Source organism: Roseateles sp. YR242, assembly GCF_900109745.1.
Classification (GTDB): Bacteria; Pseudomonadota; Gammaproteobacteria; order Burkholderiales; family Burkholderiaceae_C; genus Roseateles.
Genome location: NZ_FOAV01000002.1, coordinates 641,313 through 755,888 on the forward strand (window position 1 = coordinate 641,313; position 114,576 = coordinate 755,888).

The window sequence follows — 114,576 nt, forward strand, 5'->3', positions numbered from 1 at the left end:
GCCAAGGCCGGGTTCGCCAAAGACAAGACGCTGGTCTCGCTGGGCGAGAAGATCTATCGCGGCGGCATCGCGGACAAACAGGTTCCGGCCTGCGCGGGCTGTCACAGCCCCAACGGTGCCGGCATCCCGGCCCAGTACCCACGCCTGGGCGGCCAGCACAGTGACTACACCGAGCTGCAACTGACCTCCTTCCGCGCCGGCACCCGCCCCAACAACGCGCCGATGGCCACCATCGCCGCCAAGTTGAGCGACCGGGAAATCAAGGCCGTGGCCGACTACATTGCCGGCCTGCGCTGACGCCCCGGCGCCAGCCCGGGGGCGCCAGGCCGCCGCCCGGCTGCGTCCAGGCCCGTGCCGCCCAGCGCACGGGTTGACCCAGGCGCACCGGTTTTCGCACCGGTGCCTGTCATTCAGCCGGTGCTCGCACCGGCTTGTTACATGGGCCGCCGGCAGACGTCACGGATGCCCGCGACAATGCCCCCCATGACCGAGAAGTCCCCCGCCCGCCCTGCTGCCAGCTCCGAGGCCCTTGCGGACACCCGCCTGGCCCCGCCATCGGCGGCCGGCCGCGCCATGCTGGCCAGCACCATGGAGCTGCTGGCGTCGATGCGTTTTGCCATCTCGCTGCTGGTGGTGATCTGCATTGCAGCCATCACCGGCACCGTGGTCCGCCAGAACGAGCCGATGAACAACTACGTCAATCAGTTCGGGCCGTTCTGGTCCGAGCTGTTTGGCCGGCTCAACCTCTACACGATCTACAGCTCCTGGTGGTTCGTGTTGATGCTCACCTTCCTGGTGATTTCCACCACGCTGTGCATCACCCGCCACACCCCCAAGATCCTGCGTGACCTCAAGACCTATCGGGAGACGGTGCGCGAGCAGTCGCTGCAGGCCTTCCCGCACAAGGCGATCGGCCACCTGCACCTCAACCCGGAGGCGGCGCTTCAGCAGATCAATGCCTGGCTCACCGCCCATGGCTGGCGCGCGCGGGCGCAGGTCCGTACCGCTGGGGTGATGATCGGCGCCAAGAAGGGGGCCGTTCACAAGCTGGGCTACCTGGCCACCCATTCGGCCATCGTGCTGATCATCCTGGGCAGCTCGCTGGACGGCAATCAGTTCCTGCGTCTGATGATGTGGTTCCAGGGCAAGACCGTCTACCAGGGCAGCGACTTCAACAAGATGACGGCGGAAAACCGCCTGGGCCCGGGCAACCCCAACTTCCGGGCCAATCTGTATGTGCCCGAGGGCAGCCGCAGCGGCGCAGCCTTGCTCAACATGCCTTCCGGCGTGATGTTGCAGGAGCTGCCCTTCGACGTGGAGCTGAAGAAATTCAAGGTGGAGTACTACTCCACCGGCATGCCCAAGCTGTTTGCCAGCGACATCGTCATTCATGACCGTGAAACCGGCACCACCAAGGAAGCCACGGTCAAGGTCAACGAGCCCTACACCTATCGGGGCATGGCGCTGTACCAGAGCAGTTTCGAGGACGGTGGTTCCGAGCTGAAGCTGCGCATGCGGGGTCTCTCGACGCGCGAGGACGTGGTTCTCGCCGCCAAGGTGGGCGGCTCCACCACCATGACCGGCGCGGACAGCAGCAAGACCACGCTGGAGTTCTCGGACCTGCGCGTGATCAACGTCGAGAACCTCGGCGGTGCTACGGCCGGCGCGCCGGGCGCCAGTGACACGGCGGGTGGCACCGACGTCCGCCGCGTGGACCTGGTGGACAGCCTGCAGCAGCACCTGGGCTCCGGCGCCAACACCTCCGGCAAAAAGAACCTGCACAATGTGGGCCCGTCGTTCAGCTACAAGCTGCGCGACGCCAGCGGCCAGGCGCGAGAGTTCAACAACTACATGTTGCCGCTGGAACTCGAGGGTCAGCGGGTGTTCCTGTTGGGCGTGCGCGAAGCCACGGGCGACAACTTCCGCTACCTGCGTGTCCCCGCCGATGCCCAGGACAGCATGGACGGCTGGCTGGCCCTGCGCCGCGCGCTGGCGGACCCGGCCCAGCGCAACCGCGCCGCCCGCCATTACGCGGAAGCCGCCTCCCCCAACGACAACCCGAAGATGCGGGAGCAACTCGAGTCCACCAGCCTGCGGGTGCTGACCCTGTTTGCCGGTGCCGCCGGCCTGCACACGGACGCACCCGCACAGGGCGCCGCCGTGGGTGGCCTGCCGGCGCTGTCGGACTTCATCGAACGGGAAGTCCCGCAGGCTGATCGCAGCCGCGTCTCCGAAGTGCTGCTGCGCATCCTCAACGGCAGCCTGTTTGAACTGCACAAGCAGGCCCAGCAACAGCTGGGCCTGCCGGCACCCGAACCCAGCCCCAAGACCCAGACCTTCATGACGCAGGCGGTGCTGTCGCTGTCGGACTCCATGTTCTACCCCGCCCCCATGGTGCTGCAGCTGGACGATTTCAAGCAGATCCAGGCCAGTGTCTTCCAGGTGACACGGTCCCCTGGGCGCACCCTGGTCTATGCCGGCGCAATCTTGCTCATCATCGGCGTGTTTGCCATGCTCTACATCCGGGAACGCCGGCTCTGGATCTGGCTGGAGACAGCACCCGGCCGATCGGAACAGACACGCGTGCGCATGGCCATGTCCAGCAATCGCGACACCCAAGACCTGCCCACGGAATTTGAAGCGCTCAAGCGGCACCTGCTGCATGAGGAGGCCTGAACATGAACACCACCACCACCGCCGTGGAAAGCCGGATGCCCACCGATCCGTCCACGCTGGAATCCACCCTCGCGGCCGCCCCACGCTCGCTGCTGATCGGCAAACGCGGCTGGTACAACGGCCGAGACATGGTCGACTGGATCTTCGCCGCCCTGGTGCTGCTGGGCGCCGGTTTTGCGTTCACGCGCTACCAGGGGTCGATGGATGTCTATGAAAAAGGCATTCTCATCTGCGCCACACCGGCGCTGATCGCGCTGGGCTGGTTTTGGCGGCCCCTGCGGCTGCTGTGTGTGGTGGTGGGTGCGGCCAGCCTGCTGGCCATTCAGCTCTACCTGCGCCAGACGGACAGCTTCGGCGCCGACCTGGCCGCCGCCGACAAGGTGTTCTTCCTCAAGTACATGCTCTCCAGCCAGAGCGCCATCTTGTGGATGAGCGTGCTGGTCTACATGAGCACCTTGTTCTACTGGCTGGGTTTCTTCAAGCGTGAAGGTGCCCACAGTGCCGCCGAGGCCATCGGCACCCGGCTCGCCTGGGGCGCGGTGGGCATGGCGCTGATCGGCACCATGGTGCGCTGGTTCGAGAGCCACCAGATCGGCCCGGACATTGGCCACATCCCGGTCAGCAACCTCTATGAGGTGTTTGTCCTGTTCACCTGGCTGACGACGCTCATGTATCTCTACTATGAGCAACGCTTCCGCACCCGGGCGCTCGGCGCCTACGTGATGCTGGTGGTGAGCGCGGCGGTGAGCTTCCTGCTCTGGTACACCGTGGCGCGCGAGGCGCATGAGATCCAGCCGCTGGTGCCGGCCCTGCAGAGCTGGTGGATGAAGATCCACGTGCCCGCCAACTTCATCGGCTATGGCAGCTTCTCGCTGGCGGCCATGGTGGCCCTGGCCACCTTGCTCAAGACGGCACCGCCGCGCAGCCTGGTCATTGGCCTGATCGGCGTGCCGGTCGGCCTGGTGGTGATCCTGCTGGGCTTCCGCTTCGGTGCCACCCTGACGCCCGAAACAACCGCCGGCCTGGACGGCTGGGCGGGCAAGATGGCCGGCCTGGCCGTCTTCCTGGCCCTGAGTGTGGCCCTGCGCGCGCCGCTCACGGCCCGGCTGCCGGCCCTGGAGACGCTGGACGACCTGATGTACAAGTCCATCGCGCTGGGCTTTGCCTTCTTCACCGTGGCCACCATCCTCGGCGCCTTCTGGGCGGCGGAGGCCTGGGGCGGCTACTGGAGCTGGGACCCGAAGGAAACCTGGGCCCTGATCGTCTGGCTGAACTACGCCGCCTGGCTGCACATGCGCCTGATGAAGGGGTTGCGGGGGGTGGTGTCTTCCTGGTGGGCCCTGATCGGCCTGCTGGTGACGACCTTCGCCTTCCTCGGCGTCAACATGTTCCTCTCCGGCCTGCACTCCTACGGGACGCTTTGACAACCAACAGTGTTGCGCGCTGAACCCAAAGCGGCCTGGCTGCACTGACTGCGTGTGCCCGGATATCGCACAATCGGTCCCACTGCCTCTCCCTAACGAGGCAGCGGCGCTTTAAGCGTTGCCTCATGCAAATGCTCAGGTGATGGCGTAAGGTCCGGGTCGTCCGCCCATTTCGGGTGAGCCCCAAAGGTTGGCCATGCATTTCCTGCGTCAGCGAGACGGACTGCGCGTTCCGTCCTCCGAAATCACCCCCCGCGCCGATTACGAAAACCGCCGTGAGTGGCTCAAGGCCGCCAGTGCCCTGGGCTTGGCAGGGCTGGGCACGGGCCTGGGCCTTGAAGCACAGGCCCAGACTGCCGGCCCCGGCAAGCTGGCCAAGTTGCCAGGTGCACGCAGTGCGGTGCCCGGCGCCCTGGCGGTGGAGAAGCTGACGCGCTATGAGGACGTCACCTCCTACAACAACTACTACGAATTCGGCACCGACAAGAGCGACCCGGCCCGAAACGCCCACACGCTCAAGCCGCGGCCCTGGACCGTCGCCATCGAAGGCGAATGCGCCAAGCCCGGCCGCTACGGCATCGAAGACCTGCTCAAGCTGGCCCCGATGGAAGAGCGCATCTACCGGCTTCGCTGCGTGGAGGGCTGGTCCATGGTGATCCCCTGGGAGGGCTACTCCCTGGCTGAGTTGCTGAAGAAGGCCGAGCCCAACAGCCGTGCCAAGTACGTCGAATTCACCACGCTGGCGGACAAGGCCCAGATGCCGGGCGTGCGTTCTGGCGTGCTGGATTGGCCCTATGTGGAGGGCCTGCGCCTGGACGAGGCCATGCACCCACTCACCCTGCTGGCCTTCGGCCTGTACGGCGAAGTGCTGCCCAACCAGAACGGCGCGCCGCTGCGGCTGGTGGTGCCCTGGAAGTACGGGTTCAAGTCGGCCAAGTCCATCGTGCGTATCCGCTTCACGGAGCAGCAGCCGGTGAGCAGCTGGACCAAGGCGGCCCAGCAGGAATACGGCTTCTTCTCCAATGTGAACCCCAAAGTGGATCACCCGCGCTGGAGCCAGGCCACCGAACGCCGCATTGGTGAGGAAGGCGGCTTCTTTGCCAAGAAACGCGCCACGCTGACGTTCAACGGCTATGAGCCCCAGGTGGGCCAGCTGTACGCCGGCATGGATCTGAAGAAGTTCTTCTGAACGCAGCTTGAACGCGCCAACACGCACCTTGCACGATGGTCACCTCCTCCGCAACGGGCTCCTCTTCCCCGAAGGCCCCGCCCCCGTCTCCCGCTGCCGCCCATCGCGGCCAGCCAGCCGCCGCGCGCCGTCGGCACCCGTTGCTGCATCCGGCCGCCAAGGTGCTGCTCTTTGTGTTGTGCCTGCTGCCCCTGGCCTGGTACGTGTTCGGTGTGGTGACCTATCAGTTGGGCGCCAACCCTGCGGAGGCGGTGATTCGCGGGCTGGGCGACTGGACGCTGCGCCTGTTGTGGATCACCCTGGCCGTGACGCCTGTGCGGCAATGGGCGGGCGTGCCGGCGCTGGCACGGTTTCGCCGCATGCTGGGGTTGTTCACCTTCTTTTATGCCAGCTTGCACCTGGTGGCCTACGCCCTGCTGGACATGCAGCTGGACCTGCCCGAGATCCTGCGTGACATTGCCAAGCGCCCGTTCATCCTGATGGGCTTTGTGGCGTGGCTGCTGCTGCTGCCGCTGGCCTTGACCTCCTTCAACCGGGCCATCAAGGCCCTGGGGGCGAAGCGTTGGCAGTGGCTGCACCGGCTGGTGTATGTGATTGCCGTGGTGGGCTTGATGCACTTCATCTGGATGCGCGCCGGCAAGAACAACTTCGCGGAACCGGCAGTGTATGGCGCCATCCTGGCGGTGCTGCTGGGATGGCGGCTGTGGAAGCGTTTCAGGGCTTGAGGGCTGAAGCTTCGGGGCTTGAGGGCTGAAGCGCTTGATGAAGGCTCGATGAAGGCTTGAGGCCGTGACGAAAAACGCCGCGCGAAGGGATTGATGCCCTGGATGGGTGGCATTCGTGGTCATTCCCGGATAATCACGGGTTTTCCAACTGGCGGCGGGCCTTCCTGGCGCGCTGCCCGTGGGCCCTTATCCCTTTCCTGCCTGTGAGTGCCTTCCGGCGCTCTGCGCAGCAGCGCCATGATCGACGCCGACGCCCTCCCCGGCTCCAAGCCGGACCTCCCGCAGGCCCCCCTGCCCGCCATCCTGGATGCCGCCATCATTGGCGGCGGCCCGGCCGGCTGCAGTGCGGCCAGTTGGCTGGCCCAGTTGGGCCTGAGCGTGGCGGTGATCGAGCGCGGTCCGCGCCTTTGCGGAAGTTTGCAGGCGCTCACCTACGACCAGGACTGGCTGCTCGGCCAGCCCGGCGAAAGTCTGGCCGCGGTGGGCGACCGCTACGCCAGCCACGTCCGGGCCCTGCCGGGCGCGCATGTGTTGGTGCACCGCAGCACTCGTCACCTGGACTGGCAGCCGGAACTGGGCTGGCAGATCCATCTGGATGGCGAAACGCTCGCCGCCACTGGTGCGGACCTCCCCGAACGCCAGCCCTTGCGCGCGCGCGCGCTGGTCCTGGCCACCGGCTTCACGCCACGTCACCCCGCGCCGCTGTATCCCGCTGGCCCCCGCCACGGCCGGGTGATGGACGCCATCGAGCTGACCGCCAGCCGCGACAACCTGCCGCCAGGCCGCCTGCTGCTGCTGGGCGGCGGTGACAACGCCATCGAAAACGCCCTGTTCTTGCAGGCTCGCGGCCATGACGTGACCATCTGGTCCCGCTCCGACTGGCGCGCCCAGACGCATCTGCTGCAGCAGCTGGACGCCCGGCCCGGCATCCGTCGCCGCCCGGCGCAGGCCCTTCCCACGGCGGTGACGCCGCAGGCGGACGGTGTGCAGGTGAGCTCAAAAGCTTATGGCGATGAGGCCTTCGACCATGTGGCTGTGCTGCTGGGTTATGAACCCGAGCCGTCCGCCTGGTTGCTGGTGTCCGATGCGCTGCAACGCGCTGGCGTCACGGCGCCCTCCCAGCCCTTCCGCGACGAGCCTCGTTTCGGGGTGCTTGGCCTGTTCGTGGCGGGTGACGCCAGCGGGCGCCAGCACCCCTGCGTGCAAACCGCCCTGGGTGACGGCGTGGTGGCGGCCAAGCAGGTGGAGGCTTTCCTGCGGCCTCTGCGCGAGGCCCAGCCCCCCCTGGCCCTGCGCCGCAACAACCGGCAGGTGATCCACATCACCGGTTTGCGTTTCGGAGCCAACCTCGGGGTCCTCGACTTCGAACGCGAGGGGCCTCAACCCATCCAGGTGGATGCCGAGGTCAACCTGGGCGCCCAGACCATCGTCTCGCGCGATGCGGACATCGGCCATGTGCTGGACTACCGGCGCGTTCGCCTCATCATCATCGACGAGTGCACCGCCGAGCACACCGACTTGCTGGAAGCCTTGCTGGGCAAGCTCTGCACACGCCTGATGAAGCTGCCCGGCGTGGTGGGTGTGCGCATCAAGGTGACCAAACTCGAAATCTTCCCCGACTGCCAGGTCGCCATCAGTGCCGAATGCGGGCAGTGGTGACCCCCAGAATTTCAGGACCGACCATGATTGAAACCGTCAACACCGCCACCGCCGTCGACAGCGTCGAGCCAGGCGCCGCCGATGCCGCCGCGAAGAAGCACGCGTTTGAGATGAACAAGCTGTCCAAGCGCCTGCATCGCCAGGTGGGCCAGGCCATCGGCGACTTCAACATGATCGAGGACGGCGACAAGGTGATGGTCTGCCTGTCGGGCGGCAAGGACAGCTACTCGCTGCTGGACATCCTGATCAACATGAAGGAACGCGCGCCGATCAAGTTCGACATCGTCGCGGTGAACCTGGACCAGAAACAGCCCGGCTTCCCCGCCGATGTGCTGCCGGCTTATCTGCGCACACGGGGCGTGGAATTCCACATCGAGGAGCAGGACACCTACTCCATCGTCAAGCGCCTGGTGCCCGAGGGCAAGACCACCTGCAGCCTGTGCTCGCGTCTGCGCCGGGGCATCCTCTACCGCGTGGCCGGCGAGCTGGGCGCCACCAAGATCGCGCTGGGGCACCACCGTGACGACATCGTCACCACGCTGATGCTCAACATGTTCTTCGGCAGCCGCATGAAGGGCATGCCGCCCAAGCTGGTGAGCGACGACGGCAAGAACGTGGTGATCCGCCCACTGGCCTATGTGCGTGAATCCGACCTGCAGCGCTGGGCCGAGCACCGCGAGTTCCCCATCATCCCGTGCAATCTCTGCGGCAGCCAGCCCAACCTGCAACGCGCCACCGTCAAGGCCATGCTGCAGGATTGGGATCGGCGCTTCCCGGGCCGCGTGGACAACATGTTCACCGCCATGGGCAACATCGTGACCTCGCACATGATGGACCGCTCGTTGTTCCCGTTCGAGACCATGAAGGCCACCGGCGCCCCGGTGAAGGACGGTGACATCGCCTTCGACGAGGAAGAACACTGCGGCACCGGTGCCGGCGAGTCCGGGTCAGTGATCCGGCTGGTGCGCGAGGACGATCAGGAGTGACCGCTGAGTGTGGTGGCGCAGCCGAAACCGGAGCGAAACCACATCATTACGCGGCCCTCACACACGGGGTCAACCTGACACGGTCACAATCGTTGTCATGGAAGGTCGGTGCTGCACGGTCAGGTGCAGGCTGGCCTGTATGACATCGACACGGCATCGACCCCCACAGGAGGCCCCGTATGTTCAACCTCAATCGTCGCCTGGCCCTGGCCAGCCTGGGCGCGGCCACGCTGCTGGCGGCCCTGTCCGGCTGCGCCGCACTCAACAGCGTCTCTGCGGAAGTACAGTCCTTCGGCAGCTGGCCCGCTGGCCGCCAACCCGGCACCTATGCCTTCGAGCGCATGCCCTCCCAGCAGCAGCATGCGGAGTCGCAGGCGCGGCTGGAAGACGCCGCCCGCGGCGCCCTGGAAAAAGCCGGCTTCACCGCCGCGCCGGATCCCAAGGCGGCGGACGTGCTGGTCTCCATCGGGGCCCGCATCACCCGGACCGCCGCGGCCCCTTGGGACGACCCGCTGTGGTGGCGCTGGAACGGCAACTACTTCCAGTGGCGCTACGGCCCGGCCTGGCGTCCGTATTACAACCGCTGGGGCTTCTCCTACCCGATGGACCCCATGGCGGAGCGGCGTTACGACCGCGAAGTGGCGCTGCTGCTGCGCGACCGCAAGACCAACGAGCCGCTCTATGAGGCCCGCGCCAGCAATGACGGCCTGACCGAAGGCGACCAGCGGCTGCTGGCGGCGCTGTACGAGGCCTCATTTGCGGACTTCCCGCAGACCCGGCCCGAACCCCATTCGGTAACCGTGCAGTTGCCGCCGGCACCGACCCCGTAAGGCCAGGGCGGGCGCCCTTCGACGCCCCCTGAAGCCGCACGCCGGCAGCGGGTCGGCGCAACGATAATCGCGGTTTTCCACTGGAAGCCGCGATTTTTTTATGCCGCTGAACATTGTTGTCATGGCCGCGGGCAAGGGCACCCGCATGAAGTCGTCGCTGCCCAAGGTGCTGCACAAGCTGGCGGGCCGCTCGCTGCTGCAGCACGTGCTGTCGCGCACGGCTGCGCTGCAGGCGCAGGCACGCATCGTCATCACCGGCCATGGGGCGGACCAGGTCGAAGCCGCCGTGGCCGGCGCAGGCATCCGCTTCGTGCGCCAGGAGCCGCAACTCGGCACCGGCCACGCCATCCAGCAGACCGTACCGGCCCTGGAAGACGGCGGCAGCACCCTCATCCTGAGCGGTGACACCCCACTGATCAGCACCCCCACCACCCAGGCGCTGGTGGAAGCCAGTCACGGCGCCCGGCTGGTCCTGCTGACCATCGAATATGCGGACCCGACGGGCTACGGCCGCATCGTGCGGGACGGCGAGGCGGTCAAGGCCATCGTGGAACACAAGGACGCCACCCCCGAACAGCGGCAGATCCGCGAGTGCTACACCGGCATCATGGCCGCCCCCACGGAGGCGCTCAAACGCTGGGTCGGTCAGCTCAGCAATCAGAACGCACAAGGCGAGTACTACCTGACTGACATCGTCGCCATGGCGGTGGCGGAAGGCGTGCCGGTCGTGGCGGTGAAGACCACCGACGAAACCGAGGTCCTGGGTGTCAATAGCCCCTCGCAACTCGCCCACCTGGAGCGGCGGTTCCAGCGCCAGCAGGCCGAAGCCCTGATGGACGCCGGGGTCCGCCTGGCTGATCCGGCGCGTTTTGACCTGCGTGGTGAACTGCAATGCGGCCGGGATGTGGACATCGACGTCAACTGCGTGTTCGAAGGCAAGGTCAGTCTGGGTGACGGCGTACGCATCGGCGCCAACTGCGTCATCCGCAACGCAACCATTGCCGCCGGTGCCCGCATCCATGAATTCACCCATATCGATGGCGAGGCCGCTGGCGTGAGTGTGGGTGAAGGCGCCCTCATCGGCCCGTTTGCCCGCCTGCGGCCCGGCGCCCAACTGGGTGCCGAGGTGCACATCGGTAACTTCGTCGAGGTGAAGAACGCCACGCTGGCGCGGGGTGCCAAGGCCAACCACCTGGCCTACCTGGGCGACGCCACAGTTGGAGAGCGCGTCAATTACGGCGCGGGTTCGATTACCGCAAACTATGACGGCGCCAACAAGCACCGCACCACCATCGGCGCGGATGTGCACGTGGGCTCGAATTGCGTGCTGGTTGCGCCCGTCACCTTGGGGGACGGCGCCACCATCGGCGGCGGGTCCACCATCACCAAGGACGTGGCCCCGGGCCAACTCGCCGTGGCGCGAGGCCGACAAACCGTGATATCCGAATGGGTTAGGCCTGTCAAAAAGAAGTGAGGGGTCCACAATGCCCTTAAGCTGGCTTTGCGTTGTGGCGGTTTGTGGCATGCCTTGTGGAATGTCTCTGTGGCATCTCTATGTGACATGTTCATCAAACCGCCCGCCGCCAAGCGGCCAGCCCCCCGACCTGTGGGAGGCGCCTGGGGCGAAGGTTTCCTAGCATTCGCCCTGTTGTAGATCCACTGGAAGTTCCATGGCGATCCGTACTGCTGAAACCACCCAACTGCCGCCTCTGCGGGACGACGACGTCGTTGCACCGTCTTCTGCGGCCTTGGACGGGCTCGTGAAGTCTCTGGATGCCGACACCCCGGAGGCCCAGGCCGCCCGGAGTGAAGCGCTGGAACAACTGGCCTTGTCGCACGCCATGTGTGATGACGCGGCCCAGGCCTGCTTCTACTTGTGCCGCAGCCTGGGTCTGGCGCGCCAGCAAGCCCCGACCGATGACGGCGGCCAAGGCGGTCCCGACCTGGATCTGCTGTTCCAGCTGCTGGGTGCTCTGGCGGACTTGCCTGCCGAGATCAGTGCCCTGCCGCTGCCCGAAGGTGAAGCCGACGGCCTGGGTGTGGCGGAACTCTGCCACCAGCTCAGCGCCGCGCGCGAACTGACCACCGCCGCCTGGAACGAGGCAGCCGAGGTCGATCAATCGGTGGCAGCCTGCCCTGCCGCGCCTGCACGCGCGCTGCACTGAGCGCGGCGACTCCTAGGCGGTGATTGAACCCCGGCCACGGTTCAGTGGCTGCGCCCCATCTCCCGATGGCCGCGCTCGTGGCCCGCAATCAGCCGGCTCACCCTGGAAACGGATAAGCCCAGCTCACGCGCCAGGGCTGTCATGGATTGCCCGCCTTCGGTATGGGCACGGTACAGCGCCTCCTCCCGGCTGCCACTGTTGCGAAGCCATTCCCGCAGCCCTCGCGGACGAGGCGCACGAGGCACCCGCTCACTGAGCCGCACAGTGCGCTGCACAAACGCAGCGTCGCCGAGAAAGATCTGGTGGCGCAGTTGGCCCCAGATGTCGAGTTCCGGCTCGGACTCCACCATGCCGTAATAACGCTGGCCGGCCTTGCGGCGATCGGCAGCGTTCTGGGGCTGTTTGCCCAGCACGTGGCCCCACAAGCCTTCCACCTCCAGCCAGTCGGGCGAAGACGCCATGCCGGCATGAGCAAGGAAGCTGCTCCACGGCCAGTCCGCCGCATCGCCGACCAGGCCGGTCCGGACGCCCACCAGTTCGACATACCGACAAGCATCCAGCAGCAGATGCTCCCGGTCCACCAGGACGGCCTTGAAGCGGCCCTGGAAAACATGCCCGGTGCGGCCATGGCGGCGGTTGTAGGCCTGGGTATAGACGCCGTTGAGATGGCGCATCAGGCGCGAGAGGTTGGCCTGACGGGTGAAGATCAGCAATTCATAGTGGTTCTCGCCTTCACCGTAAGCAAGCACTTGCGCATCGAAGCGCTGAACCGCCTGATCCAGTAGTTCCAGCAGCAGGCTGCGATCTTCATCGTCCGCGAACACGGCCGCATCACCACGTGTTGCGACGTGATAGACGGCACCTGGGAACTCGATGCGAAGCGGCCTGGCCATGCCCCAAATTAGGCGAGCCAACCCCAAAAAACAAGACGCCCCCACCGTCAAGCAGGGGGGGCGTCGAATGCCGCAAGACGTGGCACTCATGTCTTCGGCTGGCCGGGGTCAGGCTTCAACCTGGCCGGGCTCGCCGCCGGTGGGGCTCAGCTCTTGCCGAGCTTGGCCAGCACCTGGAGGACGGCGTCCTCACCCATGTTGCGGGCGTCGGCCAGTTCACCACCCAGTGTCGCGCCCAAGACCTGACCCTCGGGGCTCAGGACGGCAACTGTCGGGATGCCCTTCTTCAGGGTGACACCCATCTGGTTGGCCACATCGACATTACGGTCGAAACGACCGACATTGACCTTCACGGTGACAAATCGCTTGCCCACTTCGTGCGACAACGAACCCTGGCCAAAACCACGGTCCAGCGCCAGGCAGTCCTTGCACCAGTTGGCGCCGTACACCACCAGCACCTGCTTGCCCTCCGAGGCCGCCTTGGCGATGGCCTGGTTGATGTCCGCCCGGGCATCCGACTGCTCGTTGTATGGGCCGGCCGGCGAAGCCTCGGCCGCGTAGGCCGCGGGCATTGCCGCCAGGGCCAGGGCGGCTGCCATCAGAAGGGTGGTGGTGCGTCGTTTCATGCTGCAAGTGTGCCATTGCCAACAAGGCCGTGCACGGCGCCAGGCCGCATCGGGAATACCGATGGGCGCATGCGGTACAAACGCGTCTTCACAAACTGCAACCCTCCGACGGCCTACCGCCGTTTACCACCACCATGGCCTCCAGCCTGCTAGCCCTGCTCGACGACATCACCACAGTCCTGGACGATGTGGCCCTGCTCTCCAAGGTGGCCGCCAAAAAGACCAGCGGCGTGCTGGGGGACGATCTGGCCCTGAATGCGCAGCAGGTGACGGGGGTGCGGGCAGACCGGGAATTGCCGGTGGTGTGGGGTGTCTTCAAGGGCTCCATGGTCAACAAGGCCATCCTGGTGCCGGCAGCCCTGGCCATTAGCGCCTGGGCGCCCTGGGCTGTCACGCCGCTGCTGATGGTGGGCGGCGCGTATCTGTGTTTTGAGGGGGTCGAGAAGCTGGCCCACCGCTGGCTGCATGGCGACGAGCCGGATGCCGAGAGCGAGGCGATGGAAGCCGCGCTGGCAGCGCCCGGTGCCGACATCGCCGCCCTGGAGAAAAGCAAGGTCAAGGGCGCCATCCGGACCGACTTCATCCTCTCGGCCGAGATCATCGCCATCACGCTGGGTACCGTGGCGGACGCCAGCTTCACCGCCCGGCTCCTGGTGCTGTCCAGCGTGGCCGTGGTGATGACGATTGGCGTCTATGGCCTCGTTGCCGGCATTGTGAAGCTGGATGATGCCGGCCTGTGGCTCACCCGCCGCGCGGCCGCCTGGCAACAGGCCCTGGGCCGCGGCCTGGTGTCCTTGGCGCCCTGGCTCATGAAAGCCCTGTCGGTGCTGGGCACTGCTGCCATGTTCCTGGTGGGTGGCGGCATCCTGACCCATGGCTGGCCAGCGTTGCACCATGGCATTGAACACCTGGTGCAGGGGTTGGGTGCGCCCAGCCTGGTGCAGACCGTGCTGCAACTGGTGGGCGACGTGGTGGTGGGCCTGGTGGCCGGCGCACTGGTGCTGGCAGGTGTCAGCGCCGTGCAACGCCTGCGCCGACGTTGAGGCGACGCCGTGGCGGCTAAGGGCGCTCGGCCGCCGCGACCCGCCGCCAGGACTGGTAAGGTGCACCCTGGAGCGGCGGCATCGCGGAGAATCACGGCATGAAGACGCATCAGATCGAGATTCAGAAGTTCAAGGCCGCTTCCAATTCATCCACCCACGGGACCATGAGTTTCAAGGTGGATGCCTTGGTGACGGCCCGCCAGCCGGTGGAGGGCATTGAGCCGTCCAGCCTGATCACCATGACCGAAGCCAATGCCCGTGTGCTGATGGCGTTGCTCAAGACACAGCTGGCCGAGTTCGACAGCCGCAAGGCGAAAAGCCGGCGCTGACATCGTGCGGAGGCCCCGGCGCGACCCTCAGATGGCCCCCAGCCAGACCAGACCCCAGACCAGACCCCAGACGCCCGCCCTGCCGCCGTTGGCAGGGCCCCTTTGATTGCTGAAAGATCCGGAACACCATGGAACTCCCGCAGTACCAGCCTGACAAGGCCGATTACCTGCCCCTCACCGACGACGAGCTGCAAGACCTCGACGATTGGTTGTCCGAACTGCCGACCGACGCCGCGATGAACATCGAGGCGCTGGACGGTTACCTGAGCGCCCTGCAGCTCAGCCCGGTGTCGCTCAGCGACAAGGCCGGTGCCGACTGGATGGCGCCCGTGTGGGGCGGGGGCGACCCGTTCACCAGCGGCAAGCAACGCAAGCGCATCTCGCTGCTGTTGCTGCGCCACGTGCACAGCCTGTCGGTGCAGTGGACCTCCAAGCAGGCGGAATGGGAACCCATCTTCAGCATCGCTGAAGAAGGTGAACAGCAACTGGTGGATGCTGAAGACTGGTGCACCGGCTTCATGATCGGTGTGGATCAGGACGGCGAAGCCTGGGGCCCGTTGTTCGAGCACACCAAGACGGCCGCTGCGTTGGCCCCCATCGCCCTGCTGGGTGGTGACGAGGCCCAGCTCTCTGCCGAGGACGAGGAAAAGCTCGCCGACCTGCACTGGCGCGATGCCCTGAGCCGCGAAGTGCCGGAAGGCGTGCTGACGCTCTGGACGCTGCGCCAGGCAGCGGACTGAGGTTTCAGGCCGCCATGGCCACACTGGTGTAGAAGGCGGCGGGCTCCCGCACTTCGTAACCGGACGGGTTGTCCGGCGTGAAAGGCGGCATGTCGGTGGGCGTGCCGCGCTCCAGCGCCCGTTCGATCACCCCCAACATGCCCATCGCTTCGCGCAGGTTGTCCCGCACGGCGGCGGAGACGACCAGCGCCTCGTCATCGTCTGGCAATGGGTTTTCGTCGACATGGTCCCGCTCCAGGCGGGCCACCAGCTCAACCGATGCAGCGGCCTGCTGCATGCGCTCACGCAAGGTTTCCAACGCCACACGGACAGTGATGTCCCGTCGTGGCGCGAGCCATTCCGCATTGCCCGGCATGAAGCGACTGCGGCTGGGGTACATGCGGGACCAATAGAGAAAGCCTTCAAACTCGACCTCGTTCATGTCGCGCAGCGGACGGCTGTCCAGCAGCGCACCGACGGAGGCTTGGGAGTCACCGCTGAAGCACTGGCTGTTGGCGCTGTCTTGCGACGACCGGGGCGAGTCTGCGGTGTCGAACGAGGGAGCGGACGGGTGGGGAGACGGGTGAGCGGACGAGGGGGAGGATGGGTGCGAGGTGAAGGGAAAGGTGTGCGTCATGAGGGAACTCCGGTTCAGGCCATCGAAGCTGGAATGGCTCATGATCCATGGAGTTCGGCCCACACTTCTTGAAGAAGATCAAAGCCAAAGCTCATGGGCAGAACGCCAGGCCTCAGGCCTGGCGGATGTGTGTAGACACGCTGCGTGAAACGCGTTAGCGGACCACAAGTTTGAGTCGTGTCCCGCCGGCCGATACCGGCCGACGGATGACAACGATGCAGCGATCAGCGCTGGGCGGCGCCCAGATGCTGCAGCCAGAACGCCTCGTACTTGCGATGCTGTCCCACCGGCTTCACGGCGCCACCCAGGGCGTGGACACCGTCCGGATCCAGGAACAGTTCCACCAGGCCTTCCTTGCCGGACTCCAGCAGGGCGCGATAGACATTCACCGTGTCCTGATAAAGCACGTTGGGGTCTTGCATGCCGTGCACCAGCAGCAGCGGCCGCTTGAGCTGGCGGGCCAGCGGCAGCAGCGAGTACTTGCGCAACACGGGCTTGGTCCGGTCCACCTTGCCGATGGTGCGGCCGCTGTACCACGAGTTGTAGTTCTCCCATTCCGTCGGCCCGGCACCAGCAATGCCGGCCGCGAACAGGTCAGGCTTCGTGTACATCGTGTACTGGGTCTGGAACCCACCGAAGCTCCAGCCGTTCAGGCCGACACGGGTGCCATCCACGCCCAGGTTGGTCTTCATGTAGGCCACGAGGTCTTCCAGGTCTTCCGCCTGCGGCTGACCCGGCTGTTGCCAGTTGGCATCCGCGAAGCGCTCGCCGTAGTTGGAATGGCCACGCGGGTCCACCGTCACCGTGACATAGCCGTACTTGGCGGCCATGTACATCGCAAACAGATAGCCGGTGTTCTGGAAGCTGTCGGTTTCCACCAGATGGCGGTCATTCAGCGGGCCGCCATAGACGTACACGATGCCGGCGCGCTGGTCACTGCGCTGCCAGCCCTGCGGCTTGAACACGTAGGCGGGGATGCTGTCGCCCTGGCGGTTCTTGAAGCTGACGCGCTCCGGCTGCATGACGTTCACCTGGGCCCAGGCCGGATCGTGGCTGCTGGTCAGCACACGACCGGGCTCTGCACCTGCGGCAGCGGGCTGGCCCTTGATCAGCTTGAGCTCGGGCAAATGCGCCCAGTCGCCGGCGACGGCGGCCAGCCACTCGCCGTTGCGCGCCACGGTGGCGTTGCGGTGGTATTGCGGGGCCTGGCCCAGGGCGGTCATGCGGCCGTCCTTGAGGTCCACGCGCCAAAGGTTCATGGCGGCGTAGTCGTCCTTGTTGGCCACCACGAACATGGTCTTGGCGTCAGGCGTGAAGCCGAGCACCTGGTAGGCCTCGAAGTCACCGCTCACCAGCGGACGCACGGTCCGGTCCGTCCCCTGCAGGCTGAGGGCATAGGGCTGGCGCCAGCCCTTGTCGGCCAGCAGCACCACCAGGTCGCGTCCATCGGGCGTGAACTGCGGGGTCATCACGTTGACCAGTTCGTGGTGGATGGGGGCACGGCGCTCCAGTGCCACCACCGGCTTGTTGCCGGGCTGACCCAGGTAGACGCGGTACAGGCTCTTCTCACGCTCAAAGGTCGCGAACGCGTAATTGGCGCCATCGCGCGACCACACCACGGGCGAGATTTCAAACCACACATCGCCGCCCGGATGGGTGAACACCGGTTCCGGCTGGCGGGCAGGCACCTCACCGGCGGCCGGCACCGGGCGGATGTAGATGGCCATGGCGGGCAGGCCGCGCTTGTCATCCGAGACTTCGCGATCCACCTTCTTCGCGGTGGCGAAGCGCTCGCTGTAGCTCATGATTTCCACCTGGCGACCCGGCTTGGGCGCCGGCTTGCCGTCCGCCGTGGTCAGCGGGGCCTCAGCCACCAGCGCCATCCAGCGGCCGTTCTCGCTCAGGGTGGTCTGGGCAATCTTGAACTTGCGGTCCTCGTCGTCGGGATTGAAGAGCTCGCGGTTGATCACCTCAACGCCGGCATTGGCCAGCTGCACCCGCAGCACCCGGGTCTCATCCTGAACGATCAGGGCGCGGTCATCGGGGGTGTAGGCCACCGGCTTGAGCGCGCGGCCGGTCGCCAGCAGCAGCTGGGCGCGATCGCTGCCGGCCTTCCAGCGCAGCAATTGACCGCGATAGCTGAAGACCAGTTCATCGGCCTTGCTGGCCCAGACGAACTGCGAAACGCCGGGATAAAGATCCTCGGGCTTGAGTTTGTCCTTGGCCTGCTTTTTCTTCAGCTCGTCACGGAGCTCCCAGAGCTCCATGTCCTTCGGGTCCTTGGCGGGCTTGCGGGCTTCCGCCGAGGCCGCGGCCCCGGACGCCCCGGACGCAGGTGCGGAAGCGGCGGCCGGCGTCTCGCCCCAGGCCGCCTTCTCGGCGGCCTTGCGGGCGTCGTCACGGGCCTTGCGCTGGGCCAATTCCACCTTCAGCGCTTCCAGCGCCTTGCGCTCCCATTGATCCAGATCGACGGTCTCGCCACGCAGATAGGCAGCCTGGGCTTCTTCCTTCGCCTGGCGCTCCGCCAGCTCGTCCCGCTTTTGCTGCAGCTTGAGGGCGAATCGGTCCAGGTTTTCCGGGGTTTCGACGCTGGCCATGAGCGTGGGCGAGCTCACCCGCACCGTCTTGCCGGTCTGGGTGTCATGCACGTACAGATCGGCGCCCGGTTCTCCGAACGGGTTCCACAGATACGCCAGATAGCGGCCGTCACTGCTGAACCGAGCCTCCTTGGCGGCCTCGCCCCGGTAGGACTCGGCCCGGAACAGTTGCTCCAGGGTCAGCGACGAGGTGGCAACGGCCACCGGCGTGGGTGCGGCCGCATGTGCGGCGGTGCCGTCCCCCAGGGCCAGCCCGGACGCCAGGGTCGCCAGTGCCAGGGTGCTCAGGATCCAATGTTTCAAAGTACCTCTCCAACCCCGCTCACCGGGGGACCGGCGATTCTAGGAACCCTGGCAACACCTGCTTACCGCGCCGCCGTGCACCGCGAACGGTGAGCGCGCGTTAGATACCCAGGCTTTCCCTAAGTCTGTTCGCGGAAGGAACTGACCATGAAGACTCTGCTGATTGCTTCGACCCTGGCCTTGGCCGCCCTGACGGCGCCCGCTGCCCATGCTGGCGGTGTGGGGGTGTCCATCAGCGTAGGCCAACCCGGCTTTTACGGCCAGATCCACCTGGGGGGCAGTTACCCGCCGCCGTCGGTCATCTATAGCGAACCGGTGCTGGTGCAGCAGGTCTATGCCCCGCCGCCGCCCATCTACCTGCGCGTACCGCCGGATCACTATCAGCATTGGTCACGCCACTGCGGCTTTTACAGAGCCTGTGGTCGTCCGGTGTACTTCGTGCAGGAGGATTGGTATGCGCGCCGGTACGCGCCGGCTTACAGGACTGACTATGGGCCTGGGTATGGATACGGCCCTGGATATGGCCGTCCCCATGGGTATCCGGTGGTGGCACCGCCCCCGCCGCGCTGGGATGGGCGCGCGGGTTGGGATCGGCGCGATGGCGATCGCCGGGACTGGGACCACCGGGGAGGCGACCGCCGGGACTGGGACGGCCGTGGCGATGGCCGGCGGAACTGGGATGACCGTCGGGGAGATGACCGGCGCGGGGATGATCAGCACCGTCATCGCGACCATTGAAGCGCGACATTGAGATGGGCTCGCGTATAGTCAGCGCATCCACGCGCCATTGCGGCGCGGCTACCTGCGCTGCCCCATGCTCACCAAAGTCTTTGCCGCCCTGGGTCTTCTGATCTGCGTGCTGCTGGCCGTGGACATGGCGCTGCCCAGGCGCTACCAACTGGCCTGGCGCGGTTGGCTGCGCCGCGGCTTCGGGCCTGCGGCAGGTTCATTCGGGAGCCGCCTATCCGGCATGGGTCTGCGCTTCAACTCCCGCGAACGCCGCCGCGCCGCTCATGACGCCGCACGAGACGCCATTGCCCGCGCCAAACAGCGCGCCGCGAAGTGGGACGGAAACGTCTACCACGGTGATGAATTCGAGCAGCGGCAGCGGCGCAAGCCGCACTGATCTACTGATATGACAGTTGGCGCTCACGGCATCGCGCTAACCCGATAACTGTGGCTCGATCAGGACGTTTGTCGAAGGTGTGCACTGACGGGTCGATGGGGGAAACCCTCCATTGAGCAGTGGCCACGGGCCCCCACCTGCCGGGGATGAACCCTCCACTCGACCCGGCTCCGGCCGCAGGCTCGCGGACCGACATGGAACGCCCCATCCAGATTTCAGTCCGCTATCACTTGCGGGAATATCTGGAACTGGTCAGGGAACACTTGCCGACTGCACTTCGCGAGCGAGGCAAGAAGAGTGACCCCATCGGGCTTGGCAACCGCCTCATGCTGGTCGTCCTGGTGCCGCCCATTTTTCTTTTCAAGAAATGGCGCGTCGGCGATTGTCTGTTCGAGGTCGGCGCCGACGGCATCACCCGCCGCAGCCGCCGGGGTCAGCTTCATGTGAGCTGGCGCGATATCACGGCCATCCGTCGCTACGGGAACGCCTATCTGGTGGTGACAAAGCGCGGTGCCCTGCCTCTCCCCTATCGCTGCTTCAGCGCAGTTGAGCGGAAGCACTTCGACCATTGGATCGCCAAAACCTGTATGGCCGCTTAGCCGCAGGCGATACAGCACGATGCCAAAAATTCGGCATCGATGCTGCAATCAATCGCCCTCACCCGCGCGCCAGCACCGGCGCCAACGCATGCCCTGTATGGGTCCCCCGCTTGACCAAGGCCTCCGGCTGCCCCTGCGCCACGACCTGCCCCCCGGCGGAGCCACCTTCCGGCCCCAGATCCAGTACCCAGTCCGCTTCGGCAATCACATCCAGGTCGTGCTCGATCACCACCACGCTGTGCCCGCCATTCACCAGGCGGTGCAGCACGCGGATCAGCTTCTCCACGTCGGCCATGTGCAGCCCCACCGTCGGCTCGTCCAGCACATACAAGGTGTGCGGCGCCTTCTGGCCACGGCGGGTCACGTCATCACGCACCTTCACCAGTTCGGACACCAGCTTGATCCGCTGCGCTTCCCCACCTGACAGGGTCGGGCTTGGCTGGCCCAGCGTCAGGTAGCCCAGTCCCACGTCCTGCAGCAGTTTCAGCGGGTGCGCAATGTTGGTCATCGGCGCAAAGAACTCCACCGCTTCGTCCACCTCCATCTGCAGCACCTCACCAATGCTCTTGCCGCGCCAGCTCACCGCCAACGTCTCGGGGTTGAAGCGTTGACCGTGGCACTGGTCGCAGAGCACCTTCACGTCCGGCAGGAAGCTCATGGCAATGGTGCGCATGCCCTGACCTTCGCAGGCCGGGCAGCGGCCCTCACCGGTGTTGAAGCTGAAACGGCCCGGGCCGTAGCCCCGCGCCTTGGCTTCCAGCGTCTCCGAGAACAGGCGACGGATGGCGTCCCAGAAGCCGATATAGGTGGCCGGGCAACTGCGCGGCGTCTTGCCGATCGGGGTCTGGTCCACTTCCAGCACCCGGTCCACCTGCTGATGGCCCTCGATGCCGTCACAGCCGATCCAGCGCGACGGCGCCTTGCGCAACGGAACAGCCGCCGCCATGTTGGCCAGCAGCACATCACGCGCCAGCGTGCTCTTGCCGGAGCCGGAGACCCCGGTGATGGCCACCAGGCGATGCAACGGCACATGCGCCGTCACCGCGCGCAGGTTGTGCAACGAAGCGTTGAGCACCGTCAGGCGCGGTTGATCCTTTTGAGACAGGTCCACCTCGCGCCGTGGCTGCAACGGGTGCACCAGGGGGTGGGAGAGGAAACGCCCGGTCAATGAGTCGGGATGCCGGGCGAGCTCTTCGGCCGTCCCTTGCGCAATCACCTGCCCCCCACGCTTGCCGGCGCCCGGGCCAATATCGATGATGTGGTCGGCACGGCGGATGGTGTCCTCGTCATGCTCCACCACCACCAGCGTATTGCCCTTGTCCCCCAGCGTGGAGAGCGCCTTCAGCAGGATCTGGTTGTCTCGCGGGTGCAGGCCGATGGTCGGCTCGTCCAGCACATAGCAGACCCCCTGCAGGTTGCTGCCCAGTTGCGCGGCCAGGCGGATGCGCTGGGCTTCGCCGCCCGACAGGGTGGGTGCGGCGCGGTCCAGCGTCAGGTAGCCCAGGCCGACTTCTTCCAGGAACTCCAGACGCCCACGGATCTCGGAGACCACATCCCGTGCGATCTCGGCATCACGGCCAGTGAGCGCCAGGCCGGCGATCCACGCACGCGCCTCGTTCACGCTCCAGCCCGCCACCGTGCCAATGGTTTCGTCCTCGAAGGTCACGGCCCGCGCCACCGGGTTGAGACGGGATCCGCAGCAGTCCGGGCAGGGCTGGTCGCTCAGGCCCTCCACTTCCGCCTCCTCGGCCGGGAAGCTCTGTTCACGGCCCCGGTTGTCCTTGTCCTGCTGAGTGTCGTCCAACGCCTTGCGCTGCTCACGCGTCAGCGCCAGGCCGGTACCGACGCAGGTCGTGCACCAGCCATGCTTGGAGTTGTAGCTGAACAGGCGCGGGTCCAGTTCCGGATAGCTGGTACCGCAAGTCGGGCAGGCGCGCTTGGTGGAGAACACCCGCAGCTCACCGATGCCGGTGGTGGGCCGGGCATTGCGGATCGCATCATGCAGGCCGTCCAGCGGTGCCAGCAGATGCACCACCCCCTTGCCCTGGTCCAGCGCCTTCGCCAGCAGGTCACGCAGCTCGGCTTCGGATTCCGGGCTCACCACCATGTCGCCCACGGGCAACTCGATGGTGTGCTCCTTGAAGCGGTCCAGGCGCGGCCACGGGCTGGTGGAAAGGAACTCACCATCCACGCGCAGGTGCGTGTGCCCCCGGCCCTTGGCCCATTTGGCCAGGTCGGTGTACACGCCCTTGCGGCTCACCACCAGCGGCGCCAGCAGGCCCACGTGGCGCCCCTTGTAGTCCCGCATCAACTGGGCCGCAATGGCCTCCACGCTTTGCGGACGCACGGGTGTGCCGTCCTTGGCGCAATGCTGCACGCCCAGCTTCACATACAGCAGCCGCAGGAAGTGCCACACCTCGGTGGTGGTCGCCACGGTGCTCTTGCGCCCACCACGGGACAGCCGCTGCTCGATGGCCACCGTGGGCGGAATGCCCCACACCGCATCCACCTCCGGTCGGCCCGCCGGTTGGACGATGGAACGGGCGTAGGCGTTGAGCGACTCCAGGTAGCGGCGCTGCCCTTCGTTGAACAGGATGTCGAAGGCCAGCGTGCTCTTGCCGGAGCCGGAGACCCCGGTAATGACGTTGAAGCGGCCACGGGGGATGCTCACATCCACCGACTTGAGGTTGTGCTCCCGCGCGTTGACGATGCGGATGACCTCATCCGCCTGCCGGCGCTCTCGCACCAAGGTCTGCAGCGGTCGCCCTTCGGCGGCCACCGGCACGGGCGGGCGGTCCATTTCCAGGGCGTATTCCCGCAAGGCCTTGGCCGTGTGCGAGGTGGGATGCTCCTTGAGATGTTCCGGCGTGCCCACGGCCACCACCTCGCCGCCGCCTTCTCCGCCTTCGGGCCCGAGGTCGATGACCCAGTCCGACGCACGGATCACGTCGAGGTTGTGCTCGATCAGAATCAGCGAATGCCCCGCCTGCAACAGCTTGCGCATGGCGCGCATCAGCTTGGCGATGTCGTCGAAGTGCAGGCCCGTCGTTGGCTCGTCAAAGAGGAACAACGTGCCCTTGGTGGCGGTCGCCTGGCGCGGACGTGAAGCGGCTTCCGCCAGGAAGCCGGCCAGCTTCAGACGCTGCGCCTCGCCGCCGGAGAGCGTAGGCACCGGCTGGCCGAGGGTCAGGTAGTCCAGGCCCACATCGGAAAGCGGCTGCAGCTTGTTGACGACTTCGCGGTCATCGCGGAAGACGCTCAACGCTTCGGCCACGGTCAGCTCCAGCACGTCGGACACGCTGAACTGCCGTCCGGCACGCTCCAGCTTGACCTCCAGGAGTTCGGCGCGGAAGCGCTTGCCGTCGCAGTCCGGGCAGCGCAGGTAGACGTCCGACAGGAACTGCATCTCCACGTGTTCGAAGCCGGAGCCACCGCAGGTCGGGCAACGGCCGTCGCCCGCATTGAAACTGAACATGCCGGCACCGTAGCTGCGCTCCTTGGAGAGCGGCGCCTCCGCAAAGCGCTTGCGGATCTCGTCGAACACGCCGACATAACTGGCGGGGTTGGAGCGCGCGGTCTTGCCGATGGGGGACTGGTCCACAAACACGGCATCCGCCAGCCAGTCCGCGCCCAGCAGGCGGTCGTGCGCGCCGGGGGTCTCGGTGGCCTGGCCAAACCAGCGGGCCAGCGCCGGGTACAGCACGTCCTGCATCAACGTGCTCTTGCCCGAGCCGGAGACGCCGGTCACCGTCACCATGCGCTGCAGCGGAAAGTCCACGTCCACGTTGCGCAAGTTGTGCTCGCGGGCACCCTCGAGGATGAGGCGGGGCGTGTGCTCGTCCACCACGCGCTTGAGGCCCATGCCCACATGCTTGCGGGCGCCCAGGTAGGCGCCGGTCAGTGTGTCGGCAGACCGGATCTGGTCAGGGGTGCCATCAAAGACGATCTGGCCGCCCTGCTGTCCAGGGCCGGGGCCCATGTCGATCAGGCGGTCGGCCGCCAGCATCACCGCCGGGTCGTGCTCCACCACCACCAGGGTGTTGCCCGCATCACGCAGGCGGCCCATGGCTTCGACGATGCGGTTCATGTCCCGCGGGTGCAGGCCGATGCTGGGCTCGTCCAGCACAAACAGCGTGTTCACCAGCGAGGTGCCCAACGCCGTGGTCAGGTTGATGCGCTGCACTTCGCCGCCGGAGAGCGTGCGGCTCTGCCGGTCCAGCGTCAGGTAACCAATGCCCACATCCACCAGATACTTCAGACGATTGCGGATCTCGCCCAGCAACAGCTTGAGCGCTTCATCCAGCATCGTGCCGGGCAACTGTAGGTCGTCCATGAACTGCCGCACCCGGTGAAGGGGCAGCAGCATCAGGTCGTGCACTGACAAGCCCGGCAGGTTCTCCAGCTGTTCACGGGTCCAGCGCACGCCCTCAGGCATGAAGCGCTGATAAACCGTGGCCCCCGACGTGTCGGGAGACAGCGCGGCGTCGGCCAGCGGCTTGGAGCCAATGCGCCACAGCATGGCCTCGGTCTTGAGGCGAGCGCCGCGGCAGGTGGGGCATTCCGTGTAGCTGCGGTACTTGCTCAGCAGCACACGGATGTGCATCTTGTAGGCCTTGCTCTCCAGATAGTCGAAGAACCGGCGCACGCCGTACCACTGCTTGTTCCAGTTGCCGTTCCAGTTGGGGCTGCCTTCAATCACCCAGTCGCGTTGGGACTGGGTCATCTGGTTCCAGGCGGTATCGCGCGGGATGCCGGCCTCCCCAGCGTATTTCAGCAGGTCGTCCTGGCATTCCTTCCAGGCCGGCGTCTGCATGGGCTTGATGGCGCCGCCGCGCAAGGTCTTGCGCTCATCCGGAATGACCAGGCCCAGGTCCACGCCGATGACACGGCCAAAGCCGCGGCAGCTGTCGCACGCGCCCATGGCGGAATTGAAGGAGAACAGCGCGGGCTGCGGGTCGGCATAACGGATGTCGCTCTCCGGGCAGTGCAGCCCGGTGGAGTAGCGCCACAGCACCGGCTCCGCACCCTCTTCCGCCGGGATCACATACACCGCCATGCGGCCACTGCCGCGTTTGAGGCTGAGCTCGATGGCCTCCATGGCGCGGGCCTGCTCCACGCCCTGGGCGCGGAACCGGTCGGCCACCACGTCCAGCACCTTGCGGCCATCCCGCACGCGTTCAGATTGCACACGCGTGAAACCGGAGGCGGAAAGCCACTGCTGCACTTCCTCCGGGCTAACCGCTTCCGGCAGCTCCACCGGGAAGGTCAGCACCAGGCGGGGGTCTTCCTGCCTGGTCCGCTCAAGCAGGTCGGCATAGATGGTCTGCGGTGTGTCGTGGCGCACCGGCAGCGCGGTGTCGCGGTCAAACAGCTCGGCACCGCGCGCAAACAGGAGCTTCAGGTGGTCGTTCAGCTCCGTCATGGTCCCGACGGTGGAACGGCTGGTGCGGACCGGATTGGTCTGGTCGATGGCGATGGCGGGCGGCACCCCCTCCACCTTGTCCACGGCCGGGCGGTCCATGCGGTCCAGGAACTGGCGGGCATAGGCGGAGAAGGTCTCCACGTAGCGGCGCTGCCCTTCGGCATACAGCGTGTCAAACACCAGACTGGACTTGCCCGATCCACTGGGCCCGGTCACCACGGTCAGTTCCCCCGTCCGGAGGTCCAGGTCGAGGTTCTTGAGGTTGTGTTGGCGGGCACCCCGGATACGGATATCAGCGTCGGACATGCGGGTAGCAGACTCGGTTAGGGCAGAGGCAGAACATTCTAGGGAGGGGTACTGACAGGAACTGACAGCAGCAGTGATGACCTTGGTCAAGTCGGACCTTCGATCCACGTACCGCCCCGAGGACGACGCCCGCGACATCCTTCAAGATTGATTTGGTAAGCATTTGCGAACCAGCGAAGCGCACACGTGGGACTGGTTACGCTTGTCAAGGCCCGGCAAGGATGGACGACGGCGTACTTGCTACTCTGGTGAAGCTGGGGCAACAATGGGGCCAGGGCGTTTCAGTGGAATAAGTCATGACCGCTGGCGCTATAGATCAGGGATTACCCCAAGTCCCCGACCAAGTTACCGACGACCGGGGCAGCACGACATGGATAGACAAGACGGCCATCACTTTCCCGAGACCACCCTGGTCTTGATGTCGTCTGACGCGTCCGCTTCGCCGAAGTCCGCCGTTGAGACCACCCCGGATGGCAGCAGTTCAGGCCAACGGCCCGAGCCCGGCGAGAGTTTTGTGTTGCTGGTGGAAGACAATCCGATCAACCAGGTGGTGGCGCTGGAGTTCCTGGCGCTGATGGGACTGAAGACCGAGTTGGCCCGCAACGGTCAGGAAGCGCTGGACCTGTGTGAGCGCGCCGCCCCCAGCCTGGTGCTGATGGACATCCAGATGCCGGGCATGGACGGACTGGAATGCGCGCGCCGCCTGCGCGAACAGCAAGCCCAGGGCCGCCTGCCCCGCTTCCCCATCCTGGCCCTGACCGCGCATGCGCTGGACAGCGATGTGGCGGACAGCCTCAAGGCCGGCATGGATGAACACCTCACCAAGCCGCTGGACTTCCTGACGCTGCGCCGCCGCTTGGCGCGCTGGCTGGACCTGCCTCAACTGAACGACTGAGGCCTGCCGGTCCCCTGGCGCCGGCCCTTAGAGACCGGGACACCGGGCCCGCGGGCCTCGTGAGGCTGCCAGGCCCCCGCGTCCAGGCCCCACCTTGGGAGCGCTCAGCCCGCAAGAAAGCGCTCGATGAGGGTCCAATGTTCCGGCACGTTGAGCGCCGGGGCATGGCCGCAGCCCGGAATGGTCACCACCTCCGCCTTCGGCCCGCGCGCCTGCATGGCCTGCGCGGTCTGCGGCAGCAGAAGATCGGATTGCTCACCCCGCAGGCACAACACCGGCAGCGTCAGCGAATCCCACTCGGCCCACCGGTCGTAGTCCTGCGGAAAGACGTCGAACTGCCGGACCATGGCGGGGTCGTAATGCGGCGTCAGCCGGCCGTCCGGCAGGCGGCGGTGCGAGCTTTCCGCTAGACGGCGCCATTGCGCGTCACTCAGCCAGCCATAGGGCTGGTAGATCTGACGGAAATACGCCTCCAGCTCGGTGAGGGTGGCAAAGGCCGGCGGCTTGCCCGCGTAGGCGCGGATGCGTTGCACAGCGGTCGCGGCAATCTCGGGGCCGATATCGTTCAGCACCAGCCGGCGCAGGCGACCGCGCAGCGAGGTCGCGGCCGCCAGCAGGCCGATGGCACCGCCCATGGAGGTGCCCACCCAGTGGAAGGTGGGCAGCGCCAGTTGATCCACCAGCGCCGTGGCGAGCTTCACGTAGAAGGCCAGGTGATATTCGGCGTCAGGGTCCGGGCTCCATTGGGAGAGCCCACGGCCCAGGGTGTCCGGGCAGATGACCCGGTAACGGCTGCACAACCGGGCGGCCAGGTCGTCCATGTCCCGCCCCGTCCGGGCCAGGCCATGCCAGGCGATGACGGGTGGGGCGGCCGGGTCGCCCCAATCCATGAAGTGGATCTCGCGGTCCTCGCAGCGCAGGTAGCGCGAGGTGGGCTGGCGGGTGTTCAGGCGGGTTCCCATGCGTTGGCAATCTACGGCTCAACCCGGGTCTCGTCCAGTCCGACCCACTTCAGCGTCGCACAGCGGCAATGCTTCGCCGGTGGCCAGTGACGGCGCTTCGATGGCCCTGGCAATCAATTGTGGCGGCGTCCCAGCTCCGGCCAGCGCGCCAGCTTTTCGTACAGCGTCGCCCGGGAGATGGCCAACAGCCGCGCAGCCGCCACCCGGTTGCCATTGGTGCGGCGCAAGGCATTGGCAATCGCTTCACGCTCCAGTTGCGCTTTCCGAACCGACAAGGTGGGCAACGGCAGTGACTCCTCCGGGCCTGACTCGCTGCTGGTGGTGGACGGGCTGCGGGCGGCAAACGCGGGCAGTGTGACGGCAAAGGTCGGCATCGCCCGTTCGGTTGACGGGACACCGCCGGACGAGGCCCCCAATGGAGCCACGGACGCGTCGCCCGAGATGCCCCCAGATTGGCCACCAGACAGGCCATCCGATAGGCCGCTCGATATGCCAGAGGACTCGCCGCCCGACATGCCCGCCGATGTCCCGCCCAGATCGCCCGCCATCAACACCGGGCTGTTGGTGCCGGCCAGAAACGCTTGTTCCAGCACATCGCGCAGTTCCCTGACATTCCCGGGCCAGGGCCGCCGCTGAAGCGCCGCCAGTGCGGAGGCCCCCAGGGGTTTGGTGGGCAGCCCGCCGCGCCGCGACAGCTCCTCCAGCAGCACTTCCGCCAGCGGTTCGATGTCCTCGACCCGGTCCCGCAGGGCGGGCACGCGGATGGGCAGCACATGCAGCCCGTAATAGAGGTCGGCGCGAAACTCCCCGCGCTGCACCATGGCCGCCAGATCACGCGTGGTGGCGGCGATCACCCGCACATCCACCTTCTGCGGCTCGCCGCCCAGTGGCGCCACCTCCTGCGCCTGCAGCACCCGCAACAGCTTGGCCTGCAATGGCAGGGACAGGTCGCCGATTTCATTCAGAAACAGCGTGCCGCCCTCGGCGAGCCCGAACTTGCCCCAAGGCCGGGCCGGGTCGCTGTAGCCACCCAGCCCCAACACACCCGTTCCGGAAACACCCAGTCCGGCCGCACCAGACCCGCCGGGCGCCGCACCGTCACTCATGTCGCCGTCGCCGGCTACACCGAACAGCTCAACCTCCAGCAACGCGCGCGGCACCGCAGCGATGTCCAGGGTCACCAGCGGCCTTGCGGCACGCCGGGAGGCCGCGTGGATGGCCTGGGCCAGCAGTGCCTTGCCTGTGCCGGCCTCGCCCAGCAGCAGCACCGTGGCGTCCGCCTGGGCCACGCGGCGCGCCTGCCGCTTGACCTCCTGGGCCGCCGGGCTGCTGCCGACAAAATCGATGATGCGATGCTCAGGCCGCCGGTGCTGCCGCTGCGCCACCGCCAGTTGCCGGCGTGTCTCGTCCAGTTCGGCCTGCAGGCGGGCCAACCGGTCCGCCAGCGACGGCAAAGCCTTCCCATCCCTGGGCATCTCGTTCATGGTGTCTCCTTGTGGGGCGCCAGGCCCGCCGCCTCGTGCCGGGCGGCTGGAGAAGCTCCGCAGCGCTTCCCTTGTCCAACCCAATGTAGCAGCGCCGGGGCCGAACGGACTGCGGGTTAGGGAGCAGGTACAGGGGGCGTGAATCGCTCTATAAAACGCGCCTATGGTTGGATCCTGGACTTCCTCACGAGCTGCACGCCAATTGCTGGTGGCGGCACGGCAACTGCTGTCCGAGCGCGGCCAGGCCAACAGCCTGGGCCAGGCGCGGACGCTCATCACCCGCATGCGAGAACTGCCCGCCGACGCCTGGCCGGAAGTGTTCGACCGGTTGGCCGCCGAGTTCAACCCCGACCCGGCCGCCGTACTCACAGCCGCCCAGGACTACGCCACCCGGCCGGATGCCGACGCCCTGCTCGCCCTCACCCAGGTCAGCGAGCCGCCGCGCCAGGAGCTGTTCCGCCGCATCAACCGCGCGCCCGGTGGCACCGGGCTGCTGGTGCGCATGCGGCGACGGTTGCTGGACGGGCTGAAGACGCACCCCTCCTGGCGCATGGTCGATGCGGACCTGCTGCACCTGCTCTCCTCCTGGTTCAACCCCGGCTTCCTGGAGATGCGCCAGGTGGACTGGCACTCCCCGGCCCACCTGCTGGAACAGATCATCCACCACGAGGCCGTGCACGCCATTGACGGCTGGGACGACCTGCGCCGCCGCCTGCTGCCGGACCGCCGCCTGTTTGCCTTCTTCCACCCGCAGCTGCCGCAGGAGCCGCTGATCTTTGTCGAGGTGGCGCTGCTGCCGGAGATGCCGGACGCGATCGCGCCGCTGATCGAGAAACGCACGGAGCCGATGCCGCCCAACAGCTACCGCTGCGCCGTGTTCTATTCCATCAGCAACTGCGAGCCCGGCCTTCGCGGCGTCTCGCTGGGCAACTTCCTCATCAAGCATGTGGCCGAGCACCTCCAGCGCGAGTTGCCCAAGCTCAAGCGCTTCTGCACCCTCTCCCCCATCCCCGGATTGGCGGCATGGCTGCACGGGGCACCGGACCTCGGCGGGCTCAGCGGATTGAAGAAGCCCCAGATCGAACGCGCCAGCGAGGCGCTGACGCGGGTCCGGCAGCACAGCAGTGCGGAACTGACCAGCCCCACCGCACTGGCCAACGAGGCCCTGCAGGCCGACTTGCGCCATCTGGCTGCGGCCTACCTGGTGGGCCAGACACCGTTGCCGGGCGGGGATCCGGTGGCCCGTTTCCACCTGGACAACGGCGCCCGCCTGGAGCGCCTCAATGTCTCGGCCGACCGCTCGGCCAAGGGCATGAAGCAATCCCACGGCCTGATGGTGAACTACCTGTACGACCTCGACCGCATCGAATCCCACCATGAGGACTTCACCCGCGGCGAGATCGCCTTTTCCCGCGCGGTCGGCGCCTGCCTGTAGGCGCCGCGCGCTGGTCAACCCCGGCTCCGGCCACCTCGTGTTCCACTGACCTTCCAGCGTCCGAAGAGGCGCTTTCCATACCAAGACGGAGACAAGATTCATGACTGAAGACCAAGCCCGATCGCGCCGCCGCGTGCTGCAGCAGGCCGCCGGCACTTCGTTGGGGCTGCTCGCCGGCACCGCCGGCTGGCCGGGCCTGGCACACGCCGACGGCGGCTGGCCGAACAAGCCGGTGACCTGGCTGGTGCCCTTCCCTGCTGGCGGCGGCACCGACACCTTCGCCCGTCCGCTGTGTGCCCAGCTCACCCGCCAGAGCGGCCGGCAGTTCATCATCGACAACAAGGGTGGCGCCGGCGGCACGGTGGGGGCCACGCTCGCGGCCAAGGCGGCGCCGGACGGCTACACCTTCTTCATGGGCGCGGTTCACCACGCCATCGCCCCGGCCATGTACCCAAAGCTGGAATACCGGCTGGAGGAAGATTTTGTGCCGGTGGGCCTGATCTCCAGCGTGCCGCAGGTGATCGTCGTGAACCCGGGCAAGGTGCCCGCCCGCGATGTACCGGCCTTGCTGGAGCTGCTGCGCAAGAACCCCGGCAAGCTCAACTACGGTTCGGCAGGCAATGGCACCTCGCACCACCTGGCGGGTGAGCTGTTCAAGCTGCAGACCAAGACCTTCATCACCCACATTCCCTACCGGGGCGCCGGGCCGGCGCTGCAGGACCTGATCGCCGGCCAGGTCGACCTGATGTTCGACGGCCTGGCTTCCTCCGCCACACACATCAAGAGCGGCCGCATCAAGGCGCTGGCCGTGGGGGCCGCCAAGCGGGCCCCCGGCTTCCCCGACATTCCGTCCGCCCCGGAAGCCGGCATTCCCAACTACCAGGTGTCCACTTGGTATGGGCTGTGGGCACCCAAGGGCACGCCCAAGGAAGCCATCGCCGGCATGCAGGCCGAACTGAAGAAGGCCTTTGCCACCGAGGAACTGCGCGCCTCCTGGAATGGCCTGGGCACGGAGACGCCCAACCTGTACGGAGATGCCTTCGGTAAATTCGTTCACAGCGAGATCGTCCGTTGGGCCGAGGTGGTCAAGAGCAGCGGCGCCAAGCTGGACTGAGGACAATGCAGGTCATGAGCACTTCTTCTGCCTCTACTTCCGCCTCTACTTCCGGCACCCCGGCGCCCCCCACGGGCGGCAACCTGTTCGCCGCCCTGCGGGCCGCCTTCCCGGCGGACCTGGACGCCTGGGCCATCGAATGCGCGGACGGCCCGGATGCCGGCCAGCACTACAGCTGGCGCGACCTGGACCGCGCCACCGCCATGATGGCCAACCTGCTGGCCTCGCTGGACCTGCCGCCGGCCAGCCGCATTGCCGTGCAGGTGGACAAGAGCGTCGAGGCGCTGATGCTGTACCTGGCGGTTCTGCGCGCCGGCCATGTGTACCTGCCGCTCAACAACGCCTACCAGGCAGCCGAGTTGGCGTACTTCATCGGCAATGCCGAGCCGGCGGTGGTGGTGTGCGCTGGCAAGAATTTCGGCTGGGTCAGCAAACTGGCTTTCCAGTCCGGCGTGCCCTGGGTCTTCAGTCTGAATGACGACCGCAGCGGCACCCTGCTGGACCGTGCGCAGCAGCACAGCGATGTGTTCGAGACCGTGCCGCGCCAGCCCGACGACCTGGCCGCCATCCTCTACACCAGCGGCACCACCGGGCGCAGCAAGGGCGCCATGCTCAGCCATGCCAACCTGCTGTCCAACGCGCAGGTGCTGCACCAGTACTGGGGCTGGAGCAGCCAGGATGTGCTGATCCACGCCCTGCCCATCTTCCATGTGCACGGCTTGTTCGTCGCTTCGCACGGCGCGTTGCTGGCCGGCGCGCGGATGCTGTGGTTCAACCGCTTCGACCCGGCCGCCGTGGTGGCCCGCCTGCCGGGCGCCACGATGTTCATGGGCGTGCCCACGCTGTACGTGCGCCTGCTGGAGCAAGGCGCGCTGACCCGCGAGACCTGCGCCCGGATGCGGCTGTTCATCAGTGGCTCCGCGCCGCTGCTGATCGACACCTTCCAGGCCTGGCAGCAGCGCACCGGCCACACCATCCTGGAGCGCTACGGCATGAGCGAGACGGTGATGCTCACCTCCAACCCGTATGAGCCCGAAGACGGTGACCGCGTGGGTGGCACGGTGGGCCGGCCACTGCCGGGCGTGGGGCTGCGCGTGGTGGACGACCAGGGCGGCGCCTGCGGCCCGGACGACATCGGCCACATCCAGGTGAGAGGCCCCAACGTCTTCGGCGGCTACTGGCGCATGCCGGAAAAGACACGCGAGGAATTCACCCCGGACGGCTGGTTCAAGACCGGTGATGTCGGGCGAGCCGATGCCAAGGGCTATGTGACCATCGTCGGGCGCAGCAAGGACCTGATCATCTCCGGCGGCTTCAACGTCTATCCGGCGGAGGTCGAGGGCTGGTTGAACGACCTGCCGGGGGTGGCGGAATCCGCCGTGGTGGGTGTACCGCACCCCGACTTCGGCGAGGGTGTGGTCGCCGTGGTGGTGCCGCGCCCCGGCGCAGCGCTGAAGGGCGAGGTGCTGATCGCTGCGCTGAAGGATCGCATCGCCAATTTCAAGGTGCCCAAGCACGTCTTTGTGCAGGAGGCGCTGCCACGAAACGCGATGGGCAAGGTGCAGAAGAACGTGCTGCGCGAGCAACTGGGGAAGACCTTTGGCTGACATGAGCCTGGACAACACCGCCTGCCCGCGCTGCGGTGGTGGCTTCCGTTGCGGCGTCAACGACGGGCACTGTGCCTGCTTCGGTCTGCGCCTGTCGGAGTCGCTGAAGGCGCAGTTGAGCGCCCAGTATCCCGACCAGTGCCTCTGCCTCCCCTGCCTGGCCGCCCTCGCCGCCATGGAAGCAGCCACGCCTGCCGAAGTGGCGGCCATCAAGGTCGGCAGCCCCGGGCGGACCTGAGCGGCCATGAACAGGCGCCCCCGAACCCTCCCCCGCTGTTGAGCGTTTGCCACCGTACGACGCACGACGACAATCACGGCAATGCGCTCCCCTCCCTACAGCCGCTCCCCGCTGGCGCCCTTGCGGATGAGGCGCCTGCTGGTGCTGGGCCCGTTCTTGTCGCTGGGCCTGGTGCTGGTGGTGCTTTGGTCGCTGGTGGCCTGGTTCTCCGTCATCTATCCGCGCTCGCTCATCAAGGACGTGCAGGACGACCTGCACAGCACGGCCGAAAGCGCCGCTGGCGAGACCGATGCGCTGCTGCGCGAGGCCGAAGGCAATCTGCGCACGCTGGACCTGATGCTGCTCACGCGCCGGACCACCGACCAAGGCCAGGACGCCACCGTCAGCCTGCTGGCCGACACCCTGCGTGAAAGCTCCCGCGGCCTGACCGACGTGATGCTGGCCAATACCGATGGCCGCCTGTGGCGCATCCCCTCCGGCCACGAGCCCTTTGCCAAGCTGGCGCCCAAGAGCTTCCTGGACGAACTGCACGCACCGGGTGCCCCCAGCGTCGTGGTGGGCGCGCCGCTGAGCCTGCGCCCGGGCGGCCGTGCGGTGCTGCCGCTCGCCACCCGGTTGAGCGGGGACAACGGCGTGTTCGATACCGTCGTTGCCTTCATCGACCTGGAGGGGCTGCTGCGGCTCTACCGCGCCCGGCTGCAACGCCAGGGTATGGCCATCTTCCTGGAGCGCGACGATGGCGTCGCGCTGGCCCGCCTGCCCGAGGTCCCGGGCCTGGTGGGGAGCAACGTCGTCACCGGCCGGCCGGACCGCAAGCTGCCGCCCAGCGCTCCTGCGGTCGGCGAGTTCGAAACCGGCGACGCGTCGCTGGACGGCAAGGGCCGCATCGTCTCCTACCACTCCCTGCAGGACTACCCGCTGCGGGTCTTTGTCTCGCTGGAGGAGGACCGGATCCTGAGCGCCTACCTGGTACAGCGCCGGGTGGTGCTGGCGTTCTCGCTGATGGTGAGCGTGATTGCCGTGGGCCTGATGGCCTGGCTGACCCGGCTTCAGCAGCAGGCCCGCCTGGCCGAGGCAGAACGCCAGGCCACCGCCGACGCCTCGCCCATGGGCCTGTTCCGGGCCGACCTGGACGGCCGCACCGTCTACGCCAACGAGACTTACCTGCAGCTTCTGGAGGTTGACCGCGCCGACCTGGCCTGGGGCTGGCTGGAGCGCATGCCGGAAGATGAACGGGCGCAGGTACGCGAGGACTGGATGCAGCGCGTTCGGGAAGGCGAATCCATGGACCGGATGCGGCGCATGCAGCGCCCCGATGGCACCGAGATGGTGCTCGCGGTGCGCACCCGTCCGATGCGGGTGAATGGCCGGGTCGTGGCCTACGCCGGCACCGTCCTGGATGTAACCACGGAACTCGCGATGGCGCGGGAGCGCGAGCGCATCCAGGCGGTGATGAGTGCCGTGGCGCACAGCGCGGCCGTGGAAATGCTGGCGGTGGACACGGAAGAGCGGGTGCTGTTCTGCAACAAGACCCTGGAGCAGCGCCTGCACATTGCGCCGCGCGCCTGGGAGGGGCAAACCGCCCATCAGCTCCTGGGCGACAAGCTCTATGCCGTGACCCAGCCCTTGATCCAGCGCGCGCTGGCGGGAGAGGCCAGCGTGGTGGAGTGGCGCGACGAGGATCCGGACGACCGCACCGAGCCACGCTACCTGGAACTCAGCTACGCCCCCCTGCTGGGCGAAGCAGGCGGCTCACCCATCGGCGCCTATGGCGTCGGCCGCGACGTGACCGACAACAAGGAAGAACAGATCCGGCTGCTCAAGGCCTCCAACACCGACCCGTTGACGGAGCTGCTCAACCGGGCCGGTTTCGCGGCCAGCATCCAGACGGCCCTGCAGCGCGCCCGCGACCGCGGCGAACTGGTGGCCCTGCTCTACCTGGACCTGGACCGCTTCAAGCCGGTCAACGACCAGTACGGCCACCCGGTGGGGGATGCGCTGCTGAAGGCGGTGGCCGGACGCCTGCGCCATGCCCTGCGTCCGCAGGACCTGGTGACACGCCTGGGGGGCGACGAGTTCGGCGTGTTCCTGCACCATGTGGCCAAGCCGGACGACGCGCAGGTGGTGGCGGAGAAACTGGTGCACACACTCTCGATGCCGTTTCGCATCGGCGCGCTGGAACTGCACATCGGCACCAGCGTGGGCTTCTGTGTTCAATGGGCACGGCAGGTGGAGCTGCCGGCACTGGTGGCGCAGGCGGATGCCCAGCTCTATCACGCCAAGCGCGCCGGGCGGGGTCGCGCGCAGGGAAGCGTCTGCGCCGCAGACCTGGATCCGGACGCCCCTTCGCAGCCCCACGATCCCTCGGGTGCACCGGCCGATCCGCCGTCCATCAAGCCGGCTGCTTGATCCTCATCAACGTCATCTGCAGGAGCTTGGCGTCCGCGCTGGCACGGTGCCGCCGCAGGTGGGCCTCGTCCCGCACCTGCTGCTTCACGTCGCCGAAGCGGCGCGCTTCATCTTCGTTCAGCAAGCGGCGCAGGTCGTCGAGCTTGAAACGCTGCGGCATGTCCACGCTGTCATAGAGCTTGGCCAGCCAGCTGTAGTCAAAGGCCCAGCTGTCGGTGTAGACGGTCTGCCCGGCCAGGCGGCGGTTCATCTCCTCGGCAATCCACTCACGCGGCCGGCCGTGGCGCAGCAGCAGCTCGCGGGAGATGCCATGCAGGGCTTCGGCCTCGGCGTCCCAGTGTTCCCAGTCCGGCGCGGGCTGGATCAGGGAGCAGAACGGCATGCCGCGCCCTTCCACAAAGCCGATCTCGATGGGGTAGCTGCCCCGGCCGAAGCCGGACGCCTCCAGATCCAGGATGGTAGGCATGCACTGCATGCCAGGAAGTATGCAAGCGCCGGGCCAGCCCAGGCTGCGCGCTCATCCTTGAAATGGGGGACGTGAGGCAGGTGCCCGGTACGGGCAGCGGCATCAGGCCAGTGATTCGGTGGTGGGCGGCGCCACGGCAGTGCGGCGGCGCTGCACCACCTCCCAGGCATCCAGGCCGCCTTCCAGCGCCAGCACGCGCGCGTGGCCGCGATCCAGCAACTGGCGCGCGCCCGTCACGGCGGAGATCTCGTTGGGGCAGTTGCAATACAGCACCAGCAGCCGATCGTCCGGCAACTGATCGGCCTGCGCGGCCAGCTTGGCCAGGGGAATGTTCAACGCGCCCGGCAAGGTGCGGGGGTCCGCCTCGCGGCCGGTGTCGCTGCGCACGTCGATGAAGACCGGCGCCATGTCCTGGTCCAGCAGCGCGGCAGCGTCTTCCACGCTGATGCGCTCCACCTCGCCTTGCAGGCGGGCGGTGGTGTGGCGCCGCCACCAGCGCCAGGCCACCACGGCGGCCAGCAGCACCGCAATGGTGATCAGGGCCCACTTGCCAGCGTTGGCCAGGGTGTCCAGCACATCCTGGATCTGGTTGCTGAACACCAGGCCGAGGCCGAGGAAACAAAGGGTCCAGACCAGGCCCGCAACCGCGTCATAGGCAATGAAACGGCGCCAGCCCATGCCCAGCGCGCCCGCCATGGGCGCAGCCACCACGGAGATGCCGGGCAGAAACTTGGCAGCCAGCAATGAGCTGCCGCCCCAGCGCGCGATGAGGCTTTCGCTCTGGCGCACGCAGACGTCCGGGGAGAGCGACACCCGGCACAGCAGCCGCAGCACCCGATGGCCATGCATGCGGCCGGCAATGAACCAGACGGCGTCCCCCAGGACGTTGGCCAAAACGGCCGAGACCACCAGGCTGGGGCCGGAGAGCCGGTCCGCGGCAGCGAGGCCACCGGCCACGACCAGCAACGGGGCCGCCGGTAGCGGAGCGCCGATGCGCGCCGCCAATGTCACCAGGAAGATGAGCAGGAAATCATGCTGGATCAGCAGTTCGATCAGGGCGCGCATGGGTGCCATTGTCGTGGCAGACGGACTCACCCACTGCCCGTGGGGCGATCGGTCAGCGTTGCGGGCACGCGACCTTTGCGCGGCAGGCGCGGGTTTTCGCGGGCTTGCCTGACGGGAATGCGGATGCGGGCCTCTCCCGTTGGGAAGACCTGATGCGCGGCAACCGCACGCCCTGGTTTGGGGCAGCCGCTCCGGGCGTCCAAACACCGGCGCGCGACAGCCCTCGACCTCCCTGATGACGCCGCCAGGGCTGCCGCGTATAACCGCGCCCATGAGCTACGCCCATACGATCCGCCACCGCACCCATCGCTTTGCGGATCTGAAGGCGCTGCTGGCCAAGGCCGGACCGCTGCGCTCCGGCGACCAGTTGGCTGGCATCGCCGCCACCAGCGAGGAAGAGCGCGTGGCCGCGCGCCTGGCGCTGGCGGACGTGCCGCTGCGCCGCTTCCTGACGGAGACGCTGATTCCCTATGAGCGCGACGAAGTCACCCGGCTGATTCTGGACACCCACGACACCTCGGCCTTCGCGGAGATCGGCCACCTCACCGTGGGCGAGTTCCGCGACTGGCTGCTGCACCAGAGCACGGACACCGCCACCCTGATGCGCATCACGCCGGGCCTGACACCGGAGATGGTGGCGGCCGTGTCCAAGCTGCTGCGCAACCAGGACCTCATCGCGGTGGCGCGCAAGCGCCCGGTGATCACGCGCTTTCGCAACACCATGGGCCTGCCCGGCCACCTTGGCGTGCGCCTGCAGCCCAATCACGCCACCGACGACCCCCGGGGCATCGCTGCGTCCATGCTGGACGGCCTGATGTATGGCTGCGGAGATGCCCTGATCGGCATCAATCCGGCCTCCGACCATCCCCACGCCATCGGCGACTTGCTGCGGCTGGTCGATGAATTGCGCCAGCGCCACGACATCCCGACGCAGTCCTGCGTGCTCACCCATGTGACCACGACGCTGGCAGCCATCGAGCAGGGGGCGCCGGTGGACCTGGTGTTCCAGTCCATTGCGGGGACGGAGGCAGCGAATGCCGGGTTCGGCATCTCGCTGGCCTTGCTGGAGGAGGCGCACCAGGCCGGGCGCTCACTGCAGCGCGGCACCGTGGGGCAGCAGCTGATGTACTTCGAGACGGGACAGGGCAGCGCCCTGTCGGCCGACGCCCACCACGGCGTGGATCAGCAGACCTGCGAAGTGCGGGCCTATGCGGTGGCCCGGCATTTCGATCCGTTCCTGGTCAACACGGTGGTGGGATTCATCGGGCCGGAATACCTCTACGACGGCAAGCAGATCATCCGCGCCGGCCTGGAAGACCATTGCTGCGGCAAGCTGCTGGGCGTGCCCATGGGCTGCGACATCTGCTACACCAACCATGCGGAAGCGGACCAGGACGACATGGACACGCTGCTGACCCTGCTGGGCGTGGCGGGGGTCAACTTCATCATGGGTGTGCCCGGCGCGGACGATGTGATGCTGAACTATCAAAGTACCTCCTTCCATGACGCCTTGTATGCGCGGGAGGTGCTGGGGCTCCAACGGGCGCCAGAGTTCGAGGCGTGGCTGCAGCGCATGGGCGTGACGGACGCGCGGGGTGGGCTACGCCAGGCGGCGCTGTCCCAACCCTTGCTGGCGGATGCCCGTGACTGGGCGGGCGCGGCATGACGGCACCCGCACCGACACCGACACCGGCACAGACGCGTGACGGCCCACCTCTGCAGCCTGTGGCGGAGCCTGACCCATGGAGCGCCTGGCGGCAGTTCACCAATGCCCGCATTGCACTGGGCAGGACGGGCCATGCGTTGCCGACAGCACCATGGCTGGCCTTCAACCTGGCGCACGCGCAGGCCCGTGACGCCGTGCACCACCCGCTGGACGTACCGGCTATCCGGCAGGGGCTGGCCGGCCAGGGCCATCAGGTCGTGGAGGTGCACAGCGCGGCCGAAGACCGGGCGGTGTATCTGCGAAGGCCCGACCTCGGCCGAACGCTTTCTGAGCCGAGCCGCCAGCATTTGGCAGCGCTGGTGACGCAGCCAGCGCCGGAGTTGCTGTTTGTCATCGCGGACGGGCTCTCCGCCACGGCGGCGGACCGGCAGGCCGTGCCGCTGCTGGCGCACATGATGCCGCGCCTGCAGGGGTGGGCCATCGGCCCGGTTCTCATCGCCACGCAGGCCCGCGTGGCGCTGGGGGACGACATCGGCGCGATGCTGGGCGCTCGTTTCGTGGTGATGCTGATCGGCGAACGTCCAGGCCTGAGCTCGCCAGACAGCCTGGGGATCTATGTCACGCACAGTCCACGGGTGGGACGGCGGGATGCGGAGCGCAACTGCATCTCCAACGTGCGGCCCGAAGGGCTGAGGTTGGATGCGGCGGCCAGCAAGCTGCACTACCTGCTGACGCAGGCGCGGCGGCTGGGGCTCACAGGGGTTGGTTTGAAGGATGAGAGCGAACGGCCTGCGCTGGGCGGCCCGAAAGCTGACGACTCACCCGGATAGCGGGTCACCCTGCCTGTATTCTGCGTCCCCGCTCGCCGATGACTCACCTGACGCCGCCACCAGATGCAGCCACCAGATGCAGCCACCAGATGCAGCAACCAGACGCAGCCAATTGATCCATCCAACTGACGCACTCACCTGACGCACCCACATGTTCCTTCGCCTCCAGACGCCCAAATGGTTTCCCGGTCTCTCCACCACCGCGCGATGGCTCCTGCTCTGTGAGCTGTTCAGCCTGTGCGCGTCCAGCGTCGGTCACAGCACCGCCTTGTGGTGGCTGGCCGGCCACCAGGGTGCTCACGGCCTGACCGCCTACAGCGCCATCGTGGCCCTCACCGCACTGATCAGCCTGCCCGCACTCTCGCCGCTGGGCGACCGCCGCGCCAAACGGCTGTTGCTGGTCCGTGGACAGGCCACGCTGGTGGCGGTGGCGGCGGCCCTGTGCGCGCTGGCCTCGGTGGACCTGCTGAGCCTGTGGTCGATCTGTGTCTGCGGCGTGGTCACGACCGTCGCGCAGGCCGTGGTGCAACCGGTGCAGTCTGCCGCCCTGCTGGATGTGGTGCCGGCCGACCGCCTGTCCCAGGCCATCCGCATCCGGCGTGGCACGCAGGCCATCGGCAGCCTGTGCGGGCCGGCGCTGGCTGGCCTGGCCATGTCCTTCGGAGGCGTCGGCTGGGCCTACGCGCTGCAACTGCTGCTGGCGGCCGCCTGCACGGTCGCCGCGACCAAGCTGCCGGCACGGGTCGCGGCCCAGGCCGCTGCGCGCCAGGGCCGCTGGGTGGACGATCTGCGCGCCGGCTTGCGCGCCAAGTGGCTGGTCCGCGTGGACCGGTGGTGGACCCTGTCCGGCGCGTTGATGATGGTTTTCTATGCACCCGCCATCGGCCTGATGCTTCCCCTTCGGCTTCAATCCATGGGCGCCCCCGCCACCTGGTTCGGTTGGTGCAGCGGCGCGCTTTCGGTAGGCGTGCTGATTGGTGTGCTGGGGGTGGCGGACCGGCTGATGCTGCGCGCGGGGCGGCACCGCGCCATGCTGATGGCGGTCGCCCTGTGCGGTGTCTGCCTGGGCGCCGTAGGGGCGGTGGATCGCGTACAGGTGCTGGCGCTGCTGTTCGCGGTGATCGGCCTGTGCACGTCGGTGACCCAGCTCATGGGCCAGACCCATCGGGCACTGGCGGTGCCGGAGGATTTCCGGGCGCGGATGGCGTCTGCGCAGTTGGCGGTTGCGCACATGGCCGCCGCGGGCGCACCGCTTCTGGCGGGCCTGCTGCTGCAGCGGTGGCCCGTGGCCCAGGTCTACGGTGTGATGTCGGCCGGCTTCCTGCTCAGCGGGCTGGCCTTGCTGGCCGTGCCCGGCCTCAAGGCCTTCCTCCGCTTGGCGCCGGAAGACGCACGCAACTGGTACGAACGGCAGTTTCCGGCCGCCTTTTTGCGCGCCGACCTCAATCGCCCAGAGCCAGTCCCGCCCGATTCAGCAGCAGTGAGCAGCGCGGCGAGACATTGATCACCCGCAGCGCCTTGCCGGCCTTGGCGTAACGCGTCTTCAGCGTCTTCAAGGCTTCGATGGCGGAATGGTCCACAAAGCTCAGGTGTTGGCAGTCCAGGGTGACCCGCGCCGGATCGGTGGCCGTGTCGAAGCGCTGCAGAAAGGCCGTCACCGAGGCGAAGAACAAGGTGCCGTGCACGCGATAGCGCTTGCTGCCATCGGCCTCCAGCGCCTGTTCGGCGCGCAGCTCCCGCGCATGCTGCCAGGCAAAACTCAGCGCAGCGATGACGATGCCGCAGAGCACGGCCGTGGCCAGGTCGGTCAGCACCGTGACCACGGTGACGGCGGCGATCACCATCACGTCCTGTAGCGGCACCTTGTTCACCTGCTTGAGCGAACCCCAGGCAAAGGTCTCGATCGCCACCACCAACATCACGCCCACCAGTGCCGCCAGCGGAATGCGCTCGATCAGCGGCGACAGGAACAGCACGAACATCAGGATCATCAGCCCCGCCACCACACCGGAGAGCCGCCCCCGGCCGCCGGAATCCAGGTTGATCATGGTCTGGCCGATCATGGCGCAGCCGCCCATGCCACCCGCCAGCCCCGACGCCACGTTGGCCACCCCCAGTGCCACGCACTCGCGGTTGCTGTCGCCCTGGGTCTGGGTGATTTCGTCGGTGAGGTTCTGGGTGAGCAGGGTCTCCAGCAAGCCGACCAGGGCCATCAGCACCGCGTAGGGCGCAATGATGTGCAGCGTTTGCATCGTCCACGGCACGGCCGGCAGTGAGAAGCTGGGCAGTCCACCCGCGATGTGCGCCATGTCGCCCAGCGTATGTGCGGGCAGGCCCAGCAGATGGGTCATCAGCCCCACGCCCAGGATGGCCACCAGCGCGGGCGGCACGCTGCGCGTGATGCGTGGCAGCACATAGACGATGGCCATGGTGACCACCACCAGCCCGGCCATCAAGGCCAGCGCTGAGCCTTCCAGCCACTGCCCCCCGCGCTTGAAATGCTCCAGCTGCGCCAGCCCGATGATGATGGCCAGCCCGTTCACGAAGCCCAGCATCACGGGATGCGGCACCATGCGCACCAGCGCGCCCAGCCGGAGTACGCCGAACAGCACCATCAGCAGGCCGCTCAGCAGCACCGTGGCCAGCAGGTAGGACACGCCGTGCTGGACCACCAGCGCCACGATCACCACCGCCATGGAGCCCGCGGCCCCGGACACCATGCCCGGGCGTCCACCCAACAGCGCGGTGATGGTGCAGATGAAGATGGCGCCGTAGAGCCCCATCAGCGGGTTGAGGTGGGCCACCAGCGCAAAGGCGATGCACTCCGGCACCAGGGCGAAGGACGTGGTGAGGCCGGCCAACAGGTCCGGCAGAAAGTGGGCGCGCAGGCGTGAGACGTTCATGGTGGCCTGCATTGTTCTATGCACCTGCCTCGCAGGATGCGAATCACGCACATCGGCCAGCATCCGACTGGGAATGTCGTGTTTTTTCGAGCCCTGGGGCCGCTGGTCTGGCAATGTTGGCGGTTTGGCGGTTTGGGCCGCGGGCGGTTTCGGCTGTAGTGCGGGCACGGCGAGCTTCACGAAACCGTCATCTCCGCCATCAATCATCAGCCGTTTGACACAACGGCTGAGGCAGGACCATGAGTGGTGGCTTGATTTCCGAAGATGCGGCGGGCCTGAAGGCCGTTGTTGATGACGACTACAAGGATCTCGTGCAACGCATCCGCCGCGACCTGCTGGACGGCTATGACGAAGAGTTGGAACTCGAGATCGAGGACCGTGCGGTGGACGAGGCCCTGCTCACGCTGGACAGCAACACCGAGGACCATGGCACCCGGCTGGCCTACTTCAAGCAGCTCTTTCGCCTTCAGCGCGAGCTGGTGAAGTTGCAGGACTGGGTGCACCACACCGGCCAGAAGGTCGTGATTCTCTTTGAAGGCCGTGACGCCGCGGGCAAGGGTGGCGCCATCAAGCGCATCACCCAGCGGCTCAACCCGCGCGTGTGCCGCGTGGTGGCCCTGCCGGCGCCCAATGACCGCGAGCGGACGCAGTGGTACTTCCAGCGGTATGTGCCGCATCTGCCGGCGGCCGGTGAGCTCGTGCTGTTCGACCGCAGTTGGTACAACCGCGCCGGCGTGGAGCGGGTGATGGGCTTCTGCGAGGACAGCGACGTGGAGGAGTTCTTCCGCTCCGTGCCGGAATTCGAGCGCATGCTGGTGCGCTCCGGCATCCGCGTCATCAAGTACTGGTTCTCCATCAGCGATGAAGAGCAGCATCTGCGCTTCCTGGGCCGCATCCATGACCCGCTGAAACAGTGGAAGCTCTCCCCCATGGACCTGGAGTCACGCCGCCGGTGGGAGGACTACACACGGGCCAAGGAACTGATGCTGGAACGCACCCACATCCCCGAAGCGCCCTGGTGGGTGGTGGCGGCGGATGACAAGAAGCGTGCACGGCTCAATTGCATCCAGCATCTGCTGGAGCAGTTCCCGTATCACGAGGTGCAGCGCGAGGAGGTGCGGCTGCCAGAACGGGAGCGGCACGCGGACTATGTGAGAAACCCGGTGCCTCAGAGCATGTTCGTCCCGGAGCGTTATTGAACGGTCAGACCCCGGGCAAGGCGCCGCCGAGGCTCACCCCGGGCGTGCCTGAGGGGCTCACCGCCCGGGCGGCCAGGGCCAGTTGGCGTTCCAGCACACCGGCAAGAAGCCGTGCGGCGCCAGCCCCCTTGTCCAGCTCCTTCAGGGCGAAGCCTGCCTTCAGTTCATCGAGCAAGGATTGGGCCGGGCAATGCTCGATCAGTTTGAGGGCGCCGTCGAAGTCGCCGTTCTCGACGTGCGCAATCACTTGGGTGCTCCAGTTTTCCATGGTGGTCCACTTTGTGTTGATCAACCTCGGCCGGCCACGGGGGATGGCGGCAGAGAGGCAGATAGAGAGAGATAGGCGCCGTCAGGCAAGCGGTGTGCCTTTTTGTACCTCCTCTTGTCCTACAAGACAACGCCGCGTTTGCTGGCATCCCCAGGCGAAGCGGGTGGATAACGTCTGGGCACCCCTCAGGTAGACCACAACAAGACCTTTGCCACCATGAACGCTTCTGCCCTCGCCCACGTCGACCATGCCGCCCATGCACCGGCCCTGTCCCCAGCCACTGACCCGGTGGCGCAGGCAAGCAGTGTGGTCATGTCCCTGTGCTTCCGGGCCGAGGACGTGCAGGCCTGCCGACAGGCGCGCCGCTGGAGCGATGCTGCCATGGCCCAACTGGCCGGGCTGGCCCAATTGACGAACCCGGTGGACGACGAACTGGCGGAAGTCGCCTTGCGCCGTGCCATCGCCGAGGATCCCTGTGAGGTCGAGGCGTTTGCCGGGCTCACCGCTTTGCTGAGCCGCCAGGGCCGCCATGACGAAGCGCTGGAGGCCGTGGACCAGGCGCTGGGTTGGTGCAGCAACGTGGCACTGCTGCATTTCCATGCCGGCTGCGCACTGTCAGCGGCCGGGCGTGTGGCCGACGCCATCGCCTCGCACCACCGCGCCCTGGGGCTGGATGCCACGCTGGCGGACGCCCACTACGAACTCGGCCTGCTGTATGAAGAGATCGGCGAGCCGCGATTCTCTGCGCGCCACTTCCGCGCCTACAGCCGCGTGCAGCAACAGCCCGCGCATGGGGCTGAGGTTGCTTCGTCCTCCAAAGCGCTTCAGCCTGCCGATTTGCTGAACTGATCCGCGTGGGAACGGGCTTGGGCCCGGGAGTTGCCTTGAGAGAGGTGTACGCTGCTCAACGCCCCTCTGCCCTCCGTCAGGACGCCCATGCTTGCTCGAAATTACCTGTGCCGCTGCAGCATGCCTGTGTTCTTCCGCAACAGCGCGTGCCTCTCTTGCGGGTCGCCGCTCGGTTACCTGCCTGAAGACGGCACCCTGCACGCCCTGCACCCCACCGCCCATCCGGACCACTTCCGCATCCACGGGCACGAGGGTGCCACCTTCCGGCGTTGCGCGAATTTCTCCAGCGCAGCGGGGTGCAACTGGCTGGTGCAGGACGAAGGCCTGCACACCCCTACCTTCTGCCTGGCCTGCAGCCTGAGCCGGACCATCCCCGACCTGTCGTTTCCGGTCAATGCCGAGCTGTGGCGCCGCATGGAGAGCGCCAAGCGCCGGCTGGTCTCGCAACTGCTGGGCTTGGGGCTGCCAGTGGTTCCGCGCTTCAAGGATCCTGCCAAAGGGCTTGCCTTCGACTTCCTCCGAGCCGAGCCTGGCAAGCGTGTCATCACCGGCCACGCAGCGGGCGTCATCACCATCAACATTGAAGAGGCGGACGACGCCAAGCGGGAAAAGACCCGCGCCGAATTTGGTGAACCGTACCGGACATTGCTCGGCCACTTCCGCCATGAGATTGGCCACTACTACTGGGACCGGCTGGTCGCGCAGACATCCTGGTTGGTGCCGTTTCGCCAACTCTTCGGCGATGAGCGGCAGGACTATGCGGGCGGGCTGAGAAGGAACTATGAGCGGGGCCCGCCGCCGGACTGGCGAAAGCACTTCATCAGCGCCTATGCCAGTGCCCACCCCTGGGAAGATTGGGCCGAGACATGGGCTCACTATCTCCATCTGCGCGACACCATCGATACCGCCATCAGCGTGGGCATTCTGGGCACGGCCCGGCCAGCGGACGGCCATGCCCATGAGGAGTCGATCGCCGGACCGTTTTCCGAGCGCGACCTTTGGCAGCGGGACCATGCCACCGGCGCCGAGTTCCTCACGCTGGTGCGTGACTGGGTGGCGGTGACTTGCGTGATGAACGAGATGTCCCGGGCGATGGGCCTGCCGGATTTCTACCCGTTCGTGCTGCCTGCGGCGACGGTGCCCAAGCTGCATTTCATCCATTGCCTGATCGATGCGCAAATCAACCCGACCCTCAGCCTACCCAGCGAAGTCGCTCGCACCGCCGGCGGCCTCACACCTGGCCCGGCGGTGACCTCATGATCCGGCTCAACGTACGCTTCGAACTCGACTATCTGGTGAACAGCGGCCAGGCGAGCTTTATCTTCAATGTGCAGCCGGCATTCACGCTGGCGCAGACGGTGCTTCATGAGCAGCTGGTGGTCACGGACGGGGCGATCTGGCATGAACGCGCGGTGCCCGGCAGTACCAACCGGCTGATCAGCGTCAAGGCGGCGGCGGGGACCTTGCACATGAGCTACCAGGCGGAGGTCACGCTGCTGCCGGTAATCGAAGGGACGGAGCACCTGGCCGAGGCGGAGGTGTCCAGCCTGCCGGATTCGGTGCTGCCCTTCCTTACACCCAGCCGCTACTGTGAATCCGACAGGCTGCTGAACTTCGCCGAGGCCAGCTTTGGCCAATTGCCATCAGGGTACGCGCGGGTGCTGGCCATCCGCGATTGGGTCCGCAGCAACGTCAAGTATTCGAGCCTGGTGTCCTCGACCCGGACATCCGCTGTAGAGACGCTGACGGAGCGCGTGGGGGTGTGCCGCGACTTCGCTCACGTGATGATCGCGTTGTGCCGGGCGATGAGCATCCCTGCCCGATACGTGACTGGCACCGACTTCGGTGCGGACCCCGGCAAGCCGCCGGATTTCCATGCCTATGTGGAGGTGTGGTTGGGCCAGCGCTGGTACATCTTCGACCCTTCGGGGATGGGCATTCCAATGGGCTACCTGCGCATCGGCACGGGCCGTGACGCTGCGGACGTGCCGTTCGCCATGATGTTCGGCGATGTCACCTCGGAATTCGCGCCGCTGGTGCGGGCGACGCCCGTGGAAGGGCCGGGGCTGATGTTGCCGCATCATGTGGATGGGGCACTGTCTACGGCGTGAGCCCAGGCCGCAGCCCTGCCGTGATGCGCTCAGCATCTTTCTGCGCTGCTGATGACGATGCGCGGAGGCAACGGCATATGGTGGGCAAAGAGATATGCGAAGAGGTCTTTCTCGCCAGGGTCCATGTCGCCGCAGGCTCTAGAGGCCCGGATGAGCGCATTGCGCTCTGCACGCGAGACATCGTGCGACGCCTTGAGTCCGGCTTGAAGCGCTGCCGACGCTACGGCCACCTTTCCGTAACGGGTGGTCTGACCGGTCAGCGATTCCCGTTCACACATCTGGACAGTCTCCAGATGGTGCCGTTTCGACAACTCGCTCCACACGCTGACGCGAAACGCTTCAATGATGACATTGGCGTCAAGAAAGACGCGGCGTTCAACCATAAACGCAGGAGCTACGACCGAAAGGGATCGCTCAATTCGTAAGTCTTGAAGAGGTCGGCCAGCTCACCGAGGGTCATCCCCAGCGCGCTCGCCGCCTTGCGGGCAGTTAAGCGCCCTCGATCTAGCGCCGCATGCAGTTCCTTGACGAACATGGTGGAGAACGGCTTGGGCGTTTCACTCGTCGGCGACTCAGCACGCCGCGTGGCAGCCAGTTTGAGCCGCGTTGCTTCGTCGATGCGGCCAAGCCCCCTCAGACGCCAGCCAAGGGCGTCTGTTGAAACTCGCAGTTGCCGAGCGATATCCGCGAGATGGTCGGCGTCCTTCGCACGGTCTGGATCAACAAGTGCGTTCAGCGAGGCTGTCGGCATCAGCAGCGCTGCCGCAAAGTTGTCGGCCAACTGCTCGATACGCACATTGCTTTTGGCTGCACGTGCTCCCAGAGCGTTTGACTCTCGGCGCTCAGGCGCCATGCGCTCCCAAGTTAGGGAGTGAAACAGCTCATGCGCCAAGTCGAAGTTCCGACGAACCTGGCACTCTCGAAGGTCTGCCGAAGGGAACGGAAATCAGGGTGCGGCAGGAGGCTTGGAACGCATGAGTTGATTCTTGCAAATCAGCATTTGCAAGAATTCCCACGACACCTCACAGGTGCCTGCCGCAGCCGCTCAGCGCTTGAAGTCCACCACAACCTTCCCGCTGTTCGCCCCCAGACGACTACGTTCAATGGCCGCTGGAATGTCCTCGAACGAGACCACCTCACTGACCTTGGAGCGCAGCGCACCACTGGCCACGTCGGCGGCGAACTTTGCCAACATCGCGGCATCGGGCTTCATGATGAACCAGTGCCCCTGGCGGCCTGCCGGCGTGCGGGCCAGGATCTCTGGCGACGATGTGCCCACGATGGCACCGGTGGGGTTCAACACCGCCCACGAACGATCAATTACGTCGCCACCAACATAGGCGAGCACGAGGTCGATGTTGTCGACGAGGTCCTCGAACCGCTCTGATCGGTAGTCGATGACCTGGTCCGCACCCAGGCTCTGCACGTACGCCAGGTTGGCCGCCGACGCAGTGCCGACCACAAACGCGCCAGCCTGGTGGGCGAACTGGACCGCAAAGGCCCCCACCGCGCCGGCAGCCCCGTGAACCAGCACCCGGGCACCGGCCCGGATGGCGCCGGTGAAGTTCAGGCTCTGCCACGCGGCCAGTGCCGCCACGGACATGCCAGCCGCATCGACATCGCTCAAGCCCTGCGGCGTCGGCGCCAGCTTGGCTTCGTCCACGGCCACGTAGTCGGCAAACGCGCCCAGGCCACCGAGCGGGCCCATCACCCGGTCCCCCACCTGAAAGCGTGTCGCGCCCGGATCGACCGCCTCGACAACGCCCGCCAACTCGATGCCGAGCACGGTGGGCAGTTCCAGGGGGAAGGCGTCACGGACATAGCCTTCACGGATCTTCCAGTCCAGGGCGTTGATGCCAGCCGCGTGCACCCGGACCAGAACCTGTCCGGCGCCAGCCGTCGGCTTGGATGTTTCTGCCAATTGAGCAGCCGTTTCGCCACCGTAGTTGAGGAGTTGAATGGAGCGCATGGTGTTCACCTGTCGTGTTGAGATGAACGAACGATAGGGTGTTGCGTCTGATAAACGAAGATCTGAAAATCAAGACAGATCGTCTCAACTTTGGAACACCTGATGGACTTGAATGCCTTGGCCGACTTTGCGCTGGTCGCCACGAACGGTGGGCTGGGCAAGGCCAGCCGCGCCAGCGGCCGTTCCAAGGCCACGCTTTCGCGACGCGTCGCCGAGCTGGAAGAACAGTTGGGCGTGCGGCTCATCGAGCGCAGTGCGCGGGGCCTGAAGCTCACGGAAGCCGGCGAGATGCTGATGGCCCGCACGGAAGGGCCCATGCATGACGTGGCCGAGGCGATGACCGCCGCGCGAGAGGGTCTCTCGACACCCCGGGGGCGGCTGCGCGTCGCTGCGCCGGTGCTGTTCTCCCAACTCGCGATCGGGCGCATCTGCGCGGACTTCTGCGCCGCCTATCCCGACATCCATTTCGAGGTGGTGGCTGAAGACCGTTTGGTCGATCTGGTGGAAGAGCAGTTTGATGTGGCGATCCGACCGAACCCGGAGCCCGATTCGGCGCTGGTGGGGCGGTGCTTTGCGAAGGATCGGTTGATCGTTGTGGCGGCACCGTCGATCGCCATGCCGGGCTCCGGTGACGAGGTGCGGACGGTGCCGGGCATCGTGATGACCAACGCCCGGCTGGACCCCTGGACTCTGGACGGTGGGCGGCTCGTCCTTGCGCCGGTGCCGAAGCTGCAGCTCTCGTCGTTCCTGGCAATCCGGGACGCCGCCGTGGCTGGCGCAGGGGTGGCGCGGCTTCCGCAGTCGATTGTCTGGAACGAGCTGGCTCGGGGCGAGCTGGTTCAGTGGGGAACCGTGTCGGGCGGGGATGTGGAGCTGTGGGTTCTGCACACATCCCGGCGCCTGCCGGCGCCCAAGGTGCGGGCGTTTGTGGAGTTCATGTGTGGACGATATCCGGAGGGGCTGATGATGCTGCGGGGGTGAGGCGACGGGGTTACCGGGACGCGGTCACGCGTGCTTTCAACACGTCCTTCATCCACGCCAACGCGTCCTCCTTGCGTCGCTGCGATTCAGCGGCGGTGCAGTCACTGGGCACGGCGAGACGGTACCCTCGGACATAAGCGTCCATCGCTGTGCACTTCACGCAGTAATCCGTCGCCAGACCGGTGATGACGAGATCCTTGGCACCGAGTTGCTCGAGAAGCAGGTCCAGCGGCGTGGCATAGAAGCCGGAGTGCCTCGGCTTCAGGATCATCAGGTCCACTTTGGAAGGCGCAAGCAGCCGGGCGAGTTCGGCCGCAGCACCGCCGACGCGTTTGCACTCCTGCAGCAAGGTACGCACATCCGATCGCCACTGACCGAAGTTGTCATTGACGTAGATGACGCAGGCGCCTTCGTGGTGGAAATGCTTCTTCAGCCGCGCTGCGGCCCTCGCGGCATCGACCGCAGCTTCGGCGATGTCTTCGGCACCGTCGAATGCGAGTGGATTGATGAAGTCGACGAGCAGGAGCACCTTGCGGGAGCGGGGCACACCCGTCCCGCTGGCGACCTGATGGTCGATCTCACGCCGTGCCGACGCTGCCATGGGACGCCTCCGTCTGCCGAGCAGAGGAGGCCCGCGCAGTTGTTCGTGCATTGATGGGAGAAAGCATGGAGGCCCTGGCCATTTGCTGGAGGAGAGACGGTGACAGCACACCTATCCGTGCCGACCACCCATCCATCAAAGACGGGCAATTGCCCCTCCTGCCGAGGCCCCACCAGCAGCCCGTTGATCCATCGTCAATGCGGCGCCGTCCTACATCCGGACGGGCTGTCCGGTGAATGCCATGCACCGCCAGGTGCAGTAAGTTCGCCCAAAGCCTGGAGCCATCATGGTCACTTCCGCCCGTTCCATCGCCTCGCTCACGTTGAGCTTCGGGTTGGTCAACGTCCCCGTCCGGCTGTACTCAGCGACCGAGTCGGGCTCCGAGATCCGCTTCAACCTGCTCGACAAGGACGGTTCGCGCCTGAAGCAGCAGTACATCAACGAGCGCACCAAGAACGTCGTCGACCGCAAGGACATGATGAAGGGCTACGAGGTGGAGAAAGACCACTTTGTGCTGTTCACGCCCGATGAGCTGAAGGCGCTCGAGGAAGGAAGCAGCCACGTCATCGATATCGTGAGCTTCGTCCCGCAGACGTCCATTGACCCGCTGTTCTACGACAAGAGCTACCTGCTCGCCCCCGACAAGCGCGGGGCGAAGCCCTACGCCCTGCTGGCGGAGGCGATGCGCCGCTCCGACCGCTGCGCGCTGGCGAAATGGGCGTTCAAGGCCAAGCAGTACATCGTCCAGGTACGCGCCAACGAAGATGGTCTCATCCTTCAGCAGTTGCGATACGCGGGAGAGGTGCGTTCGCTCGCCGATCTCAACATCGAGAAGGCGCCGGTCACCAACTCCGAGCTTCAGCTCGCGCTCAAGCTCGTGGACACCATTGCGGAAGACGACTTCAACCCGGAGGACTTCCAGGACGAAGAGAAGGTACGTGTGCTGGCGGCCATCGACGAGAAGGTGGCCGGCAAGCAAATCGTGGCCTCCAGCCACTCCGAGGATGAAGTCGTGGCCGGCGGCCAGGTGATCGACCTGATGGAAGCTTTGCGGTCCAGCCTCGCTAAAAATCCGTCTGCCAAGGCAGCCAAGCCCACGGCCAGCGTGACCAAGCTCAAGCAGGCGGCCGCCGCCGCGCCCGCCCCCACCCGCAAACCGGCCAAACGCGCGGTGGTGGAGCCTGAGCCGGCTGCGGCCCCGGCACCGAGAAGCCGGGCCCGCAAGTGACCATGGCGGCGGAGCACGCGTCCTACAGTTCGCGGCAGGTCGAGAAGCTCGTCGGGTTGACGAAGGCTTTCATTCAATCCCTGACCGAAGCGGGCATCGTCGTGCCGCAAGACGGTGGGCGATTTACCCTGCAGGACCTGGTGGTGCTCCGAACGGCCAAGGGCCTTCGCGATGCACGCGTGCCACACCGAAAGATCATCCAGGCGCTGAAAAATGTGCGCGGGAGCCTGTCTGCCCCCGCCCATCTGGCCAGCGTTCGGGTGCGGGCCAATGGCAAGAACGTGGAAGCCACCGACGAAGCCGGCAAGCGCGACGCGGTCTCCGGCCAGCTGCTGTTGCCGCTGCATGGCAGTGAGGAGAACTTGGACCCTGCGCCGGTTTCGACGCCCCCCGTCGCGCGCGATGCGCGCTATTGGTTCCAGCAGGCGGTGCGCCTGGAGGCGACCGACACGACCGCTGCGGAGCGCGCTTACCGGCGAGCGATTGCGCTGGATCCGTGCCACGCCGTGGCCTATGTGAACCTGGGCGCCATGCTCTGCGAGTCCAAGCGCTGCATGGAAGCGGTGGCCCTGTATGACGCGGCCCTCTCTCATTGCGGCGACACGCCGTTGGTTCATTTCAACCGCGGTGCGGCGCTGGAAGATTCGGGGCGTCCGGCGCTCGCCGTCGATGCCTATCGGCGTGCATTGGAGTTGGACTCGCAACTGGCGGACGCTCACTACAACCTCGGTGTTCTCATGGAGCGCCTTGGCGACACTCAGTCGTCGCTTCGGCACTTCAGCGCCTACCGGCGCCTGCATCGGGAAGAAAGCGTTTAGCAGGCTGCTGAAATACTGCCGCGACTCATCGAAAAGACGTAGCCTGGCGTCTGCGCGATCTCTTCGGGCCGGCATGTCACGGACCTCACGATCAAGCCATGGCGGTTGTCCATCAACGTGTGACACAGCGCGATGGAGATCATGTTGGGTAGGCATGCCTTGCGCTCAGTCCCTCCGGCCCGCGGAAGCCGCGTCTTGTGGCTCTGGCGAAGCAGTTGGACAAGCTCGGAGCACAGCGTGCCGCATGGCATGGCATAAATGGCGCCGAAAATGGTCTCGGGTCTTAAGCCGAGATCGACGGCCGAATCCGCACCAGCGGGGCCTGCGCCTCAGTGCAGATCAGCCGCCGCGCCGCAGCACTTCTTGAACTTCTTGCCGCTTGCGCAGGGACAAGGCTCGTTGCGGCCGACCTTGGGCTGCAGCGACCGGGCCACTGTGCGCTCATGGACTGCGCGTCTGAAGGGCAGCCAGTGCGCATGCATCTCCAGGACGGCCTGCGGGATTTGTAGTGCCAAGTCCGCCCGCATCGCTGGCGTCTTGGTCAACTCGTCCTGATCGGCCGAGAACTCGTCTTCGCCGAGCAGAGCAATCGGCCGGAACCAGGCTTGTCCCTGAGGCGTTGACAGCAGCGGCTGCCAGTCGCTCCAGCAAAGCCGCATGCCCTGGACGAAGCCGTAAGCCCATCCTTCGGCGTCGTCATACTCACGCTCGTCGCCTTCGTAGGTCATCGTTGACCAGCACGGATTGATCTCTCGAGGCTGATCCTCCAGCCCTGCAATGATGCTGTTGAAGTGACGCATGACCAAGCCCAGCGTGTGATTCAACTGCTCCATAGATTCCATCGGCGGCATCATCTCCTCGGTGCCCCAGATCTTGGGCAGCCACTGTCTTGGGTGCAGCGTCGTCGGACCAATCGCAAGGGCGTGCAAGAAGCCGTCCGCCATGTCCAGGGTCATGCCCTCTTCCGAGTCGACCTCATAGAGAAGGAATTGATCGAGCTCGTCGAACTCGTCCACGGACAAGGGGGAAAAGGGAGTAGTCATTGCTTGAACATGAGATGCGGGCAGAAACTCAGATTTTCCCTCGTGACCCGACAACGGCAGACCAAGGCTGGATCACCTACACCACTGGCTGTTGGCGGTCCGATGGGTCTCGTGACCACAGGAAAGGCGTCACCTACCCACACTGCCCCACAAACCCACAAGCCGTACAAAACTCGCACCCATCCCGATGAATCACCGTGAGGTTCCCGCACTCCGGGCACTTCTTGCCGGCCATGGCGGGCACGCCTGCCGTGGTTGCCACGGTGCGGGTGGCCGCCAACGGCGCCTGCTGCAGCAGCCCCATATCCACCAGCGGGAAGCCCTGCTCGTCCAGCACGCCCAGCATGGCGTAGCGGTGGATGATCAGCCGGGCCACATAGGCCACGGTTGACGGCCACACCTGCTGGCGGCGCTCGCCCGAGAGCGTCGGCACCGGCGCCATGAAGTGACCCAGCGGCTCGCCCACGTTCAGCAGCTTGCGCAGCTTCATGCCGATCCAGCCGGGGTCCAGCACCCGCATGTCCAGAGACAGCAGACGGGCCAGCCCGTCCAGCGCCTTGGGATAGTTGCCAGAGAACCCCATGGCACAAGGCCGCGTGACAGCGCCACCTTCCGGCGTCGGCAGGCTCACCTCCTTGAGAGTGAGCGTGAAGACCTCCCCCGTCGCCGGGTTGTCGACGTCCACCGCCCAGGCCAGGGTGCCCATGGTGCCGGTGCGCGGCTCCTCCCGGGAGAACATCGCGTCCATCACCGGTGTCGGGCCGCCGTCCTGCAATGCCCCCAATTGCTCGCATCGCCAGCGAATGACCGCAGCAGTGGCCGCCACCACCCCGGGGAACAATCGGGAGTCCCCGTTGGGCGGTGTTGGCATCTCGAACGCGCGTTCTTCCGCCACCGTTGCCAGCGCGTCCAGCTTCAGCCTCAGCCAGGCCGTGTCATTGGCGCGCAGGTCCATGGAGAGGGTCTTGGCCATTGCGGACAAGCCGCGTGGCTGCTCCGCGCCGTTGACCCACACCTCGAAGGGCAACGTGCGGCCAAACAGGCCGGCCTCCGGCCCCTCGGCCGGCAGCTCACCCACGAACAGCGCAAAGTCGCCATGCGGATGCCGAATCATGGTGGACCACGCCGGGTTGCCACCGGGCAGCTCCGGCCGGCTCGGCCAACGCAGCGAGGCCAGCACCGGCTTGGGCAGGCGTTCCACCCGCAGCCGCTGGTTGGGGCCCACCTCGGGCTTCAGCGGCTCGGGTTGGGCCACCGGCTCCACGCTCAGCACCGAGCCCAGCACCTGGTTGGGCCGATAGGTGGCCAGACCCTTGAGGCCGCTCTTCCAGGCCAGGGTGTAAAGGTCCTGGAAGTCCGGATACGGGTAATCCGCCGGAACATTGACCGTCTTGGAGATGGACGTGTCCACATAGGGCGCCACCGCCGCCACCATGGCTTCATGGTCCGACGCCTGGAGCTCCAGCGCGGTGACGAAGGCCGGAGTCAGCGGTGCGTCGGCGCCATACAGATGGCGGTACAGCCGCCACGCGTGGTCCTCCACCGTGTATTCCTTGAAGCTGTTGTCCGGCATCCGCTTCTTGCGGGTGTAGCTCCAGGAGAACGGCGGTTCGATGCCGTTGCTGGCGTTGTCGGCAAAAGCCAGGCTGATCGTTCCCGTGGGCGCGATGGACAGCAGGTGAGAGTTGCGCAGCCCCTGCGCCCGGATCTTGTCCTTCAGCCACGGCGGCAGGCGCGAGGCGAAATTGCCGCCAGAGAGATAGAGGTCCGCGTTGAAGAGCGGGAACGCCCCCCGCTCCACCGCCAGATCGGCGCTGGCTTCATAAGCCGCATCCCGCATCACTTCACTGATGCGGCGGGACATGGCGCGGGCTTCTTCCGTGTCGTAACGGAGCCCCAGCATGATCAGGGCATCACCCAGCCCGGTGAACCCCAACCCAACCCGGCGCTTGTTGGCCGCCTCATTGGCCTGCTTGCGCAACGGCCATGGCGTCACGTCCAGCACGTTGTCCAGCATGCGGGTGGCTACCCGGCAGACCTCCGCAAACCCTTCTTCATCGAAGCGGGCCTTCGGCCCAAACGCATCCGCCACAAAACAGGTGAGGTTCACGGAGCCCAGGCAGCAGCAACCGTAGGCCGGCAGCGGCTGCTCGGCGCAAGGGTTGGTGGCACTGATCGTTTCGCAGTAATGCAGGTTGTTGTCCGCATTGATCCGATCCAGAAATAAAACCCCCGGTTCCGCATGGTCGTAGGTGGACCGCATCACCTGGTCCCACAACTTGCGAGCCCTTACACGTCGATACACCCAGAGCCCGTCCGCCCGCTGCGAGGCCCCTGCGGCCCGCATTTTGGCGCTGGGCGCGGCGCGGTGAACCAGTTCCACCTCGGCGTCCACCTCCACCGCTTCCATGAACGCATCCGTCACGCCCACCGAGATATTGAAGTTGCGCAGGTCCCCCTGATCCTTGGCATGGATGAACTCTTCAATATCGGGGTGGTCACACCGCAACACACCCATCTGCGCACCCCTGCGCGAGCCGGCGGATTCCACCGTCTCGCAGCTGCGGTCAAACACCCGCATGTAGCTCACCGGCCCCGATGCGCTGGATTGGGTGGACTTCACCCACGCCCCCTTGGGTCGGATGCGGGAGAAGTCGTAGCCCACACCGCCACCTCGCCGCATGGTCTCGGCAGCTTCGGTGAGCGCGGTGTAGATGCCCGGCACGCCGTCGTCCTCCTCGGCAATCGAGTCCCCCACGGGCTGAACGAAGCAGTTGATGAGCGTGGCAGATAGTTCGGTTCCCGCCGCCGAAGCAATGCGCCCGGCGGGCACGAAGCCACGCCGCTGGGCATCCAGGAAGCGCGCCTCCCAGGCCTGCCGATGCTCCGCAGATTCCGCCTCCGCCAAGGCCCGCGCCACCCGCTGGCGCACGTCGTCGAGCGTCCGTTCACTGCCTTTGGCGTATTTTTCCAACAGCACTTCGGCGCTGATGTCCTGCGCCGGCAGGCTCTCCGCCGTGGCCTTCAGGCGGGCCGCTGCGGGGTCGCCCGCGCCGGAAATCAGGCTCGGTACAGAGGGCACGGAGGGCTGCGTCATTCGGAACTCCACAAGGCAATCGGTCGATATTAGTCCTCCGTCCAAAGCCCCGACTGCGCTACATCAAGTCACAAAGCTGAAACTTCCACCTCGTGAGCGCGCACTCCGCTGGGAAGCCCCAATGGGACGATTGTCAACACCGCACTATTCTTGTTTTCCATGAACCCCGACAAGGTCTTGCGATCCAGCCCCGGCACCCTCGGCGACCTGGAACATGAATGCACCGAAGCCCGCCGCCTGATCCAGGACGGCTCGCTTGCCGCTGCCCGCGATCAGCTTCAGGCGCTGCAGACCGCCCATGGCGATGATCACGCTCCGCTGCAGGAGGCGTTCAGCGTCCTCGCAGAAGCGGAGGAAGACTGGGCGGCCGCGCTGCGCTTCTACAAGCGCTTCCACAAGCTGGCCATCCAGGCGGGGGCAGCGCCGCTGGCCTCACGCGACCAACTGCTGTCTCGGCTGGCCGAGCATCAGCGCACATCCCCCGATCTGGCCTGGTGCCTGGTCGCGTTGGGCGCCACCCGGGCCCCGGCCGGTGTGCTGCCGCAGATGCTGCGCCAGCAATGCCGTGCCCAGGATGTCCTGGCCCTGGGCAAGGGCGAAGCCATGCTCATGCTGCTGCACGATGTGGACCTGCCCACCGGCCGCAAGGTTTGCGAGCGCATCCGCACGGTCTGGTTCCAGCAGCACCCCGGCGCAGGGGCCCTGGCAATGGGCCTCACGGCCTGGCGCGGTCCCGGTGATACGGGTGGCGCTTTCCTGGCCCGGGCCGAAGGCGCGCTGGACCGCAGCCAGCGCGAGGGCGGCCCGCTGCGCACGGGCTGATCAGCCCGGCACCGCGCCCGCCACGCGCAGCCTTGCCTTCAAAACGGGTTGTAGGTCTTCTCGCGCCGGTAGTGGATGTAGCCCACGCTGGCGCCCGCCCGCAAGCCCACGCCCAGCCGGATCGGCGCGAGGGTGATGCCATCGGCCCGTTGATAGTTGATGCCGGCACCACCGACGTAATACAGGCTGCCATCCACCCCCGGAAAGCGCCGGTAGATGGCCGAGGCTTTGGGCAGCTTGTAGACCAGCGTGAAGACCTTGGAGGCATTGGCGCCCAGGTCAAAACCGACCGACGGCCCCGCCCAGAAAACGGGTTCGCCGCCGCCATGCTTCATCATCAGCGTACCGTCGCCATAGCGCAGGCCCACCGTGATGGCCGCCGCCGCTTCCTGGCCCTTGATGTAGGCGTTGGGCCGCCCCTGCTCCTTGAAGGCCTTCTCGATCACCTTGGCCAGACCCTCCGTGGTCTGCCCGAAGAACTCGGTCGCATCCTTGAGGACGGAATCCTGGTCGAAGGTGTCGTCCTCCTCCTTGCTGTCCGCCGCCAGGGCAGGCCAGGCCGCACCTGCGGCAGCGGGCAGGATCAATCCACCAGCCGCCAGGCGGCCCATGCGCGCCAGGGCCAGCCGGCGGACGTCGCTCACAGGTTCAGCAGCGTCGGCAGACCCCGCAAGGCGGTCACGATGATCGAAGGGATTCATGGGCATCTCCGGGTTTTCCATGAGGCCGGCGCACCACGGCGGTGCAGTTCTCCGGCCGGACAAGGTGTCAAGGCCGATGCTACGCCTGCCCGTGACAAACGGCGCGCCGCCAGCCCGCCCCGCCCGATACACTGCGCGAACGCCAACGCGAAGGGTCGCGGCACCGCAACAAGATTGGCGCGAACGCACAAAAGCGAAGAGAAGCATCAAGGAGGACCTGTGAGCGACCTGCCCCGTCTGGCCCGAGCCCTGGAGTACCTGGACATGGCGTCGGCCCTGTACCTGGCCGGCGGCGCCGATCATTCCGCCCAACTGCTGGCCGCCGCGGGCGAACGGCTGCTGGGTGACCTCGCGCGGCTGATCCAGTCGCCCGAGCATGGCCCCGAAGTGCAGCAGTTGCTGTCGCGGGTGGCCCAGCACCACCCCGGCCAGTCCTTGCCCGACGTTCCCGGCCACGCCCAGAACCGGCAACTGCAGCAGATGCTCTCGCGTCAGGATTCACCGGAAGCCGCCGCGCTGCGGCAGGCCACCTCCGCACTGCTTCGCGCCTCGTGGTACCTCATGGAGACGATGGGGCTGGAGTCGCTGGCGCCTTCGCGCCTGCACCAGGCCATCGAGAAGTCCACCATCTACGCCGAACTCTGACGCACACAGTGCGGCTTTGACGCTGCGTGGGTTGAAGAGAATAGTCAGCCGAAACTGGGGAAGCCTGATGACCTCTGATTCCGCTCAAGAGCGACGCCACTTCTCACGCATCGCGTTTGCCGGGGCCGCGCACCTGGTGACTGTGGATACACGCGTCGCGGTGCAGGTGCTGGACCTCTCCCTCAAGGGTGCCCTGCTGCTGTTGCCGCCGGGTGCCCCGGTGGAACCCGGCGGGCTGGCCCTGCTGGACCTGCCCCTGCTGCCTCACGAAGGCCGCATTTCCATGGCGGTGCAGGTGGCGCACATCGAGAACGACCGTGCCGGGCTGCTCAGCCTGGGCATCGATCTGGAAAGCATCACGCACCTGCGGCGCATGATCGAGCTCAACCTGGGCGACCCTGCCCTGGCCGAGCGTGACCTGAAGGCGCTGGCAGCCGTGCCGACGGCCTGAGCAGCGGCGCGCCGCTGCCAACCAGCTGCCGACGGGCTGCAAGCAAGCTATTGCGCAATGAAGCGCCGCAGTACCTCGAACGCTGCCGCCGGGTCATCCCGCCACGCGCCGTGGCCCACGCCGGGGAAGCGCGCCAGCTGACGCCATTGCGCCGGGATCGCCTCATGGATCTCCAGCGCATCTTCCAGCGGGCACACCGGGTCTTCCTCACCCACCATCACCAGCACCGGGCAGGCCGCCTTGGCCAGGCCCTGCAGCAGACCCAGGTCCTGCTTCTCACCCGCCACGAAGTGCAGCAGGATCTCGATGTTGGCCAGCGTGCGGCTGCCAGCTTCCGGATCGGCTGCGGGCTGCGTGTTGTAGAGATGGCGCACACCGCTCCAGTAGGCCTCGAAGGTCTCGTAGCTGGGGCGCGCCCAGAAGGCCTCGGCCAGCACGCGGGCCTGCGGGCCACCGCGGCGTTCAAAAGCGGCCAGCTTGCGGTCCAGGCCCATGTGGTGGGAGGTGCTGGAGAGAATCACCTTCGACGCATGGCCGGGGTGGCGGGCAATGTAGCGCTGGGCCACGAAGCCGCCGAAGGACTGGCCCAGCACGATGGGCTTATCGATGCCCAGCGCATCGCACAGGCGCACGATGTCGTCCGCCCATACATCCAGGTTCCATTCAAAAGACGGCCGCGGATCACTGCGCCCATGGCCGCGATGGTCGTAATAGACGATCTGCGCCAGGTCCGTCAGTGAACTGAAGGCCGGCTTGAAGGCACTGTGGTCGAAACCCGGGCCCCCATGCATGCAAATCAGCGTGGGCTTCTCCCGCATGCGCGGGCCGTCGGGCACCAGGCCCGCACCTTCCACATCCACGTAAAGGCGAACGCCGCCACCGATGTCGATTTTCATGCCCGGCAGTATGCCCCGCCCCTCCTCTGTCGCGGATATGACTACCCGGCAGGGTGGGCGGTCTCACAATCGTCCGCACAAGACGAAGGATACGGAGACAGCCATGGCCATCGACGCCACGCCTCGACTTGAGGGCGGAGCCCCCCATTACCGCATCTGCCCCCTGTGCGAGGCCAGTTGCGGCCTGGAGATCCGCACCGACACCGGGCCCCAGGGGCCTCGCGTGGTAAGCATCCGAGGGGCCGAGCAGGACCCGTTCAGCCAGGGCTACCTGTGCCCCAAGGGGGTGGCGCTGAAAGACCTCCATGAAGACCCGGACCGCCTGCGCCAACCGATGCGGCGGCAGCCCGACGGCCGGTTCACCCCCATCAGCTGGGCCGAGGCCTTCGAGGAGATCGACCGCCGCCTGCCCCCGCTGCGCCGGGCCTTCGGCGCGGACGCGGTAGGCCTGAGCATCGGCAACCCGGCCTCGCACAAGATCGGCCTGTTCAGCTACTTCCCCGGCCTCGCGCGCGCCCTGGGCAGCCGCAACATGTTCTCGGCCTCCACGCTGGACCAGATGCCCAAGCAACTGTCCTGCGGCTGGATGTACGGCCACTGGATGAGCGTGCCGGTGCCGGACCTGCCGCGCAGCGACCTGCTCATCATCCTGGGTGCCAACCCGGCCGTCAGCAACGGCAGCCTCTGGACCGTGCCGGACTTCCGCGGCAAGGCCAAGGCCATGCGCGCCCGTGGTGGACGCATCATCGTCATCGACCCGCGCCGCACCGAGACTGCCCAGGCGGCCGACGAGCACCATGCCATCCGGCCCGGTGGTGATGTCTTCCTGCTGCTGGGCATGCTGCACACGCTGTTTGCCGAAGACCGGGTCCGCCCGGGTCGGCTCGCCGACCACATCAACGGCCTGGACGAACTGCGCGCACTCGCCACCGGTTTCGCCCCCGAGCGTTGCGCCACGCACGCCGGCCTGCCCGCCACCACCATCCGCCAGTTGGCACGCGACTTGGCCGCCGCGCCCCGCGCCGCGCTGTATGGCCGGGTGGGCACCTGCACCCAACGCTTCGGCACCATCAACAGCTGGTTGATCGATGTGCTGAACATTCTCACCGGCCATCTCGACAGCCCCGGCGGCCTGATGTTCCCCAAGGCCGCCGCCTTCGCCGCCAACACGCTGGGCCGTGGCGGCCAGGGCAAGGGCGTCACGGTGGGCCGCCGGCACAGCCGCGTGAGCCGGGCGCCGGAGATCATGGGCGAGCTGCCCATGAGCTGCCTGGCCGAGGAGATCGAGACCCCCGGAGACGGCCAGATCCACGCGCTGATCACCGTGGCCTGCAACCCGGTGCTTTCGGCGCCCAATGGCGCACGGCTGACACGCGCGCTCGAAGGGCTGGACTTCATGATCAGCCTGGACCCCTACATCAATGAAACCACCCGGCATGCCCACCTGATCCTGCCCCCACCCTCCCCGCTGGAAGACTGGCACTACGACCAGGTGTTTGCGCAGCTGTCCTGGCGCAATCACGCCCGCTGGTCCGGCCCGGTCATGCCCATCGGCGAGGGGCCGGAAGCGCCACAGGCGGAATGGCAGACGCTGCTGCGGCTCACCGCCATCGTGAACGGACTTGGCCCTCGCGCCGACCTGCAGGCCCTGGACGACCTCGCATTGCAGGCGGAACTGCAGCGCAGCGCGGGGGACCGCGCCGAGCAGCTCTTCCCGATGATCGACGGCGGGGCCGGCCCCGCGCGTTGGCTGGATCTGGCCCTGCGCAGCGGACCTTATGGCGATGGCTTCGGCGCACGGCCCGAGGGTCTCACCCTGGCCAAGGTCCGCGCTGCGCCACAGGGCATCGACCTTGGCGAACTCACCTCCCGCGTGCCGGAGATCCTGCGCACACCCTCGGGCCGCATCGAACTCGCACCCCCGGCGCTGCTGGAGGATATGCAGGCCGTGACGGCTGCCCTGCACCGCCCGCTGGACAACGAGCTGCTGCTCATCGGCCGCCGCGACACCCGCAGCAACAACAGCTGGATGCACAACCTGCCGGTGTTGGCCAAGGGCAAGGAGCGCTGCACCCTGCTCATCCACCCCGAAGATGCGGCCCGTGCCAGCCTGGAGGCGGGCCAGATGGCACGCCTGAGCAATGCCCGGGGCAGCGTGCTGGCACAGGTGGAATTCAGTGACGCCATGCGGCCAGGCGTCGTGAGCCTGCCGCACGGCTGGGGCCACGACCTGGCCGGAACCCGCCTGCAAGTGGCGGCCCTGCAGCCTGGCGTCAACATGAACCTCCTGCTGGACGAGGACGACCGCGACCCGGTCTCGGGCACCTCCGTGCTCACCGGCGTGCCCGTGCGGCTCAGTGGGGCGGAAAACGTCCCGACAGCAAACCACTGACCAGTTCCAGGTGGTGCATCAGCTGCCATTGGCGGGCCAGCGCCTGGGTGGGCGGCACACCACGGATGTGGCAGTTGACGAAGCGACGGACCGCCTCCGTGGGGCCGAAGCAGGCATCGGGTCGGTCCAGCGCCAGATGGAAACGTTCCAGGGCCCGGCTGAACCGGGCCTCCGCCAGACGCTCTGGCGGAAACCGCCGCTCCGCCACGAAGAACTCCAGGCACAGGGCGCGGTCCATCGGGCCGCCATCCTGCTGGAAGGCCAGGTGAAAGCAGCCCGTGGGCCCGCCGCCCGCCAGCGGGCTGGAGGGCAGGCTGGTGTAGTCGGAAAACCCGTGGCCACCCACCTCCAGGAAACGCGACACCGCATCACTGAAGAATTGCCGCTCCTGCAGAAAACGCCCCATGCCCACGCGCCGCAGCGCGTCCGGCATCGCCGCCTCCAGCGGCTCCACCCAGACCAACCGCGCGGGCGCCATTGCCGCCTGAAGGTCCACCGGGGGCGGCCCATGCTTGAAGAGCACCAGCTCCAGTTGCACGCCCCGCAGACATTCAAACAACGGCATCAATGGCAATGGCGGCTCCGTCATCACCACCCCCACCGGCTGCCCCACATAACTCTGCGCAAACAGCCGCACCACCTCGACCGTGACGCCGCTGTGCAACAGCAAGGTGGGGCGCACGTGGTGGCGCGTGGGCATGGCATTCAGCAGATGCCGGCCCCAGCCCAGGGCGGTCATGGCGCCGACGCCAATAAATTCCTGCAGCATCGGATTCACAACCATCCACACCGGCAGGCCTTCCACCTCGCACACCTGCAAGGTGTGCCGCAGGGAGGCCAGCACATGACGCACCGGCTCGATCACCGGTTGAACTTGACCTTCAGCGGCCAACAGGGCGACTGACTGGCGCAAGGCCAACATCTCCTTCTGCATGCCATGGAGGTAGGGGAAATACATGGGTTCGCCACACGAGTTGACAGGGGCGCCGATGATGCAGAGGACGCCGCCTTTCGTCTGGCGATTCATTTGCTACGTTGAGCGGCGTCAAGCTAGCAAATGCCGCATCAGAAATGGTTGGGACTGCACAAGCTTTTGTAGTGGCCGTCGTGGCGACGCGGCTCGTAGTCGTGTTCGTATGATGGCGTGCGACATCCATCGCGCCATGAAAAAACGGCATCGACCGCTGCTGCGGACCGATGCCGTTCGGGGCGCCGGAGAGGGCCGGCGCGGGACTGTTGCTGATCAGGGTTGCTGCGCTGCCTGAGCGGTCTGCACCGGCTCGGTTCCGCCACCCAGCACCTTGTACAGCTGCACCTGGTTCTGCAGCTGCGCCAGGCGCACCTGCAGCGCTGACTGCTGCGCCGCAAAGCTCGAACGCTGCGCATCCAGCAGATCCAGGTTGGACGCTGCGCCGTTGCGATAGCTCAGCTCCACCAGTTGCAGGCGGGTGGCCTCAGCTTCCGCCTGGGCATCCTGGGCGCGCAGTTGCTCGTCCAGCGTGGCACGGCCGGCCAGGGCGTCAGACACTTCCTTGAAGGCGGTCTGCACCGCCTTCTCGTAGTTGGCCACGGCGATCTCGCGGTTGGCCTTGGCCGCATCCAGGTTGTTGCGGTTCTTGCCAAAGTCGAAGATCGGCATGAGGGCCGAGCCAGCGATGTTCCAGGCGCTGCGCTTGAACAGGTCGGACAACGCATTGCTGGCCGTACCGGCGCTGGTGGTCAACGTGATGCTGGGGAAGAAGGCCGAACGCGCCACGCCGATATTGGCTTCCGCCGCCACCAGTTGCTGCTCGGCCTGGCGCACGTCCGGACGCTGGATCAGCACTTCGGACGGCAAGCCGGCCAGCAGTGCGCCCATGGTCTGGCTGCTCAGCGGTTGGGACGCGGCCAGGTCACCCGGCAGCGTCTGGCCCACCAGCAGGGTCAGGGCATTGATGTCCTGCATGCGGGTGCGCTGAAGCTGGGCCAGCGTCGCGCGGGCTGCTTCATAGGACGACTTGGCGGTGCTCAGGTCCAGGTTGGACGAGGCACCGTTGTCGAACTTCAGCTGGGTCAGCTTGAGGCTGTCCTCGCGCGTGGCCAGGGTCTGTTCCGTCAGCTTCAGCAGTTCATCGTCCGCCTGCACAGCCAGGTAGGACGTGGCCACGCTCGCCACCAGCGCGATGCGCGCGGTACGCGCCGCTTCCGCCGTCGCCAGATAGCTGGCAAAGGACGCTTCGCTGGTGTTCTTCAGACGGCTGAACAGGTCCAGCTCGTAGGCATTGATCTGCAGGCCGGCCTGGTAGGTGCTGATGACCTTGATGTCGCCGGAGCTGGTCGTCTCCGGGCCACGGGAGGCCGACAGGCCCGCGTTGATGGTGGGCCACCGATTCGCTTCGGCCACGCCGGCTTGCGCCCGCGCCACTTCCACGTTCAGCAGGGCCACCCGCATGTCGCGGTTGTTCTTCAGTGCCAGCGAGATCAGCTCACGCAGGCGTGCGTCGTTGAAGAACTGCTGCCACTGCAACTGGGTCGCCGCCTGCGCACCTGGCGCTTCGGCGCCAGGCCCCTGCGGCCACTGGCCAGCCACTGGCGCCTCGGGGCGCTGGTGGTCAGGGGCCAGGTTGATACAGCCGGTCAGCGCCACCGCTGCAACAGCGGCGGCAAGGACGGTCAATCTGTTTTTGATCATTCGAATTCTCCGCACGGCCCCGGCTGTCGCCGGGGCTCGCAACGTTCATCACACACCGTCGGCGTTCTTGGCGCTCGCGCCCTCGAGCTCATGCGCGTACATCTTGCGCTGGCGCTCGCTGCCCTTGAAGACGCGACGCACGACCAGGAAGAAGACCGGCACGAAGACCACGGCCAGCAGCGTTGCGGTGATCATCCCGGACAGCACGCCGGTACCGATCGCCCGTTGGCTGGCAGAGCCGGCACCCGACGCAAAGAACAGCGGCGCCACACCCAGGATGAAGGCCAGGGACGTCATGATGATCGGGCGGAAGCGCAGGTGCGCGGCTTCCAGGACGGCCTCGACCAACCCCTTGCCCTGCGCCTGCAGATCCTTCGCGAACTCGATGATCAGGATCGCGTTCTTCGCCGAGAGGCCGATGATGGTGATCAGGCCCACCTTGAAGTAGACGTCGTTGGGCATGCCACGCAGCGTGGCACCGGCCAGCGCGCCCAGCAGACCCAGCGGCACCACCAGCAGCACCGACACCGGGATGGACCAGCTCTCATACAGCGCGGCCAGGCAGAGGAACACCGCCAGCAGCGAGAACACCAGCAGGATGGTGGCCTGCGAGCCGGACAGCTTTTCCTCGCGGGACAGGCCGGTCCACTCGTAGCCGATGCCCGCCGGCAGCTTGGCCACCATGGCTTCCAGCTCGGCCATGGCCTGGCCGGTGGAGGCACCCGCCGTCACGTCGCCGGCCAGGCGCATGGCGGGATACCCGTTGTAGCGCGTGGCCTGCATCTGGCCGGTGATCCAGTGGCTGGTGGCAAACGCCGACAGCGGAACGCTGGTGCCCTTCGTGTTGATCACGTTGAGCGCGAGCACGTCTTCCGGCGCCATGCGCTTGGTCGCATCGGCCTGGACGATCACGCGCTGCATGCGGCCCGCACTGGGGAAGTCGTTCACATACGCGGAGCCCAGCTGGGTACCCAGCGTGGCGGCGATGGTGCTGTAGTTGATACCCAGCGCCTGTGCCTTGGCACGGTCGATGTCCACCTGCAGCTGCGGTGCATCTTCCAGGCCGTCCGGACGCATGCCCGTGATGAGCTTGCTTTGCGAAGCCATGCCCATCAGCTGGTTGCGAGCCGCCAGCAACGCGTCGTGGCCAAGGCCACCACGGTCCTGCAGACGCAGGGCGAAGCCGGTGGCATTGCCCAGTTCCTGGATGGGCGGGGGCGACAGCGGGAAGATGAAGGCATCGCGGACGGTGCCCATCATCGCGCCGAACACCCGTCCGGCCACGGCACTGGCGCTGTGCTCCGCACCATGACGTTCATCCCATGGCTTGAGCGGCACGAACACCAGCGCGGCGTTCTGGCCCTGGCCCGAGAAGGAGAAGCCGATCACGCCGATGGTGTCCGCCACTTCCGGCTGCTTGTGCAGGAACTGCTCCACGGCGGCCACGGCGGCTTCGGTCCGGTTGGACGTGGCGCCCGGCGGCAGCTGCACGTTGACGATCAGGTAACCCTGGTCTTCATTGGGCAGGAAGGAAGTCGGCATGCGCACATACAACCAGCCCACCACCGCCACGATGGCGACAAACACCACCATCATGCTCGCGCTGCGCTTGAGCAGGCGGGCGACCCAGCCTTCATAACCTTTGGCGGTGCGGGCGAAGCCCCGGTTGAACCAGCCGAAGAAACCACGCTTCTCATGGTGGTGGCCAGCGTCCACCGGCTTGAGCAGCGTCGCGCACAGGGCCGGTGTGAGGGACAGGGCCATCAGCGCGGACAGCGCCATGGACGCCACCATCGCCAGCGAGAACTGGCGGTAGATGTTGCCCACGGAACCGGCGAAGAAGGCCATCGGCACGAACACCGCGATCAGCACGGTGGTGATACCGATGATGGCGCCCGAGATCTGGCTCATGGCCTTCTTGGTCGCCTCGCGGGGCGAGAGCCCCTCCTCGCTCATGATGCGCTCGACGTTCTCCACCACCACGATGGCATCGTCCACCAGGATACCGATGGCCAACACCATGCCGAACAGCGTCAGCACGTTGATGGAGAAGCCCAGGGCCAGCATCACCCCGAAGGTACCCAGCAGCGCCACCGGCACCACCAGCGTCGGGATGAGGGTGTAGCGCCAGTCCTGCAGGAACAGGAACATCACCAGGAACACCAGCACGATCGCTTCGATCAGGGTCTCGATCACTTGCGCGATCGAGATCTTCACGAACTTGGACGAGTCGTACGGAATGCCGTATTCCACGTTGGCAGGGAAGAACTTCTTCAGCTCTTCCAGGCGCGCCTTCACCGCCGTGGCGGTGCCCAGCGCATTGCCGCTGGGCGAGAGCTGGATACCGATACCGGTGGACGGCTTGCCGTTCAGGCGGGTGTAGGTGCTGTAGCTCTGACCGCCCAGCTCGATGCGGGCGACATCCTTCAGCTTGACGGTGGAGCCGTCGCTGTTGGCGCGCAGGACGATGTTCTCGAACTGCGCCTTGTCTTCCAGCTGGCCCTTGACCACGATCGTTGCCGACATGGTCTGGGTGGTGGTGTTGGGGCGGTCGCCCAGCACACCGGCTGGCACCAGCGCGTTCTGCGCGGAGATGGCGGTATTGACCTCGGCCGGCGTCAGGTTGAACGACAGCATCTTGGCCGGGTCCAGCCAGATGCGCATCGCGCGTTCAGAACCGAACAGCTGGGCCTGGCCGACGCCGGGCACGCGCTGGATTTCCGGAACGATGTTGCGGGCGGCATAGTCGCCCAGCGCGATCGGGTCCATCGAGCCGTCCTTGGAGGCCAGCATGACGAACAGCAGGAAGTTGGAACGGGACTTGTCCACCTTCACGCCCTGCTGCGTCACGGCGGACGGCAGGCGAGGCTCGGCGCGCGAAAGCCGGTTCTGGATTTCCACCTGCGCCAGGTCGATGTTGGTGCCGGACTCGAAGGTCACGGTAATCGTGCCCGTGCCGTTGGCCTGGCTGATCGACTCCATGTAGGCCAGGCCGGGAGCGCCGTTGAGCTCCTGCTCGATGACCGAGATCACCGATTCGTCCATGGTCTTGGCCGAAGCGCCTGGGTACACGACGCTCAACACCAGCGATGGCGGCGCCACCGTGGGGTACTGCGCCACCGGCAGCTGGGTGACGGCGACGCCACCGAACACCAGGATGAATAAAGCGATCACCCACGCAAAGATGGGGCGATCAATAAAGAAACGTGCCATGTCTTGGATCCTTCCTGAGCGTCAGGGCTCAGTGACCGGCGGCCGAAGCGCCTGCGGGGGCGCCGCTGGCGGCACCGGCAGGCGTGAAGGGCACCGGATTGACCGGTGCGCCCGGCACCATCATTTTCTGGAAGCCGTCGGCGATGACCTTCTCACCGGCCTTCAGGCCGTCGGTCACCACCCACTGGTTGCCCACGGCGTTGCCGATGCGGATCTTGCGCGGCTGCGGCTTGTTGTCCGCACCCACCACCAGCACGGTGTCGCCATCGTTGCCACGGGTCACGGCCTGCTGCGGCAGCAGCACGGCCGACGGCAGCTCGGCCTGCGCCAGGCGCACGCGCACGTACTGGCCCGGCAGCAGCGTGCCTTCCGGGTTGGGCACTTCGGCGCGCAGGGTGACCTGGCCCGAGGTGGTGTCCACCGTCAGGTCGGTGAACAGCAGCTTGCCGGGGCGGCTGTAGACGGTGCCGTCATCCAGCACCACCTGCACCTGCGCGCCATTGCCGTTGCTGCGCAGTTGGCCGTTGGCCAGGGCGCGGCGCAGGTTCTGCACCTCGTTGGCCGACTGGGTGAAGTTCACATAGACGCTGCTGACCTGTTGAACCAGGGCCAGTTGCGTGGCTTCGCTGGCGCTGACCAGCGCGCCTTCGGTGACCAGCGCACGGCCGATGCGGCCGGAGATGGGCGCCGTGACGTGGGCGTAGTCCAGGTTCAGCTTGGCTTGGACGGCTGCAGCCTTGGCGGCGGCCACATCGGCTTCGGCCGACTTGGCGGTCGCCACCGAGGTGATGTAGTCCTGCTGGCTGATGGCCTTGGCATCGGCCAGCGGCTTGTTGCGCTCGGCCTGGGCAGCAGCCTGTGCCAGGTTGGCCTGGGCCTTGGTCACGCTGGCGTTGGCGCTGTCGAGGGCGGCCTGGTAGGGGGCGGGATCGATCAGGAACAGGGCCTGGCCGGCCTTGACCTCGGCACCTTCCGTGAAGAGGCGCTTGAGCACGATGCCGGTCGCGCGGGCGCGGACTTCGGCCGTGCGCAGCGATTCCACGCGGCCGGGCAGTTCGGTCTGCAGGGCCACCGCCTGGGTGCCCACCGTGACCACGCCCACCTGGGCGGGCGGCATGCCGCCACCATGGCCGGCAGCAGCCTTCTCATCCTTGCCGCAAGCGGTCAGGACAGCGGCCAGCGAGACCACCAGAGGCAGGAGATAGAGCACGCGCGCGCCGGCCTTCAGGCCGGGGCGTTCCGCCCCCGGTTGTTCGTGCGACTGAGGGAAGGACATCACGATGGGGTTCCTCTTGTGAAGCCAATGGTGGCTTGTTGGTGTTTTTACGTAGCGTTTCGGCTGGGCGCATCATCGGCAAAGGCACGCCCGCACGCAACGGCGATAGCGGTTGCGTCCCCTCGATCAAGCCGAAGGGCGAACAGCGCCGGAGTGAGTGGGCGAAGCTGACGAAAGCGTAGGCGTACGCTACGATGCGGGTCGCAGTATATACATACATTCGCGCATGTATGTTTACCCACATACAATCGCGGCCATGGCCCGCCGAACCAAACAAGAAGCCCAGGAGACCCGCACCCGCCTGCTGGACGCTGCCGAACAGCTGTTCCATGAGCGGGGCGTTTCGCGCACCTCGCTGCAGGACATTGCCCAGGCCGCCGGTGTCACCCGCGGGGCCGTGTACTGGCATTTCGAGGACAAGGTCCAGCTGTTCGACGCCATGATGCAGCGCGCCACCATGCCGCTGGAAGAAGGCATCGAGGCGGCCACCTCCGCCTCCCCGGACCGTCCGCTGGAAGACCTGCGGCTGGGCCTGCTGAACGTGTTTCACTGCACGGTGAACAACGCCCGCACACGCCGGGCGTTCGAAATTGCCAATCTGCGGGTGGAATTTGTCGGGGAGATGGCCAGCATCCTGGAACGCAAGGTGGTGGCGCACCGCGATTGGACGCTGCACAACCGCGACGCCTTCGAACGGGCCATCGCGCTGGGCCAATTGCCGGCGGGGCTGGACACGCACCGCGCCTCCATCGGCCTGATGGCGCTGGTGGGCGGGCTGCTTCACCACTGGATGCTGGACCCGCAGTCCTTCGACCTCATCGAGGTGGGTCAGGCGCAGCTGGAACACTACATCTCCAGCCTGGCGCCGTCGGTGCCCAACCGCTTTGTGCCACTGACCGAGGCCGAACGCCATACGCTGGGCCGCCAGCCGATCTGCGAAGCCTCCCAGCAGCGCCTGGACACGCTCAGACCGGGCGCCAGCGCAGACCTGTCTCCCGATGCCTGCCCGCGTGACCATCACACCGACAGCGCCGACTGCGCTGGCGGGCCCGATTCCCGGTCGAAAGCCCCGGATTTGTGAGGTCTCTCCTGGGGTCAACCCCAGGGAACGGCGACAATGCTTGGTTAACTCCGCCCGAGCCGCCGCCGTGTCCGTCACCCAGTCCAAGCCTTCTTCACTGAAGGCGCTCACCGCCTACCGCCCGTTCTGGGCCAAGCGTTTCGGCCCGGCGCCGTTCCTGCCAATGTCTCGCGAAGAGATGACCCAGCTGGGCTGGGACAGCTGCGACATCATCATCGTCAGCGGCGATGCCTATGTGGACCACCCCAGCTTCGGCATGGCGGTGATCGGGCGCACGCTGGAGGCGCAGGGCTTTCGCGTGGGCATCATCGCGCAGCCGGACTGGCAGTCGGCCGATCCGTTCCGCGCGCTGGGCAAGCCCAACCTGTTCTTCGGTGTGGCGGCCGGCAACATGGATTCGATGATCAACCACTACACGGCTGATCGCAAAATCCGCTCGGACGACGTCTACACCCCGGGTGGCCAGGCCGGCAGCCGGCCGGACCGCGCCACGCTGGTCTACACCCAGCGCTGCAAGGAAGCCTTCAAGGACGTGCCGGTGATCATCGGCGGCATCGAGGCCTCGTTGCGCCGCATTGCTCACTACGACTACTGGCAGGACAAGGTCCGGCGCAGCATCCTGGTAGATTCCAAGGCGGACCTGCTGGTCTACGGAAACGCCGAACGCGCCATCATCGAGATCGCGCACCGCCTGGCGCAGAAGAAGCCCATCGAGTCGATCACCGACGTTCGTGGCACTGCGTTCATGCGCCGCCCGGACGACGCCACGCTGGACGGCTGGTTCGAGATCGACTCCACCGAGGTGGACGCCCCCGGCAAGGTCGAGGCCCTGATCAACCCCTACATGACCACCGAAGAGGTGGCCGCCGACCAGGGCACCGACTGCGCCAAGCAGCAGGAGCAGGCCTCGGGTGCCGCCCCCATCCAGGCGGGCATGCCCGAGGTCAAGACCATCCAGATCATCCGCAAGCCGATGGCCCGCACTGGCAGCGATGGCCGGGCACTCACCACGCCGCGGGACCGCACCGTCATCCGCCTGCCCGCTTACGAGCGGGTCAAGAGCGACCCGGTGCTCTACGCCCATGCCAACCGCGTGCTGCACCTGGAGACCAACCCGGGCAACGCCCGCGCGCTGGTGCAACGCCACTCCTCCAGCGGCGTGGACCGGGATGTCTGGCTGAACCCGCCCCCCATCCCGCTGAGCACGGCGGAGATGGACCACGTCTTCGACCTGCCCTACGCCCGCAGCCCGCACCCCCGCTATGCCGACGAGAACGGCAGCCACGATGCCGGCACCAAGATCCCGGCGTGGGAAATGATCCGCTTCTCGGTCAACATCATGCGCGGCTGCTTCGGTGGCTGCACCTTCTGCTCCATCACCGAGCATGAAGGCCGGGTGATCCAGAGCCGCAGTGAAGACTCGGTCATCCGAGAAATCGAGGACATCCGCGACAAGGTCAAGGGCTTCACCGGCATCATCTCGGACCTGGGCGGCCCCACGGCCAACATGTGGCACATCGGCTGCAAGAGCCCGGAGATCGAGGCGGCCTGCCGCAAGCCCAGCTGCGTCTACCCCGGCATCTGCCCCAACCTGCATACCGACCACGGCCCGCTGATCAAGCTCTACCGCCGTGCCCGCGCGCTGCGCGGTGTGAAGAAGATCCTGATCGGGTCGGGCCTGCGGTATGACCTGGCCATCGAGTCCCCGGAGTACATCCAGGAGTTGGTCACCCATCACGTGGGTGGCTACCTGAAGATCGCGCCGGAACACACCGAGGGCGGTCCGCTCTCGAAGATGATGAAGCCCGGCATCGGCACGTACGACCGTTTCAAGCAGCTCTTCGAGCAGGCCAGCGCGGCGGCCGGCAAGAAGCAGTTCCTGATCCCCTACTTCATTGCGGCCCACCCCGGCACGGCGGATGAGGACATGATGAACCTCGCCGTCTGGCTCAAGCGCAACGGCTTCCGCGCGGACCAGGTGCAGACCTTCTACCCCAGCCCCATGGCCACCGCCACGGCGATGTACCACTCGGGCAAGAACCCGCTGAAAAAGGTCACCCGCGACAGCGAGGCCGTCGATATCGTCAAGGGCGAGCGCCGCCGCCGGCTGCACAAGGCCTTCCTGCGTTATCACGACCCGAACAACTGGCCGCTGCTGCGCGAGGCGCTCAAGGACATGGGCCGTGCCGACCTGATCGGCAATGGCAAGCATCACCTGATCCCGACCTTCCAGCCGAGCACCGATGGCGGTTATGAGTCGGCCCGGCGCAAGAACTCAACAAACGCCGGCCAGAAGACCGCACCGAACAAACCACGGTCGGGTCAGATCCTGACCCAGCACACGGGTTTGCCGCCGCGGGAGACCGGTGCCGGCCGTAGCAAGCCGACATCGATGGCCGGTCAGGCGCCGCGTGCACAGGCGGCACGGGGCATCACCGGCACGAGCAGCACCACGGGCAAGCGTGGCGGGCCGGGGGGCCAACGTCCGGTGTCCACGACATCGGCGAAACCAGCCACACCCATGCGCAGTGGTATGGGCAAGCGAAGCCGGCCCTGAGCCTGTCGCCAGGGCCTGAGTCCGGGCGCCTGAACCGCTGAACGCTGAATCGGCGCTCAGCGCGGATGGGCGGGGGACTCGGCCTCATCGGGCCGGGTCGCGTGCGCCGGCCGCATCCAGCGCCACACGCGTCGCGCCAGCGAGAGCCAGGCCCACACCCGGGCCACCTTGCCGGGCCGCTTGAACAGTTTCAACAGCCCCAGCAAGCCGCCGAGCCCACCCAGGGCACTGGCGGCTCGCCAGCCCACCGGCAGGCTGCGCAGCAGCCGCCAGAGGCCATAACCGCGGTCCGCCCAGCGCAGGGGCTGCTCCATGGCGCGAACATCCTGCGCCAGCTGCACACGCAGCTCCGCACTGCGCAACTGCAACTCCATTTGGCGCAGCTTCAGGCGCTGCTGCATGTCGCGCCACATCAGCGGCCCTCCGTGTCGCCCAGCGCTCGGCTGTCACGTGCAAGCTCGGCCAGGCTGGCGCCAAAGGGCTGGCCATCGGCCAACTGGCGCTTGGCCCACTGCCAGCTCAGCAGCGCCGCCAGCAGCAACAGCAGCCCCAGGGCCAGACCCAGCGGCGCCCGCCAGGCCTCCGGCACCCACAGCAGCGCAGAAAACACCAGCATCAGCAAGGCGGCCACACCCAGCAGCAGCGCCAGCAACAGGCCGGCCAGCGCGGCAAAAAGCCGCAATAACTGCGCCTGAAGCTCCACGCCCACCAGTTCCAGACGGACGCGGGCCAGCGACAACGCATGCGCCGCCATGCGGCGCAAACGGTCGGCCAGATTCACCTCCTGCGAATCCATGTGACTTCCTCCTCCTCGACGCCGGGACGCTACCACCGAATCGGGGGAAACGATGGCGTACAAGCCACATCCCGGGCAGAGGCTTGGGCTACAGTCAACAAAACGTCTTTTGCGCCGCCGCGCACGGGCGTCACGACAAGGTCCCTCAATGTCTGATCGCCAGCATTCGTCGAGCTCTGCCGTCGTCGAGGACGACGACGTGCTGCAGTTCCTGGACGACCATGACCCCGCCCGGGAAGGGCCCGCCGCCGGTCAGCCATGGCGGGTGCTGATCGTGGACGATGACACGGATGTGCACAAGGCCACCGAGCTGGCCATGCAAGGCCTGGCCGTGGAAGGCCTGCCGCTGAGCTTCCTGCATGCCCGGTCCGCGACCGAGGCGCGCCGCCTGCTGGCACAGGAGCCCGACATCGCCGTGGTGCTGCTGGACGTGGTCATGGAGTCCGACGACGCCGGCCTTCAGCTCGTGCGGCATATCCGCGATGAACTGCGGCTCAAGGCCGTGCGCATCGTGCTGCGCACCGGGCAGCCGGGCTACGCGCCCGAAATCGAGACGGTCCAGACCTACGACATCAACGACTACAAGACCAAGTCGGAACTCACCCGCACCCGTCTCTACACGGTGCTCACCGCCGCCATCCGCTCCTACCGCCAGATCCGCGCGCTGGAAGCCAGCCGGGAAGGCATGGAGATGATCGTGGAGGCCAGCGCCGAGCTGGGCCGGCTGCGTGGGTTGCAAGGTTTTGCCGAAGGCGTCATCACGCTGCTCAGCGCGCTGCTGAGCACCCTGCCCGACGGGCTGGTATGTGTGCAGAGCGAAACCGACCCCAGCGGCGACGCGCGTGTCATCGCCGCTGCCGGGCAGTACAGCTCGCTGGTCAACCGCCCCCTGCGGCACATCCCGATGCAACGGGTGCGGCAGCTGCTGGAACGTTGCCTGGCGCAGGGTGAACATGTGCATGAAGATGGCTGCACCGCCATGTACTTCGGGCTGCCAGATGGCCGCGCGATGACGGTGCTGCTGGAAATTCCGCGCGCGCTCGACGACCTCGACCAGCAACTGCTGCGGGCCTTCAGCTCCAACATCGCGGCCGGTTTCGAGAACGTGGTGCTCTATGGCCAGCTCTCCGATCAGGCCTACAACGACCCGTTGCTGCAGTTGCCCAACCGCACCCGTTTCATCGAGGTGCTGGAACACAACCTGAAGTCGCCGGACGGCATCACGCTGGCGCTGATTGACCTGGACGACTTCGCCGACATCAATGATGCCTTCGGCCATCGCTTCGGCGACCAGGTGCTGCAGGCGGTGACGCTGCGCATGGCGCAGCAGTTGGGCCACAACACCGCCATGGCGCGCATTTCGTCCAACGCCTTCGGCCTGCTCGGGCCGGAGGAGCTGGTGAATGGCGACCGTATCGCCGAACTGTTCAACGACCCCTTCACCGTCTCCGACGAGCGGCTGCAGCTCAGCGCCACCACCGGCCTGGTTCGGCTGGCCGAATCCCGGGCGCTGGGCTCCGAGCTGCTGCTGGACGCGCAGATTGCGCTCAAGCGGGCCAAGGCCCAGAACCGGGGCGCGTCACAGTATTTCCACGCCGAAATGGGCGTTGATGCGCGAGAGCGCTTCAAGCTGCTCAAGGGGTTGCGGGCGAGCTTCGAGGAGCGGCGGCTCTTCGTGGTCTATCAGCCGCAGGTGGAGTTGCAGACGCAGCGCGTCATCGGTGCCGAAGCCCTGCTGCGCTGGCGCACGGCTGAGGGCCAGTTCGTGCCGCCGGACCAGTTCATTCCACTGGCCGAGCAGTCCGGGCTGATCGTCCCGATCGGTGAATTCGTGCTGAGGACGGCCTGCTTCCAGATCGCCCAGCTGCGGCGCAATGGCTTCAGCGACTTCCGGGTGGCGGTCAACATCTCGTTGGCGCAGTTCCGGCATCACGGCTTCATTGACTCGCTGCGCCGCGCATTGACGGATGCGGAGATCCCCGGGGCCGCGTTGGAGCTGGAGATCACCGAATCCATGGCGATGGAAGAAGTGTCCACGGTGATGCGGGTGCTGGCGGATATCCGCAGCACCGGCGCGACCGTGGCGATTGATGACTTCGGCACCGGCTTCTCATCCCTGAGCCAACTGCGGCGCCTGGATGTGGAGCGGCTGAAGATCGACCGCGCCTTTGTGCATGAGGCGCAGAGCAGTGCCGCGGGCGCCACCATCGCTCAACTGGTGGTCAACCTGGGCTGTAGCCTGGGCATGCGCGTGGTGGCGGAGGGCATCGAAACCGAAGAACAGCGCCAGCACCTGTTGGCGCTGGGCTGCCATGAGGGGCAGGGCTGGCTGTTTGCCAGGCCCATGCCAGCCGACCAGCTGGAAGACTGGCTGCGAGACCACCAGGGTGGCCTCACCCCTGCGTCAGGCCCGTGATGTCAGGCCAATGATCAGCGGCGGCTGATCAGCAGGCCCAGCAACAGGCCCACACCGGCAGCGACGCCGATGGATTCCCAGGGGTTGGTGTGGACGTATTCGTCCGTGGCCTTGCCGGCGGCCTTGGCGCGGTCGATGGCGGCCGACTGGAAGTCGCCCAGGCTGCCCTTGGCGCGGTCCAGGGTGGCCTGCACACGGGCGCGCAGCTCGGACGCGGTGGCGCTGGTCTGGTCGGACGTGGCGCGCAGCAGGGATTCAGCATCGGTCACCACCTGATGCAGGTCCGCCAACAAGCGGTCGGAAGGGTTCTTGGCCATGCTTTTCTCCTGTTCGTTGAGTTGATGTTGCAGAGATCCCGATAGGGTTTTTACGTCGGTACGGCTGCTGGCATCAAGTGATGCAAGGTAACCGACCCTGCCGCGCGGTCATCTCCCGCTCGGTCATTGATTTAGATCATCCAATGTGGCGATGTCGCGGACGAGAAAGTAGCCCTCTCTTTGCTCGCCCGTCACCCGCAACACCTGTCCCTCCAAAGCCTCCAGGACCGGATCACGGATGGGATGCCCGCCATGGCGGCGAAGCAGCACCCGTTGCCCGTCCTCGAGTTCCATCAGCAGCGCATGCCTTTCACTCTTGCTGCCCTGGTCGATGCAATCACGCACCAGCCGGCCCTGCAAGCAGGGTCGGCCGTCCTGGCCGGGAGGGAACTCAGCGGGCATGCATGCGCCTCACATGCAGGAGCGACCCGTCCTGCTCGGTCACGATCAGCGCCAGCAGGCGCCCCGCGTTCCATCCCTTGTAAACATGGATCAGCCGCTGCCCCGGAGCGCCGTCCACCACGTAGCTGATGCGGCTGCAGCTCGCGGCCTTGAGGCCCGATTCACGCAGCATTGGCTCGATGGCGGACAGCACCGTCCGGGACGGCGACAGTTCACTGGACTTCAGGCGGGGCAAGGCACGTGCCAGGTAGCGGCCCTCACGTTCCAGTTTTTCCCGGCGCAGCCCGCGCACGCCGCGGTCCTGCACGGAGGCAAAGGCCTTGCGGAAGGCCCGGGTGCGGGCAAGCGCATGGCTGACAAAGCACACCGGCTGCAGTGAGGGGTCGCCCAGCAGGTAGAACTGACCGAGCGTCTTGAGGTCCATCGGGTCCAGATGGGTGCGCTCGCCGGCGAATTTCTGGCGGGCTTCCAGCAGCGCGCGGCCGGTGGAGGCGCCCGCGAGTACACGTTGCAGGAAATATTGGCAGAGCAGGTCGGCGGAGCCGTTGCCTTCACTGGGGCCGTAGGCGATGGTGGTGCTGCCCAGGAACGCGGTGGCGCCGTCGGCCAGGTAACGCAAGGCCATGGGCCACTGGCCGTCGGCGAGGGCCGGGTCGAAGAGCTGGGCACCGTAGCAGCACTCGGCGGCGATCACGGTGCCGGCGGAGATGCGGTCGCGAATCAGGGCCGAGCGGTGCGAAACCGGAAAGTCCTCCCCTTGCTGGCCGTAGTACTCCGGCATGTCCTTCTGGCCATGGCAGTTGATGAAGTGCATGCGCGGAGCCAGGTCGGCCTTGGTCCAGCGCGGGCCCTCGGGCGGGGAGAGATGGAGGTGGTCCGCATGGCCGAAGGTGTTGGTGAGGCTCTGGCGAGTGGAGGCCTGCCAGACCTCGGCGGAGAGGCTGAAGCTCTCCAGGTAGTCCTCGCGGGGCAGCGCCTTGTGGCGGGCGGCCGCCCGGATGAGCCGCAGCAGCAGATCGGGCTTGTGGCTGCCGGCCAAGTCAGGCAGGCGGCCCACGACACGCGTGGGGCCCAGGAAGCGGTTGGGGTCGGTGCTGTAGGCGGCGTCGCAGGCGTAGGGGAGGTCACTGGGCACCGCGGGGTCGCTGTCACCCAGGTCTCCGCCATGGGCGGCGTTGCGCAGCGGCACCATGGGCAGCACATCGGGGCCACCGAGCAGCACGATGTAGTGGGGTGCCCGGGCGGTGACCAACGCGTCGATCGCCCGCTTGAGCTGGCGGGCGTCGGGGTGTTCCGGCACGGGCGTGGCGCCGATGGCCTTCATCGGGGTGCTCATGTCGATGGCCAGCAGCTGCGTCTCGACGCCGCGTCGCCGATCGGCGGCCACCAGCTGTTGCAGCGCGGCCTCGATGCGGGCGAGGCCCTCGGCGCGGTATTTGGCACGCAGGCTGCCTCGATGCAGAACGATGTATTTGTCCATGTAGTCTCCCTTTGCCTGATGGGCCATGCCGGTCCGCGATTGTGGACAGGGTGGGCCGGTGCCGCAACGCACAAACAGCGCATGGGTCACGGCGCCGTCATCAAGCCTGCATGGTTGGTGCGCAAGATTCAGGGCGCCATGCAAGTACCTCGCAAGACCGATCTCGCCAAACAGCTGCTCGCGCCGGGGCAGCGGCAACTGGCGCCCGCGCTGCGCGCGCTGCTCATCATCGTGGACGGCAAACGTGACGCGGCCGAGTTGCGCCGCCTCGGCCACGGGCTGGGGTTGGGCGAAAACAGCGTGCAGTTGCTGGCGGAGAAAGGATTGATCGAGCTGCCCACACCGCTGGAGGACCCACGCAGCAGGGAGCGGGCCCTGCAGGTTCAGCAGGCGCAGCAGGCCAAGGCGGCACGTCGCCTGGTGAATGCCAAGTTCTTTGCGCTGGATCTGGTCACCCGCATGCTGGCCGGCCGGGAGGCCGACCTGCGCAACCGCGCCCGCGAGGCCGACACCCACAGCCGGTTCATGGAATGGGTGGACCTGTGCTGCGAGCGCATCGAAGAGCATTCCGACGCGGACCGGGCGGCGATGTTCCGGGAACGGGTGGACGGGGCCATGCGGGGCTAGGGAACCTCGGCTCGCGGGAGTATGCAAGGGGTTCCCCAAGGTGCGCACACCTTGCAACGGCGATTGCGGTCTGGCAACGGCGATTGCGGTCTAACATCCGGCCGCTCCCGCCATGATCGCCATATTTACGATGTCATCGTCCCTCCCGCCCGCCCAATCCTTTCGTTCACAGTTCTACCCCGTCATTCGAATTTGCGTGTGGGTCACTGTGGCGCTGCTGGCGCTGGAGCTGGCACTGGAGACCTGGGCCCAGCTGCGCACCGAGCGGTTCCCCGACGTCACGGGCTGGCTCGGCGCCGTTGTACTGCCCCTGGCAGGCGGTGCAGTGCTGGCGGTGATCAACGTGCTGGTCGTGCTGGCTTTTCCGGTCAAGGTGCTGCCTCAAGCGCTGCATTGCTACAACTTCTGGGGCATCTACCGCTCCGTGAAGTGGGGCGACATCGTGTCAGTCAAACCGGCCTCCATCATGGGCCTGCGCTACCTGCATGTGAGCATCCCCGCCCACTCACAACCATTGACCGTGCCGCTGTGGCTGCGCGACATGCCTGGCTTCATCACCGCCGTCGAGACCCACGCCGGGGTATCCAACCCGCTGGCACAAGCGCTGCGACAAGCCACCGAAACAACGTAACCCGCCTGCAGCACCACAAAGCCAGGCGGGCCCGATAACATCCGCGCGGATGCACGCCTCACCCACCGACCGCCCACGCAACTTCGGCATCGACTGCCTGAGAGGTCTGGCCATCCTGCTGGTGATCGTCCACCACCTCGCCCTGCCCTTTCGACTGCCGCTGGCGCCCAGCCTGCTCGGGCCGTGGCTGCCCAAACGCGTCATCGACTTCATCAGCTTCAACGGCTACGAGGCGGTGTTCGTCTTCTTCGTGATCTCGGGTTTCCTCATCACCACCCGTCTTCTGGAACGGGATCGGGACCTGCGCCGGATCAACCTGCGTCGTTTCTACAGCGCGCGGGCGCGGCGCATCCTTCCACTCCTGTGCCTGGTACTGGCATGGCTGAGCCTGCTGGCGTTGCTGGGCGTGCCGGACTTCGCGCCCGGCCCGCACCAGACCTTGGCGGGCCTGCTGGGTGCCGCCCTGACCTTCACCTTCAACTGGTATGAAGGCCGTACCGGCTGGGCCCCGGCAGCCTGGGACATCCTGTGGTCGCTCTCCATCGAGGAAGTCTTCTATGTCGGCTTCCCGCTGCTGTGCCTCGCCCTGCCCCGCCGCCTGCTCGTTGCAGGCTTGGTCGTGCTGGCGCTGAGCCTGATGCCCTTGCGCTCGCTGGTGCCCATCAGCAATGAGGTGTGGTGGGAGAAGGCCTACCTGCCAGGCATGTCAGCCATTGCCTGGGGCGTGCTGACCGCGATGGCCGCCCGGCGATGGGCCCCCCGCCAGACGGACGCTCGCGCCATGGCCCTCTTCGGCGGGTTCTGCCTGCTGCTCGTGCTGGGCTGGTCAGACCTGGTGCACCGGCATCTCTTCAAATCGGGCATGTACGGCCTGTGCCTCGGCACCAGCCTGATGCTGTGGGCCTTCCTCGCCCACCCACCCGCAGCACGTCCCATGCTGCGGTGGCTCGCGCACATGGGCCGGCTCAGTTATGAGCTGTATCTCTCCCACATGTGGATCGTGCTGGCGGCCGTGGCGCTGTACAGGGCCCAGTTCGGCGCGTCGCAGGCGTGGACGTTCGGGGTCTATCTGCCGGTGCTGCTGCTCTGCATCCCGCTGGCGATGGGGCTTGAACGGCTCACCGCCCTCACTGTCGCTTGGCCAGCACGGCTCGGCTCACGCGCGAAGCAGGCGCTCGCCCCAGCACGCCTGAAATGAATGCACCCGCATCCACCAGCCGGTCCAGGTCGATCCCGGTCTCGATGCCCAGGCCGTTGAGCATGAACACCACGTCTTCCGTCGCCACATTGCCTGTCGCGCCCTTCGCATAAGGGCAGCCTCCCAGCCCCGCCACGCTCGCGTCGAAGCTGTGAACGCCCATTTCCAGGCAGGCATAGATGTTGGTCAGCGCCTGGCCATAGGTGTCGTGGAAATGTCCACTCACCTCCACCATCGGGAAGTGCTTCAACGCACGGTCCATCGCGGCCTGCACCTGGCGCGGTGTGCCCACGCCGATGGTGTCGGCCACACCGAGATGGTCCACACCCACGGCGCGTAGCAAACCCGCCACGCGGTCGACCTGATCCGGGGAGACCTCCCCTTGATACGGGCAGCCCACCGCGCAGGACAAGGCCCCACGCACCTTGAGCCCGGCGTCATGCGCGGCGGCCACCACGGGCGCGAATCGCTCGATGCTCTCCGAGATGGAGCAGTTGATGTTCTTTTGCGAGAACGCTTCCGACGCGGCCGCGAACACCACGATCTCGTCCGGCCTTGTGGGCAGTGCGGCCTCCAGGCCCTTCATGTTGGGCACCAGCACGCTGTAGCGGACGCCGGGGCGCCGGTCCACCGCCGCCATCACCTCGGTGTTGTCCGCCATCTGCGGCACCCACTTCGGAGACACAAAGCTCGTGACCTCGATCTCCTTCAAGCCCGCGTCCTGCAGCAGCAGCACCAGCCTCGCCTTGTCCGCCGTCCCGACCTGCGCCTTCTCGTTTTGCAGGCCGTCGCGCGGCCCCACATCCACCAGGGTGACCCGTGCCGGCAATATGCTCATGGTGATGCTCCTTTTCAGGCTTGCGGCCGCAGGCGCAACAACTCGGCGCCGTCGCCGACCTGGTCGCCCACCGCGAACAGCAACTCATCCACCACGCCTTCGCGCGGGGCGCTGATGGTGTGTTCCATCTTCATCGCTTCCATCACCGCCAGAGCCTGCCCCTGGCTGACGACGTCCCCCGGCTGAGCCAGGAAGGCGATGAGCTTGCCCGGCATGGGCGCGGTCAGGCGCCCCCCTTCGGCATGGGCACCGCCCGCGTGGGCGATCACATCCACCGTGGTGACCAGCGCAGAGCCCTCGGCCCCGAAGACCGCCACCTGCTCGCCGACCCGGTAGGTGCGAACCTGTGTGCGCTGCCCGTCAAGGAACAACTCATGGGCCTGGCCGCCATCCGAATTCAGCGCGAGCGGCAGCACCTGTCCGGCCACGGTGAGCGACAGGCCACCCTGATGATGTCGGGACAGCAGCACGGTCTGATGCTCTCCGTGGATCTCCAGCTCGAAGCGCCGCTGTGAAGCGCCGAACAGGCGCCAGCCATCGCGGCGGCTCCAGGGGCTGGCATCTTCCGTCAGCGCTTCTTCGGCCGAGGTGTGCGCCACCACCGCCGCGGCCGCCTGCGCCACCGGCAGGCCGGGCTGCTCAAACAAGGCCTCGCGTTCACGCTCGATGAGCGCGGTGTCCAGCTGCGCGCCTGTGAACGAGGCCGTGGCTGCGCAGCGGCGCAGGAAGGCCACGTTGGTGTGCAGGCCCACGATGTGGGTGTCTCGCAGCGCTGCATCCAGGCGCGCCAACGCCTGCTCGCGGGTGTCACCGTGCACGATGAGCTTGGCGATCATGGAGTCGTAGTGGGGGCTGATCTCATCGCCCTCCCCCACGCCCGAGTCGATGCGCACCGCCCCCCGCTGGAAGGCCACATGGTCGGGCCAGCGTGCGACGGCCAGGCGGCCGGTGGCGGGCAGGAAGCCGGCCTCCGGGTTCTCGGCGCAGATGCGTGCCTCGATGGCATGTCCCTGGATGCGCAGATCTTCCTGCCGCAGCGGCAGCGGCTCCCCAGCGGCCACTCGCAACTGCCACTCCACCAGGTCCTGGCCGGTAATGGCTTCGGTGACGGGATGCTCCACCTGCAGCCGGGTGTTCATCTCCATGAAATAGAAACGCCCGTCCTGTTCGGCGATGAACTCCACCGTACCCGCCCCCTGGTAACCAACGGCGCGCGCCGCCGACACGGCCGCCGCGCCCATCTCGGCACGCCGCTCAGGCGTCATGCCAGGAGCCGGCGCTTCTTCCAGCACCTTCTGGTGACGGCGCTGCACCGAGCAGTCGCGCTCGAACAGGTAGACGCATTGCCCGTGGCCATCGCCAAACACCTGGATCTCGATGTGGCGGGGACGCTGGACATAACGCTCGATCAGCACGGCATCGTCGCCGAAGCTGTTGATCGCCTCGCGCTTGCAGGAGGCCAGCGCGGCGTCGAATTCCGCATCGCTGTGCACCGCGCGCATGCCCTTGCCACCACCGCCGGCACTGGCCTTGATCAGCACGGGATAACCGATGCGGCCCGCCTCGCGGCGCAGCAGCGCCGGATCCTGGTCCGTGCCGTGATAGCCCGGCACCAAGGGCACGCCGGCCTGCGCCATCAGCCGCTTGGATTCGGCCTTCAGGCCCATGGCCCGGATGGCCGATGGCGGCGGGCCGATGAAGACCAGGCCCGCGTCGGCGCAGGCCTGGGCGAACTCTTCGTTCTCGCTCAGGAAGCCATAACCCGGATGCACGGCCTCCGCGCCGGTGCTGCGTGCGGCCTCCAGGATGCGCCGCCATTGCAGGTAGCTGTCCCGCGGCGCGGCGCCACCCACATGGACCGCTTCGTCACAGGCTCGCACATGGCGAGCCTGCACATCCGCGTCGCTGTAGACCGCCACGGTCTTCACACCAAGGCGCCGCGCAGTGGCGGCCACGCGGCAGGCGATCTCGCCGCGGTTGGCAATCAGGATCTTCTTGAACAAGGTTGTCTCCTCAAGCCCCGGGTGCCTGGCGCGCCGCCGCTTGTGGCTGCGGCTGCCGGCACGCTCCGGTGATGGTCGGGTGGATCTGGGTACGGACAGCCGCCCGACGCGGCTGTGGTGGATTGACGGCCCCGTCAGCCCTTCAGCACCTCAGTGGCAGTGGCCGCAAGCAGCCGCACCGCCAGCGGCAGCGCCTTCACCAGCCGGCGCCGACTCGGCACTCAGGTCGGCTTCGGTGGCGCAGTGCATGCCCAGACGGTCGAGCAGGCGGCGGTCCTTCTGCGCCTGCGGGTTGCTGGTGGTCAGCAGCTTGTCGCCATAGAACATGCTGTTGGCGCCGGCGATGAAGCACATCGCCTGCATGGTCTCGGGCATCTCTTCACGGCCGGCGGACAGGCGCACCATGGCGCGCGGCATGGTGATGCGCGCCACGGCGATGGTGCGGATGAACTCGAACGGGTCCAGCGCCTCGGTGCCGGCCAGCGGCGTGCCTTCCACCTGGACCAGGTTGTTGATGGGCACCGATTCCGGATACGGGTCCAGGTTGGCCAGCTGCGCAATCAGGCCGGCACGTTGGCGGCGGGTCTCACCCATGCCGACGATACCGCCCGAGCACACCTTCAGGCCCACGCCACGCACGCGGTCCAGCGTGTCCAGGCGGTCCTGGTAGGTGCGGGTGGTGATGATCTGGCCATAGAACTCAGGCGAGGTGTCGAGGTTGTGGTTGTAGTAGTCCAGGCCCGCCTCACGCAGCTGCTCGGCCTGCCCGTCACCCAGCATGCCAGCGGTCAGGCAGGTCTCCAGGCCCATGGCCTTGACCTCGGTGATCATCTCGCCGATGGCTTCCAGGTGGCGCTCCTTGGGCGAGCGCCACGCAGCCCCCATGCAGAAGCGGGTGGCCCCGCTGGCCTTGGCCACTCGCGCGGCCTCCAGCACTTCCTGCAGCGGAATCAGCTTCTCGGCCTTCAGGCCGGTGTCGAAGTGCGCGGACTGCGGGCAGTACTTGCAGTCCTCCTCGCAGCCACCGGTCTTGATGGACAGTAGCGTGGAGAGTTGCACCGCGTTCGGGTCGAAGTGCTCGCGATGCACCTGCTGGGCACGGAAGAGCAGGTCGTTGAACGGCAGCTCGAACAGGGCGGCGATCTCATTCACCGACCAGGGCTTGGCATTGCGGCGTTGCTCGTCGGTGGTGGGCGTCAGCGTCTGGACTTGGTTGACGGTCTGCTTCATCGTCATGCTTTCAATGCGTTCAGCAGCAAATGCTGCTGCAGATGCGCGGCCACGGCCGCGGGAGAGGGATCGGTGAGGCGGGGCACATGGCCCCAGCACGGCCCGCCCGTGATCGGGTCCAGGCGCGCGCTCAGTGCGGACAGATTGTCCGCCACATGCGGTTGATGCGGATCGGCGGTGTTCGCTACCCAGCCTGCGATGCGCAAACCACGCGCCAGGATGGCTTCTGCCGTCAGCAACGCATGGTTGATGCAGCCCAGGCGCAGGCCCACCACCAGCACCACCGGCAGGCCCAGGTCCACCGCCAGGTCGGCCGTGTCCCAGGTCTCGGTCAGCGGCACGCGGAACCCACCAACGCCTTCCACCAGCGCCAGGTCGGCCTTGGCGGCCGTGGCTTCAATGGCGGCCAGCAGGGCGTCACGGTTGATGGCACGGCCTTCGAGCCGGGCAGCGATGTGGGGCGCGCAGGGCTCGCGGAATTGCAGCGGGCCGACTTCGTCCGTGGTCAAGCCCAGCGTCTGTGCAGCGTGGAGCTGGGCCACGTCTTCATTCACCCAGGCCCCGTGCGCGTCCTGCGCCTGGCCAGCGGCCAGCGACTTGATCGGCGCCACCCGGCGGCCGAGCTGCCCGAAGGCCTGCGTCAGGCCGGCCGTGATGCAGGTCTTGCCGATCTCCGTATCGGTGCCGGTGATGAAAAAACCGTTGAAGCGTGCGGTGCTCATGCGCAAGCCTCCAGCGCGGCGACCAGACGGTCCACGTCCGCTTCTGTATGAGTGGCGCACAAGGTGATGCGCAGGCGCGCTTCGCCTTTGGGGACGGTTGGTGGACGGATGCCCGGCACCCGCAGACCCTCGCGCTCCAAGGCCGCCGCCAGGGCCATGACCTCGGCATTGCCACCGATGATCAAAGGCTGAATGGGCGTGCAGGACTCGGCCATCCGCCAGGGCAAGGTCGGGTGGCGCTGCAGCAGCGCGGCAATGCCGGCCTGCAGGCGCGCCTGAAGCCGCGCAAGTTGCTCGCGGCGGGCACGGCCTTCGCTGCCCCGGATCAGCGCAAAGCTGGTCAGCAGCGCGTGCTCCACGGCTGGCGGGGAAGCCGTCGAGAAAATGTAGTTGCGCGCGGCCTGCAGCAAATAGCGGGAGATGGTGGCATGAGCCACCACAAAGGCGCCAGCCAGTCCGGCGGACTTGCCCAGCGTGCCCATCACGATCAGCCGTTCGCTGCGCAGGCCAAAGTGCTCCAGCGAGCCCGCACCGCTGGCGCCCAATACCCCGAAGCCATGGGCATCGTCCACGATCAGCCAGGCATCGAATTCCTCGGCCAGCGCCAGCAGCGCAGGCAGCGGGGCGATGTCACCGTCCATGCTGAAGACGGCATCGGTGACGATCAGCTTGATGCGTGCCGTGCTGGCGGCCAGTTGCTGGCGCAGGCCCTGCACATCCACATGCGCGTAGCGGCCGACCTTGGCCTTGGCGAGCCGGGTGCCATCGATCAGCGAGGCGTGGTTCAGCGTCTCGCTGAAGATCTCCGCCTGGGCGTCGCCCAGCGCGGCCACCACCGCCAGGTTGGCCATGTAGCCGGTGCAGAAACCGATCGCCCGTGCCTGCGGAATCCAGGGCGCGAACCATTCACCCAGCTGGGATTCGACCTCGTGGTGAGCACGGGAATGGCCGCTGACCAGCGGGGAGGCGCCGGAGCCTCCACCATAACAACGGACGCCTTCCACCAGCGCGTCTGCAATGGCTGGATGGGCGGCGAGCCCGAGGTAGTCGTTGCTGCAGAACATCAGCAGCTCGCGCGGCTCACCATCGGCGCCGCGCACCACCTGGCGGGGCGCCGTCCCGGTCTCGGCCACGCGCGTGAAGCGGGTGAGGCTCTGGGCCTGGAGCTCGTCGAGCCGGGCTTGCAGGTGCTCAATCAGCATGCAGCACCTCTTCCAGCGTGGCCTGTACCGCCGTGGCGAGGAAGGCGGCCGTCTCGTCGTCGATCAGGTAGGGCGGCATGAGGTAGACGGTCTGGCCGATCGGGCGAATCAGCAGCTCGTGCTGGCGCGCCGCCAGATGGAAGCGCTCGGAGAAGCGCGCCACCTCCGGCTTCACGTCGAAGGCCAGGATGGTGCCGCGCTGGCGAAGGTGGGCCACGCGCGGGTCCGCCGCCAGCGGTGCAAAGGCGGCGGTCAGGCGAGCGGCCTGCTGCTGGTTGGATGCCAGCTGGCCCGCATCAAAACGATCCAGCACGGCATTGGCAGCCGCACAGGCCAGCGGGTTGCCGGTGTAGCTGTGGGAATGCAGGAAACCGCGCGTCACGTCGTCCGACCAGAAGGCCTGGTAGACCTCATCCGTGGTCAGCACCAGCGACAGCGGCATCGTGCCGCCCGTGATGCCCTTGGACAGCAGCAGGAAGTCGGGCCAGTCCGCTGCGTCCGTGGCCGGAGCGGCCAGGGCGCCGGCCGGGTCCGGATTCACCTGGCTCCAGGCGAAGAAGGTGCCGGTGCGGCCACAGCCGACGGCAATTTCGTCGGCGATGAGGTGCACATTGAATTCGCGGCACAGCTGCCGCAGGCTGCGCAGGTAGGACGGCGCATGCATCACCATGCCAGCAGCGCCCTGTACCAGCGGCTCCACGATCACGGCGGCGATGTGCGCGCCGCGCGCTTGCAGCAATGCGCGCATCGCATCCAGTGCCGCCTGCTCGTTGCCCAGGCGCTGGTCCGGCGACATCACGATGTGCGAGCGCATCAACAGCGGGTCGTAAGCATCACGGAAGATGGCCACGTCGGTCACGGCCAGCGCGCCGATGGTCTCGCCGTGATAGCCGTTCTGGAGGCAGACAAACTCGCGCTTGCTGTCCTGGCCGCGATTGCGCCAGCTGTGGAAGCTCTGCTTGAGGGCGATCTCCACCGCGCTGGCGCCATCGCTGCCGAAGAACAGGTGGCCCAGGGCGCCACCGGTGCGCGCGGACAGGCGCTCCGCCAGCCGCACGGCGGGCTCATGGGTGCAGCCGGCCAGCATCACGTGCGGCAGCGTGTCCAGCTGGTGCTTGATGGCGTTGTTCAGGGCGGGGTCGGCATGGCCGAAGAGATTGACCCACCAGGAGCTGTTGGCATCGAAATAACGCCGGCCGTCGTGGTCAAACAGCCAGGGGCCCTGGCCACGGGCGATCGGCAGGGGTGGCACGCGCTCGGCGCGGGCCATCTGCGTGCAGGGGTGCCACACCGCGCGGAGGCTGCGGCGTTGCCAGTCTTGTTGTACTGCTTCAGACATGGGGGCGATTCGAAACGGACATCAGGAATTCAGTCCAGCCAGGCAGGGCGGGACTTGTTGAGAAAGCTCTGCACGCCGCTGCGTCCTTCCGCACTGGCGCGGATGTCGGCAATACGGCGGGCGGTGTCGTCGCGCAGGTCGTGGGTGATGGGTGCGTGCGCCACGTCCTGCACCAGGCGCTTGCAGGCCCGTACGGCCATGGGGCCATTGGCCACCAGGGCGGCACTCAGGGCCTGCACCTTCTCCTCCAGCGAGTCGGCGGTGACCAGCTCGTGGACCAGGCCCAGGCGGTGGGCCTCGGCGGCGGAGAATCGCTCGGCGGTGACGAAGTATCGCCGGGAAGCCTGTTCTCCCAGCGCCCGCACCACATAGGGGCCGATGGTGGCGGGCAGCAGGCCGAGCTTGGCCTCGGAGAGGCAGAACCCGGCGGTATCGACGGCCACGACAATGTCGCATACGGCCACCAGGCCCACACCGCCGGCGTAGACGTCCCCCTGCACGCGGGCGATCAGCGGCACGGGGCAGCGGTAGAGCGTCCACAGCATGTGGGCCAGGCGGGAGGCGTCGGCATGGTTGTCCTCCCAGCTGTAGCCGGCCATGGCCTTCATCCAGTTCAGGTCGGCCCCGGCGCAGAAGGCCTTGCCTTCGGCGGCGAGCACGATGGCGCGTAGCGAAGGGTCGGCGCCCAGCGCCTCGAACACGGCGGTGAGCTCCTGGATGACGGTGTCGTTGAAGGCGTTGCGCACTTCAGGCCGGTTCAGCGTGACCCGCGCCACGGCGCCTTCCCGGGTGACCCGCAGTGCGGTGGTGGACGGCAGGGCGGCGACGCTCATGGCAGGCTCCAGACAACGGTGCGGTTGACCGCGTAAAGGCGGCAGGGCTCTTCCGCCTGGGCGCCCTCCTCGCAGCGCGCCAGCGCACGTGACTGCGCATCGTCGCCGCTGGCATAGGCGGAGCGGGACTGGCCGTTCATGGCGAACGCGCGCGGCAAGGGCGCGGCCAGGAAGGTCCGGTAGAGGCGGCGCAGTTCCGGCCCGGAGGGTGGCAATGCGGACGGATCGTCCACATCGGCGCGGCCCGGGTCGGTGTCGGGCGGGTACGGCAACGCGCCCGGAATCTCCACACCCAGGGGCTGCAGAAACTCGTCCACCAGCGGCTGCCATCGGTCGTTGGCATCGGTGAAGAGCCGATGGCCGTCCAGGCCCACGGGCGGCAATTGCCGCCAGGTCATGGCCCCACCGGCGTCCCGGTAGCTTTGCGCCCACTGGTGAGGCCACCGGGCGCCGAAGAAACGGTCGTTCTCCGCATAGAGCCACAGGGTGGGAACCGGCCGGGGCTGCAAGCGCTGTTCAGCGCCCAGCTGTGCCATCTCCTGGCGCAGCAGGTCCGGCCGGCAGGGGCTGCCGGGCACCTCCGGCCGGCCACCGTGTCCCCCGGAGAAATTGATGACGGCCAGCACAGCTGCGGTGTTGCTGCTGCCATCGCCATCGCCAGCACCATGGCCATCGTCAACGCGATCGGGGCGCTTGGCAGCGTCTTCGCTCAGGGCTGACAGCGCGGCGAAGCCGCCGACGGACTGGCCCACCAGCACCGTGCGGGATGCGTCGATATCGGCTTGGCGGGCCATGAAGCGCAACACCGCGTTGATCTCCTGGGCAGCCGCGCGCAGCGCGGGGGCATAACGCGGCTGGTCGCAGTTGAGGCTGGACTCGGGGTCTCCGGCGGACGCCAGCTCGCCATAGCCCAGCCGCAGTGGCACGGCCACCGCGTAGCCCTTGCGGATGAAAAAGCGGGCCGCCGACTCGTAACGTTGGCGCTCGTAGTGGGCGCGGGCACGCCAGTCGCGTCCGTGGTTGATGACGGCCAGCGGGAACGGGCCCGGGCCCGCTGGGCGGAACACCGTGACGGGCAACGCCCCTGCCACCGTGCGGCCACTGGCATCCTGCACCTGGGCCTGCACATGCTCGATGCGTTCGCGCAGGTCCGGCGCCCAGGATTCGACCATGCGCACGGGCGCGGGCCGGGGCGCTGGTTGAGTTGCGGGCTGGATGGCGGGCTCCGCGGCTGGTGCGGTCTCCCGGGCCCGGTCCGGCGGTGGGCTGGCCTGGTCTTTCAGGACACGCGCCTGCACGGGTGCGGCGCCCACGATCAGCGCGAGGACAAACGCATACACAGGCGCCGCCAGCGGCCCACGCTTCAGCGCATCGATGGGGGAGCTCGGCGGGCTGTTGTTCATGAACACGGGGCTGGCGGGGCGATGGCGCCGATCATCACATGCGGAAGACGCCGAAGCGGGTGTCCGGCACGGGCGCATTCAGCGAGGCGGACAGGCCCAGGGCCAGCACACGGCGGGTATCGGCGGGATCGATCACGCCGTCGTCCCACAGGCGAGCGCTGGCGTAGTAGGGATGGCCTTGCGCCTCGTACTGTGCGCGGATGGGCGCCTTGAACGCCTCTTCCTCCTCGGAGGCCCACTGGCCGCCCTTGGCCTCGATGCCATCGCGTTTGAGCGTGGCCAGCACCGAGGCGGCCTGTTCGCCGCCCATCACTGAAATGCGGGCGTTGGGCCACATCCACAGGAAGCGTGGCGAATAGGCCCGGCCGCACATGCCGTAATTGCCGGCGCCGAAGCTGCCGCCGATGATCACCGTGAACTTCGGTACCTGGGCGCAGGCCACGGCGGTCACCATCTTGGCGCCGGCGCGGGCGATGCCCTCGTTCTCATACTTGCGGCCCACCATGAAGCCGGTGATGTTCTGCAGGAACACCAGCGGGATCTTGCGCTGGCAGCACAGCTCGATGAAGTGGGCGCCCTTGTTCGCGCTCTCGGCGAACAGGATGCCGTTGTTGGCCACGATGCCCACGGGCATGCCCTCGATGTGAGCGAAGCCGCATACCAGCGTGTTGCCGTAGCGGGCCTTGAACTCGTCGAACGCGCTGCCGTCGACCAGGCGTGCGATGACCTCGCGCACGTCAAACGGCTTGCGGGTATCGGTGGGGATCACGCCGTGCAGCTCGCTGGGGTCATGCAGCGGTGGGCGGGCGGGCTGCATCAGCAATTCGCCCTGCTTGTGCCAGTTCAGCCGCGCCACCGACTGGCGGGCGATGGCCAGGGCGTGGGTGTCGTTCTCGGCGAGGTGGTCGGCCACGCCGGACAGGCGGGTATGCACGTCCCCACCGCCCAGGTCTTCGGCACTCACCACCTCCCCGGTGGCGGCTTTCACCAGGGGGGGGCCGCCCAGGAAGATCGTGCCCTGGTCCCGCACGATCACGGTTTCGTCGCTCATGGCGGGCACATAGGCGCCGCCGGCGGTGCACGAGCCCATCACCACGGCGATCTGCGGGATGCCTTTGGCGGACAGGTTGGCCTGGTTAAAGAAGATGCGGCCGAAGTGGTCGCGGTCGGGGAACACCTCGTCCTGATTGGGCAGGTTGGCGCCGCCTGAATCCACCAGGTAGAGGCAGGGCAGGCGGTTCTGGTCCGCGATCTCCTGGGCGCGCAGGTGCTTCTTCACGGTGATCGGGTAGTAGGTCCCGCCCTTCACTGTGGCGTCATTGCAGACGATCACGCATTCGACGCCCGAGACGCGTCCGATGCCTGCGATCACGCCGCCGCCGGGGGCGGCGTTGTCGTACATATCCAGGCCTGCCAGGGGGGCGATCTCCAGGAACGGCGTGCCGGGATCCAGCAGCATTTCCACCCGGTCACGCGGCAGCAGCTTGCCGCGGGCCACGTGCCTGGCGCGGGCGGTGTCTCCACCGCCTTGGGCGATGGTGGCCAGCTTCGCATTCAAGTCCTCGATCAACGCACGCATGGCGTCCGCGTTCTCCTTGAACTCGGCCGAGCGGGCATTCAGCTGGGTGGACAGCACGGGCATGAAGTCTCCTGGGCGTCTTCTTCCTGTCTGAGCCTCTGACGGGGAGGACACGTCATGGCCTGAGCAGAAGAAGACTTTATGAGTGTTGCTCAATTCAAGCGATGTCCCGCCTCTTGGGCGGCCACCGCACTGTCGGCTCAGTGGTAGCTGCGGCCGAGCGAGGCGCGAAGCATAAGCCAGAAGCGCGGGCTCAACAAGAAGACTTGAGCCCGGCTCAATAACTGATCACAATCGGGCCCCCATGAGCTCCCACGCCTCTTCCCGGTCGACCAAGTCAAGTTCCGCGACGGCGACGCTGCCTTCGCAGCGCCGTGCGCCGATCAGTGCCAAGGCGGAGCAGCGGGTGAAGGACATTCTTCGGGAGAGCCGGGCGGTTTTTGCCGAGCGTGGGTACGAGCGGGCCACCACCACGGAGATTGCGCAGCGGCTGGGGGTTTCCGAGGGCACGGTCTTCACCTATTTCCGTGGCAAGCGCGAGCTATGCATGCGGGTCATTGGGGACTGGTATGACGAAATCATTGCGGCCATCGAAAGTGGGCTACCGCGGGAGCGCCCGATCCGGGACCAGCTTGAATTCGTTGTTCACACCCACTTGCGGCTGTTCCTCATTCAGGGCACGGGGCTGTGCGAGCTGGTGCTCTCCGAGGGGCGCAAGCGCGAGGCCACGCTCACGCTCAGCCAGGACGATGGGCAGGCCTTTGGCGCGGCGTTTGTGGATCTGCAGCGGCGCTACACCGCGCCGCTGATGGACCTGCTTTCGCGGGGGCAGGCCAGCGGCGAGGTCCGGCAGGACATTCCTCTGCGCATGTTGCGCTCGCTCGTTTTTGGCCCCATGGAGCACATGCTCTGGGAGGTCATCATTGCGGGGCGCGAGATCCAGGTGGACCGAGCTGCGGCCGACCTTGTGGCGCTGCTCTGGCCGGCCTTGCAGGCCCCGGACCAGGAGCTCCAGGCCTTGCGCAGGCTCAAGGAGCAAATCGTGGGTGCGTTGAACCAGTCCACGGCTGTATCGACGGCTGCTCGAGTGTGGAAGTAGGGGATGGGTGGGAGTCCTTGGTTCTGGAAGGTGACGATCCGGGTGCCTTTTGCGGAAGTCAAGGGAGGAAAGGCCCGCGAAGCGGGACAGGAGGGACATGAAGCAAAAGGTAGCCGGATCGGCACCTTCTGGCGGTGGCAGAGGATTGCAGGAAGTGGCAGAGGGTTGCAGGGAGTGGCAGAGGCTGGCACCGGGTGGCCGAAGATGGCGCCTCAAACGTGCACTCCCCTCGTAGGATCCGGCAACCCCCCAACGGATTTTCGCGATACGCTCTCGCACCTCGCCCGGCGCCCCCGCCCATCCGGGACTGGAAAAAGTGCGACCGTGGCATCCCCCTGGAGGAGAAGTCATGACGATCAAGCTCACGGTCAATGGAAAGCAGGTCTCGCTGGAGGCCGACCCGCAGATGCCCTTGCTCTGGGCCTTGCGAGAGCAGCTTCAACTGACCGGCACCAAATTCGGATGTGGCATGGCCTTGTGCGGTGCCTGCACGGTCCATCTTGACGGGCAGCCTGTGCGCTCCTGCCAGACGCCGCTAGAAGCGGCTGCTGGCAAGAAGATCACCACCATCGAAGGTGTGGCTGCCACGCCTAGCGGCAAGGCGGTTCAGTATGCGTGGCTCAAGATTGACGTTCCCCAGTGTGGCTACTGTCAGAGCGGCCAGATCATGAGTGCCTCGGCACTGCTGGCCGGCAACCGCAAGCCTTCCGACGCGGACATCGACAACGCCATGAGCGGCAACATCTGCCGCTGTGGCACCTACAACCAGATCCGTGCGGCCATCCATGATGCGTCCGCCCACCTGGCCAAGGGAGGCTGACCATGAGCAACACGGTTGAACGCGCCACCATTGGCAGCCCCACCCGCCGCGGCCTCCTCAAGACGGGCGCCGCCCTTACCCTCTCCTTCACGCTGCCCCTGGCCGCCGGCCGGTTCGCAATGGCCCAGGGCCAGTCCCAGGGCCAGGCCGCCCCCGACGCCCCGGCCAGCAACACCTTCGCCCCCAACGCCTGGCTCCGCATCACCCCGGACAACCGCGTCACCGTCCTCTGCGGCTCGGCCGAAATGGGTCAGGGCGTGCTCACCGCCATTCCCATGATGCTGGCTGAAGAGCTCGACGCGGACTGGTCCCTGGTCAGCGTGGAGCAGGCACCCGTGGACCAGGCCTACAACAACCCCATGTTCGGCATGCAGGCCACCGGCGGCAGCACCACCGTCCGCGCCCACTGGACCCCGGTCCGCCAGGCCGGCGCCGCCGCACGCCAGATGCTGGTGGCGGCGGCCGCCCAGCAATGGAAGGTGCCCGCCGAGTCCCTGCGGACCGAACGCGGCCACGTCATCGGCCCGGCGGGCAAGAAGGCCAGCTACGGTTCGCTGGTGGCCTCGGCCGCCACGATGCCGGTCCCCGACAAGCCTGCACTGAAGGACCGCAAGGACTTCCGCATCATGGGCAAGCCCACCAAGCGCCTGGACAGCGCCGCCAAGATCAATGGCACCGCCAAGTTCGGCATTGACGCCCATGTGGACGGCATGCTCATCGCCGTCATGGCACGGGCCCCCATCGCGGGCGCCAAACCCAAGGCCTTCGACGAAACCAAGGCCAAGGCGGTGCCCGGCGTCCGCAAGGTCATCACCCTGCCTTCCGGCGTCGCCGTGCTGGCCGATGGCTACTGGGCGGCACGCCAGGGCCGCGAGGCGCTCGCCGTCGAATGGGACCTGGGCCCGCATGCCGACCTCTCGCAGGAGAAGATCTCCGCCGCACTGGACCAGGGCCTGAAGGACGCCAAGGCCATGGCCCGCGAAGACGGCACGCTCAGCGCCGAGGCCGGCGCCACACGGGTCAACGCCCAGTACGAGGTGCCCTACCTCGCCCACGCCTGCATGGAGCCGCTGAACTGCCTGGCCTGGGTCGAGGGCGACTCGGTCACCATCTGGGCCGGCACCCAGAGCCAGGGCCCGGCGCAGGGCATCCTCGGCCAGGTGGCGCAGGTCACCCCCGCCAAGGTCAAGGTCAACACCCTGCTGCTGGGCGGCGGGTTCGGACGCCGCTTTGCGCCCGACTTCACCATCGACGCCACGCTGCTCTCCAAGATCAGCGGCAGCCCTGTCAAGCTCATCTATGCCCGCGAGGACGACATGGGCGCCGGCTTCTACCGGCCGACCTCCCGCGTGCGCTTCGAAGCGGCCCTGGATGCACAAGGCCGGCCGCTGCAGCTGAAGGCGGATGTGGCCAGCCCGTCCATCATGGCCGCCTCGGGCTTCATGAAGCTTCCGGACACCGGCGTGGACAGCATGGCGGTGGAAGGCCTGGCCGACCACCCCTACAGCATCCCCAACCAGCGCATTGCCTACGGCCGTGCGGAGCCGGGGCCGCAGGTGTGGTTCTGGCGTTCGGTGGGCCACTCGCAGAACGCCTTCTTCGTGGAGAGCTTCATCGACGAGTTGGCCCATGCCGCCAAGGCCGACCCGCTCAAGTACCGCATCGCCCTGCTGGACAAGCAACCCCGCGCCAAGGGCGTGCTGGAACTGGCCGCCGCCAAGGCGGGCTGGGGCACACCGGCCCCCAAGGGGCACTTCCGCGGCCTGGCGGTGGCGGAGAGCTTCGGCACCTTCGTGGCCGAAGTGGCGGAGGTGTCTGTCGGGGACGACGGGTCCATTCGTGTCCACAAGGTGACCGCGGCGGTGGACTGCGGCCAGACCGTGAACCCGCAGACCATCGCGCGCCAGATCGAAGGCGCGGTGGTGTATGGCTTGTCGGCGGCACTCTACGGCCGCATCACCTTCAAGGACGGGAAGGTGGAACAGAGCAACTTCCACGACTACCCGGTGCTGCGCATGAACGAGATGCCCAAGGTGGCCGTGCACATCGTCAACAGCCTTGAAGCGCCCGGCGGCATCGGGGAACCCGGCACGCCACCCATCGCGCCGGCGGTCGCCAATGCCATCTTCGCCGCCACCGGCAAACGGCTGCGCCAGCTGCCATTCGACAGCGACGCGCTCAAGAAGGCCTGATCAGCCAGGCCCTGCGCCGGGAGGCGCGGGGCCTGCCGTCACCTCAAGCCGCAGGCGGATACCCCGCCTCGGCCAGCACGGCCGCCAGGCGTTCGCGCTCCAGCGCGCTCTGCACCTTCACCGTCTTTTGCTCCAGGCTGACCTGCACGTCGGCCTGGGCATCCGCATCCTTGAGGGCTTCAGTCACGGCGGCCAGGCAATGCCCGCAGCTCATGTCAGGCACCTTGAATTCATACATGTCGGACCCTCCCGAAAACAAAACATAAAAGCGCAACCGCAACGCTACCTCAGCCAGATGACGTGAGCGTGCAAGTCCGGGCCTTTCACCCCACGTTCACCCGCCGACACATTCCGCCCCGAGAGGCCACCTCCGCAGTTTCAGAATGCGCAGGCGCAAGCGTAAACCTTTCCACGGTGGCAAGGTCAAGGGACCACCCCTCGCACGGGCCCAGACCCCTATCTCCATCAGGGCATGGCCTTGACCTTCCCATCATGGCAAGCTCGAGACTTCCGCCATGAATGAAACCTCCACCCTCCCCCCACCGCCGGCCGGCAGCACCCGCCCGGCGTCGACTGCCGTGGAACTGCTGCTGCCCATCCAGGGCATGACCTGTGCCAGTTGCGTGCGCCGGGTCGAGAAACGGCTGCAGGCCATTCCGGGCGTGGTGGGAGCGGAAGTCAATCTGGCGACCGAACACGCCACAGTTCGGTCCGACGCCAGCCTGCCGTTGTCCACCCTCAAGGCCGCTGTGGTGAGTGCCGGTTTCAGCGTGCCCGAGCAGGCCGTCCAGCTCGCCGTGGCCGGCATGACCTGCGCCAGCTGCGTCAGCCGCGTGGAGCGAGCTCTGAAGCGGGTGCCAGGGGTCGAGAGCGCCGAGGTCAACCTGGCCACCGAGACCGCCCAGGTGCGCGCCCTGGCAAGCGTGGACACCAGCACCTTGTTGGCCGCCGTCTCCAAGGCGGGTTATGCCGCCACGCTGCCCGGCGACGTCGACATCCCCAGCGACGGCTCGGCCACCGGTCCGGTCCCGCCGCCATGGGCCGCCACCGGCTGGCCCGTGGCGCTGGCGGCACTGCTGTCGGCGCCCCTGGTGCTGCCGATGGTGGGCCTGCTGTTTGGCCGGCACTGGATGCTGGCGGGTTGGGTGCAGTGGCTGCTCGCCACACCGGTGCAGTTCTGGTTGGGCGCCCGTTTCTACCGTGCCGGCTGGGCTGCACTGAAGGACCGCAGCGGCAACATGGACCTGCTGGTGGCCCTGGGCACCAGTGCGGCCTACGGGTTGAGCCTGTTCGGCTTGCTCACGCAGCAGGGCCACGCCCCACTGTATTTCGAATCCGCCGCCGCCGTGATCACGCTGGTGTTGCTGGGCAAATGGCTGGAAGCACGTGCCAAGCGGCAGACACTGGGCGCTCTGGCGGCACTCAAGGCCCTGAGGCCGGACACGGCGCGCGTGCGCCGGGACGGCGCCGACGTGGAAGTGCCGCTGGCACAACTGCGGCTGGGAGACACGCTTGCGGTCCGACCTGGCGAGCGGGTGCCGGCGGACGGCCGCATCCTGGACGGCCACAGCCTGGTGGATGAATCGATGATCAGCGGCGAGAGCCTGCCCGTGGCCCGCTCGGCCGGTGATCCGGTGGTCGGCGGCGCCGTGAACGGTGAAGGGCTGCTGCTGGTGACCGTGACCGCACTGGGCGCGGAATCCACGCTGTCCCGCATCGTCCGGCTGGTGGAAGGCGCCCAGGCCCGCAAGGCCCCCATCCAGCGGCTGGTGGACCAGGTCAGTGCGGTGTTTGTGCCAGTGGTCATCGCCATTGCCGTGCTGACGCTGCTGGCCTGGGGGCTCGCCACCGGTGACTGGCCGCAGGCCCTGATCCACGCGGTGGCCGTGCTGGTGATCGCCTGCCCCTGTGCCCTGGGTCTCGCGACGCCGGCCGCCATCATGGTGGGCACCGGTGTGGCGGCTCGCCATGGGCTGCTCATCAAGGACGCCCATGCCCTGGAACAGGCCCGCGCGGTCACCACCGTGGTGTTCGACAAGACCGGCACCCTGACCGAGGGCCGCCCCCACCTGCGCCGCATCACCGGCTTCAACGGCATGGCCGACGAGGAAGCGCTGCAACTGGCCGCTGCCTTGCAGCAGGGCAGCGAACATCCGCTGGGCCGCGCCGTGCGGGATGAGGCCCGCCATCGCGGCCTGCCCGTGCTGGCGGCTGCAGGCACCCGCGCCACCGCAGGCCGAGGCATACAAGCGCAAGTGAAGGGCCGCGAACTGATGCTGGGCAGCACCCGCTGGCTTGCCGCTCTCGGGGTGGCAACCGACTGGCTGGACGCCCAGGCGGCGTCCGCCCACGCTGAAGGGATGACGGTCTCCTGGCTCGCGCAACAGCGCGGGAGCCAGCCACCGTTGCCGCTGGCCTTGCTGGCCTTCGGCGACCGCACCAAGGCGGCGGCCGCCGAGGCGGTGCAACAGCTCCAGCGCATGGGCTTGCGCACCATCATGCTGAGTGGCGACAACCAGGCTGCCGCCGCCGTCGTGGGCCGAGAACTGGGCATGGACGAGGTGCATGCCGAGCTGATGCCCGAGGACAAGGCACGCCGTGTGGCGGCCCTGCGGGCCGAAGGCGCGCAGGTGGCGATGGTGGGCGACGGCATCAACGACGCCCCCGCCCTGGCCGCCGCCGATGTAGGCCTGGCCATGGGCGGCGGCACCGACGTGGCAATGGAGACCGCCGGCATCACGCTGATGCGCGGCGATCCGCGCCTGGTGGCGCAGGCCATCAGCATCTCCCGCGCCACCGTGCGCAAGATCCGCCAGAACCTGTTCTGGGCCTTCATCTACAACCTGCTGGGCATCCCGCTGGCGGCCCTGGGGCTGTTGAGCCCGGTGATTGCTGGCGCGGCCATGGCGCTCTCCAGCGTGTCGGTGCTTGGCAATGCGCTGCTGCTGAAGCGATGGAACGGAGACCGGCCATGAATGAGACCCTGCGTCCTGCCATGCACGATTCCCTCAGCGACACCACGCGCACCGGCGCTCCCTGGACCATCGGCCAAGCCGCCGAACGCTCGGGGGTGTCCGCCAAGATGCTGCGCCATTACGAACAGCTCGGCCTGCTGCCCCCGGTCGCCCGCACGGAAGCGGGCTACCGGCTGTATGGTGAGCGGGAGGTGCACACGCTGCGTTTCATCCGCCGTGCGCGCGACCTGGGTTTTTCCATGACCGAGATCACCGAGCTGCTCGCCCTGTGGCAGAACCGCCGCCGCGCCAGCGCCCAGGTCAAGCGCATTGCCGAAGCCCACATCGCCGACCTGGACCGACGCATGGCCGAGATGCAGGCCATGCGACGCAGCCTCGCGGCGCTGGCCAGTTGCTGTCACGGTGACGACCGCCCCGATTGCCCCATTCTTGACGACCTTGCACAAGGAGCTCACCCATGAGCCTTGACTCTGACTACACGCCCGCCCGCTGGGAGCGCCTGCAGGCGCATCTGGGCGATGTGGGTGGCCTCACCATCCGACGGGCCCTGCCCACGCCCAAGCACCGCATGGTGGGCGCCTGGTGCTTCCTGGACCATGCCGGGCCGGCAGACCTCCCGCCGGAACACCCGATGCGCGTGGGCCCGCATCCGCACACCGGGCTGCAGACCTTCAGCTGGCTGATCGAGGGCGAGATCCTGCACCGGGACAGCCTGGGCTCCGAGCAGGTGTTGCGCCCGGGGCAGGTCAACCTCATGACGGCCGGGCGCGGCATCAGCCATTCCGAAGAATCGCTGACCTCGCGGCTGCAACTGGCACAGCTCTGGATCGCCCTGCCCGATGCCATCCGCCAGGGTTCGCCCGCCTTTGAGCACTTCCCGACGCTGCCCAACTTTCGCACCGGAGACTTCGACACCACGCTGCTGGTGGGCGAGTGGGCCGGCCACCGCTCGCCGGTGCCCAGCCACTCCCCGCTGCTGGGCATGGACCTGAGCGCCGGCGCCGCCGCTGCGGCCGAGCTGCTGCTGCACCCGGACCATGAATACGGCCTGATGGTGCTGGAGGGCGAGCTGTCCGTGCAGGTGGATGAGGAAGACACCGGCCTCAGCGCACCCGGGCAACTGCTCTATGTGGCGCCGGGTGCAAAGTCCCTGCAACTGCGCAGCGGCGGCGGCAAGAGCCGCGCGCTGCTGCTGGGCGGGCCGCCATTCAACGAGCCGGTGTTGCTCTGGTGGAACTTTGTCGGCCGCACGCGGGAAGAGATGAACGGTTATGCCGCCGAATGGAACCAGCACGAGGATGGGGGCGTCTTTGGCCGGGTGCAGGGCTACAACGGTCCGCGCCTGCTGGCGCCACCCGTGCCGCCACTGAAGACACCGGTGCCCCCGACACCCTTGTCCTGACTCGCTGCCGGGGCAGTGGCCGGGCGGCTCCGGGTCTGGGATGACGATGAGAAGTGGGAGCCCGCGGGCGCGGTATGCGGTCTTGTGTTCGTTGACGGCCCCTCCCTGAGCGACGGACTTTCATTGTCCGAGTCCGATATTTCTTCGTCGGTCGGGCTCGGCGGATCCAGCGGGAGCATGGCCGCACCGGACACGACGGGCGGGGCACTCCGTGGCCATGGCTGGCGGCCTGCATGGAGATCGGGCTCCTCGTCAGAACGCAACTCGGGCAACTGCCTCTGGAGCTGGCGAGTCAGTTGGTCGGCGTTATGCAGATCCCAGCTTGCGGCCCTTTCGCCACGGCGCGGCGGCTGCACCAGCAGACGCTGAAGGTCAAAGCGCAGCGATTTCCCGAAGAGTGCCAGGGTGCCGCGAACCGCCTCTTCCTGGAGCGGCTGGAGCGTGCCTGCGGCTGGGGTTTGATAGCCCCATGTATATTCGAATGCGCCTTGGACACGCTTGAGCACCTCGTGCGCGACCAACAGCATAGCCGCGCTCTGCTTCTCCTGCAGGCGCTTGGCGGCGCCATTGAGCTCTGCAGCGGTCATTGCCCCCCCCGGGCCCGCAACCGCCGGCCTGCTGCTGTCGGCCAGTTCGAACCCGAACCCGAACCCGGTGAGCAGGTCCTGCACTCGGCGGTCAAGCAGTTCCTTGTTGCCGGCGAGGCGGAAATCCGTCGACCGGAGATAGGACGACAAGATGTTTTCATAAAGCATCTTCCGGATGGCATGCGCATCTTGGCCGCCTTCCGCGCGACACCGCAGGAAAGTGAGGGCGCCCCCCAGGACCTTGGCGGGTTGTGCCCCGGGCTCGACCAGCCGCCGCGCCAGCATGCCGCAAACCACCGAGCGGTCCGAGAGATCGACTGACCCTTCGTGCAGCAATCTGACCACCGCCAATAGCCACCGCTTGCCGTGGCCCATCATTTGCGCGTATTGCTCATGGTCATCCTGCAGGAAAGGGCCCAGTTTCATCAGCGCCTCACCTGCCTCTCCACGTGGATCGACATCGGCCAGCATCGCCCCCAGAAGGCTCAGCGCCGTAGCAATTTCGAGCCGAGCGAGACCTGCCTGGGGGGAGCGGAGGAAGACGGGGAAAGTACAGTCCCCGTCGAAGAAGGCTTGCGGCGACAGCGCAATGTTCAAGCCCTGCTCCCGCTCGGAGAAGGACATGGTTGCGATCGCTGCCGAGGCTTCCTCTTCCAGCGTTGCCCATCGATGCGGCGCGCCCGCGCCTGGAATGTGATTCATGAGTCGCCTCCCGATATTGGTGTGCGATCTCAGTCGGGCGAAGGCTGTAGAAGTTCGCCTCAAGAGCAGGGCAAGCGCGGGGCGTACATGCGGCATGGGCAGGCCCACTGGCCCTGCCCATGCGGCACTCGTGTCAGGCACCTCTTGTCAGGTGCCTCGTGTCAGGCGAAACGTCCGGCCTGGAAGTCCCGCACCGCCTGCAGCAGCTCACCCTCGGTATTCATGACGAAGGGGCCGTACTGCGCGATGGGCTCATTCAGCGGCTTGCCCGCGATCAGGATGAGCCGCGCGCCTTCCTCTGCTGCATCAAAGCGCACACCGTCGGCGCCGGCCGTGTTGGCCAGGATGGCCATGCGCCCGGCGGGCACCTTGCAACCGGTGTCGAAGCGCACCGCGCCGCGATAGACATACAGGAAGGCGTTGTGGCCCTCCGGAATGGCTTGCTCGAAATGCGCCCCAGGTTGCAGGTGAACATCGAGGTACAGCGGCAAGGTGGCATCACGCTGGATCGCGCCGGCCACACCGTGGCTGTCACCCGCAATCACCCGGACCGTGGCACCCGGCAGCGAGACCTCGGGGATCTCACCGCTGGGAATGTCGCGGTACCAAGGGTCGCGCATCTTGTCGCGGCCCGGCAGGTTGAGCCACAGCTGAAAGCCTTCCATGCGGCCTTCCTGCTGTTCCGGCAGCTCCGAATGGACCACGCCACGCCCGGCGGTCATCCATTGCACACCGCCGCTGCCCAGCAGGCCTTCATTGCCTGCCGAGTCGCGATGGCGCATGCGGCCTTCGAGCATGTAGGTCACGGTCTCGAAACCCCGGTGCGGATGATCGGGAAAACCGGCGATGTAGTCGTCAGCGTTGTCGGTGCCGAAGGCATCGAGCATCAGGAAAGGGTCAAGCCGGCGCTGCAGGTCCTGGGTCAGCACGCGGGTGAGCTTGACGCCCGCCCCGTCGCTGGTGGCCATTCCCTGGACCAGGCGCTCAACCTGGCGAGGTGTCGCGATGGTGGAGACCGGGGAAACAACGGCAGACATGACAGATTCCTTTCCTGTGAATCATCTGGGCTCAGAGGCGCCAGTGGGGGGGGGCCAACCAGCCCGAGGGCTGGAAGAGGCGCGCTCAGGCGGCCTGAGCTTCGCCCAGCAGGGCGGCGATTTCGGCACGGGCGCTGGCCAGGCCATGGGCGGTGGCTTCCGGCCCCATGTTCAGGCCCTCAGCGTAGACGAAGTCCACGTTGGTCATGCCCAGGAAGCCCAGGGTCACCTGGAGGTAAGGCACCACATTGTCGGTGGCCTGGCCACGGTGCACACCGCCGCGCGAGGTCACCACGATCACCTTCTTGCCGGTGACCATGCCTTCGGGGCCATTGGCGCCATAACGGAAGGTCACGCCAGCACGGGCCACCGCGTCGATCCAGTTCTTGAGCTGCGAGCTCACGCCAAAGTTGATCATGGGCGCTGCGATCACGATGACATCGGCGGACTGCAGCTCGGAGATCAACGCGTCGTTCAACGCCACACGCGCTTGCTGCGAAGGGCTGCGCTGGTCGGCCGGGGTGAACAGCGCACCCAGCGCGGCTTCGTCCATCGGGGGCAGCGGGTTGGCGGACAGGTCGTGCACCACGGCCTTGGCGCCGGCCTGGCGGGCCACGAGGCCAGCCACGACTTCATTGGCCAGCAGCGTGGACACGGAACCCTGGCCGTCTTGCAGGCGGCGGGCGCTGGAGTTGATTTGCAGAATGTTCATGGTGACTCTCCGGGTTGATCAGGTGTGTGAGGGAATGGCTTCACTGTATTGATCCCCTCTGCGCACCGGAAGACTGCGCTTTGGATAAGATTGTTCCACTGATAGAACAATCGGGGCCTCACGGCCCCCACCGCCATGAGCCTGGATGCCGACGACCTGCTGGTATTTGCCCGTGTGATGGAAGCCGGCAGCTTCAGCCGCGCGGCGGAGCGTCTTCATCTGCCCAAATCCACCGTATCCCGGCGCATTGCCGCGCTGGAAGAGCGTCTGGGCGAGAAGCTGCTGCAGCGCAGCACCCGGCGGTTGAACCTGACCGAGTTCGGCCAGGGCGTGCTGGACCATGCCCGCGCATTGGCCGGCGAGGTGGACAGCGCACTGGCACTGGCCCTGCATCGCCAGCAGCGCCCCACCGGACGGCTGCGCGTGTCCATGCCGGCGGATTTCGCCCATCAGATGCTGCGCCCCATGCTCAGCCAGTTTGTGGGTGACTATCCGGAAGTCCAGCTGGAGCTGGACCTGTCACCCCGCCGGGTGGACCTGATTGCCGAAGGTTTCGACATCGCGGTGCGCATGGGGGAGTTGCCACCCGACAGCCAACTGGCCGCGCGTCGCATGGCCATGTTTGGCAGCGGTCTGTATGCCGCACCCGCCTACCTGCAGCGCCACGGTGAGCCCCAGATGCCGGAGGGGCTCACCAGCATGCATGGGCTGATGATTCTGGGGCGGGCCGGCGACCCCCTGCCGTGGCGCCTGTTCGGCATTCACGACGGCACGGCGGACGAGCAGCGCACCTGGGTGGGCGTGCCGGAGCGGCGCACCTTGGTGAATGCGCCGGACATGCTGTTGCATATGGCCCGCGCGGGCCTGGGGATCACCTGGGTGGGCAACCAATATGCGCAGACCTTCGTGGATCAAGGGGAGCTGGTGCGGGTGCTGCCGCAATGGTGTGCGGAACCCTCGACCTGCTGGGCGGTGTTCCCGCAGCGGCGGCTGATGCCGCTGCGCACGCGGGTGTTCCTCGATGCCATGGCGGCGACGCTGTCGCCGTTCGACCAGTCCGGGATGTTCAAGCAGCGCTAAGCCGGCCCCGGATGGCCCTCAGTCCATCTGGAAGCCGATTTCGACGCTGACCGAGCGCGGCTTGTTCACTGGCGCAAAGCGCCACTGCTTGACGGCAGCAATTGCTGCCGCGCTGAGTTTGCGGTCCGGCGACTTGGTGGCCTCGACGGCATCCACCGAGCCATCCGGCTGTACGGTGAACTTCACCATGACCGAGCCATTGCGTTGCTGGGACAGCAGCGAACGCGGGTACTCCGGGTCCACCTTGCTGAGCAGGCGCAAAGGCGACTCTTCCTCCGCCACCGGTGCCGGCTCGGGCTCGGGTTGCGGCAGAGCCGGTGTGCCCACGACAGGCGTGGTGGCCGGGGCGGCCATGGCCATCACCTCGGGTACACGGCCCATGAAGGCGGGGGCGGTGGTCTGCTGGGTCTGGGTGTCGGCAGGCGTGGCCGTGGCGGCTGCCGCCACGGTCTTGCTGTCGTCCTCCGCCTTGCGCGCTGGTGCAGCGGCCTTGGCCACCACAGTCGGCGCCTTGGGCTCGGCCTTGGCTTCGTGTTTTTCAGGCTTGTCGGGCTTGTCGGCCTTCTTGGTCTCGCCCTTTTCCGCGTGGAACTTGATCCACTGGAAGACCTTGTCCGCATCGCGCTTGGCACGCTCGACATCGCTGAGCTGCTGGGCCTTGGGGTCGGTTGCCGCAGCGCCTGCAGCGCTGGAAGCATTCGCCCCCGGCGTCTGCGCGCTCGCACCCCCACCCACCAGCAACAGGCACACGGACAGACAGCTTGGCCAGATGACCTTGAAACTACGGCTGCTCATGATTCCCACCCTCTTGAAGCTTGGTCGCCGATTCTTCTTTGTAAACAATTGCGCGGCGAGGAGCGACAAAGTGTAAGAAGTCACCCGCGCGACCTCTCCTCAGTGTTTGCCCGGGGTCCGGGTCCGGAATGATGGAGTTGTCGGAAATTTCACAAATCGTCACAGGCTCTCCAGCGCCGATATATTGGCGCCGCATGTGCTTATGCGTGGTCATGGCGCTGGCACGGTGCTGAATGGGGCCTCGCGGTGCATGCAGCACCATGGGCGGGCGCACCGCACCAGTTCGCCCACCACGGCCTGCGCCAGGAAACCGTCACGGGCATGGCGCTTGAGCCACCGCCGTGAAGGCTCCTATACTGCGCGCCTGCTCCGGGGAGCCCTGGACCGCGTGAATGAACACGCGGTCCCGATATGGGCTGAGACATGGCGATGAAGCCGTGGACCCGCTGAACTTGATCCGGTTCGTACCGGCGTAAGAAGAGCCTGCCCCTTGAGCCATCCCTCGCGGATTCCTTGTGGCCGTGCATGGCGCCCTCCTGGTCTGGGAGTGCCCTTGTCCGCTGCATCATGCTCCCGGGACCTGTTCCGACCGCGCCCGCGTTCCGTTCAGGCCCAGCCTCCGGTGCCCCACCGGAGAAGCCTGATGTCGCAACACCTGCCCCCTGCCCCTTCCACCGATAGCGCCGCACCCGCATTGGATGTGCACCAGCGCCTGGCCGCCAGCCGGGCGCCGCTACCCGCCTCCAGCAAGACCCATGAGCCGGGTGTGCTGCATCCCCACCTGCGCGTGCCGTTGCGAGAGATCCTGCTGACCAATGGGGAACGCATCGCCGTCTACGACACGTCGGGCCCGTACACCGACCCGGCCGAGTCCACCGACGTGCGCCTGGGGCTGCCAACGCCGCGCGCGGCGTGGATCGAAGCCCGCGGCGACACCGAGCCCTACACCGGCCGCCCCATCCAGCTCTTCGACGACGGCCTGCGGGAATCCCATCAGCAGCAGGCGTTGCGCGCCCAGACCGATGCCCTCACCCGTGCCCCGCGGCGCGCGCGGGCCGGCGGCAACGTCAGCCAGATGCACTACGCCCGGCGCGGCATCATCACCGCCGAGATGGAGTACGTGGCCATCCGCGAAAACGGCCGCCGCGCCTGGATGAAGGAGTATTGCGCCGACACCGAACGCGAGGACCGTCTGCGCGGCCAGGGCCTGGGGGCCAGCATTCCTGGCTTCATCACGCCGGAATTCGTGCGGGACGAGATCGCGCGCGGCCGCGCCATCCTGCCGGCCAACATCAACCATCCCGAGCTGGAACCGATGGCCATCGGCCGCAACTTCCTGGTGAAGGTCAATGCCAACATCGGCAACTCGGCGGTGAGCTCCGGCATCGAGGAAGAGGTCGAGAAGCTGGTGTGGGCCACCCGCTGGGGGGCGGACACCGTGATGGACCTCTCCACCGGCCGCAACATCCACACCACCCGCGACTGGATCATCCGCAACAGCCCCGTGCCCATCGGCACCGTCCCCATCTACCAGGCCCTGGAGAAGGTGGGCGGCGTGGCCGAAGAGCTGACCTGGGCGCTGTTCCGGGACACCTTGATCGAGCAGGCGGAACAGGGGGTGGACTACTTCACCATCCATGCCGGCGTGCGCCTGCCCTTTGTGCCGATGACGGTGAAGCGCCGCACCGGCATCGTCTCGCGCGGCGGCTCCATCCTGGCGAAGTGGTGCATTGCGCATCACCGCGAGAACTTCCTCTACACGCACTTCGAGGAGATCTGCGAGATCATGAAGGCGTACGACGTGAGCTTCTCGCTGGGTGATGGGCTGCGCCCGGGTTCGCTCGCGGACGCCAACGACGAGGCGCAGTTTGCCGAGCTGCGCACCCTGGGCGAACTGACCAAGATCGCCTGGCGACACGATGTTCAGACCATGATCGAGGGCCCGGGCCATGTGCCGATGCACATGATCCAGGCCAACATGACCGAGCAGCTCAAGCACTGCGACGAAGCGCCGTTCTACACCCTGGGCCCGCTCACCACGGACATTGCACCGGGGTACGACCACATCACCAGCGGCATCGGTGCCGCGATGATCGGCTGGTTCGGCTGCGCCATGCTCTGCTATGTGACGCCCAAGGAGCACCTGGGCCTGCCCGACCGCGAGGATGTGAAGCAGGGGCTGATGGCCTACCGCATTGCCGCCCATGCGGCCGACATCGCCAAGGGCCACCCCGCGGCGCGGGCGCGCGACGACGCGCTCTCCAAGGCGCGTTTCGAGTTCCGCTGGGAGGATCAGTTCAACCTCGGCCTGGACCCGGAAACCGCCCGTGAGTTCCACGACGAGACCTTGCCCAAGGACAGTGCCAAGGTGGCGCATTTCTGCTCGATGTGCGGGCCGAAGTTCTGCTCGATGAAGATCACGCAGGACGTGCGGGAGTACAGCGCGCGGCTGGAAGCCGACGGAGCCCCGGAGGGCATGCAGGCGGGCATGCAAGCCAAGAGCGCGGAGTTCCGCGCTGCGGGCAGCGAGCTCTACATCCCCATCCAGCCGGCCTGAGCCATGGCCAGGATCGTCATGGCGGGTGCTGGTCTGGCCGGCCGCCTGTTTGCATGGGCCCTGGGTCGCGCCGGGCATGAGGTGCTGGTGTTCGATGCGGCCCAAGGGCCGGCCCCGTCTTTTGATGGCACCGGCGCGGCGGCATTCACCGCCGCCGGCATGCTGAGCCCGCTGGCGGAGCAGGAACAGGGCGGCGCCCAGGTGGCGGCATGGGGCTGGCGTTCCCTGGCGCTGTGGCCCGCCATCGTGGCGGCGCTGCCGACCCCGGTGCCGTTCCGCCGCGAGGGCAGCCTGCTGCTGGCGCACCGGAGCGACCTGGGGGCCGCCCAGCGGGCGCTCGCCCGCATGCCCGGCGCCGTGCCCTTGGACCCGGCAGGGCTGCAAGGCCTGGAACCGGAACTGTTGCCCGGCCTGCAGGGCTGGCTGCTGCCCGGGGAGGGGCAGATCGCCCCTGTGGCCGCCATGGTTGGCCTGTGGGCGGGCACGGGTGCCAGCGGTGTCCAGCCTGTCCAAGGTGTTCAACCTGTCCAGTGGCATTGGGGCTGCGCCGTGGCCGAGGTGCATCCACGTGGCCTGGTTCTGCAGGACGGCCGACGCTGGGCCGGCGACTGGGCCATCGACACCCGTGGCCTGGGCGCCAGCCCGACGCTGCCGGTCCGTGGGGTCCGCGGTGAGATCGTGACGCTGGGGCTGCCCTCGCACGGCCTGCGACGGCCGCTGCGCTTGCTGCACCCGCGCCACCGCGTCTACCTCGTGCCACGCACGGCGGACGAAATCGCAGTCGGCGCCAGCGAGATCGAGAGCGAGGACCGCAGCCCCGTCTCCCTGCGCTCTGCTGTGGAGCTCATGGCCGCGGCGCACAGCGTCATGCCGGCCCTGGCGGAAGCGCGCATCCTGCGCATGGACCGGCACCTGCGGCCGGCCTTGCCGGACAACCTGCCGCTGGCGCATTGCGAACCGGGACTGGTCCGGCTCAATGGCCTGTACCGGCACGGCTGGCTGCTGGCACCCGCGCTGGTGGAGGCGATGTTGATGGAGGCCGGGCTCGGACCGCTCGTGCCCGCCGACAGGCACCCGACCAACCTCCCCGCCGCGTTCAACAACCCGTGCAGCGCGGTGCGCGCACCACAGAAACACCACCATGACGCCTGACTTCATCACTGTGCGCCTGGACGACCGTCCATTGCAGTTGCCCATGGGCACGAGCGTGCGGGACCTGCTGGACCGCGAGTCGCTGGCGGCCACCGCCGTCGCCACGGCCGTGAACGGCCGATTTGTGCCCCGCGCCGCAAGGGCTTCCACGCCGCTGGCCGATGGCGACCAGGTGCTGCTGTTCCAACCTATCGTCGGAGGCTGACATGCCGTCCTTGTTCCCGGACTCACCGGATCCCCTGCGGATCGGCGGCGCCACCCTGAGCAGCCGCTTCTTCCTCGGCACCGCCGGCCACCCCAGCCCGGCCGTATTGCGCGCCGCCATCGAGGCTTCGGGCAGCGAGGTGCTCACCGTTGGCCTCAAACGCACGCTGCACAGTGGCGACAACGGCGCGCTGGCGCATGCACTGGCGGCCGCACGCGCACGCGGCGCGCGGCTGCTGCCCAACACCGCCGGCTGCCGCAGCGCCCACGAAGCCGTGGCGCTGGCACATATGGCCCGCGAGCTTTACGACACGCCGTGGATCAAGCTGGAGGTGGTGGGTGACGAGCACACGCTGCAGCCCGACCCGTTCGAACTGCTGGCCGCTGCCACCGCGCTGGCGCGCGAGGGTTTTGTGGTCTTCCCCTACTGCACCGAAGACCTGGTGCTGGGCCGGCGCCTGCTGGATGCCGGTTGCCCGCTGCTGATGCCCTGGGGCGCCCCCATCGGCTCCGGGCAGGGCCTGCTGCATCTGCAGGGGCTGCGCACGCTGCGCGAGCGGCTGCCGGACACGGTGCTGATCGTGGACGCGGGCATCGGCGCCCCCTCCCAGGCCGCGCAGGCCCTGGAGCTGGGTTATGACGCGGTACTGCTGAACAGCGCGGTGGCCCACGCCCAGGACCCGGTCGCCATGGCCGGCGCATTCCGGGACGCCATCCGGGCCGGACGGCAGGCGTGGCGCGCCGGCCTGATGGCGCCGCAGTCCATGGCCGTGGCCAGCACGCCGGTGAGCGGGCATGCGTTCCTGCTGGGAGACGCCTGATGCCGATGCGCCGTGCAGTGTTCGACATCAACGACATGACAGCCCGGGCCACGCCCACCGATCTCCCCCGGTTGTGGCCGCACCCGTCACTCCCCTCGCCCTGGGCGGGCACCGTGGATCCGTGGCAGGAATCACTCACCCCATGGGCCGGCGCGGCGACCCCGGCGGTGGTCTGGAGCGTGGCGGGCACCGACAGCGGCGGCGGCGCAGGCCTGGCCGCCGACACCCGCGCTGCCTCGGCCATGGGCGTGCACCTGTGCACCGTCGTGGCCGCCATCACGGCCCAGAACTCGATGGGTGTGCAGGCGGTCCATCCCGTGGCGGCGGCCGCCTTGCGCGCGCAACTGCAGGCACTGCGCGCCGACCTGCCGGCGCGGGTGATCAAGACCGGCCTGCTGGCCAGCGCGGCGGCGGTGGATGTGCTGCTGGCCCAGCGGGAGGACGCCTGCCTGGTGGTGGACCCGGTGCTGGGCGCCAGCGCGGGAGGCGCCGCGTTTTGCGATGACGCGCTGCTGGCGGCCTATCGCCACCAGTTGTTGCCCCAGGCGGCCCTGGTCACCCCCAACCGCCGTGAGGCGGAACGGCTGCTGGGCGTTGCCGCAGGCCAGTGTGGCGTGCCGGAGTTGGCGCGGCGGTTGCGGCAACTGGGGGCCCAGGCCGTCTGCATCACCGGGGGCGACGACACCTCGCAAGGCACGGCACTGGCGCTCGACTGGCTGGATTCGCCAATGGCCAGCGGCTGGATCGCGCTGCCCCGGCTGACGGCCGAGCCCGGGCAGGCGCTGCACCATCACGGATCGGGCTGCACCTTTGCCACGGCGGCGGCGGCAGCGCTGGCACGCGGGTTCCCGGTGCCGGATGCGGTCATCCTGGCCAAGATGCTGGCCTGGACGGCTCTGCGCGACGGTCATGCCGCCGGTGCGGGCGCGGGCCCGCTGCGCCCGTCCCCTGCCTTCATCAACGATCCGGCCGCCCTGCCGGTGATGGGACAGGCGGACGAAGAGGTGCTCTCGGACTTGTTGATGCAGCGGTGGACCCAAGCGCTGCAGCAGCGACTGGAACCGGCGCAGCACAAGCCCTTGCAGCCATCGACGCAAACGCAGACGCCATGGCATCCACCGTCTCAAGGGCCATCGATAGCGCCATCACAACGCGGATCAAGTGCGGACTTCAGACCTGGGCTGTACGCCATCACCGACCAGTCCGCCCGCATCCCCGCGCTGGCAGCATCGGGGCATTTTGCGCATATCCAACTGCGCATCAAGCAGGCGGCCAAGCCTGCTCAGGGCGACTCCGCCCCGCTGCCGCTACGCGACAGCATCCGCGCGGCGCTTGGCGCGGTGGAAGGCCTCGACACCACGCTCTGGATCAATGACCACTGGCGGCTGGCGCTGGAGGAAGGGGCGCGCGCCCTGCATCTGGGCCAGGAGGACTGGACCACCCTGACGCTGCCGGAGCGCCACGACCTGTGGACGCGCTGTCAGGCGGGCATGCTGAAGCTCGGTCTCTCCAGCCACAGCCTGTGGGAACTGTGCCGTGCGCGCGCGGTCTCCCCCACCTACATCGCCTGCGGGCCGGTGTGGCCCACGACCACCAAGGACATGCCCTGGCTGCCGCAGGGACTGGCGCAACTGCGCTGGTGGGCCCGGATGGCGGGCCGCCCGGTGGTGGCGATTGGCGGCATCCTCGCGCCGTCGCAGGTGGAGGCCGCGCAGCGGGCCGGGGCTTCGGCGGTCTGCCTGGTGCGGGCGGCAGAACGCTGGATGGCGCGTCCGGCTGCCACCGATCCAGTGGCCAGCCCCGCGGGCGTCCCCGACCCATGGCCCACCTATGAGTAAAGGCTTGCGGCCGGGCGCCGCTTTTGAATAATGGGGGCGGTTCCCCGGTCCTGACAACCCAGACAGGTGAGGTCCTTGGCCACGGCTTCCGTACCGATCAAACCGCCTGCGCCGCAGCCCGTGCCGCTGCGGCCCCTCCCGGACTGGCAGGAGCATGAAAAGCCCTCCATGCCGGGGTCGCCCTCCATGCCCTGGCACCCGCCGTGGCGGCGGGCAGCGTATGCACTGGTGGCCGTGCTGGTGGGTATCACCGGCGCGCTGGGCAGCGGGCTGGTGACGGCCAATCTGCCAGTGCTGCAGGGTCAGCTCGGGCTGACACCTTCCGAGGGCGCCTGGCTGTCGGCGGCCTATGTGATGGTCAACGTCACGGCCAACCTGCTGGTCTTCAAATGCCGCCAGCAGTTCGGCATGCGCTGGTTTGCCGAGATCGGCCTGGGCATCTATGCGGTCCTTACCTTGCTGCATCTGCTGGTGGGCAGCTTTGCCACCACCCTGATGGTGCGTGCCGGCAGCGGGCTGGCGGGCGCCGCCTGCAGCACCCTGTGCCTGCTCTACATGCTGCAGAGCATGCCTCGCACCCACACCGGCAAGATGCTGGTGATCGGTGTGGGCATCGGGCAATTGGCGGCACCGTTGGCCTGGGTGGTGTCCCCGGCGCTGTTGAACCAGGGGGCCGGCTCCTGGCACAACCTCTATCTGTTCGAAGCCGGCCTGGCCTTGTGCAGCTTCGCCGCCGTGGTCATGCTCAAGCTGCCGCCCGGGGTGCAACTCAAGGTCTTCGAGCCGCTGGACTTCCTCACGTTCACCCTCATGGCACCGGCCGTGGCCATGGTGGTGGCGGTGTTGGTGCAGGGTTATCTGCATTGGTGGCTGGATGCCGCCTGGCTGGCATGGCTGTTGGTGGCCGCCCTGGTGCTGGTGGTGCTGGCGGTGTTCATCGAGCACCACCGGGCCAACCCCTTGATCCAGACCCGCTGGTTCGCCAACGGCGTGACGCTGCGATTTGTGCTGGGCGCGTTGATCCTGCGCTTCCTGACGGCCGAGCAATCGGTGGGTGCGGTGAATTTCCTGCGCGCGCTGGGCATGGGGCCGGACCAGCTGCAGCCGTTGTTTGCAGTGGTGCTGGCCGGCATGGTCATCGGCATGCTGGGTTGTTCCATCACCTTCACGCCCAAGACGTTGGTGCCGCAGATCCTGGTCTCCATCGTGCTGTTTGCGGTGGCGGGGTTGATGGACCACCACCGCACCAGCCTGGACCGCCCGCATGATTTCTACCTCAGCCAGTTCCTGCTGTCGGTGGGGGCCGGCATGTTCATGGGCCCGCTGATGCTGATCGGCATCGGCCAGGCGCTCAAGAACGGGCCGGCCTACATGGTGACGTTTTCGGTGA

At 67.1% G+C, this 114,576-nt stretch carries 96 protein-coding genes, 2 pseudogenes and 1 riboswitch (2 of these 99 running past the window's edge); of the genes and pseudogenes, 56 read left to right on the top strand and 42 right to left on the bottom strand.

Features of this window, described 5'->3' with window-relative positions:
* From BMY53_RS06450 to BMY53_RS06495, 11 genes and pseudogenes are all read left to right on the top strand, one after another.
* Positions 1-297, top strand: the final stretch of a protein-coding gene (locus tag BMY53_RS06450) for a c-type cytochrome (RefSeq protein WP_092944797.1). 324 nt of this gene lie to the left of the window's left edge; the window shows 297 of its 621 coding nt (coding positions 325-621); the start codon falls outside the window, past its left edge; its stop codon occupies positions 295-297.
* 186 nt (positions 298-483) lie between these two features.
* Positions 484-2,676 (top strand): cytochrome c biogenesis protein ResB, encoded by a 2,193-nt coding sequence (locus BMY53_RS06455; RefSeq protein ID WP_255370056.1) that lies wholly within the window; start codon positions 484-486, stop codon positions 2,674-2,676.
* 2 nt (positions 2,677-2,678) lie between these two features.
* On the top strand, positions 2,679-4,100 hold the full coding sequence (gene ccsB, locus BMY53_RS06460) for a c-type cytochrome biogenesis protein CcsB (RefSeq protein WP_092944799.1): 1,422 nt from the start codon (positions 2,679-2,681) through the stop codon (positions 4,098-4,100).
* A gap of 196 nt (positions 4,101-4,296) precedes the next feature.
* Entirely contained in the window at positions 4,297-5,289 is a 993-nt protein-coding gene (gene msrP, locus BMY53_RS06465; protein ID WP_092944801.1) for a protein-methionine-sulfoxide reductase catalytic subunit MsrP, read from the top strand.
* Positions 5,290-5,324: 35 nt separating this feature from the next.
* Entirely contained in the window at positions 5,325-6,014 is a 690-nt protein-coding gene (locus BMY53_RS06470; RefSeq protein WP_092944803.1) for a protein-methionine-sulfoxide reductase heme-binding subunit MsrQ, read from the top strand.
* A gap of 237 nt (positions 6,015-6,251) precedes the next feature.
* Positions 6,252-7,220 (top strand): annotated as a pseudogene (locus tag BMY53_RS06475) (FAD-dependent oxidoreductase); the annotation flags it as partial.
* A gap of 84 nt (positions 7,221-7,304) precedes the next feature.
* Positions 7,305-7,673: a dihydroneopterin aldolase gene (locus BMY53_RS26300; RefSeq protein ID WP_255370077.1), complete on the top strand. Its 369-nt coding sequence runs from the start codon at positions 7,305-7,307 to the stop codon at positions 7,671-7,673.
* Positions 7,658-8,659, top strand: coding sequence for a tRNA 2-thiocytidine(32) synthetase TtcA (gene ttcA / locus BMY53_RS06480; protein WP_404947856.1), 1,002 nt, complete (start codon positions 7,658-7,660; stop codon positions 8,657-8,659). Before BMY53_RS26300 ends, ttcA begins: the two co-directional genes overlap by 16 nt.
* Positions 8,660-8,838: 179 nt before the next feature.
* Entirely contained in the window at positions 8,839-9,489 is a 651-nt protein-coding gene (locus BMY53_RS06485; protein WP_092944810.1) for a DUF4136 domain-containing protein, read from the top strand.
* 100 nt (positions 9,490-9,589) lie between these two features.
* Entirely contained in the window at positions 9,590-10,963 is a 1,374-nt protein-coding gene (glmU, locus tag BMY53_RS06490) for a bifunctional UDP-N-acetylglucosamine diphosphorylase/glucosamine-1-phosphate N-acetyltransferase GlmU (protein ID WP_092944812.1), read from the top strand.
* A 196-nt stretch (positions 10,964-11,159) separates the two neighbouring features.
* Positions 11,160-11,654 carry a hypothetical protein gene (locus tag BMY53_RS06495; RefSeq protein ID WP_092944814.1) on the top strand — a complete coding sequence of 165 codons (495 nt, stop codon included), beginning with the start codon at positions 11,160-11,162 and terminating at the stop codon, positions 11,652-11,654.
* A gap of 41 nt (positions 11,655-11,695) precedes the next feature.
* Here BMY53_RS06495 and BMY53_RS06500 read toward each other — a convergent pair whose 3' ends face one another.
* Both BMY53_RS06500 and BMY53_RS06505 read right to left on the bottom strand, forming a co-directional pair.
* Complete coding sequence (locus BMY53_RS06500) at positions 11,696-12,547, bottom strand: transposase (protein WP_092944816.1); 852 nt, start codon at positions 12,545-12,547, stop codon at positions 11,696-11,698.
* A 146-nt stretch (positions 12,548-12,693) separates the two neighbouring features.
* A complete protein-coding gene (locus BMY53_RS06505; RefSeq protein WP_255370057.1) occupies positions 12,694-13,173 on the bottom strand; it encodes a thioredoxin family protein in 480 nt (159 codons plus the stop codon).
* 134 nt (positions 13,174-13,307) lie between these two features.
* Between BMY53_RS06505 and BMY53_RS06510 the strand changes: the two genes are divergently transcribed.
* From BMY53_RS06510 to BMY53_RS06520, 3 genes are all read left to right on the top strand, one after another.
* Positions 13,308-14,216, top strand: coding sequence for a DUF808 domain-containing protein (locus tag BMY53_RS06510; RefSeq protein WP_092944820.1), 909 nt, complete (start codon positions 13,308-13,310; stop codon positions 14,214-14,216).
* A 98-nt stretch (positions 14,217-14,314) separates the two neighbouring features.
* On the top strand, positions 14,315-14,545 hold the full coding sequence (locus BMY53_RS06515) for a hypothetical protein (protein ID WP_092944822.1): 231 nt from the start codon (positions 14,315-14,317) through the stop codon (positions 14,543-14,545).
* Positions 14,546-14,673: 128 nt separating this feature from the next.
* Positions 14,674-15,285, top strand: coding sequence for a UPF0149 family protein (locus BMY53_RS06520; protein WP_092944824.1), 612 nt, complete (start codon positions 14,674-14,676; stop codon positions 15,283-15,285).
* 4 nt (positions 15,286-15,289) lie between these two features.
* Here the strand turns inward: BMY53_RS06520 and BMY53_RS06525 are convergent, their stop codons facing one another.
* Entirely contained in the window at positions 15,290-15,901 is a 612-nt protein-coding gene (locus tag BMY53_RS06525; protein WP_143073961.1) for a hypothetical protein, read from the bottom strand.
* A 224-nt stretch (positions 15,902-16,125) separates the two neighbouring features.
* Positions 16,126-18,801 carry a S9 family peptidase gene (locus BMY53_RS06530; protein ID WP_092944828.1) on the bottom strand — a complete coding sequence of 892 codons (2,676 nt, stop codon included), beginning with the start codon at positions 18,799-18,801 and terminating at the stop codon, positions 16,126-16,128.
* A 147-nt stretch (positions 18,802-18,948) separates the two neighbouring features.
* Between BMY53_RS06530 and BMY53_RS06535 the strand changes: the two genes are divergently transcribed.
* The 3 genes from BMY53_RS06535 to BMY53_RS06545 all read left to right on the top strand — a co-directional run bounded on the left by BMY53_RS06535 (position 18,949) and on the right by BMY53_RS06545 (position 20,526).
* Positions 18,949-19,539, top strand: a complete 591-nt coding sequence (locus BMY53_RS06535; protein WP_092944830.1) for a hypothetical protein — start codon at positions 18,949-18,951, stop codon at positions 19,537-19,539.
* 76 nt (positions 19,540-19,615) lie between these two features.
* The gene (locus tag BMY53_RS06540) at positions 19,616-19,927 is read left to right on the top strand and encodes a hypothetical protein (protein WP_143073962.1); all 312 of its coding nucleotides are present in this window, start codon (positions 19,616-19,618) and stop codon (positions 19,925-19,927) included.
* A 194-nt stretch (positions 19,928-20,121) separates the two neighbouring features.
* Positions 20,122-20,526: a YcxB family protein gene (locus BMY53_RS06545; RefSeq protein WP_177200762.1), complete on the top strand. Its 405-nt coding sequence runs from the start codon at positions 20,122-20,124 to the stop codon at positions 20,524-20,526.
* Positions 20,527-20,584: 58 nt separating this feature from the next.
* On the opposite strand, the gene uvrA is transcribed toward BMY53_RS06545, so the two are convergent.
* Positions 20,585-26,254: an excinuclease ABC subunit UvrA gene (gene uvrA / locus BMY53_RS06550; protein ID WP_092944836.1), complete on the bottom strand. Its 5,670-nt coding sequence runs from the start codon at positions 26,252-26,254 to the stop codon at positions 20,585-20,587.
* Between the two features lie 370 nt (positions 26,255-26,624).
* On the opposite strand from uvrA, the gene BMY53_RS06555 reads away from it, so the two are divergent.
* Entirely contained in the window at positions 26,625-27,149 is a 525-nt protein-coding gene (locus tag BMY53_RS06555) for a response regulator (protein ID WP_177200763.1), read from the top strand.
* A gap of 104 nt (positions 27,150-27,253) precedes the next feature.
* On the opposite strand, the gene BMY53_RS06560 is transcribed toward BMY53_RS06555, so the two are convergent.
* Positions 27,254-28,111, bottom strand: a complete 858-nt coding sequence (locus BMY53_RS06560) for an alpha/beta fold hydrolase (RefSeq protein ID WP_092944840.1) — start codon at positions 28,109-28,111, stop codon at positions 27,254-27,256.
* A gap of 113 nt (positions 28,112-28,224) precedes the next feature.
* Positions 28,225-29,595 (bottom strand): sigma 54-interacting transcriptional regulator, encoded by a 1,371-nt coding sequence (locus tag BMY53_RS26305; RefSeq protein WP_255370058.1) that lies wholly within the window; start codon positions 29,593-29,595, stop codon positions 28,225-28,227.
* A 163-nt stretch (positions 29,596-29,758) separates the two neighbouring features.
* Between BMY53_RS26305 and BMY53_RS06575 the strand changes: the two genes are divergently transcribed.
* The 5 genes from BMY53_RS06575 to BMY53_RS06595 all read left to right on the top strand — a co-directional run bounded on the left by BMY53_RS06575 (position 29,759) and on the right by BMY53_RS06595 (position 36,398).
* On the top strand, positions 29,759-31,030 hold the full coding sequence (locus BMY53_RS06575; RefSeq protein ID WP_092944841.1) for a malonyl-CoA decarboxylase domain-containing protein: 1,272 nt from the start codon (positions 29,759-29,761) through the stop codon (positions 31,028-31,030).
* Between the two features lie 100 nt (positions 31,031-31,130).
* Positions 31,131-32,144, top strand: a complete 1,014-nt coding sequence (locus tag BMY53_RS06580; RefSeq protein ID WP_092944843.1) for a Bug family tripartite tricarboxylate transporter substrate binding protein — start codon at positions 31,131-31,133, stop codon at positions 32,142-32,144.
* Between the two features lie 14 nt (positions 32,145-32,158).
* Positions 32,159-33,751, top strand: coding sequence for a malonate--CoA ligase (locus BMY53_RS06585; protein ID WP_092945166.1), 1,593 nt, complete (start codon positions 32,159-32,161; stop codon positions 33,749-33,751).
* 1 nt (position 33,752) lies between these two features.
* Entirely contained in the window at positions 33,753-33,989 is a 237-nt protein-coding gene (locus BMY53_RS06590; protein ID WP_092944845.1) for a cysteine-rich CWC family protein, read from the top strand.
* An 81-nt stretch (positions 33,990-34,070) separates the two neighbouring features.
* The gene (locus BMY53_RS06595) at positions 34,071-36,398 is read left to right on the top strand and encodes a diguanylate cyclase domain-containing protein (protein ID WP_092944847.1); all 2,328 of its coding nucleotides are present in this window, start codon (positions 34,071-34,073) and stop codon (positions 36,396-36,398) included.
* Here BMY53_RS06595 and BMY53_RS06600 read toward each other — a convergent pair.
* Positions 36,382-36,864: a 3'-5' exonuclease gene (locus tag BMY53_RS06600; protein WP_255370059.1), complete on the bottom strand. Its 483-nt coding sequence runs from the start codon at positions 36,862-36,864 to the stop codon at positions 36,382-36,384. The two genes, BMY53_RS06595 and BMY53_RS06600, sit on opposite strands and share 17 nt — an antisense overlap.
* Before the next feature lie 102 nt (positions 36,865-36,966).
* Positions 36,967-37,929: a VTT domain-containing protein gene (locus BMY53_RS06605; protein WP_092945167.1), complete on the bottom strand. Its 963-nt coding sequence runs from the start codon at positions 37,927-37,929 to the stop codon at positions 36,967-36,969.
* A gap of 271 nt (positions 37,930-38,200) precedes the next feature.
* Here BMY53_RS06605 and BMY53_RS06610 point away from each other — a divergent pair, with 271 nt between their 5' ends.
* The 3 genes from BMY53_RS06610 (at position 38,201) to BMY53_RS06620 (ending at position 41,929) form a co-directional block, all read left to right on the top strand.
* Entirely contained in the window at positions 38,201-39,595 is a 1,395-nt protein-coding gene (locus BMY53_RS06610; RefSeq protein ID WP_092944851.1) for an ethanolamine ammonia-lyase subunit EutB, read from the top strand.
* Between the two features lie 50 nt (positions 39,596-39,645).
* Positions 39,646-40,425: an ethanolamine ammonia-lyase subunit EutC gene (eutC, locus tag BMY53_RS06615; protein ID WP_404947860.1), complete on the top strand. Its 780-nt coding sequence runs from the start codon at positions 39,646-39,648 to the stop codon at positions 40,423-40,425.
* A gap of 151 nt (positions 40,426-40,576) precedes the next feature.
* Positions 40,577-41,929, top strand: coding sequence for an MFS transporter (locus BMY53_RS06620; protein WP_092944855.1), 1,353 nt, complete (start codon positions 40,577-40,579; stop codon positions 41,927-41,929).
* Here BMY53_RS06620 and BMY53_RS06625 read toward each other — a convergent pair.
* On the bottom strand, positions 41,868-43,328 hold the full coding sequence (locus tag BMY53_RS06625) for a SulP family inorganic anion transporter (RefSeq protein ID WP_092945168.1): 1,461 nt from the start codon (positions 43,326-43,328) through the stop codon (positions 41,868-41,870). The genes BMY53_RS06620 and BMY53_RS06625 overlap by 62 nt on opposite strands.
* A gap of 239 nt (positions 43,329-43,567) precedes the next feature.
* Here BMY53_RS06625 and ppk2 point away from each other — a divergent pair, with 239 nt between their 5' ends.
* Positions 43,568-44,527, top strand: coding sequence for a polyphosphate kinase 2 (ppk2, locus tag BMY53_RS06630; protein ID WP_092944857.1), 960 nt, complete (start codon positions 43,568-43,570; stop codon positions 44,525-44,527).
* Positions 44,528-44,531: 4 nt separating this feature from the next.
* Here ppk2 and BMY53_RS06635 read toward each other — a convergent pair whose 3' ends face one another.
* On the bottom strand, positions 44,532-44,795 hold the full coding sequence (locus tag BMY53_RS06635) for a hypothetical protein (RefSeq protein ID WP_092944859.1): 264 nt from the start codon (positions 44,793-44,795) through the stop codon (positions 44,532-44,534).
* Between the two features lie 216 nt (positions 44,796-45,011).
* Here BMY53_RS06635 and BMY53_RS06640 point away from each other — a divergent pair, with 216 nt between their 5' ends.
* From BMY53_RS06640 to BMY53_RS06650, 3 genes are all read left to right on the top strand, one after another.
* Entirely contained in the window at positions 45,012-45,644 is a 633-nt protein-coding gene (locus BMY53_RS06640; protein ID WP_092944861.1) for a tetratricopeptide repeat protein, read from the top strand.
* A gap of 87 nt (positions 45,645-45,731) precedes the next feature.
* Positions 45,732-46,904, top strand: a complete 1,173-nt coding sequence (locus BMY53_RS06645) for a zinc-binding metallopeptidase family protein (RefSeq protein WP_092944863.1) — start codon at positions 45,732-45,734, stop codon at positions 46,902-46,904.
* Positions 46,901-47,755 (top strand): transglutaminase-like domain-containing protein, encoded by an 855-nt coding sequence (locus tag BMY53_RS06650; RefSeq protein ID WP_092944865.1) that lies wholly within the window; start codon positions 46,901-46,903, stop codon positions 47,753-47,755. The genes BMY53_RS06645 and BMY53_RS06650 overlap by 4 nt, the downstream gene beginning before the upstream one ends.
* A gap of 29 nt (positions 47,756-47,784) precedes the next feature.
* Here the strand turns inward: BMY53_RS06650 and BMY53_RS06655 are convergent, their stop codons facing one another.
* From BMY53_RS06655 to BMY53_RS06665, 3 genes and pseudogenes are all read right to left on the bottom strand, one after another.
* Positions 47,785-48,138 carry a hypothetical protein gene (locus tag BMY53_RS06655; RefSeq protein WP_092944867.1) on the bottom strand — a complete coding sequence of 118 codons (354 nt, stop codon included), beginning with the start codon at positions 48,136-48,138 and terminating at the stop codon, positions 47,785-47,787.
* An 11-nt stretch (positions 48,139-48,149) separates the two neighbouring features.
* Positions 48,150-48,650: pseudogene (locus tag BMY53_RS06660) on the bottom strand (ImmA/IrrE family metallo-endopeptidase); the annotation flags it as partial.
* 150 nt (positions 48,651-48,800) lie between these two features.
* Positions 48,801-49,724 (bottom strand): NADP-dependent oxidoreductase, encoded by a 924-nt coding sequence (locus BMY53_RS06665; protein WP_092945170.1) that lies wholly within the window; start codon positions 49,722-49,724, stop codon positions 48,801-48,803.
* Positions 49,725-49,826: 102 nt separating this feature from the next.
* Between BMY53_RS06665 and BMY53_RS06670 the strand changes: the two genes are divergently transcribed.
* The gene (locus BMY53_RS06670) at positions 49,827-50,705 is read left to right on the top strand and encodes a LysR family transcriptional regulator (RefSeq protein ID WP_092944871.1); all 879 of its coding nucleotides are present in this window, start codon (positions 49,827-49,829) and stop codon (positions 50,703-50,705) included.
* Between the two features lie 10 nt (positions 50,706-50,715).
* Here BMY53_RS06670 and BMY53_RS06675 read toward each other — a convergent pair whose 3' ends face one another.
* Entirely contained in the window at positions 50,716-51,306 is a 591-nt protein-coding gene (locus BMY53_RS06675; protein WP_092944873.1) for a cysteine hydrolase family protein, read from the bottom strand.
* 286 nt (positions 51,307-51,592) lie between these two features.
* On the opposite strand from BMY53_RS06675, the gene BMY53_RS06680 reads away from it, so the two are divergent.
* A complete protein-coding gene (locus BMY53_RS06680) occupies positions 51,593-52,534 on the top strand; it encodes a non-homologous end joining protein Ku (RefSeq protein ID WP_092944875.1) in 942 nt (313 codons plus the stop codon).
* Between the two features lie 2 nt (positions 52,535-52,536).
* Positions 52,537-53,352, top strand: coding sequence for a tetratricopeptide repeat protein (locus BMY53_RS06685; protein WP_092944877.1), 816 nt, complete (start codon positions 52,537-52,539; stop codon positions 53,350-53,352).
* A 329-nt stretch (positions 53,353-53,681) separates the two neighbouring features.
* On the opposite strand, the gene BMY53_RS06690 is transcribed toward BMY53_RS06685, so the two are convergent.
* Both BMY53_RS06690 and BMY53_RS06695 read right to left on the bottom strand, forming a co-directional pair.
* Positions 53,682-54,395: a UPF0149 family protein gene (locus tag BMY53_RS06690; RefSeq protein ID WP_092944879.1), complete on the bottom strand. Its 714-nt coding sequence runs from the start codon at positions 54,393-54,395 to the stop codon at positions 53,682-53,684.
* A gap of 133 nt (positions 54,396-54,528) precedes the next feature.
* Entirely contained in the window at positions 54,529-57,492 is a 2,964-nt protein-coding gene (locus BMY53_RS06695; RefSeq protein ID WP_092944881.1) for an adenosylcobalamin-dependent ribonucleoside-diphosphate reductase, read from the bottom strand.
* Between the two features lie 159 nt (positions 57,493-57,651).
* On the opposite strand from BMY53_RS06695, the gene BMY53_RS06700 reads away from it, so the two are divergent.
* Positions 57,652-58,314 (top strand): PleD family two-component system response regulator, encoded by a 663-nt coding sequence (locus BMY53_RS06700; RefSeq protein WP_092944883.1) that lies wholly within the window; start codon positions 57,652-57,654, stop codon positions 58,312-58,314.
* Positions 58,315-58,352: 38 nt separating this feature from the next.
* Here BMY53_RS06700 and BMY53_RS06705 read toward each other — a convergent pair whose 3' ends face one another.
* On the bottom strand, positions 58,353-59,015 hold the full coding sequence (locus BMY53_RS06705) for a DUF1134 domain-containing protein (protein ID WP_218151189.1): 663 nt from the start codon (positions 59,013-59,015) through the stop codon (positions 58,353-58,355).
* A 219-nt stretch (positions 59,016-59,234) separates the two neighbouring features.
* Here BMY53_RS06705 and BMY53_RS06710 point away from each other — a divergent pair, with 219 nt between their 5' ends.
* Entirely contained in the window at positions 59,235-59,660 is a 426-nt protein-coding gene (locus tag BMY53_RS06710) for a hypothetical protein (protein ID WP_092944885.1), read from the top strand.
* A 67-nt stretch (positions 59,661-59,727) separates the two neighbouring features.
* Positions 59,728-60,111: a PilZ domain-containing protein gene (locus tag BMY53_RS06715; protein ID WP_092944887.1), complete on the top strand. Its 384-nt coding sequence runs from the start codon at positions 59,728-59,730 to the stop codon at positions 60,109-60,111.
* 47 nt (positions 60,112-60,158) lie between these two features.
* Here BMY53_RS06715 and BMY53_RS06720 read toward each other — a convergent pair whose 3' ends face one another.
* On the bottom strand, positions 60,159-61,007 hold the full coding sequence (locus BMY53_RS06720; protein WP_092944889.1) for an alpha/beta fold hydrolase: 849 nt from the start codon (positions 61,005-61,007) through the stop codon (positions 60,159-60,161).
* A 103-nt stretch (positions 61,008-61,110) separates the two neighbouring features.
* Between BMY53_RS06720 and BMY53_RS06725 the strand changes: the two genes are divergently transcribed.
* Positions 61,111-63,399 carry a molybdopterin-dependent oxidoreductase gene (locus tag BMY53_RS06725; RefSeq protein ID WP_092944891.1) on the top strand — a complete coding sequence of 763 codons (2,289 nt, stop codon included), beginning with the start codon at positions 61,111-61,113 and terminating at the stop codon, positions 63,397-63,399.
* Here BMY53_RS06725 and BMY53_RS06730 read toward each other — a convergent pair.
* The 4 genes from BMY53_RS06730 to BMY53_RS06745 form a co-directional block, all read right to left on the bottom strand.
* On the bottom strand, positions 63,362-64,357 hold the full coding sequence (locus tag BMY53_RS06730; RefSeq protein ID WP_143073964.1) for a hypothetical protein: 996 nt from the start codon (positions 64,355-64,357) through the stop codon (positions 63,362-63,364). The two genes, BMY53_RS06725 and BMY53_RS06730, sit on opposite strands and share 38 nt — an antisense overlap.
* A gap of 285 nt (positions 64,358-64,642) precedes the next feature.
* Entirely contained in the window at positions 64,643-66,070 is a 1,428-nt protein-coding gene (locus tag BMY53_RS06735; protein WP_177200764.1) for an efflux transporter outer membrane subunit, read from the bottom strand.
* A 48-nt stretch (positions 66,071-66,118) separates the two neighbouring features.
* Positions 66,119-69,283, bottom strand: a complete 3,165-nt coding sequence (locus tag BMY53_RS06740) for an efflux RND transporter permease subunit (RefSeq protein ID WP_092944895.1) — start codon at positions 69,281-69,283, stop codon at positions 66,119-66,121.
* Positions 69,284-69,311: 28 nt separating this feature from the next.
* On the bottom strand, positions 69,312-70,559 hold the full coding sequence (locus BMY53_RS06745) for an efflux RND transporter periplasmic adaptor subunit (protein WP_092944897.1): 1,248 nt from the start codon (positions 70,557-70,559) through the stop codon (positions 69,312-69,314).
* Between the two features lie 256 nt (positions 70,560-70,815).
* Between BMY53_RS06745 and BMY53_RS06750 the strand changes: the two genes are divergently transcribed.
* Both BMY53_RS06750 and BMY53_RS06755 read left to right on the top strand, forming a co-directional pair.
* Positions 70,816-71,640, top strand: a complete 825-nt coding sequence (locus BMY53_RS06750) for a TetR family transcriptional regulator (RefSeq protein WP_092945173.1) — start codon at positions 70,816-70,818, stop codon at positions 71,638-71,640.
* 163 nt (positions 71,641-71,803) lie between these two features.
* Positions 71,804-74,197: a YgiQ family radical SAM protein gene (locus BMY53_RS06755; protein WP_255370078.1), complete on the top strand. Its 2,394-nt coding sequence runs from the start codon at positions 71,804-71,806 to the stop codon at positions 74,195-74,197.
* A gap of 56 nt (positions 74,198-74,253) precedes the next feature.
* On the opposite strand, the gene BMY53_RS06760 is transcribed toward BMY53_RS06755, so the two are convergent.
* Positions 74,254-74,610 carry a hypothetical protein gene (locus BMY53_RS06760; RefSeq protein WP_092944901.1) on the bottom strand — a complete coding sequence of 119 codons (357 nt, stop codon included), beginning with the start codon at positions 74,608-74,610 and terminating at the stop codon, positions 74,254-74,256.
* The gene (locus BMY53_RS06765; RefSeq protein ID WP_092944903.1) at positions 74,610-74,993 is read right to left on the bottom strand and encodes a phage holin family protein; all 384 of its coding nucleotides are present in this window, start codon (positions 74,991-74,993) and stop codon (positions 74,610-74,612) included. Before BMY53_RS06765 ends, BMY53_RS06760 begins: the two co-directional genes overlap by 1 nt.
* Before the next feature lie 148 nt (positions 74,994-75,141).
* Here BMY53_RS06765 and BMY53_RS06770 point away from each other — a divergent pair, with 148 nt between their 5' ends.
* Positions 75,142-77,409, top strand: a complete 2,268-nt coding sequence (locus tag BMY53_RS06770; RefSeq protein ID WP_092944905.1) for a putative bifunctional diguanylate cyclase/phosphodiesterase — start codon at positions 75,142-75,144, stop codon at positions 77,407-77,409.
* A 14-nt stretch (positions 77,410-77,423) separates the two neighbouring features.
* Here the strand turns inward: BMY53_RS06770 and BMY53_RS06775 are convergent, their stop codons facing one another.
* The 3 genes from BMY53_RS06775 to BMY53_RS06785 all read right to left on the bottom strand — a co-directional run bounded on the left by BMY53_RS06775 (position 77,424) and on the right by BMY53_RS06785 (position 79,608).
* Complete coding sequence (locus BMY53_RS06775) at positions 77,424-77,726, bottom strand: ElaB/YgaM/YqjD family protein (RefSeq protein ID WP_058936667.1); 303 nt, start codon at positions 77,724-77,726, stop codon at positions 77,424-77,426.
* A 123-nt stretch (positions 77,727-77,849) separates the two neighbouring features.
* Positions 77,850-78,128, bottom strand: coding sequence for a hypothetical protein (locus BMY53_RS06780; RefSeq protein ID WP_092944907.1), 279 nt, complete (start codon positions 78,126-78,128; stop codon positions 77,850-77,852).
* Positions 78,118-79,608 (bottom strand): C25 family cysteine peptidase, encoded by a 1,491-nt coding sequence (locus BMY53_RS06785; RefSeq protein ID WP_177200765.1) that lies wholly within the window; start codon positions 79,606-79,608, stop codon positions 78,118-78,120. The genes BMY53_RS06780 and BMY53_RS06785 overlap by 11 nt, the downstream gene beginning before the upstream one ends.
* 138 nt (positions 79,609-79,746) lie before the next feature.
* Here BMY53_RS06785 and BMY53_RS25880 point away from each other — a divergent pair, with 138 nt between their 5' ends.
* The 3 genes from BMY53_RS25880 to BMY53_RS06800 all read left to right on the top strand — a co-directional run bounded on the left by BMY53_RS25880 (position 79,747) and on the right by BMY53_RS06800 (position 82,064).
* Positions 79,747-80,235, top strand: coding sequence for a hypothetical protein (locus BMY53_RS25880; protein ID WP_177200766.1), 489 nt, complete (start codon positions 79,747-79,749; stop codon positions 80,233-80,235).
* A gap of 196 nt (positions 80,236-80,431) precedes the next feature.
* Positions 80,432-80,866 (top strand): hypothetical protein, encoded by a 435-nt coding sequence (locus tag BMY53_RS06795; RefSeq protein WP_143073966.1) that lies wholly within the window; start codon positions 80,432-80,434, stop codon positions 80,864-80,866.
* A gap of 49 nt (positions 80,867-80,915) precedes the next feature.
* Positions 80,916-82,064, top strand: a complete 1,149-nt coding sequence (locus tag BMY53_RS06800; protein WP_092944915.1) for an acyltransferase family protein — start codon at positions 80,916-80,918, stop codon at positions 82,062-82,064.
* On the opposite strand, the gene BMY53_RS06805 is transcribed toward BMY53_RS06800, so the two are convergent.
* The 9 genes from BMY53_RS06805 to BMY53_RS06845 form a co-directional block, all read right to left on the bottom strand.
* A complete protein-coding gene (locus tag BMY53_RS06805) occupies positions 81,994-82,902 on the bottom strand; it encodes a hydroxymethylglutaryl-CoA lyase (protein WP_092944917.1) in 909 nt (302 codons plus the stop codon). The genes BMY53_RS06800 and BMY53_RS06805 overlap by 71 nt on opposite strands.
* A gap of 14 nt (positions 82,903-82,916) precedes the next feature.
* The gene (locus BMY53_RS06810; RefSeq protein ID WP_092944919.1) at positions 82,917-84,905 is read right to left on the bottom strand and encodes an acetyl-CoA carboxylase biotin carboxylase subunit; all 1,989 of its coding nucleotides are present in this window, start codon (positions 84,903-84,905) and stop codon (positions 82,917-82,919) included.
* Between the two features lie 150 nt (positions 84,906-85,055).
* On the bottom strand, positions 85,056-86,141 hold the full coding sequence (gene bioB / locus BMY53_RS06815; protein WP_092944921.1) for a biotin synthase BioB: 1,086 nt from the start codon (positions 86,139-86,141) through the stop codon (positions 85,056-85,058).
* Positions 86,138-86,857: a dethiobiotin synthase gene (gene bioD, locus BMY53_RS06820; protein ID WP_092944923.1), complete on the bottom strand. Its 720-nt coding sequence runs from the start codon at positions 86,855-86,857 to the stop codon at positions 86,138-86,140. Before bioD ends, bioB begins: the two co-directional genes overlap by 4 nt.
* Positions 86,854-88,059: an 8-amino-7-oxononanoate synthase gene (gene bioF, locus BMY53_RS06825; protein WP_092944925.1), complete on the bottom strand. Its 1,206-nt coding sequence runs from the start codon at positions 88,057-88,059 to the stop codon at positions 86,854-86,856. The genes bioD and bioF overlap by 4 nt, the downstream gene beginning before the upstream one ends.
* Positions 88,049-89,398 carry an adenosylmethionine--8-amino-7-oxononanoate transaminase gene (gene bioA, locus BMY53_RS06830; protein ID WP_092944927.1) on the bottom strand — a complete coding sequence of 450 codons (1,350 nt, stop codon included), beginning with the start codon at positions 89,396-89,398 and terminating at the stop codon, positions 88,049-88,051. Before bioA ends, bioF begins: the two co-directional genes overlap by 11 nt.
* Positions 89,399-89,427: 29 nt before the next feature.
* Positions 89,428-90,231: an enoyl-CoA hydratase/isomerase family protein gene (locus BMY53_RS06835; protein ID WP_092944929.1), complete on the bottom strand. Its 804-nt coding sequence runs from the start codon at positions 90,229-90,231 to the stop codon at positions 89,428-89,430.
* Positions 90,228-91,634 carry a hypothetical protein gene (locus tag BMY53_RS06840; protein WP_092944931.1) on the bottom strand — a complete coding sequence of 469 codons (1,407 nt, stop codon included), beginning with the start codon at positions 91,632-91,634 and terminating at the stop codon, positions 90,228-90,230. Before BMY53_RS06840 ends, BMY53_RS06835 begins: the two co-directional genes overlap by 4 nt.
* A gap of 34 nt (positions 91,635-91,668) precedes the next feature.
* On the bottom strand, positions 91,669-93,276 hold the full coding sequence (locus BMY53_RS06845) for a carboxyl transferase domain-containing protein (protein ID WP_092944933.1): 1,608 nt from the start codon (positions 93,274-93,276) through the stop codon (positions 91,669-91,671).
* Positions 93,277-93,517: 241 nt separating this feature from the next.
* Here BMY53_RS06845 and BMY53_RS06850 point away from each other — a divergent pair, with 241 nt between their 5' ends.
* From BMY53_RS06850 to BMY53_RS06860, 3 genes are all read left to right on the top strand, one after another.
* Positions 93,518-94,312, top strand: a complete 795-nt coding sequence (locus BMY53_RS06850) for a TetR/AcrR family transcriptional regulator (protein WP_092944935.1) — start codon at positions 93,518-93,520, stop codon at positions 94,310-94,312.
* 349 nt (positions 94,313-94,661) lie between these two features.
* A complete protein-coding gene (locus BMY53_RS06855; RefSeq protein WP_092944937.1) occupies positions 94,662-95,132 on the top strand; it encodes a (2Fe-2S)-binding protein in 471 nt (156 codons plus the stop codon).
* Between the two features lie 2 nt (positions 95,133-95,134).
* On the top strand, positions 95,135-97,324 hold the full coding sequence (locus BMY53_RS06860) for a xanthine dehydrogenase family protein molybdopterin-binding subunit (RefSeq protein ID WP_092944939.1): 2,190 nt from the start codon (positions 95,135-95,137) through the stop codon (positions 97,322-97,324).
* A gap of 43 nt (positions 97,325-97,367) precedes the next feature.
* Here BMY53_RS06860 and BMY53_RS06865 read toward each other — a convergent pair whose 3' ends face one another.
* Positions 97,368-97,562, bottom strand: a complete 195-nt coding sequence (locus BMY53_RS06865) for a heavy-metal-associated domain-containing protein (RefSeq protein WP_092944941.1) — start codon at positions 97,560-97,562, stop codon at positions 97,368-97,370.
* 277 nt (positions 97,563-97,839) lie between these two features.
* On the opposite strand from BMY53_RS06865, the gene BMY53_RS06870 reads away from it, so the two are divergent.
* The 3 genes from BMY53_RS06870 to BMY53_RS06880 are packed head-to-tail and all read left to right on the top strand — an operon-like array spanning position 97,840 to position 101,701.
* Positions 97,840-100,299 carry a heavy metal translocating P-type ATPase gene (locus tag BMY53_RS06870; protein ID WP_092944943.1) on the top strand — a complete coding sequence of 820 codons (2,460 nt, stop codon included), beginning with the start codon at positions 97,840-97,842 and terminating at the stop codon, positions 100,297-100,299.
* 20 nt (positions 100,300-100,319) lie between these two features.
* Positions 100,320-100,760 carry a Cu(I)-responsive transcriptional regulator gene (cueR, locus tag BMY53_RS06875; RefSeq protein ID WP_177200776.1) on the top strand — a complete coding sequence of 147 codons (441 nt, stop codon included), beginning with the start codon at positions 100,320-100,322 and terminating at the stop codon, positions 100,758-100,760.
* Entirely contained in the window at positions 100,757-101,701 is a 945-nt protein-coding gene (locus BMY53_RS06880; RefSeq protein ID WP_092944947.1) for a pirin family protein, read from the top strand. The genes cueR and BMY53_RS06880 overlap by 4 nt, the downstream gene beginning before the upstream one ends.
* On the opposite strand, the gene BMY53_RS06885 is transcribed toward BMY53_RS06880, so the two are convergent.
* The 3 genes from BMY53_RS06885 to BMY53_RS06895 form a co-directional block, all read right to left on the bottom strand.
* The gene (locus tag BMY53_RS06885; protein ID WP_143073967.1) at positions 101,626-102,990 is read right to left on the bottom strand and encodes a hypothetical protein; all 1,365 of its coding nucleotides are present in this window, start codon (positions 102,988-102,990) and stop codon (positions 101,626-101,628) included. The genes BMY53_RS06880 and BMY53_RS06885 overlap by 76 nt on opposite strands.
* Before the next feature lie 161 nt (positions 102,991-103,151).
* Positions 103,152-104,027 carry a pirin family protein gene (locus BMY53_RS06890; RefSeq protein ID WP_092944951.1) on the bottom strand — a complete coding sequence of 292 codons (876 nt, stop codon included), beginning with the start codon at positions 104,025-104,027 and terminating at the stop codon, positions 103,152-103,154.
* 85 nt (positions 104,028-104,112) lie between these two features.
* Positions 104,113-104,739 (bottom strand): FMN-dependent NADH-azoreductase, encoded by a 627-nt coding sequence (locus BMY53_RS06895; RefSeq protein WP_092944953.1) that lies wholly within the window; start codon positions 104,737-104,739, stop codon positions 104,113-104,115.
* 135 nt (positions 104,740-104,874) lie between these two features.
* On the opposite strand from BMY53_RS06895, the gene BMY53_RS06900 reads away from it, so the two are divergent.
* The gene (locus BMY53_RS06900; protein ID WP_092944955.1) at positions 104,875-105,819 is read left to right on the top strand and encodes a LysR family transcriptional regulator; all 945 of its coding nucleotides are present in this window, start codon (positions 104,875-104,877) and stop codon (positions 105,817-105,819) included.
* An 18-nt stretch (positions 105,820-105,837) separates the two neighbouring features.
* On the opposite strand, the gene BMY53_RS06905 is transcribed toward BMY53_RS06900, so the two are convergent.
* Complete coding sequence (locus tag BMY53_RS06905; RefSeq protein WP_092944957.1) at positions 105,838-106,614, bottom strand: energy transducer TonB; 777 nt, start codon at positions 106,612-106,614, stop codon at positions 105,838-105,840.
* Between the two features lie 360 nt (positions 106,615-106,974).
* Positions 106,975-107,110, top strand: a riboswitch (TPP riboswitch).
* 147 nt (positions 107,111-107,257) lie between these two features.
* On the opposite strand from BMY53_RS06905, the gene thiC reads away from it, so the two are divergent.
* The 6 genes from thiC to BMY53_RS06935 form a co-directional block, all read left to right on the top strand.
* Positions 107,258-109,171, top strand: coding sequence for a phosphomethylpyrimidine synthase ThiC (thiC, locus tag BMY53_RS06910; protein WP_092944959.1), 1,914 nt, complete (start codon positions 107,258-107,260; stop codon positions 109,169-109,171).
* Positions 109,172-109,174: 3 nt separating this feature from the next.
* A complete protein-coding gene (locus BMY53_RS06915) occupies positions 109,175-110,323 on the top strand; it encodes an FAD-dependent oxidoreductase (protein ID WP_092944961.1) in 1,149 nt (382 codons plus the stop codon).
* Positions 110,313-110,528, top strand: a complete 216-nt coding sequence (gene thiS / locus BMY53_RS06920) for a sulfur carrier protein ThiS (RefSeq protein WP_092944963.1) — start codon at positions 110,313-110,315, stop codon at positions 110,526-110,528. Before BMY53_RS06915 ends, thiS begins: the two co-directional genes overlap by 11 nt.
* A 1-nt stretch (position 110,529) precedes the next feature.
* The gene (locus tag BMY53_RS06925; RefSeq protein ID WP_092944965.1) at positions 110,530-111,348 is read left to right on the top strand and encodes a thiazole synthase; all 819 of its coding nucleotides are present in this window, start codon (positions 110,530-110,532) and stop codon (positions 111,346-111,348) included.
* Positions 111,348-113,186, top strand: coding sequence for a bifunctional hydroxymethylpyrimidine kinase/phosphomethylpyrimidine kinase (locus BMY53_RS06930; protein WP_092944967.1), 1,839 nt, complete (start codon positions 111,348-111,350; stop codon positions 113,184-113,186). The genes BMY53_RS06925 and BMY53_RS06930 overlap by 1 nt, the downstream gene beginning before the upstream one ends.
* A gap of 75 nt (positions 113,187-113,261) precedes the next feature.
* Positions 113,262-114,576, top strand: the 5' portion of a protein-coding gene (locus tag BMY53_RS06935; RefSeq protein WP_404947857.1) for an MFS transporter. 392 nt of this gene lie beyond the right edge of the window; only the first 1,315 of its 1,707 coding nucleotides appear in the window; it begins with the start codon at positions 113,262-113,264; the stop codon falls past the right edge of the window.

Bases quoted from the DNA above. Each gene is read 5' to 3' on its own strand.
- BMY53_RS06455 (WP_255370056.1), top strand. From the start codon at position 484: ATGACCGAGAAGTCCCCCGCCCGCCCTGCTGCCAGCTCCGAGGCCCTT.
- ccsB (WP_092944799.1), top strand. From the start codon at position 2,679: ATGAACACCACCACCACCGCCGTGGAAAGCCGGATGCCCACCGATCCG.
- msrP (WP_092944801.1), top strand. From the start codon at position 4,297: ATGCATTTCCTGCGTCAGCGAGACGGACTGCGCGTTCCGTCCTCCGAA.
- BMY53_RS06470 (WP_092944803.1), top strand. From the start codon at position 5,325: ATGGTCACCTCCTCCGCAACGGGCTCCTCTTCCCCGAAGGCCCCGCCC.
- ttcA (WP_404947856.1), top strand. From the start codon at position 7,658: ATGCGGGCAGTGGTGACCCCCAGAATTTCAGGACCGACCATGATTGAA.
- BMY53_RS06485 (WP_092944810.1), top strand. From the start codon at position 8,839: ATGTTCAACCTCAATCGTCGCCTGGCCCTGGCCAGCCTGGGCGCGGCC.
- glmU (WP_092944812.1), top strand. From the start codon at position 9,590: ATGCCGCTGAACATTGTTGTCATGGCCGCGGGCAAGGGCACCCGCATG.
- BMY53_RS06495 (WP_092944814.1), top strand. From the start codon at position 11,160: ATGGCGATCCGTACTGCTGAAACCACCCAACTGCCGCCTCTGCGGGAC.
- BMY53_RS06500 (WP_092944816.1), bottom strand. From the start codon at position 12,547: ATGGCCAGGCCGCTTCGCATCGAGTTCCCAGGTGCCGTCTATCACGTC.
- BMY53_RS06505 (WP_255370057.1), bottom strand. From the start codon at position 13,173: ATGAAACGACGCACCACCACCCTTCTGATGGCAGCCGCCCTGGCCCTG.
- BMY53_RS06510 (WP_092944820.1), top strand. From the start codon at position 13,308: ATGGCCTCCAGCCTGCTAGCCCTGCTCGACGACATCACCACAGTCCTG.
- BMY53_RS06515 (WP_092944822.1), top strand. From the start codon at position 14,315: ATGAAGACGCATCAGATCGAGATTCAGAAGTTCAAGGCCGCTTCCAAT.
- BMY53_RS06520 (WP_092944824.1), top strand. From the start codon at position 14,674: ATGGAACTCCCGCAGTACCAGCCTGACAAGGCCGATTACCTGCCCCTC.
- BMY53_RS06525 (WP_143073961.1), bottom strand. From the start codon at position 15,901: ATGACGCACACCTTTCCCTTCACCTCGCACCCATCCTCCCCCTCGTCC.
- BMY53_RS06535 (WP_092944830.1), top strand. From the start codon at position 18,949: ATGAAGACTCTGCTGATTGCTTCGACCCTGGCCTTGGCCGCCCTGACG.
- BMY53_RS06540 (WP_143073962.1), top strand. From the start codon at position 19,616: ATGCTCACCAAAGTCTTTGCCGCCCTGGGTCTTCTGATCTGCGTGCTG.
- BMY53_RS06545 (WP_177200762.1), top strand. From the start codon at position 20,122: ATGGAACGCCCCATCCAGATTTCAGTCCGCTATCACTTGCGGGAATAT.
- uvrA (WP_092944836.1), bottom strand. From the start codon at position 26,254: ATGTCCGACGCTGATATCCGTATCCGGGGTGCCCGCCAACACAACCTC.
- BMY53_RS06555 (WP_177200763.1), top strand. From the start codon at position 26,625: ATGGATAGACAAGACGGCCATCACTTTCCCGAGACCACCCTGGTCTTG.
- BMY53_RS06560 (WP_092944840.1), bottom strand. From the start codon at position 28,111: ATGGGAACCCGCCTGAACACCCGCCAGCCCACCTCGCGCTACCTGCGC.
- BMY53_RS26305 (WP_255370058.1), bottom strand. From the start codon at position 29,595: ATGAACGAGATGCCCAGGGATGGGAAGGCTTTGCCGTCGCTGGCGGAC.
- BMY53_RS06575 (WP_092944841.1), top strand. From the start codon at position 29,759: ATGGTTGGATCCTGGACTTCCTCACGAGCTGCACGCCAATTGCTGGTG.
- BMY53_RS06580 (WP_092944843.1), top strand. From the start codon at position 31,131: ATGACTGAAGACCAAGCCCGATCGCGCCGCCGCGTGCTGCAGCAGGCC.
- BMY53_RS06585 (WP_092945166.1), top strand. From the start codon at position 32,159: ATGAGCACTTCTTCTGCCTCTACTTCCGCCTCTACTTCCGGCACCCCG.
- BMY53_RS06590 (WP_092944845.1), top strand. From the start codon at position 33,753: ATGAGCCTGGACAACACCGCCTGCCCGCGCTGCGGTGGTGGCTTCCGT.
- BMY53_RS06595 (WP_092944847.1), top strand. From the start codon at position 34,071: ATGCGCTCCCCTCCCTACAGCCGCTCCCCGCTGGCGCCCTTGCGGATG.
- BMY53_RS06600 (WP_255370059.1), bottom strand. From the start codon at position 36,864: ATGCCTACCATCCTGGATCTGGAGGCGTCCGGCTTCGGCCGGGGCAGC.
- BMY53_RS06605 (WP_092945167.1), bottom strand. From the start codon at position 37,929: ATGCGCGCCCTGATCGAACTGCTGATCCAGCATGATTTCCTGCTCATC.
- BMY53_RS06610 (WP_092944851.1), top strand. From the start codon at position 38,201: ATGAGCTACGCCCATACGATCCGCCACCGCACCCATCGCTTTGCGGAT.
- BMY53_RS06620 (WP_092944855.1), top strand. From the start codon at position 40,577: ATGTTCCTTCGCCTCCAGACGCCCAAATGGTTTCCCGGTCTCTCCACC.
- BMY53_RS06625 (WP_092945168.1), bottom strand. From the start codon at position 43,328: ATGAACGTCTCACGCCTGCGCGCCCACTTTCTGCCGGACCTGTTGGCC.
- ppk2 (WP_092944857.1), top strand. From the start codon at position 43,568: ATGAGTGGTGGCTTGATTTCCGAAGATGCGGCGGGCCTGAAGGCCGTT.
- BMY53_RS06635 (WP_092944859.1), bottom strand. From the start codon at position 44,795: ATGGAAAACTGGAGCACCCAAGTGATTGCGCACGTCGAGAACGGCGAC.
- BMY53_RS06640 (WP_092944861.1), top strand. From the start codon at position 45,012: ATGAACGCTTCTGCCCTCGCCCACGTCGACCATGCCGCCCATGCACCG.
- BMY53_RS06645 (WP_092944863.1), top strand. From the start codon at position 45,732: ATGCTTGCTCGAAATTACCTGTGCCGCTGCAGCATGCCTGTGTTCTTC.
- BMY53_RS06650 (WP_092944865.1), top strand. From the start codon at position 46,901: ATGATCCGGCTCAACGTACGCTTCGAACTCGACTATCTGGTGAACAGC.
- BMY53_RS06655 (WP_092944867.1), bottom strand. From the start codon at position 48,138: ATGGTTGAACGCCGCGTCTTTCTTGACGCCAATGTCATCATTGAAGCG.
- BMY53_RS06665 (WP_092945170.1), bottom strand. From the start codon at position 49,724: ATGCGCTCCATTCAACTCCTCAACTACGGTGGCGAAACGGCTGCTCAA.
- BMY53_RS06670 (WP_092944871.1), top strand. From the start codon at position 49,827: ATGGACTTGAATGCCTTGGCCGACTTTGCGCTGGTCGCCACGAACGGT.
- BMY53_RS06675 (WP_092944873.1), bottom strand. From the start codon at position 51,306: ATGGCAGCGTCGGCACGGCGTGAGATCGACCATCAGGTCGCCAGCGGG.
- BMY53_RS06680 (WP_092944875.1), top strand. From the start codon at position 51,593: ATGGTCACTTCCGCCCGTTCCATCGCCTCGCTCACGTTGAGCTTCGGG.
- BMY53_RS06685 (WP_092944877.1), top strand. From the start codon at position 52,537: ATGGCGGCGGAGCACGCGTCCTACAGTTCGCGGCAGGTCGAGAAGCTC.
- BMY53_RS06690 (WP_092944879.1), bottom strand. From the start codon at position 54,395: ATGACTACTCCCTTTTCCCCCTTGTCCGTGGACGAGTTCGACGAGCTC.
- BMY53_RS06695 (WP_092944881.1), bottom strand. From the start codon at position 57,492: ATGACGCAGCCCTCCGTGCCCTCTGTACCGAGCCTGATTTCCGGCGCG.
- BMY53_RS06700 (WP_092944883.1), top strand. From the start codon at position 57,652: ATGAACCCCGACAAGGTCTTGCGATCCAGCCCCGGCACCCTCGGCGAC.
- BMY53_RS06705 (WP_218151189.1), bottom strand. From the start codon at position 59,015: ATGAATCCCTTCGATCATCGTGACCGCCTTGCGGGGTCTGCCGACGCT.
- BMY53_RS06715 (WP_092944887.1), top strand. From the start codon at position 59,728: ATGACCTCTGATTCCGCTCAAGAGCGACGCCACTTCTCACGCATCGCG.
- BMY53_RS06720 (WP_092944889.1), bottom strand. From the start codon at position 61,007: ATGAAAATCGACATCGGTGGCGGCGTTCGCCTTTACGTGGATGTGGAA.
- BMY53_RS06725 (WP_092944891.1), top strand. From the start codon at position 61,111: ATGGCCATCGACGCCACGCCTCGACTTGAGGGCGGAGCCCCCCATTAC.
- BMY53_RS06730 (WP_143073964.1), bottom strand. From the start codon at position 64,357: ATGTATTTCCCCTACCTCCATGGCATGCAGAAGGAGATGTTGGCCTTG.
- BMY53_RS06735 (WP_177200764.1), bottom strand. From the start codon at position 66,070: ATGATCAAAAACAGATTGACCGTCCTTGCCGCCGCTGTTGCAGCGGTG.
- BMY53_RS06740 (WP_092944895.1), bottom strand. From the start codon at position 69,283: ATGGCACGTTTCTTTATTGATCGCCCCATCTTTGCGTGGGTGATCGCT.
- BMY53_RS06745 (WP_092944897.1), bottom strand. From the start codon at position 70,559: ATGTCCTTCCCTCAGTCGCACGAACAACCGGGGGCGGAACGCCCCGGC.
- BMY53_RS06750 (WP_092945173.1), top strand. From the start codon at position 70,816: ATGGCCCGCCGAACCAAACAAGAAGCCCAGGAGACCCGCACCCGCCTG.
- BMY53_RS06755 (WP_255370078.1), top strand. From the start codon at position 71,804: ATGTCTCGCGAAGAGATGACCCAGCTGGGCTGGGACAGCTGCGACATC.
- BMY53_RS06760 (WP_092944901.1), bottom strand. From the start codon at position 74,610: ATGTGGCGCGACATGCAGCAGCGCCTGAAGCTGCGCCAAATGGAGTTG.
- BMY53_RS06765 (WP_092944903.1), bottom strand. From the start codon at position 74,993: ATGGATTCGCAGGAGGTGAATCTGGCCGACCGTTTGCGCCGCATGGCG.
- BMY53_RS06770 (WP_092944905.1), top strand. From the start codon at position 75,142: ATGTCTGATCGCCAGCATTCGTCGAGCTCTGCCGTCGTCGAGGACGAC.
- BMY53_RS06775 (WP_058936667.1), bottom strand. From the start codon at position 77,726: ATGGCCAAGAACCCTTCCGACCGCTTGTTGGCGGACCTGCATCAGGTG.
- BMY53_RS06780 (WP_092944907.1), bottom strand. From the start codon at position 78,128: ATGCCCGCTGAGTTCCCTCCCGGCCAGGACGGCCGACCCTGCTTGCAG.
- BMY53_RS06785 (WP_177200765.1), bottom strand. From the start codon at position 79,608: ATGGACAAATACATCGTTCTGCATCGAGGCAGCCTGCGTGCCAAATAC.
- BMY53_RS25880 (WP_177200766.1), top strand. From the start codon at position 79,747: ATGCAAGTACCTCGCAAGACCGATCTCGCCAAACAGCTGCTCGCGCCG.
- BMY53_RS06800 (WP_092944915.1), top strand. From the start codon at position 80,916: ATGCACGCCTCACCCACCGACCGCCCACGCAACTTCGGCATCGACTGC.
- BMY53_RS06805 (WP_092944917.1), bottom strand. From the start codon at position 82,902: ATGAGCATATTGCCGGCACGGGTCACCCTGGTGGATGTGGGGCCGCGC.
- bioB (WP_092944921.1), bottom strand. From the start codon at position 86,141: ATGACGATGAAGCAGACCGTCAACCAAGTCCAGACGCTGACGCCCACC.
- bioD (WP_092944923.1), bottom strand. From the start codon at position 86,857: ATGAGCACCGCACGCTTCAACGGTTTTTTCATCACCGGCACCGATACG.
- bioF (WP_092944925.1), bottom strand. From the start codon at position 88,059: ATGCTGATTGAGCACCTGCAAGCCCGGCTCGACGAGCTCCAGGCCCAG.
- bioA (WP_092944927.1), bottom strand. From the start codon at position 89,398: ATGTCTGAAGCAGTACAACAAGACTGGCAACGCCGCAGCCTCCGCGCG.
- BMY53_RS06835 (WP_092944929.1), bottom strand. From the start codon at position 90,231: ATGAGCGTCGCCGCCCTGCCGTCCACCACCGCACTGCGGGTCACCCGG.
- BMY53_RS06840 (WP_092944931.1), bottom strand. From the start codon at position 91,634: ATGAACAACAGCCCGCCGAGCTCCCCCATCGATGCGCTGAAGCGTGGG.
- BMY53_RS06845 (WP_092944933.1), bottom strand. From the start codon at position 93,276: ATGCCCGTGCTGTCCACCCAGCTGAATGCCCGCTCGGCCGAGTTCAAG.
- BMY53_RS06850 (WP_092944935.1), top strand. From the start codon at position 93,518: ATGAGCTCCCACGCCTCTTCCCGGTCGACCAAGTCAAGTTCCGCGACG.
- BMY53_RS06855 (WP_092944937.1), top strand. From the start codon at position 94,662: ATGACGATCAAGCTCACGGTCAATGGAAAGCAGGTCTCGCTGGAGGCC.
- BMY53_RS06860 (WP_092944939.1), top strand. From the start codon at position 95,135: ATGAGCAACACGGTTGAACGCGCCACCATTGGCAGCCCCACCCGCCGC.
- BMY53_RS06865 (WP_092944941.1), bottom strand. From the start codon at position 97,562: ATGTATGAATTCAAGGTGCCTGACATGAGCTGCGGGCATTGCCTGGCC.
- BMY53_RS06870 (WP_092944943.1), top strand. From the start codon at position 97,840: ATGAATGAAACCTCCACCCTCCCCCCACCGCCGGCCGGCAGCACCCGC.
- cueR (WP_177200776.1), top strand. From the start codon at position 100,320: ATGCACGATTCCCTCAGCGACACCACGCGCACCGGCGCTCCCTGGACC.
- BMY53_RS06880 (WP_092944947.1), top strand. From the start codon at position 100,757: ATGAGCCTTGACTCTGACTACACGCCCGCCCGCTGGGAGCGCCTGCAG.
- BMY53_RS06885 (WP_143073967.1), bottom strand. From the start codon at position 102,990: ATGAATCACATTCCAGGCGCGGGCGCGCCGCATCGATGGGCAACGCTG.
- BMY53_RS06890 (WP_092944951.1), bottom strand. From the start codon at position 104,027: ATGTCTGCCGTTGTTTCCCCGGTCTCCACCATCGCGACACCTCGCCAG.
- BMY53_RS06895 (WP_092944953.1), bottom strand. From the start codon at position 104,739: ATGAACATTCTGCAAATCAACTCCAGCGCCCGCCGCCTGCAAGACGGC.
- BMY53_RS06900 (WP_092944955.1), top strand. From the start codon at position 104,875: ATGAGCCTGGATGCCGACGACCTGCTGGTATTTGCCCGTGTGATGGAA.
- BMY53_RS06905 (WP_092944957.1), bottom strand. From the start codon at position 106,614: ATGAGCAGCCGTAGTTTCAAGGTCATCTGGCCAAGCTGTCTGTCCGTG.
- thiC (WP_092944959.1), top strand. From the start codon at position 107,258: ATGTCGCAACACCTGCCCCCTGCCCCTTCCACCGATAGCGCCGCACCC.
- BMY53_RS06915 (WP_092944961.1), top strand. From the start codon at position 109,175: ATGGCCAGGATCGTCATGGCGGGTGCTGGTCTGGCCGGCCGCCTGTTT.
- thiS (WP_092944963.1), top strand. From the start codon at position 110,313: ATGACGCCTGACTTCATCACTGTGCGCCTGGACGACCGTCCATTGCAG.
- BMY53_RS06925 (WP_092944965.1), top strand. From the start codon at position 110,530: ATGCCGTCCTTGTTCCCGGACTCACCGGATCCCCTGCGGATCGGCGGC.
- BMY53_RS06930 (WP_092944967.1), top strand. From the start codon at position 111,348: ATGCCGATGCGCCGTGCAGTGTTCGACATCAACGACATGACAGCCCGG.